Annotated in this window: 103 protein-coding genes, 9 tRNA genes and 4 pseudogenes (1 of these 116 running past the window's edge); 47 read left to right on the top strand and 69 right to left on the bottom strand. The window is 47.0% G+C overall.

Annotation, left to right across the window (positions count from 1 at the left end):
* Positions 1-109: 109 nt before the first annotated feature.
* Both C1H71_RS03730 and C1H71_RS03725 read right to left on the bottom strand, forming a co-directional pair.
* Positions 110-1,420, bottom strand: a complete 1,311-nt coding sequence (locus tag C1H71_RS03730; RefSeq protein WP_130105370.1) for a homoserine dehydrogenase — start codon at positions 1,418-1,420, stop codon at positions 110-112.
* A gap of 18 nt (positions 1,421-1,438) precedes the next feature.
* Entirely contained in the window at positions 1,439-2,668 is a 1,230-nt protein-coding gene (locus C1H71_RS03725) for a pyridoxal phosphate-dependent aminotransferase (protein WP_130105369.1), read from the bottom strand.
* A gap of 152 nt (positions 2,669-2,820) precedes the next feature.
* Here C1H71_RS03725 and C1H71_RS03720 point away from each other — a divergent pair, with 152 nt between their 5' ends.
* Both C1H71_RS03720 and gltS read left to right on the top strand, forming a co-directional pair.
* Complete coding sequence (locus C1H71_RS03720; protein ID WP_130105368.1) at positions 2,821-3,189, top strand: Mth938-like domain-containing protein; 369 nt, start codon at positions 2,821-2,823, stop codon at positions 3,187-3,189.
* A gap of 254 nt (positions 3,190-3,443) precedes the next feature.
* On the top strand, positions 3,444-4,646 hold the full coding sequence (gltS, locus tag C1H71_RS03715; protein ID WP_130105367.1) for a sodium/glutamate symporter: 1,203 nt from the start codon (positions 3,444-3,446) through the stop codon (positions 4,644-4,646).
* 775 nt (positions 4,647-5,421) lie between these two features.
* Here the strand turns inward: gltS and C1H71_RS03710 are convergent.
* Positions 5,422-5,625: a transposase gene (locus C1H71_RS03710; protein ID WP_130105366.1), complete on the bottom strand. Its 204-nt coding sequence runs from the start codon at positions 5,623-5,625 to the stop codon at positions 5,422-5,424.
* Positions 5,626-6,125: 500 nt separating this feature from the next.
* Between C1H71_RS03710 and C1H71_RS03705 the strand changes: the two genes are divergently transcribed.
* The 4 genes from C1H71_RS03705 (at position 6,126) to C1H71_RS03690 (ending at position 10,260) form a co-directional block, all read left to right on the top strand.
* Positions 6,126-6,572 carry a Dabb family protein gene (locus tag C1H71_RS03705; protein ID WP_223145978.1) on the top strand — a complete coding sequence of 149 codons (447 nt, stop codon included), beginning with the start codon at positions 6,126-6,128 and terminating at the stop codon, positions 6,570-6,572.
* A 640-nt stretch (positions 6,573-7,212) separates the two neighbouring features.
* The gene (locus C1H71_RS03700) at positions 7,213-7,419 is read left to right on the top strand and encodes a hypothetical protein (protein ID WP_130105365.1); all 207 of its coding nucleotides are present in this window, start codon (positions 7,213-7,215) and stop codon (positions 7,417-7,419) included.
* Positions 7,420-7,668: 249 nt separating this feature from the next.
* A complete protein-coding gene (locus tag C1H71_RS03695; protein ID WP_130105364.1) occupies positions 7,669-8,139 on the top strand; it encodes a hypothetical protein in 471 nt (156 codons plus the stop codon).
* 3 nt (positions 8,140-8,142) lie between these two features.
* Positions 8,143-10,260, top strand: a complete 2,118-nt coding sequence (locus C1H71_RS03690) for an ATP-binding response regulator (RefSeq protein ID WP_130105363.1) — start codon at positions 8,143-8,145, stop codon at positions 10,258-10,260.
* A gap of 136 nt (positions 10,261-10,396) precedes the next feature.
* On the opposite strand, the gene C1H71_RS03685 is transcribed toward C1H71_RS03690, so the two are convergent.
* The 6 genes from C1H71_RS03685 to C1H71_RS03660 form a co-directional block, all read right to left on the bottom strand.
* Complete coding sequence (locus tag C1H71_RS03685) at positions 10,397-10,963, bottom strand: YceI family protein (RefSeq protein WP_130105362.1); 567 nt, start codon at positions 10,961-10,963, stop codon at positions 10,397-10,399.
* Positions 10,964-10,990: 27 nt separating this feature from the next.
* Positions 10,991-11,551 carry a YceI family protein gene (locus C1H71_RS03680; protein WP_130105361.1) on the bottom strand — a complete coding sequence of 187 codons (561 nt, stop codon included), beginning with the start codon at positions 11,549-11,551 and terminating at the stop codon, positions 10,991-10,993.
* A gap of 41 nt (positions 11,552-11,592) precedes the next feature.
* Positions 11,593-12,135, bottom strand: a complete 543-nt coding sequence (locus C1H71_RS03675; protein ID WP_130105360.1) for a cytochrome b — start codon at positions 12,133-12,135, stop codon at positions 11,593-11,595.
* 33 nt (positions 12,136-12,168) lie between these two features.
* Positions 12,169-12,606, bottom strand: coding sequence for a MarR family winged helix-turn-helix transcriptional regulator (locus C1H71_RS03670; protein WP_130105359.1), 438 nt, complete (start codon positions 12,604-12,606; stop codon positions 12,169-12,171).
* A 386-nt stretch (positions 12,607-12,992) separates the two neighbouring features.
* On the bottom strand, positions 12,993-13,793 hold the full coding sequence (locus C1H71_RS03665; RefSeq protein WP_130105358.1) for a Cof-type HAD-IIB family hydrolase: 801 nt from the start codon (positions 13,791-13,793) through the stop codon (positions 12,993-12,995).
* A gap of 187 nt (positions 13,794-13,980) precedes the next feature.
* The gene (locus C1H71_RS03660) at positions 13,981-14,538 is read right to left on the bottom strand and encodes a DUF924 family protein (RefSeq protein WP_130105357.1); all 558 of its coding nucleotides are present in this window, start codon (positions 14,536-14,538) and stop codon (positions 13,981-13,983) included.
* Between the two features lie 66 nt (positions 14,539-14,604).
* Between C1H71_RS03660 and C1H71_RS03655 the strand changes: the two genes are divergently transcribed.
* A complete protein-coding gene (locus tag C1H71_RS03655; protein ID WP_130105356.1) occupies positions 14,605-15,774 on the top strand; it encodes a BaiN/RdsA family NAD(P)/FAD-dependent oxidoreductase in 1,170 nt (389 codons plus the stop codon).
* Positions 15,775-16,179: 405 nt separating this feature from the next.
* Here the strand turns inward: C1H71_RS03655 and C1H71_RS21890 are convergent, their stop codons facing one another.
* From C1H71_RS21890 to C1H71_RS03635, 4 genes and pseudogenes are all read right to left on the bottom strand, one after another.
* Positions 16,180-16,248 (bottom strand): hypothetical protein, encoded by a 69-nt coding sequence (locus C1H71_RS21890; RefSeq protein WP_374704449.1) that lies wholly within the window; start codon positions 16,246-16,248, stop codon positions 16,180-16,182.
* Positions 16,224-16,909, bottom strand: a pseudogene (gene ypfJ / locus C1H71_RS21260) (KPN_02809 family neutral zinc metallopeptidase). Before ypfJ ends, C1H71_RS21890 begins: the two are co-directional and overlap by 25 nt.
* Before the next feature lie 327 nt (positions 16,910-17,236).
* Positions 17,237-18,037, bottom strand: a complete 801-nt coding sequence (dapB, locus tag C1H71_RS03640; protein ID WP_130105354.1) for a 4-hydroxy-tetrahydrodipicolinate reductase — start codon at positions 18,035-18,037, stop codon at positions 17,237-17,239.
* A gap of 5 nt (positions 18,038-18,042) precedes the next feature.
* Entirely contained in the window at positions 18,043-18,447 is a 405-nt protein-coding gene (locus tag C1H71_RS03635) for an outer membrane protein assembly factor BamE (protein WP_262488386.1), read from the bottom strand.
* A 95-nt stretch (positions 18,448-18,542) separates the two neighbouring features.
* Between C1H71_RS03635 and fur the strand changes: the two genes are divergently transcribed.
* The 5 genes from fur (at position 18,543) to C1H71_RS03610 (ending at position 22,525) form a co-directional block, all read left to right on the top strand.
* Positions 18,543-18,959, top strand: a complete 417-nt coding sequence (fur, locus tag C1H71_RS03630; protein ID WP_130105353.1) for a ferric iron uptake transcriptional regulator — start codon at positions 18,543-18,545, stop codon at positions 18,957-18,959.
* A 124-nt stretch (positions 18,960-19,083) separates the two neighbouring features.
* On the top strand, positions 19,084-19,662 hold the full coding sequence (gene aat / locus C1H71_RS03625) for a leucyl/phenylalanyl-tRNA--protein transferase (protein WP_262488385.1): 579 nt from the start codon (positions 19,084-19,086) through the stop codon (positions 19,660-19,662).
* The gene (locus C1H71_RS03620) at positions 19,659-20,387 is read left to right on the top strand and encodes an arginyltransferase (protein WP_130105352.1); all 729 of its coding nucleotides are present in this window, start codon (positions 19,659-19,661) and stop codon (positions 20,385-20,387) included. Before aat ends, C1H71_RS03620 begins: the two co-directional genes overlap by 4 nt.
* Before the next feature lie 153 nt (positions 20,388-20,540).
* Positions 20,541-21,308 carry a ParA family protein gene (locus C1H71_RS03615; RefSeq protein WP_130105351.1) on the top strand — a complete coding sequence of 256 codons (768 nt, stop codon included), beginning with the start codon at positions 20,541-20,543 and terminating at the stop codon, positions 21,306-21,308.
* A 317-nt stretch (positions 21,309-21,625) separates the two neighbouring features.
* Entirely contained in the window at positions 21,626-22,525 is a 900-nt protein-coding gene (locus tag C1H71_RS03610; protein WP_130105350.1) for a response regulator, read from the top strand.
* 68 nt (positions 22,526-22,593) lie between these two features.
* Here C1H71_RS03610 and C1H71_RS03605 read toward each other — a convergent pair whose 3' ends face one another.
* The 4 genes from C1H71_RS03605 to C1H71_RS03590 all read right to left on the bottom strand — a co-directional run bounded on the left by C1H71_RS03605 (position 22,594) and on the right by C1H71_RS03590 (position 27,344).
* Positions 22,594-23,379 (bottom strand): MOSC domain-containing protein, encoded by a 786-nt coding sequence (locus C1H71_RS03605; protein WP_130105349.1) that lies wholly within the window; start codon positions 23,377-23,379, stop codon positions 22,594-22,596.
* 191 nt (positions 23,380-23,570) lie between these two features.
* A complete protein-coding gene (rlmD, locus tag C1H71_RS03600; protein ID WP_130105348.1) occupies positions 23,571-24,872 on the bottom strand; it encodes a 23S rRNA (uracil(1939)-C(5))-methyltransferase RlmD in 1,302 nt (433 codons plus the stop codon).
* A gap of 482 nt (positions 24,873-25,354) precedes the next feature.
* On the bottom strand, positions 25,355-26,506 hold the full coding sequence (gene yiaY, locus C1H71_RS03595; protein WP_130105347.1) for an L-threonine dehydrogenase: 1,152 nt from the start codon (positions 26,504-26,506) through the stop codon (positions 25,355-25,357).
* Positions 26,507-26,663: 157 nt separating this feature from the next.
* Positions 26,664-27,344 (bottom strand): DUF502 domain-containing protein, encoded by a 681-nt coding sequence (locus C1H71_RS03590; protein ID WP_130105346.1) that lies wholly within the window; start codon positions 27,342-27,344, stop codon positions 26,664-26,666.
* Positions 27,345-27,729: 385 nt separating this feature from the next.
* On the opposite strand from C1H71_RS03590, the gene C1H71_RS03585 reads away from it, so the two are divergent.
* A complete protein-coding gene (locus C1H71_RS03585; protein ID WP_130105345.1) occupies positions 27,730-29,727 on the top strand; it encodes an LTA synthase family protein in 1,998 nt (665 codons plus the stop codon).
* Between the two features lie 195 nt (positions 29,728-29,922).
* Here the strand turns inward: C1H71_RS03585 and C1H71_RS03580 are convergent, their stop codons facing one another.
* The gene (locus tag C1H71_RS03580; protein ID WP_130105344.1) at positions 29,923-30,291 is read right to left on the bottom strand and encodes a hypothetical protein; all 369 of its coding nucleotides are present in this window, start codon (positions 30,289-30,291) and stop codon (positions 29,923-29,925) included.
* Here C1H71_RS03580 and C1H71_RS20580 point away from each other — a divergent pair.
* From C1H71_RS20580 to C1H71_RS03565, 4 genes are all read left to right on the top strand, one after another.
* The gene (locus C1H71_RS20580; RefSeq protein ID WP_188053569.1) at positions 30,286-30,453 is read left to right on the top strand and encodes a hypothetical protein; all 168 of its coding nucleotides are present in this window, start codon (positions 30,286-30,288) and stop codon (positions 30,451-30,453) included. The two genes, C1H71_RS03580 and C1H71_RS20580, sit on opposite strands and share 6 nt — an antisense overlap.
* Positions 30,454-30,752: 299 nt before the next feature.
* Positions 30,753-30,837 (top strand) — tRNA-Leu (locus C1H71_RS03575).
* A 223-nt stretch (positions 30,838-31,060) separates the two neighbouring features.
* Positions 31,061-32,122, top strand: coding sequence for a histidinol-phosphate transaminase (gene hisC / locus C1H71_RS03570; RefSeq protein ID WP_130105343.1), 1,062 nt, complete (start codon positions 31,061-31,063; stop codon positions 32,120-32,122).
* Positions 32,123-32,225: 103 nt separating this feature from the next.
* Entirely contained in the window at positions 32,226-32,807 is a 582-nt protein-coding gene (locus C1H71_RS03565; RefSeq protein WP_130105342.1) for a hypothetical protein, read from the top strand.
* A 99-nt stretch (positions 32,808-32,906) separates the two neighbouring features.
* On the opposite strand, the gene C1H71_RS20575 is transcribed toward C1H71_RS03565, so the two are convergent.
* The 3 genes from C1H71_RS20575 to C1H71_RS03555 form a co-directional block, all read right to left on the bottom strand.
* Positions 32,907-33,044 (bottom strand): hypothetical protein, encoded by a 138-nt coding sequence (locus C1H71_RS20575; RefSeq protein ID WP_188053567.1) that lies wholly within the window; start codon positions 33,042-33,044, stop codon positions 32,907-32,909.
* A 168-nt stretch (positions 33,045-33,212) separates the two neighbouring features.
* Positions 33,213-35,114 (bottom strand): molecular chaperone HtpG, encoded by a 1,902-nt coding sequence (gene htpG / locus C1H71_RS03560; protein ID WP_130105341.1) that lies wholly within the window; start codon positions 35,112-35,114, stop codon positions 33,213-33,215.
* Between the two features lie 427 nt (positions 35,115-35,541).
* The gene (locus C1H71_RS03555; protein WP_130105340.1) at positions 35,542-35,877 is read right to left on the bottom strand and encodes a hypothetical protein; all 336 of its coding nucleotides are present in this window, start codon (positions 35,875-35,877) and stop codon (positions 35,542-35,544) included.
* Between the two features lie 224 nt (positions 35,878-36,101).
* Between C1H71_RS03555 and C1H71_RS03550 the strand changes: the two genes are divergently transcribed.
* The 6 genes and pseudogenes from C1H71_RS03550 (at position 36,102) to C1H71_RS03520 (ending at position 41,496) form a co-directional block, all read left to right on the top strand.
* On the top strand, positions 36,102-36,914 hold the full coding sequence (locus C1H71_RS03550; protein WP_130105339.1) for an alpha/beta hydrolase: 813 nt from the start codon (positions 36,102-36,104) through the stop codon (positions 36,912-36,914).
* Positions 36,915-37,310 carry a peptide-methionine (R)-S-oxide reductase MsrB gene (gene msrB / locus C1H71_RS03545; protein WP_130105338.1) on the top strand — a complete coding sequence of 132 codons (396 nt, stop codon included), beginning with the start codon at positions 36,915-36,917 and terminating at the stop codon, positions 37,308-37,310.
* A 185-nt stretch (positions 37,311-37,495) separates the two neighbouring features.
* Positions 37,496-38,557 carry an FUSC family protein gene (locus C1H71_RS03540; protein ID WP_130105337.1) on the top strand — a complete coding sequence of 354 codons (1,062 nt, stop codon included), beginning with the start codon at positions 37,496-37,498 and terminating at the stop codon, positions 38,555-38,557.
* 225 nt (positions 38,558-38,782) lie between these two features.
* Positions 38,783-39,328: a heme NO-binding domain-containing protein gene (locus C1H71_RS03535; RefSeq protein ID WP_130105336.1), complete on the top strand. Its 546-nt coding sequence runs from the start codon at positions 38,783-38,785 to the stop codon at positions 39,326-39,328.
* 10 nt (positions 39,329-39,338) lie between these two features.
* Positions 39,339-40,330 (top strand): annotated as a pseudogene (locus C1H71_RS03530) (diguanylate cyclase domain-containing protein).
* Positions 40,294-41,496, top strand: coding sequence for an EAL domain-containing protein (locus C1H71_RS03520; protein ID WP_130105334.1), 1,203 nt, complete (start codon positions 40,294-40,296; stop codon positions 41,494-41,496). Before C1H71_RS03530 ends, C1H71_RS03520 begins: the two are co-directional and overlap by 37 nt.
* 197 nt (positions 41,497-41,693) lie before the next feature.
* Here C1H71_RS03520 and C1H71_RS20570 read toward each other — a convergent pair whose 3' ends face one another.
* On the bottom strand, positions 41,694-41,834 hold the full coding sequence (locus C1H71_RS20570) for a hypothetical protein (RefSeq protein ID WP_188053565.1): 141 nt from the start codon (positions 41,832-41,834) through the stop codon (positions 41,694-41,696).
* A 178-nt stretch (positions 41,835-42,012) separates the two neighbouring features.
* The gene (locus tag C1H71_RS21255) at positions 42,013-42,147 is read right to left on the bottom strand and encodes a hypothetical protein (RefSeq protein ID WP_262488384.1); all 135 of its coding nucleotides are present in this window, start codon (positions 42,145-42,147) and stop codon (positions 42,013-42,015) included.
* A gap of 189 nt (positions 42,148-42,336) precedes the next feature.
* Here C1H71_RS21255 and C1H71_RS03515 point away from each other — a divergent pair, with 189 nt between their 5' ends.
* Together C1H71_RS03515 and C1H71_RS03510 are read left to right on the top strand one after the other, a co-directional pair.
* Complete coding sequence (locus tag C1H71_RS03515) at positions 42,337-44,691, top strand: response regulator (protein ID WP_130105333.1); 2,355 nt, start codon at positions 42,337-42,339, stop codon at positions 44,689-44,691.
* A gap of 33 nt (positions 44,692-44,724) precedes the next feature.
* Positions 44,725-45,849, top strand: coding sequence for an HD-GYP domain-containing protein (locus C1H71_RS03510; RefSeq protein ID WP_262488383.1), 1,125 nt, complete (start codon positions 44,725-44,727; stop codon positions 45,847-45,849).
* 25 nt (positions 45,850-45,874) lie between these two features.
* Here C1H71_RS03510 and C1H71_RS03505 read toward each other — a convergent pair whose 3' ends face one another.
* The gene (locus tag C1H71_RS03505; protein ID WP_130105332.1) at positions 45,875-47,161 is read right to left on the bottom strand and encodes a leucine-rich repeat-containing protein kinase family protein; all 1,287 of its coding nucleotides are present in this window, start codon (positions 47,159-47,161) and stop codon (positions 45,875-45,877) included.
* 77 nt (positions 47,162-47,238) lie between these two features.
* A complete protein-coding gene (locus C1H71_RS03500; protein ID WP_130105331.1) occupies positions 47,239-48,171 on the bottom strand; it encodes a LysR family transcriptional regulator in 933 nt (310 codons plus the stop codon).
* A 341-nt stretch (positions 48,172-48,512) separates the two neighbouring features.
* Between C1H71_RS03500 and metE the strand changes: the two genes are divergently transcribed.
* The 4 genes from metE (at position 48,513) to C1H71_RS03480 (ending at position 53,042) form a co-directional block, all read left to right on the top strand.
* The gene (gene metE / locus C1H71_RS03495; protein WP_130105330.1) at positions 48,513-50,855 is read left to right on the top strand and encodes a 5-methyltetrahydropteroyltriglutamate--homocysteine S-methyltransferase; all 2,343 of its coding nucleotides are present in this window, start codon (positions 48,513-48,515) and stop codon (positions 50,853-50,855) included.
* A 61-nt stretch (positions 50,856-50,916) separates the two neighbouring features.
* Positions 50,917-51,408, top strand: coding sequence for a GAF domain-containing protein (locus tag C1H71_RS03490; protein WP_223145976.1), 492 nt, complete (start codon positions 50,917-50,919; stop codon positions 51,406-51,408).
* A 71-nt stretch (positions 51,409-51,479) separates the two neighbouring features.
* The gene (locus C1H71_RS20565; RefSeq protein ID WP_188053563.1) at positions 51,480-52,502 is read left to right on the top strand and encodes an HNH endonuclease; all 1,023 of its coding nucleotides are present in this window, start codon (positions 51,480-51,482) and stop codon (positions 52,500-52,502) included.
* A 354-nt stretch (positions 52,503-52,856) separates the two neighbouring features.
* Complete coding sequence (locus tag C1H71_RS03480) at positions 52,857-53,042, top strand: hypothetical protein (RefSeq protein WP_262488433.1); 186 nt, start codon at positions 52,857-52,859, stop codon at positions 53,040-53,042.
* 333 nt (positions 53,043-53,375) lie between these two features.
* Here the strand turns inward: C1H71_RS03480 and C1H71_RS03475 are convergent, their stop codons facing one another.
* The 10 genes from C1H71_RS03475 to C1H71_RS03430 all read right to left on the bottom strand — a co-directional run bounded on the left by C1H71_RS03475 (position 53,376) and on the right by C1H71_RS03430 (position 58,755).
* Positions 53,376-55,145 (bottom strand): ABC transporter ATP-binding protein, encoded by a 1,770-nt coding sequence (locus tag C1H71_RS03475; RefSeq protein WP_130105327.1) that lies wholly within the window; start codon positions 55,143-55,145, stop codon positions 53,376-53,378.
* A 307-nt stretch (positions 55,146-55,452) separates the two neighbouring features.
* The gene (locus tag C1H71_RS03470) at positions 55,453-56,238 is read right to left on the bottom strand and encodes a phospholipase domain-containing protein (RefSeq protein WP_130105326.1); all 786 of its coding nucleotides are present in this window, start codon (positions 56,236-56,238) and stop codon (positions 55,453-55,455) included.
* A gap of 260 nt (positions 56,239-56,498) precedes the next feature.
* Positions 56,499-57,647 carry a PAS domain-containing protein gene (locus C1H71_RS03465; RefSeq protein ID WP_130105325.1) on the bottom strand — a complete coding sequence of 383 codons (1,149 nt, stop codon included), beginning with the start codon at positions 57,645-57,647 and terminating at the stop codon, positions 56,499-56,501.
* Between the two features lie 191 nt (positions 57,648-57,838).
* Positions 57,839-57,914, bottom strand: a tRNA-Val gene (locus C1H71_RS03460).
* Between the two features lie 111 nt (positions 57,915-58,025).
* Positions 58,026-58,102 (bottom strand) — tRNA-Asp (locus C1H71_RS03455).
* Positions 58,103-58,144: 42 nt separating this feature from the next.
* Positions 58,145-58,220 (bottom strand) — tRNA-Val (locus tag C1H71_RS03450).
* Between the two features lie 35 nt (positions 58,221-58,255).
* Positions 58,256-58,332: transfer RNA gene (locus C1H71_RS03445), tRNA-Asp, on the bottom strand.
* A 42-nt stretch (positions 58,333-58,374) separates the two neighbouring features.
* Positions 58,375-58,450 (bottom strand) — tRNA-Val (locus C1H71_RS03440).
* A 110-nt stretch (positions 58,451-58,560) separates the two neighbouring features.
* Positions 58,561-58,637: transfer RNA gene (locus C1H71_RS03435), tRNA-Asp, on the bottom strand.
* Between the two features lie 42 nt (positions 58,638-58,679).
* Positions 58,680-58,755: transfer RNA gene (locus tag C1H71_RS03430), tRNA-Val, on the bottom strand.
* 196 nt (positions 58,756-58,951) lie between these two features.
* Between C1H71_RS03430 and C1H71_RS03425 the strand changes: the two genes are divergently transcribed.
* The 3 genes from C1H71_RS03425 to gspE are packed head-to-tail and all read left to right on the top strand — an operon-like array spanning position 58,952 to position 63,279.
* Positions 58,952-59,770, top strand: coding sequence for a type II secretion system protein N (locus C1H71_RS03425; protein ID WP_262488382.1), 819 nt, complete (start codon positions 58,952-58,954; stop codon positions 59,768-59,770).
* A 12-nt stretch (positions 59,771-59,782) separates the two neighbouring features.
* A complete protein-coding gene (gene gspD / locus C1H71_RS03420) occupies positions 59,783-61,825 on the top strand; it encodes a type II secretion system secretin GspD (RefSeq protein ID WP_130105323.1) in 2,043 nt (680 codons plus the stop codon).
* Complete coding sequence (gene gspE, locus C1H71_RS03415; protein WP_130105322.1) at positions 61,822-63,279, top strand: type II secretion system ATPase GspE; 1,458 nt, start codon at positions 61,822-61,824, stop codon at positions 63,277-63,279. Before gspD ends, gspE begins: the two co-directional genes overlap by 4 nt.
* 122 nt (positions 63,280-63,401) lie before the next feature.
* Here the strand turns inward: gspE and C1H71_RS03410 are convergent, their stop codons facing one another.
* The gene (locus C1H71_RS03410; RefSeq protein WP_130105321.1) at positions 63,402-63,620 is read right to left on the bottom strand and encodes a hypothetical protein; all 219 of its coding nucleotides are present in this window, start codon (positions 63,618-63,620) and stop codon (positions 63,402-63,404) included.
* A gap of 109 nt (positions 63,621-63,729) precedes the next feature.
* On the opposite strand from C1H71_RS03410, the gene C1H71_RS03405 reads away from it, so the two are divergent.
* Genes C1H71_RS03405 through C1H71_RS03395 form a run of 3 tightly spaced genes read left to right on the top strand, consistent with a single transcriptional unit; the run spans position 63,730 to position 65,521 of the window.
* Positions 63,730-64,047 carry a PilZ domain-containing protein gene (locus C1H71_RS03405; RefSeq protein ID WP_130105320.1) on the top strand — a complete coding sequence of 106 codons (318 nt, stop codon included), beginning with the start codon at positions 63,730-63,732 and terminating at the stop codon, positions 64,045-64,047.
* A complete protein-coding gene (locus C1H71_RS03400; RefSeq protein ID WP_130105319.1) occupies positions 64,044-64,595 on the top strand; it encodes an SRPBCC family protein in 552 nt (183 codons plus the stop codon). The genes C1H71_RS03405 and C1H71_RS03400 overlap by 4 nt, the downstream gene beginning before the upstream one ends.
* Before the next feature lie 14 nt (positions 64,596-64,609).
* Positions 64,610-65,521 carry a polysaccharide deacetylase family protein gene (locus tag C1H71_RS03395; RefSeq protein WP_130105318.1) on the top strand — a complete coding sequence of 304 codons (912 nt, stop codon included), beginning with the start codon at positions 64,610-64,612 and terminating at the stop codon, positions 65,519-65,521.
* Between the two features lie 154 nt (positions 65,522-65,675).
* Here the strand turns inward: C1H71_RS03395 and ampC are convergent, their stop codons facing one another.
* Positions 65,676-66,857 carry a class C beta-lactamase gene (gene ampC / locus C1H71_RS03390; protein WP_130105317.1) on the bottom strand — a complete coding sequence of 394 codons (1,182 nt, stop codon included), beginning with the start codon at positions 66,855-66,857 and terminating at the stop codon, positions 65,676-65,678.
* A gap of 201 nt (positions 66,858-67,058) precedes the next feature.
* On the opposite strand from ampC, the gene C1H71_RS03385 reads away from it, so the two are divergent.
* Positions 67,059-67,826, top strand: coding sequence for an SDR family NAD(P)-dependent oxidoreductase (locus C1H71_RS03385; protein WP_188053556.1), 768 nt, complete (start codon positions 67,059-67,061; stop codon positions 67,824-67,826).
* Positions 67,827-68,331: 505 nt separating this feature from the next.
* The gene (locus C1H71_RS03380) at positions 68,332-69,969 is read left to right on the top strand and encodes a methyl-accepting chemotaxis protein (protein ID WP_130105315.1); all 1,638 of its coding nucleotides are present in this window, start codon (positions 68,332-68,334) and stop codon (positions 69,967-69,969) included.
* Positions 69,970-70,153: 184 nt separating this feature from the next.
* Here the strand turns inward: C1H71_RS03380 and mnmH are convergent, their stop codons facing one another.
* Positions 70,154-71,197, bottom strand: a complete 1,044-nt coding sequence (gene mnmH, locus C1H71_RS03375) for a tRNA 2-selenouridine(34) synthase MnmH (protein ID WP_130105314.1) — start codon at positions 71,195-71,197, stop codon at positions 70,154-70,156.
* A 270-nt stretch (positions 71,198-71,467) separates the two neighbouring features.
* Here mnmH and selD point away from each other — a divergent pair, with 270 nt between their 5' ends.
* From selD to C1H71_RS03360, 3 genes are all read left to right on the top strand, one after another.
* Entirely contained in the window at positions 71,468-72,505 is a 1,038-nt protein-coding gene (gene selD, locus C1H71_RS03370; protein ID WP_130105313.1) for a selenide, water dikinase SelD, read from the top strand.
* Positions 72,506-72,795: 290 nt separating this feature from the next.
* On the top strand, positions 72,796-74,112 hold the full coding sequence (locus C1H71_RS03365; protein ID WP_130105312.1) for an NAD(P)/FAD-dependent oxidoreductase: 1,317 nt from the start codon (positions 72,796-72,798) through the stop codon (positions 74,110-74,112).
* Between the two features lie 317 nt (positions 74,113-74,429).
* On the top strand, positions 74,430-75,224 hold the full coding sequence (locus C1H71_RS03360) for a ferritin-like domain-containing protein (protein ID WP_130105311.1): 795 nt from the start codon (positions 74,430-74,432) through the stop codon (positions 75,222-75,224).
* Between the two features lie 77 nt (positions 75,225-75,301).
* Here C1H71_RS03360 and C1H71_RS03355 read toward each other — a convergent pair whose 3' ends face one another.
* The 4 genes from C1H71_RS03355 to rarD all read right to left on the bottom strand — a co-directional run bounded on the left by C1H71_RS03355 (position 75,302) and on the right by rarD (position 79,303).
* Positions 75,302-75,751 (bottom strand): hypothetical protein, encoded by a 450-nt coding sequence (locus C1H71_RS03355; RefSeq protein ID WP_130105310.1) that lies wholly within the window; start codon positions 75,749-75,751, stop codon positions 75,302-75,304.
* 408 nt (positions 75,752-76,159) lie between these two features.
* On the bottom strand, positions 76,160-77,740 hold the full coding sequence (locus C1H71_RS03350) for an ABC transporter substrate-binding protein (protein ID WP_130105309.1): 1,581 nt from the start codon (positions 77,738-77,740) through the stop codon (positions 76,160-76,162).
* Between the two features lie 160 nt (positions 77,741-77,900).
* A complete protein-coding gene (locus tag C1H71_RS03345; RefSeq protein ID WP_130105308.1) occupies positions 77,901-78,281 on the bottom strand; it encodes a hypothetical protein in 381 nt (126 codons plus the stop codon).
* Between the two features lie 131 nt (positions 78,282-78,412).
* Positions 78,413-79,303 (bottom strand): EamA family transporter RarD, encoded by an 891-nt coding sequence (gene rarD / locus C1H71_RS03340; RefSeq protein WP_130105307.1) that lies wholly within the window; start codon positions 79,301-79,303, stop codon positions 78,413-78,415.
* A gap of 982 nt (positions 79,304-80,285) precedes the next feature.
* Here rarD and C1H71_RS03335 point away from each other — a divergent pair.
* A complete protein-coding gene (locus C1H71_RS03335) occupies positions 80,286-81,734 on the top strand; it encodes an aminoacyl-histidine dipeptidase (protein WP_130105306.1) in 1,449 nt (482 codons plus the stop codon).
* Positions 81,735-81,788: 54 nt separating this feature from the next.
* Here C1H71_RS03335 and C1H71_RS03330 read toward each other — a convergent pair whose 3' ends face one another.
* Together C1H71_RS03330 and C1H71_RS03325 are read right to left on the bottom strand one after the other, a co-directional pair.
* Positions 81,789-82,112 carry a DMT family transporter gene (locus tag C1H71_RS03330; protein WP_262488381.1) on the bottom strand — a complete coding sequence of 108 codons (324 nt, stop codon included), beginning with the start codon at positions 82,110-82,112 and terminating at the stop codon, positions 81,789-81,791.
* A 640-nt stretch (positions 82,113-82,752) separates the two neighbouring features.
* Positions 82,753-83,502 carry a c-type cytochrome gene (locus tag C1H71_RS03325; protein ID WP_130105304.1) on the bottom strand — a complete coding sequence of 250 codons (750 nt, stop codon included), beginning with the start codon at positions 83,500-83,502 and terminating at the stop codon, positions 82,753-82,755.
* 146 nt (positions 83,503-83,648) lie between these two features.
* On the opposite strand from C1H71_RS03325, the gene C1H71_RS03320 reads away from it, so the two are divergent.
* A tRNA-Arg gene (locus C1H71_RS03320) sits at positions 83,649-83,725 on the top strand.
* Between the two features lie 337 nt (positions 83,726-84,062).
* Here the strand turns inward: C1H71_RS03320 and C1H71_RS03315 are convergent.
* Entirely contained in the window at positions 84,063-84,335 is a 273-nt protein-coding gene (locus C1H71_RS03315) for a metal/formaldehyde-sensitive transcriptional repressor (RefSeq protein ID WP_130105303.1), read from the bottom strand.
* Positions 84,336-84,431: 96 nt separating this feature from the next.
* Here C1H71_RS03315 and C1H71_RS03310 point away from each other — a divergent pair, with 96 nt between their 5' ends.
* On the top strand, positions 84,432-85,505 hold the full coding sequence (locus C1H71_RS03310) for a nickel/cobalt efflux protein RcnA (protein WP_130105302.1): 1,074 nt from the start codon (positions 84,432-84,434) through the stop codon (positions 85,503-85,505).
* A 112-nt stretch (positions 85,506-85,617) separates the two neighbouring features.
* On the opposite strand, the gene C1H71_RS03305 is transcribed toward C1H71_RS03310, so the two are convergent.
* Entirely contained in the window at positions 85,618-86,328 is a 711-nt protein-coding gene (locus C1H71_RS03305) for a hypothetical protein (RefSeq protein ID WP_130105301.1), read from the bottom strand.
* A gap of 133 nt (positions 86,329-86,461) precedes the next feature.
* Positions 86,462-88,513 (bottom strand): DNA mismatch repair endonuclease MutL, encoded by a 2,052-nt coding sequence (mutL, locus tag C1H71_RS03300; RefSeq protein WP_308418298.1) that lies wholly within the window; start codon positions 88,511-88,513, stop codon positions 86,462-86,464.
* Positions 88,514-88,822: 309 nt separating this feature from the next.
* Between mutL and C1H71_RS03295 the strand changes: the two genes are divergently transcribed.
* Positions 88,823-89,416, top strand: coding sequence for a YSC84-related protein (locus C1H71_RS03295; RefSeq protein WP_130105300.1), 594 nt, complete (start codon positions 88,823-88,825; stop codon positions 89,414-89,416).
* 38 nt (positions 89,417-89,454) lie between these two features.
* Here the strand turns inward: C1H71_RS03295 and C1H71_RS03290 are convergent.
* From C1H71_RS03290 to C1H71_RS21245, 5 genes and pseudogenes are all read right to left on the bottom strand, one after another.
* Positions 89,455-90,190, bottom strand: a pseudogene (locus tag C1H71_RS03290) (transposase).
* 95 nt (positions 90,191-90,285) lie between these two features.
* Complete coding sequence (locus C1H71_RS03285) at positions 90,286-91,185, bottom strand: 5'-nucleotidase, lipoprotein e(P4) family (RefSeq protein ID WP_223145974.1); 900 nt, start codon at positions 91,183-91,185, stop codon at positions 90,286-90,288.
* Between the two features lie 624 nt (positions 91,186-91,809).
* A complete protein-coding gene (locus C1H71_RS03280) occupies positions 91,810-92,154 on the bottom strand; it encodes a hypothetical protein (protein ID WP_130105299.1) in 345 nt (114 codons plus the stop codon).
* Between the two features lie 108 nt (positions 92,155-92,262).
* The gene (locus C1H71_RS03275) at positions 92,263-93,141 is read right to left on the bottom strand and encodes a hypothetical protein (RefSeq protein ID WP_130105298.1); all 879 of its coding nucleotides are present in this window, start codon (positions 93,139-93,141) and stop codon (positions 92,263-92,265) included.
* A 167-nt stretch (positions 93,142-93,308) separates the two neighbouring features.
* Positions 93,309-93,560, bottom strand: a pseudogene (locus tag C1H71_RS21245) (transposase); the annotation flags it as partial.
* Between the two features lie 281 nt (positions 93,561-93,841).
* Between C1H71_RS21245 and C1H71_RS03265 the strand changes: the two are divergent.
* Positions 93,842-94,054 carry a tautomerase family protein gene (locus C1H71_RS03265; protein WP_130105296.1) on the top strand — a complete coding sequence of 71 codons (213 nt, stop codon included), beginning with the start codon at positions 93,842-93,844 and terminating at the stop codon, positions 94,052-94,054.
* Positions 94,051-94,698, top strand: a complete 648-nt coding sequence (locus C1H71_RS03260; RefSeq protein ID WP_130105295.1) for a glutathione binding-like protein — start codon at positions 94,051-94,053, stop codon at positions 94,696-94,698. Before C1H71_RS03265 ends, C1H71_RS03260 begins: the two co-directional genes overlap by 4 nt.
* A 111-nt stretch (positions 94,699-94,809) precedes the next feature.
* Here the strand turns inward: C1H71_RS03260 and C1H71_RS03255 are convergent, their stop codons facing one another.
* The 4 genes from C1H71_RS03255 to astE all read right to left on the bottom strand — a co-directional run bounded on the left by C1H71_RS03255 (position 94,810) and on the right by astE (position 103,339).
* Entirely contained in the window at positions 94,810-95,832 is a 1,023-nt protein-coding gene (locus C1H71_RS03255) for a hypothetical protein (RefSeq protein WP_130105294.1), read from the bottom strand.
* A 419-nt stretch (positions 95,833-96,251) separates the two neighbouring features.
* On the bottom strand, positions 96,252-100,160 hold the full coding sequence (gene hrpA / locus C1H71_RS03250; protein ID WP_130105293.1) for an ATP-dependent RNA helicase HrpA: 3,909 nt from the start codon (positions 100,158-100,160) through the stop codon (positions 96,252-96,254).
* Between the two features lie 246 nt (positions 100,161-100,406).
* Positions 100,407-102,188 (bottom strand): DUF885 domain-containing protein, encoded by a 1,782-nt coding sequence (locus C1H71_RS03245; RefSeq protein ID WP_130105292.1) that lies wholly within the window; start codon positions 102,186-102,188, stop codon positions 100,407-100,409.
* A 158-nt stretch (positions 102,189-102,346) separates the two neighbouring features.
* Positions 102,347-103,339 carry a succinylglutamate desuccinylase gene (gene astE / locus C1H71_RS03240; protein ID WP_130105291.1) on the bottom strand — a complete coding sequence of 331 codons (993 nt, stop codon included), beginning with the start codon at positions 103,337-103,339 and terminating at the stop codon, positions 102,347-102,349.
* 547 nt (positions 103,340-103,886) lie between these two features.
* On the opposite strand from astE, the gene argJ reads away from it, so the two are divergent.
* Complete coding sequence (gene argJ, locus C1H71_RS03235) at positions 103,887-105,116, top strand: bifunctional glutamate N-acetyltransferase/amino-acid acetyltransferase ArgJ (protein ID WP_130105290.1); 1,230 nt, start codon at positions 103,887-103,889, stop codon at positions 105,114-105,116.
* A gap of 226 nt (positions 105,117-105,342) precedes the next feature.
* Here argJ and C1H71_RS03230 read toward each other — a convergent pair whose 3' ends face one another.
* The 13 genes from C1H71_RS03230 to C1H71_RS03165 all read right to left on the bottom strand — a co-directional run.
* Entirely contained in the window at positions 105,343-105,879 is a 537-nt protein-coding gene (locus C1H71_RS03230) for a type II secretion system protein (RefSeq protein WP_262488380.1), read from the bottom strand.
* A complete protein-coding gene (locus C1H71_RS03225) occupies positions 105,851-106,222 on the bottom strand; it encodes a type II secretion system protein (RefSeq protein ID WP_130105289.1) in 372 nt (123 codons plus the stop codon). The genes C1H71_RS03230 and C1H71_RS03225 overlap by 29 nt, the downstream gene beginning before the upstream one ends.
* A 29-nt stretch (positions 106,223-106,251) precedes the next feature.
* On the bottom strand, positions 106,252-106,746 hold the full coding sequence (locus C1H71_RS03220; protein ID WP_130105288.1) for a type II secretion system protein: 495 nt from the start codon (positions 106,744-106,746) through the stop codon (positions 106,252-106,254).
* A gap of 2 nt (positions 106,747-106,748) precedes the next feature.
* Positions 106,749-108,695, bottom strand: coding sequence for a secretin N-terminal domain-containing protein (locus tag C1H71_RS03215; RefSeq protein ID WP_130105287.1), 1,947 nt, complete (start codon positions 108,693-108,695; stop codon positions 106,749-106,751).
* A 96-nt stretch (positions 108,696-108,791) separates the two neighbouring features.
* Complete coding sequence (locus C1H71_RS03210; RefSeq protein WP_130105286.1) at positions 108,792-108,974, bottom strand: hypothetical protein; 183 nt, start codon at positions 108,972-108,974, stop codon at positions 108,792-108,794.
* Positions 108,968-109,315: a hypothetical protein gene (locus C1H71_RS03205; protein ID WP_130105285.1), complete on the bottom strand. Its 348-nt coding sequence runs from the start codon at positions 109,313-109,315 to the stop codon at positions 108,968-108,970. The genes C1H71_RS03210 and C1H71_RS03205 overlap by 7 nt, the downstream gene beginning before the upstream one ends.
* Before the next feature lie 172 nt (positions 109,316-109,487).
* Positions 109,488-110,033: a type 4a pilus biogenesis protein PilO gene (gene pilO / locus C1H71_RS03200; RefSeq protein WP_262488431.1), complete on the bottom strand. Its 546-nt coding sequence runs from the start codon at positions 110,031-110,033 to the stop codon at positions 109,488-109,490.
* A 2-nt stretch (positions 110,034-110,035) separates the two neighbouring features.
* Positions 110,036-110,560 (bottom strand): hypothetical protein, encoded by a 525-nt coding sequence (locus tag C1H71_RS20555; RefSeq protein ID WP_188053552.1) that lies wholly within the window; start codon positions 110,558-110,560, stop codon positions 110,036-110,038.
* A complete protein-coding gene (locus C1H71_RS03185) occupies positions 110,557-111,339 on the bottom strand; it encodes a hypothetical protein (RefSeq protein ID WP_130105281.1) in 783 nt (260 codons plus the stop codon). The genes C1H71_RS20555 and C1H71_RS03185 overlap by 4 nt, the downstream gene beginning before the upstream one ends.
* A gap of 125 nt (positions 111,340-111,464) precedes the next feature.
* On the bottom strand, positions 111,465-113,171 hold the full coding sequence (locus tag C1H71_RS03180) for a GspE/PulE family protein (RefSeq protein ID WP_130105280.1): 1,707 nt from the start codon (positions 113,169-113,171) through the stop codon (positions 111,465-111,467).
* Complete coding sequence (locus tag C1H71_RS03175; protein WP_130105279.1) at positions 113,168-114,340, bottom strand: type II secretion system F family protein; 1,173 nt, start codon at positions 114,338-114,340, stop codon at positions 113,168-113,170. The genes C1H71_RS03180 and C1H71_RS03175 overlap by 4 nt, the downstream gene beginning before the upstream one ends.
* Before the next feature lie 89 nt (positions 114,341-114,429).
* Positions 114,430-114,846, bottom strand: coding sequence for a type II secretion system major pseudopilin GspG (gene gspG / locus C1H71_RS03170; RefSeq protein ID WP_130105278.1), 417 nt, complete (start codon positions 114,844-114,846; stop codon positions 114,430-114,432).
* Positions 114,847-115,115: 269 nt separating this feature from the next.
* Positions 115,116-115,343, bottom strand: the end of a protein-coding gene (locus tag C1H71_RS03165) for a M48 family metallopeptidase (RefSeq protein WP_130105277.1). The gene runs 276 nt beyond the window's last position; only the last 228 of its 504 coding nucleotides appear in the window; its start codon lies off the right edge, out of view; it ends in the stop codon at positions 115,116-115,118.

Raw genomic sequence — 115,343 nt, 5'->3', positions numbered from 1 at the left:
GTGGTGTGTAGGGTGGCACGCTTTTGTGCTTACGCGATCAGTTTTAATGAGACTGGCTGCATAAGCAGGCAAACACGCGTGGGCCACAGCTGCCCACCCTACTCTTGGTTTAGCCGTTTAAATGCTCAAGGCGTAAGCGCACGACTGCACCGGTGATGCTGCTTAGTGCTTCAATCCCTTTGATGGCGGTGTTGATGCGTTTTTCAACCGCCAGATGCGTGATGATAATGATATCGGCGCGATCTTCTTTATCGATTGGGCGCTGCAGCATGGCCTCGATCGAAATACCGTTGTCGGCCAAGAGGCGAGTGATATCGGCCAGAACCCCTGGCTTGTCTTGGGTATTGATGCGCAGGTAGTAGCAGGTTTCAATTTCTTCGATCGGCAGAATCGGCAGGTCGGCCATTTGTGATGGCTGGAAAGCCAGATGTGGCACGCGCTGTTCTGGGTCTGCAGTGTGCAGACGGGTGATATCCACCAGATCAGCAATCACCGAAGAGGCCGTTGGCTCGGCACCCGCACCAGGGCCGTAATACATGGTGGCGCCTACGGCATCGCCTTTCACTAATACCGCATTCATCACGCCGTCTACATTGGCGATCAGGCGGCTGGCAGGAATCAGGGTTGGGGCAACGCGCAGCTCAATGCCTTGCTCGCGGCGGCGAGTCATGCCCAGCAATTTAATCCGGTAGCCTAGCTCTTGCGCGTATTGGATATCAATCGCGGACAGCTTACTGATGCCTTCTAGGTAAGCTTTATCAAACTGCACCGGAATCCCAAAGGCAATGGCGCTCATAATGGTGAGCTTATGCGCGGCATCGTGGCCTTCGATATCAAATGTAGGGTCAGCTTCGGCGTAGCCTAGGCGCTGCGCTTCTTTCAGAACATCGGCAAACGCCAGCCCTTTATCGCGCATTTCTGTCAGGATAAAGTTAGAAGTGCCATTGATAATGCCCGCCACCCATTCAATTTTATTGGCGGTAAGGCCCTCACGCAGCGCTTTAATCACAGGGATACCACCGGCCACGGCGGCTTCAAACGCCACCATCACGCCTTTTTCGGTAGCACGGGCAAAGATCTCATTGCCGTGTTCGGCGATGAGTTTTTTATTAGCGGTGACCACATGCTTGCCATTGGCAATAGCGGCTAAAACTAAATCTTTGGCAATGGTGGTGCCACCAATTAACTCAACCACAATGTCGATATCTGGGTTGTTCACTACGTCCATGGCGTTGTCGGTGAGGGTGATATTGTCACCACAAATTTCCCGAGCACGAACAAGATCACGGTTGGCAGCCATGGTAATGACAATCGGTCTGCCTGCACGGCGGGTGATCTCGATTGCATTACGTTTTAGAACGGTAACCGTTCCGCCGCCTACGGTGCCAACACCGCATAAACCAACATTGATGGGATTCATTTGTTATTCCTTTATTTATTAAGCTGTGCCGTGACGTTTTCGATAGTTTTCTAAGAAGCGGGCAATACGGGCAATGGCATCGGTTAGATCATCAAGGTTGGGTAAGAACACCACGCGGAAATGATCAGGCTGTTGCCAGTTAAAGCCTGTGCCTTGCACTAGCAGCACTTTCTCTTCTTGTAATAGCTCTAAAATAAACTGCTGATCATCGCTAATTGGGTAAATAGCCGGATCCAGCTTGGGGAACATATACAGTGCTGCTCTTGGTTTTACGCAGCTCACTCCTGGGATCGCCGTAAGGAGCTGGTAGGCCAGATCGCGTTGCTTAGCGAGTCTGCCGGTGGGTTTTACTAAATCATTAATACTCTGATATCCGCCTAGCGCCGTTTGGATAGCATATTGCGCTGGCACATTGGCACAGAGCCGCATAGTAGCGAGGATATTCAGTCCCTCGATATAATCTTTGGCTATTTTCTTATTGCCCGAAACAAACATCCAGCCAGATCTAAAGCCACAAGCACGGTAGTTTTTGGATAGGCCGTTAAAGGTAACAAACAAAATATCATTGGCTAAAGAGGCAATCGAAGTGTGCTCTGCACCGTCGTAGAGCACTTTATCGTAGATTTCATCTGCGTAAATAATCAGGCTATGTTCACGTGCAATTTGAATAATGTCTTTCAGTAGCGAATCTGGGTACAACGCGCCGGTTGGATTATTTGGGTTGATAATCACAATGGCTTTAGTTTTATCGGTGATTTTGCTGCGGATATCATCTAGCGACGGATACCATTCATTGGCCTCATCACACAGATAATGTCGTGGCGTGCCACCAGCTAGGCTCACTGCTGCGGTCCAGAGCGGGTAATCCGGCATAGGCACCAGTACTTCATCACCATCATTGAGCAGGCCCTGCATGGCCATCACGATCAGCTCGGATGCGCCGTTGCCGATATAGATATCGTCTACAGTCACATCGGCAATATTTTTGGCCTGGGTGTAATGCATGATGGCTTTGCGTGCCTGAAATAGCCCTTTGGAATCCACATAACCTGCGGCATTGGGCAGATTACGGATCACGTCTTGAACGACTTCTTCGGGCGCATCAAAACCAAATGGCGCTAAATTACCAATATTAAGCTTGATAATCCGCTGGCCTTCTTCCTCCATCTGACGCGCTCGTTCAGGAACTGGCCCGCGAATCTCGTAACAGACATTTTGTAATTTGTTTGATTTAAGAATGGAAGTCATGGCTGCGGCTAAATAAGCTAGGGAGAACGTATTCTAGCGAAAGATTGCGCTGTACTGCACTTATTGTGCTTACGAAAACATAAAAATGAATACAAAGCCGTGCTGCTTGAGCAATAAGTTAAAATAGCCAGCATATTAAAAGGACAATCACCATGAAATTACAACATACCGCTGTAGAAAATCTGAACCAGTTCTCAGGTTATGGAGATGATTTTGTGCGGGTGAATACCGAGCAACATCAAGGCAATGTGCTGGTAACAGCTAGCGAGGTTCACGTTTGGCGGCCTTTGGGCTTTGATGATTTAACTGAGGCCGATTTTAGCGCCGTGCTGGCGTATAAACCTGAAGTTATTTTATTGGGCACAGGAAAAACCATTCGCTTTCCTCATCCGCAACTCTATAGTGCACTAGCAGCGGCGCATATTGGGCTGGATGTGATGGATACCGGCGCACTTTGCCGCACCTTTAATATTTTGACGTCGGAAAATCGTAAGGTGGTCGCGCTGATTGTGCATAATTAATCCATTAGGGTGTAATTGGCTAAATAATTGAAATAATTTATTCCATTCGAGTATTTGTTTGGCATAAATTGTATTTTATATCTATTTGGTCTTGGTTATTTTTACCTTTATGACAAATTTAGCGATTTAAGTCGGGTTTTCCTCGCTTGTTTTTAAGAAGAATGGCTTGTTTAATCACGGTCTGAATAAAATAGCTAAATATTCTTATGTAATATTTGAATGTCATTTGTTATGTAAAGACAATAAGGATGAATATGCTTCAACTTGATTTTTATGGCACCTTGGTCGCCGCCTCGCTGGTTTTATTGCTGGGGCGGAAAATTGTTGAATGGTCGCCCCCGCTGCGTAATTACAGTATTCCAGAGCCGGTGGTCGGTGGTTTATTAGTCGCTACTTTGTTGTTGCTTGGACGGCTGAGTTTTGGTACAGAAGTGAAGTTTGATACCGGCATGCAAACGCCGTTGATGCTCGCATTCTTTGCCAGTATCGGCCTGAATGCAGATTTTGCTAGCCTGAAAAAGGGTGGCCGCACCCTTGTGATCTTTACTTGTGTGGTGGTTGCCATGCTGGTTATGCAAAACATAGTCGGGATTGCCGCCGCTAGCGCGATGGGCATCAACCCTCTGCTTGGCCTATTGGGCGGATCAATTACCATGTCGGGCGGGCATGGAACGGGGGCGGCGTGGAGTACGGTGTTTAGCGAGAAATATGGCTTAGCCTCTGCCACCGAAGTTGCCATAGCCTGCGCGACATTTGGCCTAGTGATGGGCGGCTTGATTGGCGGGCCAGTTGCACGTTATCTGGTTAAAAAAGTAAAAACGCCCGGCTCTGAGCACAATAGTGATGAAACCCCAACGCCTTTTGAGCAGCCACACGCGGTACGCTTAATTACCTCACAGGTGTTTATTGAAACACTGGCCTTAATCGCCGTCAGTTTAATGGCAGGCTCAGCATTAGCCGGCGTGTTAAAAGGCACGGCTTTTGAATTGCCTAGCTTTGTTTGTGTATTGTTTATTGGCGTTATGCTCAGAAACGGCTTATCGGCACTCGGCCTTTATCAAGTCTTTGATCGCGGCGTATCGGTATTGGGCAATGTGAGCTTATCGCTGTTTTTAGCTATGGCCTTAATGACACTGCGCTTGTGGGAATTAGGCTCATTAGCCCTGCCTATGCTCGGTATTTTGGCGCTGCAAGCCAGCGTAATGGCGCTATTCGCCATCTTTGTCACTTTCCGCGTAATGGGCAAAAACTACGATGCTGTCGTTTTCGCTGCCGGTAACTGCGGCTTTGGCTTGGGCGCTACGCCCACCGCCATTGCCAATATGCAAGCCGTAACCGAACGCTTCGGCCCCTCGCACATCGCCTTCTTAGTTGTGCCTATGGTTGGCGCATTCTTTATTGATATTGCTAATGCTATTTTGATTAAGCTATTTTTGTTATTGCCGCTTTATGGGTGATTCGTTTGAATAGCTGTGAGAAAAAAGAAAAAAAGCTCTGCCAATTTGGCGGGGCTTTTTTTATGTAATGTAGATAAAATTTCTGTTTAAATAACAAAATATTATTTATTTTCTGTCTATTTTTGTAAAAGTATCGAAGTAAATGAGAGTCGTTTTTTTATTACGTGGTAATATGTCGTCGATTTTGAAGTGACTTCCAATAAATTTTTGCATAATAAAAAATGTCGCTGCTTTGATTGATTATTATTTTAAGAGTAAGAATTTTAAAAAAGTATTTTTCTTCCTCACTATTATGCTCAGTTGTAAATCATCTTTTGCAGGTAGCCAGTTTTATGTTGTAGGGTATTTGGTTTGTTTGTAAGCAGATCAAGTGATGCGACCGCTAATTTTACTTCTCGTAGTGACTTCCTAATAGTGTGTAATTTAAATTCCGAGTGGAAAGGGGTTTCTATTACAATATGTGCCGCATGGTTTTTTGTATTAAAGGTAAGTGTTTCTAGGTAGAGTGAAATGACTTTACATTACCTTGATGCCCCAAGTTGCAATGTGATTCCCATATATCAAAGCGCCCCTGCCCCATACTATGTCATGTTAAATAACTAAATTCTCTATAAATTAGTGAGTATTTAAAATAATGTTTATGCTACCTGTAATTCCTCAATTGTTTTAGGCTCAATGAGTCGGTCCGGGTTGAGTTGCACTTCGTCTTGCCAGCTCCAGTTCCGGGTCATGTTACGCCACCGTTCAGGCCGCGCTTGCAGGCGGGCGGCGTTTTTTAATAGCGCTTTGTTCTACCCTTGATGCCGTTGCGATGATGTTCGGGCACGGGGCGGCCTTCTTGGCGAAGTTGATTTCGCCAGTTGTACAACGTGGCTTCGGAGAGATTTTCTTGCAGAGCCAACTGCCGGATGCTGATTGGATTCGGAGCAAGCATTTTGCTTACAATGCCCTCCTTACGAGCCTTGGGAATACGCGGCATGATAAATAACCGGCCCCCTGTGTTAGTTGGAATCCCTAAAAATGGAGTATCTCAACTATCTTGGCACAGGGGAGGTGGTACTTCATTTCACCCATTCTGTGATCAGCATCGCTGTTGCACTTACTTGTTTAACTTGCTCAGTAAGAAGTTGGCTAAGGGTATCTTTATGGTATCGGTATTTTATTACATTGGCATAAGTGGTTATTTAAGTAGGATGCTCGTTCTACTTATGTTTTTTAAAGATAGGTAAGCAAGAGGCATTATCTGGTATACATTTGTGCTATATGCTTTAAAGTAGGGCATTAGAATCAGATGTTTTTGATTGTTTTTTAGGTTAAAAACAACGATTATTATGCGTGGTATATTGCAATTCATTTATTAATCATGGAGCTGTTTATATGATAAATTTAATCCGGATGCCCGTGTTATCAGTTGTTGCAATGATAGCCGCTTGTTATTCAATGCCTGCTTTGAGTGCCACGTCTTTGGAGGAGGTTTCAGTGATTAATCAGCAAGATAAGTTGAAAAAAGAATTAGATTCTGTTGGTGCGGCACGTTTTACCCATTCAGATTATAAAAAAGGCCAGCTTCGGCATATTGTTCTGTTTCGGTATAAGCCTTCTGTCAATGCAGAGCAGCGCCTAGAAGTAACTAATCGTTTTATGGCATTACAAAAGTCGCTAAGAAACAATAAGCCTTATATTTCTTCAATTGAAGAAGGTTTGCAAAGTAGTGGTGAAAATGCAGATCAGGGCTTAGAGCAGGCTTTTCAGGTTACGTTTAATTCGGAAGGCGATCGTAATTACTATGTGGGTGAGCCAATTGTTACTGATGCTCGGTACTATGATTTAGCGCATCAGAAATTTAAGGCGTTTGTAGGGCCGCTACTTGCGCTGCAGGGTGTGCTTGTTTTTGATTATACGGTGAACACTAAGAGTCATAAATAAAATAGATTGCTAAATACTGTTGTTTGTTTTTATATAAAATTTATATGTGGTAGTACGAATTTTTTATTGGGGCCATTGGCAATAAAATTCGTGCTGTGATGTGTAATTTAACGATTAAATATATTGAATTAATTTTTATTTTTTTATGGGGTAATCAGGGGTGTCGATTTTTAATTTATGATTTAAGTTGAGACAGACTTAATATCTTACGTTCCTTTGCTGAGTTGAATATAGCTATGGAGGGTATTTAGATTGATGTCCCTGATAAAATAAATTGCATGCCTGATAATGTTTTTGTGTTCAGGCGCAGAGAGGCTGAGTTAACAGTTACCTGATGATGTCTCTTGCTCAGCCACGCTTTCACACGCGCATGATCCGGCCTGAGTAAGGTAAGTGTGGAATAAGGGCCCTCCACGTCAAAACCAATTAAATCGTCTGAAATTAGTACTGCCGTAGAGGTTACTCAATCAAGGGTTTCGGAGTAAGAGACATGATCAGGAACCGCATATTGCTTTAAAAATGTAGCCAACCCAAAGGGCTGGGCCGGAAAATGGCGATTCACTGCATTATGCTCATCGACAATAAGCCGTTATTGCCTTCGTCACATGCCTTGTGCCAGGCCATTTTCCGGCTCAGAGCAATGGCGAATGAAACGTCAACAGGCTCTAGTGTGGTAAAAGATGCCCGTACGGCTAATTTACGTAAAGGTGATGTTAAATCACTGGCCGAACGAGATGATTCCGCCGCAGAAATTACGGTTTTTTTACAGGCAGGTATTGTTGGCTTCTTTACCGATGATTTATCTATTGGCCGTGCTGTAATGGATACCTATTTGGGTAAAAAATAAGCGGTATGTGCAGCTTACAATCAATGATATAAAACTGCTCAATCTGCTGCAGATACTTTAGTTAGTGAGCCATATTGTTATAAATAAAAAAGCATCGTTTGTAAGTGATGCTTTTTTTATGTGTAAGTTAGTAAGTTACTGTTTGAATAGAGGTGAGACAACGGCTATTTTTGCAAAAGGCTCATGCTTACAAGTTGTTGTTTTTTACTTTACAATGTGGATAGATTTTTTGTGTTTAAGGATGAATGGATGTTTCGGATTGTTGTTTTGAGTTTGTGTCTCTTGCTATATGTCAATCAAGCAGCTGCCGCGTCTAATAATATTATTCTTTCTGTTAGTTCTAAATCAGGGCCAAGTGTAGAGCTTGATGATGCAGCACTGGCCAAGTTGCCACAACAAAAAATGCGAATCCCTACACCGTGGTTCTCTACTGAGCAAACTTTTGAAGGGCCTTTATTACGTGATGTTTTAAAGCTAGCTAATATTAAAAATGGCAATATTAAATTAGTTGCACTAAATGATTATGAAATTTCAATTCCTGTAGTTGATGCATTTCAATACGAGGTGATTGTTGCTAGAAAACGCAATGATAAATTAATGACTATTCGTGATAAAGGGCCACTATTTATTATGTACCCTTTCCAAAATCATGCTGAATTAAGAATTACAGAATATTTTCGCCGTTGTAGTTGGCAGCTACGTAAAATTAAAGCCGATTAACTCATGACTCGATTTAGATTGATTTTAAGCTTTGTATGCATCGTGCTGATTGTAAATTTCAGCCTGATTGTGCATTTTGAATTAGAGCAAAAAAGAGAGCTTGAACGTGTAAATCAATTGGGAATGGATAATCAGCTCTGGCAGTTTTTCCAACTCAGCAGCGAATATGCGCGTTTACGTGAAGCATTACAGTATGGTGATCGGCATCAGCTAGATGAGATTAATTTACGCTTTGATATCTATTTTAGCCGAATTAATGGTTTTGCTAATAATCAAGTAAAACTGCCTTCTTCAGTCAGTAAAGAAGCTCTTGATATGGCTTTATTAAAGCCCTTGGTTGATTACATTCATTTTGGTGTGGAAATACTTAAGCATGATCCAATAAATAAAACGAATTGGATCCTTCTTAATCAAAGAACCAAAGAGCAGCAGGAAGCAGTTAACAATCTGATTCAGGCCGCTCGTAGTCATGATTCAAGATCGATTGACGATTATCGAAAAAACATTATGTACTGGGGCGAGTTGCGTATTCTATTAGCCACAACACAAATTATTATTTTATTGTTATTTGCAGCCTTGGGCGTTTATGCCCTTTGGAAAACCGAAACTAGCCGTAAAAAGCTTGCTGAGTTTGCTGTTACATTACAAGAAGCTAGGTTGCAAGCGGATGTAGCCAATGCGGCTAAAAGTCGGTTTTTGGCCCATATTAGCCATGAAATTAGAACGCCACTTACTTCAATACTTGGCTATACCGATCGACTTTTACGTAAAAAAACACTGGATAAAGAGGGTAGGCGTGAGATTGGCTATATTGAAAATAGCGGTACGCATTTATTAAGCTTACTCAATAATGTATTGGATTTATCTAAGTCAGAACAGAATAAAATTTCATTGATTATTGAGACCATCAGCTTAAAACAGCTAAGGCTTGAGCTTGAGGCCATGTTTAATATGATGGCGAAAGAAAAAGGCTTAAGATTTAATGTTTTTTTTGATGATGGTTTAGAAATTGATTTAAGTTTAGATGCTGGGAAACTGCGTCAAATTTTAATTAATTTACTAGGTAATAGCCTTAAGTTTACTCAACGTGGTGCTATTAGCTTAACGCTTTATGGTGAGTATGGAGTGGATTGTTATCTTTTGCATGCTGCGGTTGTCGATACTGGTTGTGGGATTAAAGCAGAAGATCAATCTTTGATTTTTTCCCCCTTTGAGCAGAGTAAATTGGGTCAATTAGCGGGGGGAACGGGGCTGGGTTTGTCTTTAAGCCGTGATTACGCTCGCTTAATGAAGGGTGATATTATTTTTAGTAGCCAAGAAGGGGAGGGGAGTGAGTTTATCGTTACTATTGAAACCCAAGTGGTCACGGCATCGGTTGGCACTTCACTTATTGGCCAATCGCAACAGCCATCCTTAATGGGGCGCATTATCTTGGTGGTGGAAGATGAAACGATTAATCGTGAAATGATTTGTGGCATTTTGCAGGATTTCGGTGCAACCACTCTACAGGCTTGTAATGGCTTTGAAGCTATTTTTCAGGTTAAGCAACATCCAGCCATTGATAGCATAATTATGGATTATCAGATGCCCCAAATGGATGGGATGGCTGCAGCAGGTATTTTGCGGCAGCAGCAATGGAAAAAACCGATTTACTTAGTATCAGCAAGTCCATTAGAAGAGTTGCAGCAGGAGGCTGGTTTTGTGGCTTTTAGCGGGCATTTAAGAAAGCCGTTTAAAATTGATGAATTGCTTTTGTTGTTAGGTAAATGGCAAGACAATAATTATAAGCAAGCGGGCGGCTTATTAGATTATCAAACGGCGATTCATTCATTAGGATTTAAATTTGAGCGTTATTTAGCTTTATGCCAAAGAGGCTTAAACCGTGTGGCTGAGTTAGAGCTACTATATAAATCGGCGCTTAAGCAGCAGGAGTTAAATGAGGCGGTGCGGTACGCTCATAGTGCTAAAGGAATTGCGCTACAAATTGGCGCAATTATCTTAGGTCAACATTGGTCTGCACTTGAGGTAGAGCCTGATTATGCTGTAATAGCAGTGCTTAACCAGGTGCGTGAGGATACGCAGAAAGAGCTTGATAAATTACAATATATGCCAATTGTTTAATTGCTATTTAAGCCGCTGATGTTTTTTTTATCTGTAAAGTTCTACCTGTGCTTTTATATTTGGGGTTTGGCGAGCTGAATATTATTCGAATAAAAAAGGGAAGAGATGATCTCTTCCCTTTTTTAATCTTTATTTATTATTGAGTAATTGCTTCTACAGCAATACTGAGCTTAACGTCGTCACCAATATTCGGTACGTAAGTACTCATGCCAAATTCACTGCGCTTGATGGTTGCAGTAGCATTAGCGCCGCATGCTTGTTTTTTCATCATTGGGTGCATTGCGCATTTAAAGTTGCTAACGGCTAAAGTCAGCGGCTTGGTTACACCTAATAGGGTGAAATTGCCATCTACTGCTACCAGTTTTTCACCTTCAAATACCAATTTATTGGATTTGAATGTCATTGCTGGGAATTTTTCGCTATTAAAGAAATCTGGGCCTTTAACGTGAGCATCGCGCTTTTCCCAGCCGCTATTGAGGCTACGTGTATCAATACTGATATCCACTGCGCCGGTTTTCTTTTCTGCATCTAGCGTGATAGTGCCGCTGGATTTATCAAAGCGACCATTTTGAATTGAAAAGCCCATATGGCTTAATTCAAAGCTTGGGTAGGTGTGGGATGGATCTAAGTTGTAAACAACAGGTGCTGCAAAAACGGTGCTGCTAAAACCTGCGAGTAGTGCCGTGGCGATAAAACGCTTCATTGTAGACTCCAGTGGGGTGGGTAAAACTTATTTGCCTGCGGTACCGGCAAGCGCTATTTTAAATTTAATAATAACTTGGTCAGCAACCGTATCCGTATCGGCCCAAACACCATCACCTAATTTATATTGCAAGCGCAAAATAGGGAGATTGCCTTCTACCACCAGATTACCTGCTTCTGATTTTGTGGTGAGTTGGGTTGTTATATCGCGGCTAATGCCTTTAATGGTGAGCTTGCCTTTGGCTTCAAACTTGCCAGCACCCAGTGCTTTAATGCTACTGGCAATAAAGGTGGCCTTTGGGAAGGCGGCTACATCAAACCACGATTTTTTCTTTGCTTCGGCATTACCATCGCTGCCACCAACATCAATGCTGGCTAAATCGACAATTATTTCTGCTTGGGCTTTTTCTGGCTTAGCTGGGTCAAAGTCTACTTTGGCGCTGAAATTTTTAAAGCCGCCATCCACTGTTACACCCATTTGCTTAAAGCTGAAATCTACTTTGCTTTTTTGTGGAACTAATGTTTGTGCTGCGTTTGCTGAAAGGCTAATGGCCGAAATGAGCGTGGCGCTAAGGATATGCCGAATCATTTAATTCTCCAGTAAAGATAGAAAAGTAGCAGTTATTAAGATTAATTTTTACGTAAAAAAGGCAGCATCCGAGCCAAAATAGTGTCTCGATCAATAAAATGGTGTTTAAGCGCTGCAGCAATATGCAGGCCAATAAGAACCAGTAAGGCGGTGGCAAATAATTCATGGCTGGCTTTTAATGTATCAGCTAGGGCTTCATTTTTTTCGACCAAATTTGGCAATTGCCATAGGCCTAGATAAGCTACGGAGATGCCTTTGGCCGAGCTCATTAGCCAACCAGAAAGCGGCATGGCAAACATTAATAAATAAAGTAGATGATGCACGCCGCTAGAGAGCTTACTTTGCCAAGCGGGTAGGCTAGGGTCTGCTGCGGGAGCACCTTTGAGTTTTAGCCAAATCAGCCGAATAGCCACTAGCCCTAGCACGGTAATCCCAACCCATTTGTGCCAAGAAATAATTTTAAATTTAAGCGGAGATAATGGCATATCGTCCATGGTCCATGCTAGGCCAAATGCAGCACAGATTAAGAGGGCTGATAACCAGTGCAATAAAACTTGCATCCCATCATATTGTTTTTTACTCATTTTGCTCACTATCTTAAAAAGTAATGGAAAAATTTAAATTGCATTTGTTTGGTCTTGAAATTTACTGCGAAGTTCAGCCAGTGAACGGTTTATTCCTGTTAATTGTTGTGCGGATAATTCTGAAAAAAACGGCCGAATATAATCAAGGTGCTGATTAAAAGTACGATTAAACAGCTCTTCACCAGCAGGGCTTAGAAATACTCGCAAACTGCGCCGGTCTGCATTCGTGGTTTCTCTGCGAATAATGTCTTTTGCCTCTAAGCGATCCAGTACACCCGTTAAAGTCCCTTTAGTTATTAAGGTTTTTTCGCCTAGCTCACGGCAGCTCATCCCTTGTGTGTTGCCTAGGGTAGCCACAATATCAAATTGAGCTGGGGTTAAATCCATAGTGCGGATGTGCCGATTAGACAATTGTTCAAAAGCTTGATAGCAGCGCACCAGTTCACGGAGGGTGATTTGGAAGTTTTCCATGACATGTGAGCCATATTGTTCGTGTTAGGACTATTTATATCAGAACAAAAAAAATGTCGCAAGATGTGGAAATGACTAGCAGCCTGTCGGAATTAAGACTGATCTACTACGGAAAAGCCGGATTTGGCCATATTTCAGGCATTTTCTCGTTGAATAGCCAGCTATTCGCCTCAAAAACCCGCGAAATCTGTCTCAAACCGGTCTTTCCCTCGCTACGATCGCTTAAGTCCGACAGGCTGCTAGCCAATCATTAGGATAGATCAGTTTGCAGGAAAAACTTGTCAGAAAAATGTAAGGAGTATGATCGTCAAGTGGCGTTTAAAGCTAAGCCTTAAGCCGAGTGAGGCTTTGTGGTGGCGATGAATACCGCCACCATCTTAATGTAATTAGTGAGTCATATTGAAAGCGCTACGCAGGTGTTTCGCCACGCCGGATTCTTCATTACTACCAATTTGTACCACATTTGGCAGGGCGGCCATTAAACGAGGATTCGCGTTACTCATGAGCCTTGGGTGGCCCGCTGTTTGTAATAGCTCTAGATCATTTTGCCCATCGCCAAAAGCAATACACTGCTCGCGTTTTAGGCTAAGGCGATCAAGCACTACTTGCAAAGCGTGCCCTTTGGATACGCTCGCAGCCATGACTTCTAGGCAATCGGGCATAGAAAAGGTGATATACAAGGTGTTGCCAAAGCGCTCGCGTAATTTGCTCTCTACCTCAAGCAAATGCGCGTGATTACCAATATATAAAATCTTGGGCACACCATGGCCATTGTGGTTAGCGAGGTCTTCGATCCGGTAAGTAAAGCCAGAATCTTGGTGCATATCGAGTAGGTATTGGCTGTGCTGATCAATGAGCCATGCATCATCAAGATAAAAATTTAATAAGGTGCCTGCAGAAAATTCTGCTTGCGAGAGCTCCTTCACCAAATTGGCGGGGATATCCTCCGCGTGGATCAGCTCATTATCTGGGCTATGAATGCGTGCACCATTTGAGGTGATTAAATGGGCTCGGATGCCCAACACATCTCGAATTCCCATCACATCTAAATAATGACGTCCGGTGGCAATGACAAACTGCACACCACGCTCTTCCAGCGTGCGTAGCGTTTCTGCCGTATAGGCATCCACCATATGCTCGCCATTGAGCAGGGTGCCATCAAGATCGGAGGCGATAAGCTGATACATCGTAGGCAATCCGGTTGATTCTGGGAGTCTTGATTTTATCTGCAACAGCGTTTTACTGCGCTTGTAAAAATGCCAAATAAAACTAATTAACTGATGTTACGCACCCATTATGAAAAATCAATGGGTTAGGATTTTCTCAATCAGCTGCAGAGCGCATTCCACCTAAAGGCCTGCGTAACATCAGTAATTAAAAACCCGCGCCAGGTTGTGATAAGTAATCTAGTTCTTCTGCCGTTGAGTTGCGGCCTAATAGTTGATTGCGGTGTGGAAAGCGGCCAAAGCGCTGAATTACCGCATGATGTTTTACAGCGTAATCGTAAAAGCCTTGCAGTTTTTCATCCACTTGCCAGCCCATCATAAGCTCAACGGCTTGTTCTTGATCGCTTAGGCTTTCTGAATGCTCAAAGGGCAGATAAATAAAGAGTTGCTCAAGTGGGGTGAGCTTCTGATCAAAGCCTTTACAGACTGCGGCCTTAGCTGCTGCTAAGGCGAGATGATCATATGCAAAGCTTTGTGCATCATTGCGGAAAATATTACGTGGGAACTGGTCTAGTAAAATAATGTAGGCCAAGCTGTGACTTGGGGTGTTGAGCCAAGCGGCTTGCTCGCCATTGGCGGCGGCCTCGATTGCGCTTAAAAACTGTGCTTTGATTTGTGCATCAAAGTTAGCATCTTTACGAAACCATTCGCTGCGAATTTCAAGCGGCTGGCCAAACCAAAAATTAAGAACATGATCAGGATTCATGGATTCACCTCGTGAGTTACAATACGCCGTTTTTGGCCTTAGGCCGATGGTGGCAAAGGTAGAGTAATGCAAAATGTGGTGGATGTAATTGTAATTGGGGCCGGCGCGGCGGGCATGATGTGCGCGGCCACTGCAGGCCAACGTGGTCGTAGCGTGGTATTGATCGACCACGCGGTAAAACTTGCAGAGAAGATTCGTATTTCTGGCGGCGGGCGTTGTAATTTTACTAATTTAAATACTTTTGCTAGCTGCTATCAATCGGCCAACCCGCATTTTGTAAAATCTGCGCTTAAGCAATATAGTCAGTTTGATTTTATTAAAATGGTTGAGGCGCATGGCCTTGGCTATCACGAAAAAACCTTGGGGCAATTGTTTTGCGACCAAGGCTCGCAAGCGATCATTGACATGCTAAAAGCCGAAGTGGACCAAGGCGATGTGATGTGGCGCATGGACACCGGCATCGTATCGATTGAAAAAACGGCCAATGGCTTTGCAGTGGTAACCAGCCGCGAAACTTGGCAATGCCGCTCGCTGGTAGTGGCCTGTGGGGGCTTATCTATTCCGCCGATTGGTGCGACTGGCCTAGGCTTTGATATTGCCAAGCAGTTTGATATACCCGTGCTGTCCCTCGCTCCCGCCCTTGTTCCTCTTACCTTTCAACCACAAGATTTATGGGCTGATTTGGCAGGGGTGGCGGTTGAAGACGCTGTGGTGAGCTGTGGTGATATGCAATTTAGAGAAGCCATCTTGCTAACACACAAGGGCCTATCTGGCCCCGCTATTTTGCAAATCTCTAGCTATTGGCGAGCGGGCGATAGCTTAGAAATTGATTTATTGCCTGATGTGGATTTTGCTGCGCTATGGGCAGGTGCTAATCGGGATGCACTGATCACTACTATTTTAGCGGAGCTACTGCCTAAGCGCTTGGTGCAAGCTTGGCTGACGCAGTGGGGCGAGATTAAACCGCTTAAACAATATTCAGTTAAAGAATTGGCTGCAATAGAAGAAAGCTTTCACCACTGGTCGATTATTCCTTCGGGATCGGTGGGGTATAAAAAAGCCGAGGTGACACGTGGCGGGGTGGATACGCAGGCTTTGTCTTCTAAAACCATGGAAGCACGCCATGTTGCTGGTTTATTTTTTATTGGTGAAGTGGTCGATGTGACCGGCTGGCTGGGTGGGTACAACTTTCAGTGGGCTTGGTCGTCCGGATATGTTGCAGGATTAAATTGCTAGGTGTATAACTAAATCTCCAGCAACAGCAAAAGGAGATCGAATGAATAGTTTCCAAGAAGTGCTGTTTTCGGAGGTGAGGTTTGCCCCCGTTGCGACGCGGCTAATGTGTCGTTATGCTGGGCATCTGTAGTGCAGTGATTGGTGAAAAAGTTCTGCCAACACGAGAAGGCCATCAGATGTCGTAGTATCTGCTCTTTGCGTGTATTAGATGTAAGTACTGAGTTGTAGCTGTAGATGTGGCCGTACCGTAGTATTTTTTGTACGTGTTTTTCCTGTAGCTGCTTTTGAAGTGAACGTTGTTTTTATTAACATTAACCTTCAGTATGTATTTCATCTGTTCTACCGCAATAAGCGACGGGGTGCATTTGCACCCCGTTGTCGTTTCTGCTATTTGTAAAATGCTGTTTACTTACTAGTGAATGTATTACAGCTATTCACCTTGCCGTTTGCTAATCCCTGTTTAAACCAATGCATACGCTGCTCTGAGCTGCCGTGTGTAAAGGCATCTGGTGTGTAACCGCTTGGCCTGCTCCACGCTGCAAGGTGTCGTCACCAATGGCGTTGGCGGCGGCTAAGCCTTCTTCTACATCGCCAGGTTCTAGTCGTTTATTTTGCGCTGCGTAATAGCCCCAAACACCAGCAAAGCAATCGGCCTGAAGCTCTAGTTTTACAGATAGTGCATTCGCTTGTTTTTCAGACACCTGTTGTTGTTTTCGGCGCACCTTACCTGAAATGCCAGAGAGATTTTGCACATGATGACCAATTTCATGCGCTAGCACATAGGAATTAGCAAAATCACCTGGTGCGCCATAGCGTTTGGCTAGCTCATCATAAAAGCTCAGGTTGATATAAATTTGCTGATCTGCCGAGCAATAAAATGGCCCCATCGCAGAAGAGGCGCTACCGCAGGCGGATTAACCTGGTCTCTAAATAATACGAGTGTGGGCTTTTTATAGGCGTTGCCAAAGGCTTCTGGGTAGGCTTTACTCCACACATCTTCGGTAGAGGCCAAGATGGCGCGCGCAAACTGGCTGGCTGGATCATCGCAAGTGGTCACTTTAGCTTGAGTGGATTGGTTTCGATGTGTGGGCGCGTTGTGATTGGCAAGAAGCCCTAGGGTCTGTTGACGTTTCATTCACGGCTGCGTTTGCCCCAGTAGCAGGCTAATGACGCCGACAATTACCACGCCACCAATACCTAGCAGCCTGTCGGACTTAAGACTGATCTACTACGGAAAAGCCGTATTGGGCCATACTTCACGCATTTTCTCGTTGAATAGCCAGCTATTCGCCTCAAAAACCCGCGAAATCTGTCTCAAACCGGTCTTTCCCTCGCTACGATCGCTTAAGTCCGACAGGCTGCTAGCTGGCCAATGGGCAGCCTGCCACCGCCGTCGTCATCACGGCGGTCATCCACATTATCGCTACGTCGTAAGTCTTGCCAGCGCATAGTCTGCTCCTGATTAACTTAGACCCAATACATCCTGCATATCAAACAGTCCGGTTTGCTGGCCACTTAAAAAACGTGCAGCGCGGATAGAGCCTTGGGCGTAGATATTGCGGTTAGATGCTTTATGCGAAATTTCTATACGCTCGCCCATGCCAGCAAAAATTACCGTATGGTCGCCAATCACATCTCCGCCGCGTAACGTGGCAAAACCAATACTGGATGGATCTCGCTCGCCAGTAATGCCGTGCCTATCATAAACCGCACAGTCTTCTAGCTTCTGCCCCATTGCTCCTGCTACTGCGTCGCCCAGCATTAAGGCCGTGCCAGAAGGCGCGTCCACTTTCATGCGGTGATGCATTTCTAGGATTTCAATGTCGTAGCCGGTATTCAGGGTTTTTGCGGCTACTTCAAGTAGCTTTACCAGTAAATTAACCCCAGCGCTCATATTGTAGGCGTGCACAATGGCAATTTTATCGGCGGCTGCGGTAATTGTGGCTTTGCCTGTTTCTTCAAAGCCCGTGGTGCCAATGATCATGTTCACATCATGTTTTTGGCAGGCTGATAAATGCTGCAATGTGCCTTCGGGGCGAGTGAAGTCGATTAAAACATCGGCACCAGCTAGCAAATTGAGATTAGCACTGATATTCACACCGCAATTTTTACCTAAAAAAGCTGCTGCATCGCTACCGATTGCGGGGCTGTTTTCGCGATCAAAGGCGGCAAACAGCTGGCAATCCTTTGCTGCGATAACGGCTTCGATTAGCATGCGGCCCATGCGGCCACTGCTACCGGCAATGGCGATTTTAATCGTCATGTTGTTTATTCCTTAGCGGCTGGAGCAGGTGTCACAGCACTGGCTACAGAAGTTTCGGCAGATTGAAATTTGGCAGGGGCTGGTAGTGTTTCGCCAGAGAAGCTAACTAAGCTATCACCTTCAAAAATAAGCACATAGCTTTTTTTGTCTCTTAACACACCCGCGCGGGCATCGCTATATAAGTAGTCCCAGCGGTTGGCATGAAAGGGGTCCGTTAGCAGCGGTGTGCCTAAGAGAAAGCGCACTTGTGAGTGCGTCATCCCTGTTTTGAGCTTGGCGACTTGATCAGCGGTAATTTCATTACCTTGTGGGATGTCGAGTTTATAAGGTGTAAGGAAATTAGCAACACTGCACGCCGAGGTAGCTAGCGCGATAGGGAGCAATAAAATAAGTACTTTTGCCTTCATCATGGGCGATATTTTCCAGAGCGGGTTGGAGTGACCAACTTAAACGCTATATCATAACCTGATCTGGGGCATGTAGCCTAAAACCGGGAGAGAATCGCATGAGTAAAGCAAACGAATTAAAAGAAATGGGTTTGAAGGCGACTGGGCCACGGTTGAAAATTTTAAACTTGTTTGAGACAGGTGATCAGCGTCATATGACAGCGGAAGATGTCTACCGGCTGTTGATCGCTGACAACTTGGATATTGGCTTGGCTACTGTTTACCGCGTGCTCACGCAGTTTGAGCAGGCTGGTATTTTGGTGCGTCATCATTTTGAAACCGGTAAATCAGTCTTTGAGCTGAGCGCGGGTGGCCATCACGATCACTTGGTTTGTGTGAAGTGTGGGCAGGTTGAAGAATTTTATGATGCTGAAATTGAAAAGCGCCAAGATGCCATTGCCAAGGAACATGGCTTTGATATTCAGGATCATGAAATGTATTTGTATGGTATTTGTGCAACATGCAAGGTGGCGTAATTTAAGTGATTCCTTGGCTTGGTAGCAGTTTGCAGTTCCCTCCGCTTTCTCTTGCCTTGCAAGAGCCAAATGGTTTGTTGGCGGCGGGGGGGATTTGTCGCCTCAGCGGGTGTTGGCGGCGTATATGTCAGGTATTTTCCCTTGGTTTATGCCTGATGAGCCTATTCTTTGGTGGAGTCCTAATCCACGGATGGTGCTTTTCCCCGCCGAGCTGCATATTCCTAAGTCGCTAGAGAAAGTGCTTAGGAATCGCCCGTATGAAGTACGTTTTGATACGGCATTTGCCCAGGTGATGCAAGGCTGTGCTGCTCCGCGTGATGGCGAGCCTGCAACTTGGATTAGTGAAGATATTTGTGCCAGTTACGGGGCTTTGCACCTTGCTGGTTGGGCACATTCAGCAGAATGTTGGATTGATGGTGAGCTTGCTGGAGGTTTATATGGCATCGCCATCGGAAAAATGTTCTACGGTGAATCTATGTTTGCCAGAAAAGCGGATGCCTCTAAAATTGCCTTTGTGCATTTAGTGCGCTATCTAGAGCTGCAAGGGTTTAAGTTAATTGATTGTCAGATGCGTACCGATCACTTGGCTCGCTTTGGTGCGCGTGAGATTTTGCGCGATGAGTTTATTGAGCGCTTAAACGTACTTATTACAGAGCCACATCAAGTTGGTCCTTGGTCTTATCTCCACGGAGTAAAAACATGAATGATTCGCTGCGCACTCGCACGATTTCTTTACAGTTTTACGCCACAGCGACGTATGAGTGCAGCTATTTGGATGGACAAGTGGCGCGCTCGCAAGTGGCGGTGCCAGCGGAGCTTATTGATAGCCAAGCGTATAGCAATTTAGTGCAGCATGGCTTTCGGCGTAGTGGGCTATTTGTTTATCGGCCTTGGTGTGATCAATGCCGCGCCTGTGTGCCGGTGCGGCTACCCGTGCAGCAATTTAAACCTAATCGTACCCAACGCCGCGTGCAAAAATTACATGCTGGATTACAAGTTAGATTACTGGGTTTGGAATACCTAGAATCACATTATTTATTGTATCAGCGCTATCAAATGGCAAGGCATTCTGGTGGTGGGATGGATCAAGATAATCGAGAACAATATCAAAATTTTATATTAAAAAGTAATGTGAGTAGTTTCTTGGCAGAGTTTAGCCTTGATGATCAAGTACAGATGGTCAGTTTGATTGATCAGCTAGATGATGGGATTTCCTCGGTATACACTTTTTATAATCCAGATCTCCCTGGGGCAAGCTTGGGGGTATTCAATATTCTTTGGCAAGTTGATCTAGCAAAAGAAATGCAGCTCCCCTATGTTTATCTCGGATATTGGATTGACCAATGCCGAAAAATGGCTTACAAAACATGCTATAAACCGATTGAAGGATTGTTTGATGGCAAGTGGCAGCTTTTAGTGATGGATTAGTTTTTTTAAAAATGTTGTTTAACTGATTTACTTTTGTTGTCTTACATCGCTACCCTTTTTACATAATCACCACACCTATTGTGCGACGCAATACAAGTTGAATAAGAGCTGCTAGTATTCATTGTAATAATGAGTAAATAAGAGATGGTCTAGATGAAAATTCGTGTGGTGTTTAATCAAAAAGGTGGTGTTGGTAAATCAACAATCACTATTAATTTGGCGGCGGCTGCTGCCAAAGCAGGTAAACGGGTATTGGTAGTTGATTTAGATCCGCAAGCTAATTCAAGCCATTATTTGCTAGGGGTGGGCCTTGATTTGGCCAAGCCTAGTTTGTTAGATTTTTTTGATCAAGTTCTTAACTTTAGTATGTATGCCAAAGACACGCGTGAGTTTGTGCATCGCAGCCCATTTGAGCGGCTATCGATTATGCCTTCGCACCCACAAATCGCTGAGTTGGAATCCAAATTAGAATCAAGGCATAAAATTTATAAATTGCGTGAAGCTTTAAATGAATTAGTAAATGATTTTGATGAAGTTTGGCTGGACACGCCTCCAGCTTTAAATTTCTTTACTTTATCTGCGTTGATTGCGGCAGAAGGTTGTTTGATTCCATTTGATTGTGATGAATTCTCACGGCATGCCTTATTGGGGTTGATTGATAGAGTGGCAGAGATTCGCAATGATCATAATGCTGATTTAGTGATTGAAGGCATTATTGTGAATCAGTTTCAAGCTCGTGCCAGCTTGCCAGCACGAATGGTCGCAGAACTAAAACAGCAGGGTTTGCCAGTGCTAGATGTGTTTCTAGGGGCTTCAGTTAAAGTAAGGGAATCACATGAACGCGCTATACCTTTGCTTATTCTTGATCCAAATCATAAGTTATCGCAGCAGTTTGCTGACTTATATGCCTTATTAAAATAATATGCCATAAAGTATTAAAATAATTAAATTAAATAGAACCTGATTATGTCTCTTGCTCAGCCGAGCTTTCGCACGCGCATGATCCGGCTTGAGTAAGATGCGTGCGGAATAAGGGCGCTCCATGTCAAAACCAATTGAATCGTCTGAAGTTAGCAATGCCGCGCAGGTCACTAAATCAAGGGTTCCGGAGCAAGAGACATAATCAGGAAATAGAATAGAATAATCTATATATTAAGTATGAACGCTACATCCGCGAACAATTTACCTTGCTGCTTACAGGGCGGGGGTTGAAGTGATAAAAGTGGAGAGGAGATGACATGCAAGAGCGGGCTAGGGTACTTATTGTTGATGATGAACCCTTTAATTTAGAAATACTTTCTGAGCACCTTACGGATGCTGGCTACGATGTGGTGGTGGCCGAGGATGGTGAAGTGGCTTGGGGGATTTTGTCAGAAGATCACTCATTTGACACCGTGCTGCTTGATCGCATGATGCCACGTATGGATGGTATGGCTCTACTTGCCCGATTACGACAGCAACCAGAATTTGAACATCTGCCGGTGATTATGCAAACGGCTGTAGGCGCTGCAGAAAACGTGCGTGAAGGGCTGGCGGCGGGTGCTTATTACTATTTAATTAAGCCATTTCAGCGTGATATGTTGCTGGCAATTGTGGCTGCAGCGGTTAATTTTCATCGTGAAAAAAGCCAGCTGGATGCGCAATTAGCCGCACAAGCCAGCTCTTACCATTTACTGATGAAGGGCGAGTTCCATTTTCAGACCTTGGATGAAGCTCGCCACCTGACCTTGCTGCTCTCCAATGCTTGCCCAGAGCCGCAGCGGGTGGCATTGGGCTTGTCTGAACTCTTAGTGAATGCGGTAGAACACGGTAATTTAGCTATTAGCTACGCTGAAAAAACGCGTCTCTTACAGCATGGTCGTTGGCAAGATGAGATAGAAGCGCGCTTAACGCTGCCAGAGTATGAACATCGCAAGGTGAAGGTTGCGTTTTATCGGGAGGTCGGCGAAATTGTTTTTACCATCACCGATGAAGGCAATGGCTTTGAATGGCAGCCATTTTTGGAGATGTCGCCAGAGCGTGCGTTTGACCCGCATGGTCGAGGTATTTCGATGGCACGGATGCTATCGTTTCAATCAGTGGAATATAAAGGCACGGGTAATCAGGTGATTGCACGAGTGCGGTCTGCTGAGCAGTGATCTTGCTCAAGGCGCAGCGCGCTGAGCCTTGATATTTAGATAGGGTGTTGCTGGCAGCGCCCTATCAATTATTCCAAAATTTCTACGATCATGCCCTCGTTAATTACACCGCCTTTTTCTACCGCAATATTTTGTCCAAAGATCACACCATCTGCAGTTTTTCGGTATTTTGCTAGGGTGCGTAATGGCTCTTGATTGGGAGATTTTTCGCCCGTTTCTGGGTCTATCGTGATAAATACGCAGCGCGTGCAGGGCTTAATAAAGCTAAAAATGACTTCGCCGATACGGATTTTTTTCCAGCTATCCTCAGCAAAAGCATCAGCGCCTTGCATAATCAGATTGGGTCTGAAGCGTTGCATAGATAGCTTTTGATCAAGACGATGGTTGAGATCTGCAAGCGAGCTTTCCCCTGTCAGCAATAACGGGTGCCCATCCACAAAGGTAATCGGCTCGCCCTTGCTGCCTTGGCGGTTGAGCTCCAGCCCTGTCCAAAGTAAGATCACCTGCTCACCTAAATAGGCCGAACACCAAGCGTCTGCATCGCTGGCACCGTGATGGGCGGTAAAGTCGCTTTCCCATACGCTGGCGGGGTGAATTTGGCTAAACAAGCCAGTAGCAACAAATAGTGTGGGCATGCCAGGCGCGCTTAGGCTAAGGCCTTCAGTGCTTGGCTCGGCCGACAATAAAACTAACTTGGGGAATTCTCGGCCAGTAATAAGCCTGCCATTGGGGGTGGCAATCATCCATGTGCGATCAAAAGGCAGGCCGCTGCTTTGTACCTGACTTTGCTGCAGCCGCTGGCCTTGGCTAGATTTAATTGGGTAGCGGTAAAGCCCTGAAAGGATGATGGTCATAGCTGTCAGCTCGGCAAAATAAAGTTACGTTAACTTAATTTAAGTTGACAAACAATACTGGCAATCTTAGTTCTCTCCCTTGTTGTTGATTTGTTTGAGGTGAAGGTAAGCAGTTAGCCATTTCTGTAATTGAAATGGCCACTTAAGCATGATCGCATGACTGAATGCACTGCCGATTAGTATAGCGGGTGCTACTCGGCCTTCTCAAACCAAGCAATGCTCTCAACGTGTGCCGTGTGTGGGAACATATTGACGATACCTGCTGCTTTGAGCACATAGCCTTTCTCATGCACCAGTACATCTGCATCACGCGCTAGTGTGGCGGGGTTGCACGATACATAAACAATGCGTTGTGGGCCGTTTTGGGCGCTGATGGATTTGCATAATTCATGTGCGCCGTCCCGTGGCGGGTCGATCAGCATTTTGTCGAAGTGGCCGAGCTTTTTTAGCCAGCTTTCAGTCATCTCAAATAAATTAGCGACTTTAAACTGGGTATTGCTAGCCAGCTGATTATCCGCAGCGCTTTCATTGGCGCGGTCTACCAGCTGCTGCAAGCCTTCCATACCCAGCGTTTTAGCACCGCTTCTGGCTATTGGCAGCGTAAAGTTACCCACGCCACAGAAAAAGTCAGCAATCACTTCATTAGGCTGCGGATCAAGTAAGCCCATCGCCCGCGCCACCAGCGTGCGGTTGATGAGGTGGTTTACCTGGGTAAATTCGGTGGGTTTATAACGCATCACAATGCCAAATTCAGGAATACTATAGCTGAGCTGCGGCGCATTGTTTGGATAGAACACGGTGGCCGCTTCGCTTGATTTTGCCTGCAGCCAGAATTGCACTTTCCATTCATCTGCATATGTTTTAAGCAACGCCTGATCAGCTTTATTGGGCTTGATGGGGGTGCGCAGCACCAGAATATCGACATGCTCACCCACCGCCAGCTCGATATGCAGTAGGTTTTCTTTGATAGAAAGGCGTTTAATCAGCTGGCGCAGCGGCAAAATTTGCTTGGAGATATGCGGCGGTAACACATGGCATTCTTTTAGATCGGCGATGATCTTAGAGCGTTTTTCAAAAAAGCCTAAGCGTACCTCATTGCCCCTTACCGACACCGATAAACGCGCCCGTTGGCGATAACCCCATTCTGGCCCGTAAATCGCAGGTAGCAGCATTTCTGGTTTGATATTGCCAATGCGTTTTAAATTGTCTTCCAGTACCCGTTGCTTAGCCGCCACTTGGCCAGAGAATTCCATATGCTGCATGCTGCACCCCCCGCAACTGCCAAAATGCGGACAGGGCGGATTAACCCGCAGGTGGCTGCTGGTATGGATTTGCGTGGCTTCGGCATTTTCAAAACGCGGCTTAATACGATAGCTTTTATAGCTGACGCTTTCTCGTGGCAGGCCACCGTCAATAAAAATCGTCTTTCCATCTACGCGTGCAATCCCGTGGCCTTCAAAGTCGAGTGATTCAATAAGGGCAGGAGTAGTCATGGTAAGGCCATCGCGTAAAACGCGCGATTATAAGCGATCTGGGGATGAGTGTGGCATTCGTGGCGAAGGCAATGGTTTGATTTTTAAAGGTGTAATCACCGCAGGCATGACGCTGTAGAGGGGGGCAATGGCACCTAGGGTACAGGGGCACTTCAAGCAAGCCTAGCAGCCTGTCGGACTTAAGACTGATCTACTACGGAAAAGCCGAGTTTGGCCATATTTCACGCATTTTCTCGTTGAATAGCCAGCTATTCGCCTCAAAAACCCGCGAAATCGGTCTCAAACCGGTCTTTCCCTCGCTACGATCGCTTAAGTCCGGCAGGCTGCTAGGGGCAACGCTCATTCATTAAAAAAACGGCGCAAACAAAAGTTTGCGGCATTTTTGTTTAATTAACGCGTAACTTGGCCGAATGCAATAAAGCTTACGAGATGACGTACTCTTGTTTGCTTTCAAATACACACGGTCAAATTGCATTAAACTCTTACATCGCAGCCTTATAAATCGCAGTAATTTCTTCTGCTGTGGCTTGGATAGGGTTGGTAAAACCGCAGGCATCTTTCAAGGCGTTGGCGGTGAGGGTGGGGAAGTCGGCTTCTTTTACGCCTAGCTCGGTCAGGCCAACGGGAATGCCTACGTCAGCGGCTAGCTGGCGGATGGCGGCGAGGCAGGCTTCGGCGGCGGCTTCATCGCTTAAGAAGCGCACATCGCAGCCCATGGCGTGAGCCACTTCGCCGAGACGTTTGGCGGCAATGCGTGAGTTAAATTTCTGCACGTGTGGAAGCAATATCGCATTGCATACGCCGTGAGGCAGATCGTAAAAACCACCTAGTTGATGCGCCATGGCGTGTACGTAGCCAAGCGATGCATTATTAAACGCCATACCCGCTAAGAATTGCGCATAGGCCATTTGCTCGCGAGCGTGCAGATTCTGGCCGTCGCTTACGGCGTGGCGCAGATTTTCGCTAATCAGTGTGACTGCTTTAAGTGCGCAAGCATCGGTAATGGGATTCGCAATGGTGGATACATAAGCTTCCATGGCGTGGGTGAGCGCGTCCATGCCGGTGGCAGCGGTTAGGCCTTTAGGCTTATCTAGCATCAGCTCTGGGTCATTTACCGAAAGAATCGGTGTGACATGTTTGTCTACAATCGCCATTTTCACATGACGTGTTTCATCAGTAATGATACAGAACCGTGTCATCTCACTTGCGGTGCCAGCGGTGGTGTTGATGGAAACTAAGGGCAGCTGTGGTTTTTTAGATTGGTCTAGGCCTTCGTAATCGCTAATGTTGCCGCCGTTGCTGGCGCAAAGTGCAATGCCTTTGGCGCAATCGTGCGGTGAGCCGCCCCCTAGCGAGATCACAAAGTCGCAGTTGTTTTCTTTGAGTAATTTTAACCCAGCTTCAACATTACCCACGGTTGGGTTGGGCTGAGCACCGTCAAACACCACGGAAACCACGCCATGTGCGCCGAGCAGCTCGCTCACTTTGGCGACCATACCTATTTTATTGAGTACGGCATCAGTCACAATCAGCGCTTTTTTAAAGCCGTAAGATTGAATGGTGCTCGCTGCGTCTTGAAGGCAACCTGCACCCATGAGGTTTACTGAGGGGATAAAGAATGCGGTCGTAGTCATGGCGGATCTACCTGTGGGTTAAAATAGAAGCTTAACCATTCTGAATGCCGCAGGATTTGTGTCAGATCAAGGAAAGGTGGTAGGAAAGAGCTTATCCGCGTGCGCGCACATCAGCCTTGCCTCTAAAGCTAGGAGGGCAAGGCTATTTTTTACGCAGTTAGCGGGGATCAGGGTAAATTTGCGCTGCAGATTGCGAGGCTTTTTTGAGCGATGGCGGGGGTGTAATGCCCATAGACATATAAATACTCGTGAGTTTATCTACCCCAATATTGGCTGGGCGAATCCATTCGCTAGGAATATAAAGTAGCCCGCCGCCGATAGGAACCGGTGCGGTGGGAACCAGTACCGCTTGGTAGAGACGGCCTTCTATTTCAATAGGCTCAGGATTAGGCATTAGCGCTAGCACTGCAACACCATCGCCGCCAAATAAACACCATACTGGGCTCATGCTGCCGATATCAGCGTCTTCTTTTTGATCAAGTAAGCCAACAAAACGGTCTGCAGTATTGTATAAGGTGCCAATTACTGGAATTCGCCTTACTGTTTTATCAAGTAGATAGGCCAAGTGCCGCTTCAACTTTGACTGAACAATAATCCCTAGTGGGTAAATGGCACCAATCAGTATGATCCAGCCAATTAAATAACCCAGTATGGGGTGATTAATCACGGGCTGGCCAATAAGGGCAAATAATTGCCCGACCATACTTTGCGGGCCAATAAAATTGTTTAGTATTTTAACCAGCCATGCCAGTAGGGCTAAGGTGAGTAAAAAGGGTAACAGAGCTAACAGGCCAGCCAGCCAGGTGGTGGCTATTCTTTCGAAGCTACGCTTGATCATGGGGATTTCCGGTGGACTGAGTCAAAATTTTGCCGCTATTCTAACCTCCATCGCTTATGTAGCTTGTTGGATTTATGCCAAGCTCGTGAAAAAGAGCGTGGTTCGGCGTGATTTTTAATTTTTGCCCCCAAAGTTAATCAGCTGTGTGAAACGAAAAAAACATAAAAACATGATCAAATCAGCGCTTGCAGCCGTGCCGCTTGAGCTCCACAGGCCGCTTTGAAGCCAGCTGATGTAGCTGCACATTGCTACTGGGTGTCGTTTTGTCAACCCTAGGTAAAACGGTTGAATTGTAGTTAATGCAACTTGATTGCAATCTGGGGATGGGTAGATCCAAAACATAAGGTAGAATCGCCTTTCTGGAAAATTAATCAAATATAGCCCTATGCGCATCCCTCGCTTATTCCGTTTTACCCTTGTTTATTTGCTGGTATTTATTGCCTTGGGCATATGTATCCGCTTGGGTTTTGCCACTGCCTTTGGCAATAAAGCCGACCCACTGCCTAGCTCCTTGTTGGCGCAATCATTACTGTTAGGCGCGCGTTTTGATTTGCGCCTAGGCCTACTCAGCCTAGTGCCGCTGCTGCTACTGGGTGGCTTTAAAATGACGACGCCCTTTAAAGAGGGGCTGGCCAGACGTTTATGGCTGCTTTGGTTTGCGCTGGTGTTTGCCGTGCTGATCTTTACGCATATGGTTGATTTTGCCCACTACTCTTATCTGGGCGTAAAGCTATCTGCCAGCGTGCTTAATTTTTTATATAACTTAGATGAATCGGCAGGCATGGTCTGGTCGACTTATCCAGTAATGAAGCTGACGTTGATATGGGGCTTATCCGTGGCACTGCTAACGTGGCTCGTTTCTTGCCTGATGAGCAAGGTGGCGACATATTCAGGCTGGGATGCAGGTAAGTGGAAAACCACGGCACTGGTGCTGGTTTCTATTCTGGGCACCTTACTGGGCATACACGGTAAGTTTTCACAGTACCCGCTGCGCTGGAGCGATGCCTATTACAGCACCAATAGCTTTGCCGCTGCCGTGGCGCTTAACCCCGCTTTAAATTTCTTCGATACGATGTCCTACACCAGAGACACCTATTCCTTAGACGATGTGCGTAAGGCTTATCCTGCGATGGCTGCCTATCTTGGCGTGGATCACCCTGATGAGAAAACGCTCAATTTTGAGCGGCATATCCAGCCTAAAGCCACGGCACTTCCTGGCCAGCCTAATGTGGTGATGGTGTATTTAGAATCGTTCTCTGGCTATAAAACCAGTCTTTATGGCAATCCATTGGAAACCACACCTTTCTTTACCCAAATGGCTAAAGAGAGCATCTGGTTTGATAATCTGTTTACCCCGCACTTTGGTACAGCACGCGGTATTTTTGCGGGCTTAAGTGGCATTCCTGACGTGGATTTACGCGATACATCTAGCCGTAACCCAGCAGCGGTGAATCAAAATGTGCTGATTAATGCGTTTAAAGGCTATGAAAAAGATTACTTTATTGGCGGTAGCACGACTTGGGCGAATGTACGCGGGGTGCTGACCAAAAATATTGATGGCTTAAAAATCCACGAAGAGGGCAGTTACAGCGCGCCGCGTAATGATGTATGGGGTATTTCAGATAAAAATCTATTTTTTGAAGCCAATAAAGTATTTAAAGAAAAGAAAGGCCCATTTTTTGCAGTGATTCAGACTTCGGGTAATCACCGCCCGTATACTATTCCGGCGGAAGACACTGATTTTAAATTAAAAAATCCAAGTCTTGCAGAGTTGCATGCCAATGGTTTTGCGGCGGCAGATGAATACAATTCTTTCCGCTATATGGATTACTGTATCGAAAAATTTATGGAAACCGCTAAAAAAGAAGCGTATTTCGATAATACGGTATTTGTATTCTTTGGCGATCACGGTATTCGCGCCATGGGCCACGATGTAGGCCCTAATGTGCCGCGTGCTTATCAGGATTTAAAATTATCATCGGTGCATACGCCTTTTGTGCTTTACGCACCTAAATTATTAAAACCTGCGCGTTACCATAAAGTGGCTTCGCAAATTGATATCCTGCCGACGATTGCAGGCTTATTTAATTTCACTTTTATCAATAAAGGCATGGGCCGCGATTTACTCGACCCACGTTTTGATGCATCGCGCTTTGCCTTTACCATTTACCCCGACGAAGGCGGCGAGATTGGTATTCTCGATCAAGATTGGTATTACATTATGCAGGTTGCCAAAAAAAGTGGTGGTTTGTTTGATATGAAATCCAATACACCAAGCATTGATAAAAGTGTTGAGCATCCTGAAATTGCTGAAAAAATGAAAACGAAATTAAGGGATTACTACACCACCGCAGATTATATGCTAACGCATAGTGCTAAGTAGGGGAGGTGGGCTTAGCTTTTAATGGCCCCCTCCAACTTTGGTAGGACGCACCTACAGCGACCAATATTTTTAGCTGCACATTAGGTTTGTGGCTCATTAGTACAGCATCAACTCTATCGTAGGGGGTGTGACGCGCTGTATCTGTGCACTCGCGTGGGCAAGGGCTTGGCACTCCCTAATGATTTTTAAAAAACATCACATTAATAATTCAATTTCAACGTTTTCAGCTGAATATTGAATTTGGCCCAATAGCACGGTATCGACCATATTGGCAAAGTTTCTTAATAAAATAGAGCGCGCCAGTGCTGGCCCCATGCATTTACGAAACGCTACTACATAGCTCAAAGCGCCTACGCTATCGTCGGTGAGCGCTTGTTGGTTATCGCTGATAATGCCTTTGATTTCTTTACGAATTCCTTTGACTTTTTTAATTCTCTCGTTAGAGATTTCGCATGATTCTACAAATTGCAGAGTGATATTGGTGCTTTTTTTGTTTTCAAAGGCTCGTATTAAGGTTTTGGATAGCGAGCGTAATTCTTTTACCTCGCTGGTGTTCAGTTGCATCCATTCTGGATAGCGGTCTTTAATACTGGCAATGGCAATGGCAATGGCAATGGCAATGGCAATGGCAATGGCAATGGCAATGGCAATGGCTTAGCGTATGCCTTCGCTCTGGCGCACAGGCTTTCTGTTAGCTGGCTATATGCTTGGGCAATTAATCGATAGTGATGTGTTTGGCCCATGATCTAAGCCCCCCTTTGCTAGATTATTGATCCCTAGGGCTCAATGGCACCTTACATTTTTACAAGTGAGGCCATTACTTGTAGGGTGCTTTATTTGTTCGCATCCTTATTCTAAATGATAACTATCGGGCGATAGAATTGTGGCGCTTCTTTTTGGCTGAAGTAGTGATAAAGCAAGTGGATGAATTTTTTTCTAATAAAATTTATATAGGGGCTAGACTAGGTTTAGTATTTGTACTATTATGCGTCCCTCTCTGCTTCTGATGAAGCAAGCATTTGAATGCCGACATGGTGAAATTGGTAGACACGCTATCTTGAGGGGGTAGTGACTTCGGTTGTGAGAGTTCGAGTCTCTCTGTCGGCACCAAAAACAAGTATATAAAAACGCTGGATTTCCGAAAGGAATCCGGCGTTTTTGCATTGCGAGTTAAAATATTGGGCAACGAATTTCTCTTGAAGCTAGAAACCAGTGCTGATCAGCAAGCGAGCAAGAGCGCAGACGCTATAAGACCTTGTTCGCACAGCTGACAAAGTTTTTAGTTTCTAAATAGAATAAGATAGCGCTTATTCTTACTCGCAGAGCCGACATAATGAGCCGATTTTGGAGCACGCTAGTCAATAAACTGACTCCCTATGTGCCAGGAGAGCAGCCTAAGCTGACTAGTCTAGTTAAGCTAAATACCAATGAAAACCCTTATGCCCCATCCCCCAAAGTGCTGCAAGCGATGCAGGCCGAGCTAGCGGATACGTTGAGGCTATATCCAGATCCAAATGGGGATCATTTAAAGGCGACGATAGCTAAGTATCATGGCGTGGATAAGTCGCAGGTATTCTTGGGTAATGGTTCGGACGAAGTGCTGGCTCATGCTTTTGCTGCGCTGCTCCAGCACGATGCGCCATTATTATTCCCAGATATTAGCTACAGTTTTTATCCTGTTTACTGTGGTCTTTTTGGCGTTGATTATCGCCAAGTGCCGCTTGATGCTGAGTTTGCTATCTGTGTTGAGGATTATGATCAGCACTGTGGTGCAATTATCTTCCCTAACCCGAATGCGCCTACCGCAAAACTCCTGCCACTAGCCGCCGTAGAAAGCCTGCTACAGCGTCATCCAGAGCAGGTGGTGCTGGTGGATGAGGCTTATATCGATTTTGGTGGGGAGAGCGCGATTGGCTTAGTGGATCACTACCCTAATTTATTAGTGGTGCAAACGCTGTCTAAATCTCGCTCCTTGGCGGGTTTACGTGTTGGTTTTGCCATTGGTCACGCTGATTTAATTGAGGCGCTAGAGCGGGTTAAAAATAGTTTTAACTCCTATCCGCTGGATAAGGTTGCCTTAGCTGGCGCTGCGGCATCTTTTGGTGATGAGGCGTATTTTCAAGAGAAATGCCAAGTCATTATCGCCACGCGTGAGCAGCTAAGCAGCCAAATGCGTGATTTAGGCTTTGAGGTGTTGCCTTCTGCGGCTAATTTTATTTTTGCCCGCCATCCACAGCACGATGCAGCGCAATTAGCCGCAGCCCTGCGTAAGCATTCAATTATTGTGCGGCACTTTAAGCAAGATCGCATTGAGCAATTCTTACGTATTAGTATTGGTACGGATGCGGAGTGTAAGCTGCTAGTAGATGCCTTACATAAACTACTGTCCGTATAAGCATTACAGAGCCGTTAAGATGCTTGCCCTTGATTGTTTTTGGGCAGGCTGCACGGTTTAAACCTATATATTGAATGTTCCCGCCTAATGGGTGATGCATAAAATGATTGAGCTTCCTGCTGGTGGTTCTGCCGCGCGTAATCCCGATCTTGACTGGAGTCAGGTTCGTGAAACCATGTTAATGCTGGGTATTGCCGTGGCGCAGGTGAAGCACGCTGTAGCCGAGAGCAATGCTTCGCTCAATGCTTTAGCGTTTTCTTTTGCGGACACCCATGATCGGATCGAATCGCTGCGTAATGATTTATTGGCGCAAGCGTCTACTTTACCTGCCGAGCTTGAATTAGATACCAAGATTGCAGAAATCGGCCAACGTAATATGCAGGCGGTCATTGCATTTCAATTTTACGACCGGCTTTCGCAACGCTTAGATCATGTTTGCGGCACGATTAGTGGTTTGGCCGAGCTGGTATCCGATCGCAATCGGTTGTATGTGCCATCGGAATGGATGGCGCTGCAAGATAGAATTCGCTCGCAGTACTCGATGGAGCAAGAGAAAAAACTCTTTGATGATATTTTAAACGGCATGGATATACGCCAAGCGCTCTCTTTAGCTGCCAGCATGGTGCCGGTGCAAAGCGATCAATCGACCGGCCCAGAATCGGGGATATTGAGTTGTTTTAATTGATATTTAGCGCACAAAAAAATGGCTGTTCCCCTTAGGAGAACGGCCATTTTATTTGTATTGGCTAATTTACGTAGCTACCTTAGGTAGTTGGAGTAAAGCCTACTTCTTTTTTGCTTCGTTAATCTGCGCATTGGCTTGAGCCGCTGCATTTGCGAAGGTGGATACAGGCACTGTGGCTGTTTTTTCTTTCTTTGGTTTCTTTGTTTCACGATTACTACGTACTTGACCTTTGGCCATGGGGTGTACTCCCTAACATGCTATCTGCCAGTTGGCGGCTGTAGCCTACTTGATATTGGCCGTCAGCGGGGAAATAGCCGATGGTAATCATGTTGAATTGCAGCTGTATAGCATGCACCATCAACAACAAAGGCCAGCATTACGCTGGCCTTTGTTGTTTAAAACCGCTTATGCCACAACTGACATCATCAAGCTATTCAGGCGTTTAACAAAGCTGGCAGGGTCATCTAGCTGTGCGCCTTCGGCTAGCTGAGCTTGGTCAAACAGTAGCTCCGTCCAGTCACCAAAACGTTCACCTTCTAGTTCGGCTTTCAGTTTTTTCACCAGCATATGATCTGGGTTGATTTCCAGAATCGGCTTGCTGCCCTTAACATCTTGTCCTGCAGATTTTAAGAGGCGTTCAAGGTTGGCACTCATATCTTGGTTTTCTACCACGATGCAAGCTGGGCTATCGGTGAGGCGATTGGTAACGCGCACGTCTTTTACTTTATCGCCCAATACGGCTTTTACTTTGTCCAGCACGTCTTTTAGTTCGCTGGCGGCGGCTTCTTGTTGCTGCTTTTCTTCTTCGTTTTCAAACTGAGAAAGATCTAACTCACCCTTGGTAACGGATTGCAGTTTCTTGCCGTCAAATTCGGTTAAGCCAGAGATCATCCATTCGTCAACGCGCTCGCTCATCAGTAACACTTCAATGCCTTTCTTGCGGAAGACTTCAAGGTGCGGGCTATTTTTTGCGGCGGCAAAGCTGTCAGCAGTAATAAAGTAGATCTTGTCTTGGCCTTCTTTCATGCGGCCCACATAGGCTGCAAGGCTGACATTTTGCTCGGTGCTATCGCTGTGTGATGAAGCAAAGCGTAGCAAGCCAGCCACGCGGTCTTTATTGGCAAAGTCTTCGGCAACGCCTTCTTTCATAACGCGGCCAAACTGCTCCCAGAATGTCGTGTATTTAGCTTGCTCGGTCGCATCGTCAGAGTTGGCCATAGATTCGAGTAAGCCCAGTACTTTCTTCACACAACCTTGCTTAATCTGCTCGATATCTTTGCTGTGTTGCAGAATTTCACGGCTCACATTCAGCGGTAAGTTGCTGCTGTCGATCAGGCCACGGACAAAGCGTAGGTATTGTGGCAGCAGTTTTTCTGCGTCTTCCATAATAAATACGCGGCGAACGTAGAGCTTGATGCCGTGGCGGCGTTCGCGGTCGTGCAGATCAAATGGCGCACGCTGAGGGATATACAGCAGCTCGGTATATTCCTGCTTACCTTCAACGCGGGCATGGCTCCACGCCAATGGCGCTTCAAAATCGTGTGATACGTGTTTGTAGAATTCGGTGTATTGCTCGTCCGTGATGTCTGACTTAGCACGCGCCCACAGTGCGGAGGCTTGGTTAACGGCCTCAACGCCTTCTGCAGGGGTGACATTGCCTTCTGCATCGTAGCCTGCTGTTTTAGGCATGAAAATGGGCAGGGTGATGTGGTCAGAGTATTTGCGGATAATCGAGCGTAGGCTCCAATCCGATAGATACTCGTCTTCGCCTTCTTTTAGGTGCAGGATAATTTCTGTACCACGGCCTTCTTTTGCGACTTCTTCTAGCGTAAATTCACCATCGCCTGCGGATTCCCACTGTGTAGCGGTGCTTTCACCTGCGCGGCGGGAGGTGAGGGTCACTTTATCGGCCACAATAAAGGCGGAGTAAAAGCCCACACCAAACTGGCCAATTAAGTTGGCATCTTTCTGCGCATCACCAGAGAGTTTGCCAAAGAATTCTTTGGTGCCAGAGCGGGCAATGGTACCGATATTCTTGACGACTTCATCACGGCTCATGCCGATCCCGTTGTCATTTAGAGTAAGGGTACGCGCTTCTTTATCGAAGGAAAGGCTGATCTTCAGCTCGCTATCATCCCCATACAGGCTTGCGTCGTTCAGTGCTTCAAAACGCAGCTTGTCGCATGCGTCTGATGCATTGGAGATCAGCTCACGCAGGAAAATCTCTTTGTTAGAGTAGAGAGAGTGGATCATCAGCTGCAAGAGCTGTTTAACTTCGGTTTGGAAGCCTAATGTTTCTTTTGCCATGAAGATGCTCTTTTAATAAGTGAACGGTGATGCTGTTCTAAATGGGGACAGCTTCTGGCGCTTCAAGAGCTCAGTCAATTTGATTGCGTTATCTCTAGGGTCTGTTGATGTTTCATTCACCATTGCGCTGAGCCGGAAAACGGCCAGGCATAAGGCATGTGACGAAGGCAATAACGGGTTATTGTCGAGGAGCATCACGCAGTGAATGGCCATTTTCCGGCACAGCCCTTCGGGTTTAGCCCCTTTTTGGGGCTGCTCGGCGTTAAAAATCGCTCATGGTACTCGTAGCATGTCGCAATTTTCTCCTTGTTCAGCTCCAAAACTGGGCCAAACGCAGCCGTGAATGAAACGTCAACAGACTCTAGTTTGGCAGCAGGCACTTAGCTGCTAGCAATGCGGTGTTTGTTGCATTGCGGCAAAGACAATCTTATTCGCCCCAAATTAAACCATCTCTAGGTGCGAGGATGCTGCTACTCTGTGGCAAGTTTTGCCTTAGGTTACGTCTCGCTAAAATCTTGGTCTGAGCTTCGGCAGGAAGATCAGTTAGCAGCAGTAATTTTTTATGGATTAGTGCGTCAATCACGTCTTCAATCACGCGAATCAAATCACTATCAAGTGAGTGGAATAGCTCTGTATTGGCTGGCGCGCCGATAAAGCTCAGTAGCTCTGGCGCATTTTGCGGAATGAATTGGTTAGCCTCTGGGCTAGCGTCACGAAAAATGGCGGTAATTTGGCCATTTGGGTCACGGGAAATATAGGGCATCACGGATCCTTAATGAATGAAGTGCTGCTTTAGTTTAATAGGCCATTGAATCATGGTTGTTTAGTGCACGTTCTCCATTTAAGCAGTTTGTAGCGTGGGTATATTATTTTGTGTATTTGAATGAGGTAGGCTGCAAGCCTTAGCCTTAGCCATTGCCACAAAGGTGTATGCGTCAGCTGTAATGGTTTTTTTATGGTCTGTTCAGCGTTAGGAATAATAACTACATGAGCGTTTATACCCTTGAGATTTTAAAGGCTGCGGCAGTAAAAAAACGCAATCAGGCACCGCCTTTACTCATGATTCACGGCGCTTACGCTGGATCTTGGTGTTGGGAAGTCTCTTTTCTGCCTTATTTTACCGCTGCGGGCTTTGATGTGATTGCGCCCAGTTTACGCGGGCATGCTGGCAGTATGGGGAGAGAAAAGCTAGACCATTTTGGTATTGATGATTATGTAAAAGATATTTTATCCATTATTGCCGATTTGCCCGAGCCGCCTATTTTAATGGGGCACTCTATGGGGGGCTTGGTGGCGCAAAGGGTGGCTAAAGAAACCAAGCTAGCGGGTTTAGTACTCTTGGCGAGCGTTGCACCTTATGGCGTAGCGGCCTCTTTTGCCCATTTGCTAACGGCATCCCCTAGTTTATTGTGGAATTTAAGCCAGTTTCAATGGCAGGGTGCGGCTGCTGCCGGCAACCCAAGCTTTGTACGTGAGCTGCTGTTTTCGTCAAAAACAGATCGAGCGATGGTGGATCATTTTGCGGCAAGAGCGCAGCCTGAATCGATGCGTGCGCTCACCGAAATGGCGATTCCACATCCTTTTGCTGGATTAAACTGCCCTAAATTGCCATGTTTGGTGCTGGGAGCAGGCGATGATCAGCTGATTCCACCGAGCGATATCTATGCTTGTGCAACAGCTTGGAATGCTCAAGCTGAGATGATTGCCGATTGTGGCCATGCCATGATGGCCGATTATCAACAGAATATCGTTGCCGAGAGAGTCTTGGCGTGGTTAACGCAAAATTATCCGGAGGATTAAATGGAAGGAAAAGTAAAGAAAAGTGATAGCGAGTGGCGTGAGCAACTTTCTGCCGAGCAGTATCGCGTAACACGGGAGGGCGGCACGGAGCGGCCTTTTTCTGGTGAGCACTACCGCCAGTCAAATCGTGGCAAGTATCACTGCATTTGCTGCGGTGCTTTGTTATTTGAATCCGAGCGCAAGTTTGATGCCGGCTGCGGTTGGCCTAGTTTTTGGGCCGAGGCCGCAGGGTCAAGTATCCAGCGAATAAGGGATGGTAGCCACGGCATGATTCGGGTGGAAGTACGCTGCAGTAGCTGCGATGCGCATCTGGGGCATGTTTTTCCGGATGGGCCACTACCAAGCGGTGAGCGCTATTGTATTAACTCGGTATCGATTGAGTTTCGCGAAGATTAAATCGCCAGTTGGCAGATATTACTCGCCCGTAAAAACCAAGCTTGGCGAGCTAGCCAGCTAAAGTATGAGCTTGCGGTATTGATAGCTAGGCTTAATGCCCGCTGATAGATATGGTGTGATTTTTTACCGCAAGGGTGCATAAGCAAACAGCAGTAGAATCCTGCTCCTTATCTAAAGGGCGATGTATGCATACTCAGCTTGTTCAGATGCTAGCCATAAAAAAACCGCAGCAAGGTATTCCTTGGCGACGGGTATTGCGCGTGATGATTGCGGTTGGCTTACCCTTGGCGATTGCCCTATTCAGAGGTGAGTTTTTACCTGCAGTATATGGTGCGGTGGCCGGTTTCTATACCATGTTTGTGGATAACGGTGGCAATACCTCGGAGCGAATTACCGTGATGATGTATATGACCGTAGGCATGCTGCTGGCAGGGATTGCAGGAGTGGCGGGGCATTATGTGCAAGGGGCACCATTAGCGTTTTTATTGGCATTTGCTGTTTTTACCGGCTGGCTGCAAGGCGCGGGCAATTCAGTTGAAATGATGAGTAAATACTGGCTCATTGCTTTTTTATTTGGCGATAGCGCACCCCATTTATCGCCATTAGCCGGCACGTATTTATTGATTGGCGGTATGTCGGGTATTTTTTCCGTGTTATTGGACCGCTGTCTGTTTCGTGCGCCTGAGCAAAAAAATGGCCCAATGTTGTTTGAGGCAATGAGCCGTATTTTACGTCGTTCGCATAATAATTCTATTTTTGCCTTTTATTTTGCCGCCAAAGTGGTCCTTGCCTATTTAATTGGCTATGGCTTGGGGTTAGAACGCGCTTATTGGGTGCCTTTAACCGTGGTGCTGGTAACGGTTTACGATAATAAACTCACTATTGATAGAATGGTGCAGCGTCTATTTGGCTCAATATTGGGTGCTTTATTAGGCTGGGGTATGCTGTATTTTTTTAAAGCCGAATGGCAATTGGCGGCGATGGTCGTAGTATTAGCGGCAATCACGCCCATATTTTTAGAACGTAATTATTGGTTGGCGGTGATTCCTATTACGGCACTAGTGATGGTGTTGCTTGATTTTGGTGGGGAGCATCATTCCTTGGTACGGGCACGGGTTGAAAACACCATTATTGCCTGCGTATTATCTGGGATGGGCACTTTATTATTTATTCGTTTGCAACCTAATTACTTTGACCCCCGTCCTAAAAAAAAATTAAAGCGTATTCAGCACGATGAACCTCTGTGAGTTTTTTTCTGATGTATAACTGATTAAATTATTTTTAATAAAATCATCTTGTGTCAAAGCCGTCTTTGTTGAGCGTATTTTAATAAATAGTGAGTCATCACTTTTAGAACGTTTAGCGCTTGCTTGTTCGTATATCGTTGATATTTATAGGTAAGGTTTGAACTTGTTTTGTTTCTCATCCATGCTGAGCAATTGAGGGGACAGATTCAGCAATGGAGCAACGTCATGAAAGGGATTGTTTTCAATGAGTTTATGGATTTTGTTGAGTCTGTACAGGGGATTGTGGCTGTCGATGAAATGATTACAGCGGCTAATCCGCCTTCTGGTGGCGCTTATACGGCGGCTGGGTATTATGATTTTCATGAAATGTTTGCCTTGGTACAGGCATTATCAGCGCGCTGTGGCACGCCTGCTCCTGATTTAGTTCGAGCATTTGGCCAGCATTTATTTGGCCGACTCATCGCGCAGCGCTCAGAATTACTTCGCTCTATGCCCGATGTATATACCTTTTTGGAGAGTATCGAGGGACAGATTCATGTGGAGGTCCGCAGAATTTACCCTGATGCAGATTTACCAATGCTAGAAACCGAGAGGGCGAGTGATGGTTCTTTGCTATTGCGCTATCGTTCTCGCCGCCATTTAGCAGATCTAGCACTGGGCATGATTGAAGGCTGTATTACGCACTACGGTGGTCAGGCCACCGTGATACGCCGTGATTTTGCGGATGAGGGCGAGCTACAGGTGACGGAGTTTAGGGTGTGTTCACTTTAGGCCTTAAATCATGAGCGATGAAATTGAAGCGGCGCTGCGCCGTGCCATTGATCGTGAAAAAAAAGCACGTCAATACGCTGAAAGCTTGGTTGAAGAGCGTACTGAGTCGCTGCGCTTGGCTTATGAAAAGCTGCGCAATGCAGAAGAGCAGGAGTTTTTTGATGTCTTATCAAAAATGCCTTGCGCAGTGCTGCTGGCACAGGTGAGTGGTGAAATTTCACTGGCTAATCCTGCTGCAGCAGAGATTTTAGGTTTTGCTCAAGAGGCGGATTTAATTGGCCTAAATTGGCTGCGTATGGTGGTGGATGATGAGATTGACCCGCTTAGTGAAGGGGTGCAAGAAGACGCCGCTATCTTGTTGCGCAAGGGCGATGGCAGCTTTTCGGCGGTGCATATTATTGTTGGTAGCAGTGCATTTTTGGGCCGGCCGGTGCGTATTATTATTTTGCACGATGTGTCCGAGCAGCGTCGCCTACATCATCAGCTGCGTTATCAAGCCACCCACGATGTACTTACTGGTCTACCTAATCGCGCCCGTTTACTAGAGCGGCTAAGCCAGCATATTGCCTCTGCACGGCTGCATGGCATGGGCTTAAGTTTATTTTTCATTGATCTAGATAAATTTAAATTTATTAATGATAGCCAAGGCCATGCTGCAGGCGACTTGGTGCTGTGCGAAATTGCCAAGCGGCTACAAACCTTACCTTTAGCAGGAGGAACGGCTGCAAGGTTGGGCGGGGATGAGTTTGTGGTGGCGGTGCCAACTCACTGTGCTATGGATCGTTTACAGATGGCACAGGCCATTTTAGCCGCTATTTTGCAGCCGATTCAGCTGGAACGAATCGATCAAATCATGGGGGAAGCATTGGTGCTGCGCAATACCCTGAGCATGGCTCAGATGCGGAGACATTGCTAAAACGTGCAGATATTGCCATGTATCACGCTAAAGAGGGGGGGGCAGTACAGTGTGCTACTTCTCTGAGCATATGCAGCAGGAGTTAGATTCGCGGCGCTTGCTTGAAAGTCGTTTTCGTTATGCCATTAGCCATAATGAATTGGTTTTACATTACCAACCTCAAGTCGATTTAAGTACCGGCATGTTAGTGAGTGTGGAGGCGCTAGTACGTTGGCAATCTCCTGATTATGGTTTGCTTTATCCAGATGAGTTTATCTCGATGGCAGAAGAGGTGGGCTTGATTTGTGAGATAGGCCAGTGGGTGATGTTAGCGGCTTGTCAGCAAATATTGAGCTGGCAGCAAGCAGGTATGGGTTGGGTGAGGGTGGCGGTGAATGTGTCACCATTGGAGCTGGGAAGTGATGCAATTGTTGATCGTGTAGCCGATGCGCTGGCTAGCTATGGCATTCCTCCTGAATGTTTGGAGTTGGAAATCACCGAAACCTTATCGATTAGCGATCCAGAAATGGCTTTGGCTATCATTAACCAGATAAAGGCTTTAGGCGTGGTGCTGGCGATTGATGATTTTGGTGTTGGCTATTCAAACTTAGGTTATTTAAAGCGCTTTCCTGCCGAGCGGCTAAAAATTGATCAATCTTTTGTGCGTGGCCTAAGTCATAGTGCGCATGATAAAGCGATTGTAGCGACCATTATTCAGTTGGCACGTAGCTTATCGATGCAGGCCTTGGCAGAAGGGGTTGAGACTGAGCAAGAAGCGAAAATTTTGCTGGAGTTAGGTGCGCATTTGATTCAAGGCTATTGGGTTTCACGCCCTGTTTCTAGTACAGATTTAGAGGTCATGTTAAGGCAGGCCTGTGTGCTAGACCCAAAGCAATTACAGGGGGCCGTAAACTCACCGTGTGTGTTGGTGGTTGATGATCAACCGTTGATGTTGGAGGTGATTCAGCATATTTTATCCACCCTTTCCTTGCAGTTATATCTGGCCGATAGCGCTGAAGCTGCTTTACCGCTGTTAGAGCAACACCAGTTTGCGGCCATTATTTGCGATTACCAATTGCCAGGCGAGGATGGCATTGGGTTTTTAGCCAAGGCTAAGGCGATTCAGCCAAAGGCATTGCGTATCTTAATTACTGCAAGTACTGATTTGGCCATATTACGCGCAGCTATTAATATTGCTCGGGTGGAGCATTTTTTGCAAAAGCCGGTTGATCCCATTCAATTACTTAATTTGATGACTACTTTATCTACTTAACATGCCACCCTTAATGCACCCAATGGTGCTTGAAATTACTTAGGTATCAAATCTCTTTTAAGAATGAATACCAGCCAGCGCTTTAAGTCCTTGAAAAAGAGCGAAGGTTGATGGACCTAAGATAGATGGAAAAGTGGGTTTATTTGAATTGTATTTAGAAGCAAAATCGTGTTCCGCTGAACTAACGAGGCTTAGCCCTAAACCTTTGCTGCTTGATGCGTTGTGATTGAATCGAGTGGGAAAATAATGAAATCATTAGGAAAAAAGCTGATGGGCAACGGCTGGAGCGTATGCAGGTTTCGCCACTCTGGTTGGGGAATGGCTTCAAAAATATCCATCCCATAACCCCCTATGTCAGACTAGTTGCCGCCTCTGAACTTTCATTGGTTTAAAAAAACAGAGGCATTCACCATGCAAAAACTACGTATTCTGACGACTTTAAACAGCAGGCTCTGCGCAAGGTTTAGCAACGTTAAGGGCGGACGATTGAGTCAGTTGCTCAGAACTCAATCTTTCTCAATCAACATTGAAGGGCTGGATGGTTCTCGCTAAAAATAAGCAGGTCTCGTCGCCGATTGAGGCGACAACTTGTTTGACAATGACCGCAAATTTGACCGCTTCCAAGATAAGATCAAATCGACGAATACCCATGCTACAGCTCCAAAGATAAAAAGCGCAGCATGCCAGAATTGCTGTGGTACGGCTGAGTGCTTACAGTGATTTGTGCATGTTGGGGAATTATTTAAGATAATGATCTAGAATTAATTGCTTAAGTTATGCTTTATCTAGTGGCGCTGAAGAGCATGGGGCATTGGGGGAGAGATCAATGGAGTATGTAATGTGCAAACTCAAGTGAATAGCTTTTCAGAGCACCAAGAAGTTTCTGCAGATTTTCAGCAAATCTTGGCTGAGGTGGCCGCTTTGCATCTACGTACCTTAGAAAGAGGGACGCAAAGTAAGAGAGATGTAGAAGAAAGCTATAGAAGTATTTGTGATCTATCTGCAGAAGCGATGCTTTTGATCGATATTGAAGGGAGGATTGTTTGGGCAAATCAAGCATTAGTAACGTTATTTGCATACTCGAAAACTAAATTATTAGGTTTAAATGTTGAAGTGCTTGTGGTTACAGAGCAAAGAGAAAGACTTTTAACATTATTGGATAGCTTTAATTTAATGAGCGAAAGTGAGGCTTTGAGTGACGCAAGCTTATTTAATTGGCAAGCTTATAATGGCTGTGTATTCCCTGGTGAAATGCGTTTGAGTTTGTTGCCGAATCAAGGGATTGAAGGGGCTAATATTTGTTTGTTGGTTAAAAATAGTTATGCTGTTAAAAGTGAGCTAAAAGAAAGCGATAAAATTCAAAAAATAATAGATGAAACAGTAAAGCTAAAGCGTGATTTTTTGGCAAATATCAGTCATGAAATTCGAACGCCAATGAATGCAATTATTGGAATGACGCACTTAGTACTTAAAACTGAATTGAATATAAGACAGAAAAATTATATAGAGGTTATTCAGAGATCTGGCGAACATTTATTAAGTATTATTAATGATATTTTTGATTTTTCTAAGATGGAAGAAGGGCAGCTTTTTTTGGAATGCGTTGTTTTTGATTTAAATAAAATTTTAAAAAACATAGAAGAAAAAAATAAAAATAAAATTGATTTAAAAAAAATAACAGTGAATTATGTTATTCCACCTGACTTACCAGGCGAGCTAATGGGTGATGCAGCGCATTTAGAGAAAGTTTTATTACATTTGGTGGGTAATGCTATTAAATTCACGTTACAAGGTCATGTTGAGTTAAAAGTAGAGATTCAAGCAGAAAGTGAAATAGACATGACTATGAAATTTTTCGTTAGCGATACGGGTATGGGGATTGATGAAGAACAAAAATCTCATTTATTTCAGGCGTTTACTCAAGCGGATACTTCTGCAACTCGAAAGTTTGGTGGCTTAGGTATGGGCTTAGTAATATCTAAAAAGCTAGTTGAATTAATGGGAGGAGAAATTGACGTTATAAGTGAGTTAGGAAAAGGGAGTTGCTTTTGGTTTTGTGTACCATTTAAAAAAAATAGGCAAGCAAGAATTGTTGACCCTCTGGCTAAAAATATTCAGCGAGAAGAGTTAATATCCCGATTAGGATCTCATATATTACTGGTTGAAGATAATGAATTAAATCAGAAGATTGCGAGCGAAATGTTAATTTATGCGGGTATGCAGGTTACTGTAGTAGGCGATGGTCAGCAGGCTTTAGAGATAATAGAAAAACAAAACTTTGACCTTATTTTAATGGATATTCAAATGCCTATTTTAGATGGTTGGAGTACGGCAAAGATTATTCGCGGTGGCCAATATCAACCCTCTATTCCTATCGTAGCATTGACGGCTTTATCTACGATTGAAGATAAAAAAACGTGTTTTGATACAGGTATGAATGATCATTTGCTTAAGCCAATTGATCCTGATTTGTTAATGAATACCTTGATTAAATGGTTACCACATACCAAAAGAGATGCTGTTAAAGATGAGGTAGTTAAAGAAGTGAAAAATAAAGTAGCTACACCTAATGATTTGGCTGCTGTAGGGTTGCCTCATGAGATCGCGGGGCTCGATATTGCGATGGGTCTTAAATATGCAATGAGCAATCCTGATTTTTACCGACGATTATTGCTGAAGGTTTTAGATGAAGTACCAAAAGTGCAATTTAGTTTAGCCGAGGCACTTGCTATTGATCATTGGAGTGATGCAAGGCGACATGCGCATACTTTGAAAGGGATTGCGGCAACAATTGGGGCAAGTGTTGTGCAAAAACATGCAGAAGAGCTCGAATTGGCTTTGGGTAAAATTGTAGAGAAGCCCCTTATTCTGAAAATGCAGATTGAAACCAATGATGCTTTGCATTATTTGCTTGAATCGTTGCAGCATTTTTATTATGAAGAAAAAAAGATTCAAGCGTTACCTGCAGTGGCTTCGCCTTTAATCTCCCCATTGGATGAGGAGGGTAAAAAAGCATTGTTCGAAGGTTTGCAACATTTATTGCAAGAAGGTGATGCCGCTGCATGTGAGTTTTTTGAAGAGAATCAACTTGGTTTTGAGTGTCTATGGCAAGGGCGTAGCCACGAGCTTGCGCGATTCATTAATCAATTTGCATTTAATGATGCTTTGGAATGGATGATGAAATCTCCCATTTAATTAAATGAGTAAATGCTTAGTGAATAAGGGGTAATGATGGAACTATTACAATCGCAAGAAAATAGGTCAACCATTTTGGTGGTGGATGATACGCCAGATAATCTCATGTTACTTAATGGCTTATTACGTGATAAATATCGGGTGAAAGTAGCAAACCATGGTGAGGTTGCTTTGCGTTTGGTTTTGACGGAGCCTCGACCTGATCTCATTTTATTGGATGTAATGATGCCTGATATTAATGGCTATCAGGTTTGTCGAAAATTAAAAGCAGATAAAGAAACAGAAGATATTCCAGTTATTTTCCTTACCGCAAAAACGGCTATTGAGGATGAGGAGGAGGGTTTTTCTGTAGGTGGCGCAGATTATATTAGTAAGCCTATTATCCCGACTATTTTATTGGCTCGGGTGCAAACACAATTAGCATTAAAGGCTGCACAAGTTTTTTTAAAGAATCAAAATAAATATTTAGAGCATTTGGTGCAAGAACGCACTAGAGAATTAGCCCATTTACAGCAGGCTACTATTCTGGCGATGGCCTCATTAGCGGAAACACGAGATAACGAAACGGGTAAGCATCTACGACGTACGCAACATTTTGTGGCTTTACTGGCGTTGGAATTGGCAGATGATCCCAAGTTTAGTGCGGAGCTAACCCCTACCAATATTCAATGGCTGTATAAATCTGCGCCTATGCATGATATTGGCAAGGTGGGTGTACCTGATCATATTTTACTGAAGCCGGGTAAGTTAACGGATGAAGAATTCAATTTAATGAAAATGCATACCGTGTATGGCCGAGATGTCATTACTTCGGTAGAGAGTTATTTAGGGTCTAAAGAAGATAAATTTTTGCACTATGCACGTGAGATTGCATATAGCCATCAAGAAAAATGGGATGGCAGTGGCTATCCTCAGGGTTTAAAGGGGGAAGATATACCTTTATCTGCCCGATTAATGGCGGTTGCAGATGTTTATGATGCGTTGGTTTCTAAGCGGGTTTATAAGCCGCCTTTCTCGCACGCAGAAGCGATTGACTTAATTGTAAAAGGAAGAGGGTCACATTTTGATCCCGTAGTGGTAGATGCTTTATTAAGGATTCAAAAAACCTTTCCTGATATTAGAATATTGTTTGCAGATGAAGAGGTCGAGCATCATTAGAGTTGCTTGGCCCTCTATCATGATTTCAATGGTTTGAGAGAGTCGTTATTATTTGGTTTATTTCAGCAAATGTAGGCCTATTGTCTAGATTATTTTGTGCGCAGTTTGTTTGCAGATGTATTAGGCCATTGAGCATGGCCTGCGATCCTTCTGTACGGCTGACGAGCTCTTCTAAAAGGTATGCAAAAGCCTTTACTTCAATTTTCTGTAATCGCGAGTCTGTGTAAAAAGACGCCGCACCAAAATCCCCTAAAAGTGTTTCACCATCGGCCTTAAGTAAAATATTGTGCGCATATAAATCACCATGCAGGATTTGGGCGGCGTGTAAGTGCGCGGCGGCATCTGCAATGCTGCTTAATATGCGTAGCGTGCTGGCCAAGCTAAAGCGCTGATCTTTGTGGTAAATATCTCTTGTGCACGATTCTAAGCTGGGTGGGCCTGCTAGGTTGCTAAAGCCTGAGGCGATAAGTGGCATCAAGAGTGCTGGGGTTTGCTCAGGGTGATGCTTTACCTCTCCAATGGCACCAATCAGTGCTGGATGCTTACCGGCAGCTAGGGATGCAGCCATTTCGCATTGTGGTAGGCCATCGCTAGTCAGTGTGCCTTTAAATAGTTTTAGCGCCACATCTTGGATTGCTTCGTCTATTTGCCAACTGGCTTTGTAGATTAGGCCAGAAGCGCCTTCCCCCAATTGTTCGGCGATTTGCAGATCCTGCCAGTCAATAATTTGGCTGGATCGAACGGGAGGTGCTTTGCAAAATGGATTACCGGCAAATGCAAGCCATGCCAGTTTCGGCAGGGTAAACAGCCAATCTGGTAAAGCCTCAAGCTGGTTTGCGGCAATTCTGATGAGCTCTAAGTCTTGGCAAGCCGCGAGCTCTGCAGGCAATGATTGCAATTGATTACCTGCCAGCATCAGTTTTTGCAAGGAGAGGCATTGCCCTAGCTCGGCAGGTAACTGGCTGAGTTGGTTATCGGTCAGAATTAACCAACGTAAAGCTTGGGGGAGTGATGCAGCGCTGACGCTGCTGATTTGATTAGCTTTAAAGCCTACCATAGATAGCTGAGGGCAGCGCCCCAGTACTTCGGGTAGCTGTTGAAATTGATTATCTGAGCAAAAAATCACTTTTAAGCGGTGCAGCCGTGGCAAATCATCTGGCAGGGATGAGAGTAAATTACCCGATAAATTGAGGATTTCTAAAGAATCTGCCAGATGATAAATTTCTTCAGGAAATTCAGTGAGCCCACAAGATAAATCAAGCCGGGAAATACCCGCTAGCTCACCAGAGCGTAATTGGGAAAGAGTGTGCATGGGCTACAAACAGTAAGATAGGCCGCGATTATCCCATGTTTTTTGTAGAGGTACGGTATGCCGTGCCCCTACCGTGTTTATAACAGCGTTACGCCTGGCAGGCTGAGATGGCTGACTTCGCGCATAGTGCTAACAAAGTCACGCACAAAAGCAGTATCAGACTGGCCGTGGCTGATGGCGGCGTAAAGATCTGAGGTGAGTCCTTGTGCCGTGATGGGCCTAGCAACTACGTAACCGCGCTCTAGATAATGCTGTACGCTCCAGCTTGGTAGGGCAGCGATGCCACGGCGGCTGGCCACCAGCTGCAAAATTGCGGCGGTTAGCTCGGTGGTGCGGCGTTTGGGGTTAATGCCAGCAGGTTTGAGTACTTTTCTTAATATATCAAGCATTTCATCGGGAACAGGATAGCTAATCAGCGTTTCACTGGCAAAGTCTTCGGGGCTTAAATAGGCCTTGGCTGCTAAAGGGTGATCTTTGGCGATGAGGGCGATCATTTCATAGCTAAACAGCGGCTGATAGTTGATTCCTGTTTCATCAGCGGCTTCGGAAACAATCGCTAAATCAGCGCGGTCTTCAAACAAAAGCTGGACTGGGTCGGCATGAAAGCCAGACACGATATCTAGCTCTACCTCCGGCCAGTGGCCACGAAAGGTATCCATAGCAGGCATCAGCCAATCAAAACAGGTGTGGCACTCCACGGCAATGCGCAGCTGGCCAGCTTCACCTTCTCTAAGCTTGGCGATATCGCGCTCCGTCTGATCTATGCGTGGCAATACCTCTGCAGCCAGCAGGGCTAGTTTTTCTCCTGCTGGGGTGAGTCTGAGCGAGGCAGATTTAGTGCTTGATTTACGGATCAAAAGCGGTAGCGCGTAATGCTCTTCTAGTAACCTGATCTGATGCGAAAGCGCTGATTGCGTCAAATGCAGCCGCTCTGCAGCGCGGGTTAGGCTGCCTGATTCGCGAATGGCAAGTAGGGTTTTAAGGTGGCGAAGTTCGAGTAGTGATTGCATGGCGAATCTTTTAGTGGCGTTATCTATTAGTCAAAATACAAACCTTGGGCCGCTTCAAACTCATGAGGGCACAGCGCTTTATAAAGAAATTTTTTATCCTGAAGTTGTTCACTTTTGTTTTGAGTATTTTATAAGTTAAGTGTTTGTTTGGTTTTATTTTTTCTTTTACGCTCTGTGGTTTTAGGGCGCTCTGATATTTAAGGTTTAGCTTTCTTGCTTATTAAATTATAAGGCTTCAATCTATTGAGTGATATTCATCATCACTATGAAAATAATGAATTTGTATCATACCGATGCAGCAGGCATGATACAAATCATATTCATGACAAACAGAGATTGCGATGACTACTGCTCATATTACTGGCTTTCCGCGTATTGGCGCTCAGCGTGAACTAAAGTTCGCTGTAGAGCAGTTCTGGAAGGGTGAGATTGATGAAAGCGCGTTGGCGCAAACGGGTAACAGCTTGCGCCGCCAGCATTGGGAATGGCAAAAAGAAGCGGGTTTAGATTTTGTTGCAGTGGGCGATTTTGCCTGGTACGACCAGATGTTGAATGCTTCTGCGCTGCTGGGCGCGCTGCCTGCTCGTTTTGGCTTCGATGCTAAAAACCTGAGCTTAAAACAGTATTTTGAGCTGGCACGTGGCAATACGGCTCAGCCTGCTCAGGAAATGACAAAGTGGTTTGATACTAACTATCACTATCTAGTGCCCGAGTTGGATGAAAACAGTGATTTTGCCGGTGGTGTGGATTGGTTCTTCTATGAAATTGAAGAGGCTAGATCTCTGGGGCACACAGTAAAGCCGGTGCTGCCAGGCCCGCTGACTTTTCTTTACCTCGCTAAAGCAAAGTCAGATTCAAAAGAGCAAGCCGCTTTTGATAAGCTCAGCCTGCTACCTAAAGTTCTGCAAGCTTACAATCGTATATTAGAGCGCCTCGCCAAGCTGGGTGTGGAATGGCTGCAATTAGATGAGCCAATCTTAGGTTTAGATTTAGAACGTGAATGGCTGGCGGCATTTGAACCAGCGTACCGTAGCCTTGCCAATACTGGGCCAAAAATCTTACTGGCGACGTATTTTGAATCGGTTTCAACTCATGCCGCTTTATTGCGTGATCTGCCGGTAGCCGGTGTGCATCTTGATCTGGTGCGTGCGCCGCAACAGCTCGATGTTTTCGCTGCTAACTGGCCCAATAGCAAGGTCTTATCACTGGGTGTGGTAGATGGCCGTAATATCTGGGTCAGCGATTTATCCGCCATTCTGGCGCGTTTACAAGCGCATCGGGGCAGTAATATCTGGCTGTCTACATCATGCTCGCTGCTGCATGTGCCGGTGGATTTGGCACAGGAAATCAAGTTAGATGATGAGCTAAAAGGCTGGCTGGCCTTTGCTAAGCAAAAGCTGCAGGAAATCAGCGTATTAAAGCGCGCATTAAACGGCGCTGATGTGAGTGATGAGCTGGCAAAAAATGCAGCTAAAGTAGCCTCACGCAAAGCATCACCTCGAATTCATAACCCCGCCGTCAGTGCTCGTATTGCCTCGCTGAGCGATGCCGATGCGCGTCGTCATGCCATCTTTGCCACGCGTCAGGCCGAGCAAAGAGCGCGCTTTAATTTGCCGCCATTGCCAACCACCACGATTGGTTCGTTCCCACAAACGAAGGAAATTCGTGCTGCACGTGCCGCGTTTAAAAAAGGTACATTGGCGCAGGCTGAGTATATTAGCCAGATGCAAGCCGAGATTCGCCTTGCGGTGGGTAAGCAAGAAGCGCTTGGTATTGATGTGCTGGTACACGGCGAAGCCGAGCGCAACGATATGGTGGAATACTTTGGCGAGCAACTATCTGGCTTTGCCTTTACCCAGTTTGGCTGGGTGCAGAGTTATGGCAGCCGCTGCGTAAAACCGCCAGTATTATTTGGTGATGTCAGCCGCCCAACACCGATGACAGTAGAGTGGACTCAATACGCGCAAAGCCTTACGCAAAAACCTATGAAAGGCATGCTGACTGGCCCAGTGACTATTTTGCAATGGTCGTTTGTGCGCGACGATCAGCCGCGCTCGGTCACCACACAACAAATTGCGCTGGCGATTCGAGATGAAGTGGTGGATCTGGAAACCGCCGGCATTGGTATTATCCAAATTGATGAGCCGGCTTTTCGTGAAGGCCTGCCGCTTAAAAAGAGCGATTGGGCGGCTTATCTAGATTGGGCCGCAGCAGCGTTCCGCATCTCTGCATCAGGGGTAGCCAATCAAACGCAAATTCACACCCATATGTGTTATTCGGAATTCAACGATATTCTGCCAGCGATTGCCGCTATGGATGCTGACGTGATTACCATTGAAACCAGCCGCTCAGATATGGAACTGCTAACAGGCTTTGGTACCTTCAAATATCCAAACGAAGTCGGTCCTGGCGTGTATGACATTCACAGCCCGCGTATTCCGCCGGTAGAAGATATGTTGCGCTTGATTGCCAAGGCTGCCGAAGTGGTGCCCGTTGAGCAGCTATGGGTTAACCCAGATTGCGGTTTAAAAACCCGTAACTGGCCAGAAACCGAAGCGGCGCTGGCCAATATGTTGGAAGCCACCCGCCAAGCACGTCAGCATTTAAGTCAGTATGGACGTTTGCCTGAGTTTGCTGCACTTACCGCTAAACCATATGTTAATGGTAGTTGTGCTTGCAAATAGATTTCAATAGTATAATGGCACCTGTTATTTTCAGACAGGATTGTGTATGCAGGTGCCGGCTATGCCTTCAAACGAGGCCTTGCGCATAGAAACGCTGCGAGAGCTATTGATTTTAGATACTCCGCTTGAAGCACGTTTTGATAACCTTACTATTGCTGCAGCTGCCTTTTTTCGGGTGAAAATTGCGGTGGTCAGCTTGCTTGATAGTCATCGGCAGTGGTTTAAATCGAGCTGTGGGCTAAATGCTAAAGAAACCCATCGAGATATTTCTTTTTGCGGCCATGCTATTTTGCACAATGAGGTTTTTGTGATTGAAGATGCGCTGCAAGATGTACGTTTTTTTGATAATCCTTTGGTTACGGGCGAACCGCAAATTCGTTTTTATGCAGGTGCACCATTAATTGCCAGTAATGGCATGAATCTCGGCACGCTCTGCCTGATCGACCCTTACCCTCGAAAACTGCAGGATTTTGAAATAGAAATGCTGGTTGATATGGCAAAGCTGGTGGAGCAGGAGCTGGAAAGGCCGATGGCTAGGGCGGTGGTCGCTTAGGTTTTATTGTAGCTGTGGCTTGATCTTGTTTTTCTCAACTCTAAATTAGATTTTCTAAATAATGGATTGTCATGCGCTCAAAGTCTCGCAATCAATCCCTTCCTCAGTATGTACGCGATGCAACGAGTTACACCTTGGTACCAGGTGCGCATAGTACTAGCCGCGTTGGCACTTTGCGTGAAAAACGATGGCCAATAATAGAGAAATATAATAATCATCCTAGTGGTATTGCTCAGGCTAGGAAGGAATTAGATGTAACAAAAAAGCTCTTGTATAAGTTAGAGCAGGATGGTCAGTTGCAGTTTAATACCAAGCTAGTAAAAGGCATTGGGGCTGTAGATAGCACGCTTGAAGACTTAAAAGGTAATCAGCAGCATGGCAGGCCAGAGCGCGATCAAACCCAGGAGAAAGTAGAGGAGGAAAATAGTTTGTTTCCCTCCCTTTCAATTTTTCAAGACTTGGAACAAGAATACCTGTCGTGGATTAAGACAAATCCGAATGGATATGTTTTGAACACGGCTCGAAGTATTTCAAAAGGATATATGGTATTGCATCGTGCGAAGTGCGGAGCGATTGGCCAGTACCGAGCCAACATGGCTCCGGGTGCATTTACTGGGCAGCAATACATAAAGATTTGCTCTAATAATTCCGCAGAGCTATCAAATTGGATAACCCACAATGGTGGGACTGGTTTTACGAAATTGTGCTTAAAATGTAATCCAAGCATATCTGAGCGAATAACTGATGAAGTTAGCCAGCTACAAGCTGAGTTTTATGCAGAGATCCAGAAGTCAGCTCGATCAACTGTGGAAGAGCGACTTGCGCGCTTAAAGGTGGCAGCAAAGTTACCCCTAAGTGTTACTGTATCTGCAACAGTATTTCGTAGAAACCCAGACGTCGTTGCAGAGGTGCTGTTCAAGTCGGGTGGGAAATGTGGGAAATGCGGCAATAAAGCACCTTTCAATCGAGCTTCTGATGGGACCCCTTATCTTGAGGTTCACCACACAATTCCGCTATCAGAGGGGGGAGAAGATTCTGTTTCAAATGCAATTGCGCTCTGCCCAAATTGCCATAGGTATTCACATTATGGGTAGCTATATAGGTTAGGCTAGTTTTATCTTCTCGCCCCGTGTGTCCATAGGGGCTTTAGGTTTTTTGCAAACGCTGCTTATTGCCGCATTGCAGTCGCAACCCTATTCAGGGCATTCATATTGGCAATAGCAAAGGTTAAATCTGATATCTCTTGCCCATTAAAATATTTTTTTAACATTTAAAAATCAGCATTGGGCGCATGGGTGTTGGCGATTTGGCTGAGTGATACGGCACATTGCAATGCTTCTGGGTAAACGAGATGGCCTTGGCGGTGCATATGGCTAAAGAGGGCGTGGGGATTTTCCTGCCCGATCACCTTGTGCAGCGAGGAGCTGGCGAGCGGCGCTTTGAAGGAAGTGTTGCCTGAATGGCAGGCCGATTCCCGTGCTGTGTATGCGGTGTGGCCACAACAACGTTATCTGCCTGCCAGAGTACGTGAATTATTAGAGCATTTACTGGCTTTTGCTGAACAAGAGCCTTTGCTTAATGGGGCAGAGGGCTTAATCAATAAAATGAATATCTTGATTATGCCTCTTACTTAGGTCACCTTAATTTAGTAATTCGTATGGCATTAATTCGGACGGGCTGAGCGGTTTTAAATTTGGGAGCTCTTAGTCCACACATGCTGCATGCCTTATTCAAGGCAGACAACGCGCGTATGGGCGCTTCGCTGAGTAAGAGACCTAATCCGGGTTTATTTTTGTTATCTTCAGTGATCGAAGTATCAAAGCAGGCTGCTAGCTCGCTTAAATAGTGGGAAAGGGTACTGCATTAAGCCCCACCTCTCCACCTTGGCTATTAAATGCAGCATTCACCAGCGTGGGTGAAAGCGCCTCAACGCAGCGTTTACGTTGCCATATCGTCCATTGGATGGGTTAAACCAACTCTACGTTATTTTCCCTTAGTCCTGTTTGCAAGCGCCATAGCGCGGCGTAATTGCCTTCTTGCGCCAGCAATCCCTCGTGCGTGCCTGCTTCAACAATTTCGCCTTGCTCCATTACATAAATACAATGGGCATTGCGCACGGTAGATAGGCGGTGGGCAACGACTAAGGTGGTGCGGCCTTTGGCGATTTGATCTAAGGATTTTTGAATGGCGGCTTCAGTTTCGTTATCAACCGCGCTGGTGGCTTCATCCAGTACTAAAATCTTAGGATTTTTGTAAATGGCGCGTGCCAAAGCGAGGCGTTGGCGTTGCCCACCCGATAATTTTTGCCCGCGCTCGCCAATTTGCGTGTCGTAGCCTTGGGGTAAACGCTCGATAAATTCATGTGCTTCGGCGGCACGCGCTGCAGCCATCACGGCGGTGATATCCGCCGCTTGCTGGCCGTAGGCAATGTTTTGAGCAATGCTGGCATCGCTTAAAAACACATCTTGACCTACATAGCCAATAGCGCGGCGTAAATCCAGTAGGGCGATAGCTTTGCTTTCAATGCCATCAATCTTAATACTGCCTTGCTGGCTTTCATAAAAGCGCAGTAATAGCTTGAGTAGTGTGCTCTTGCCCGAGCCTGTTGCGCCAACAAAAGCCACGGTTTGCCCAGCGGCAATATGCAGGGAGATATCTTTTAGAATGGGCTGCTCGCCATAGCTAAAGCTGACGTGTTCAAAGCTGAGCGCGCCCTTGATCTGTCCTAATGGCTGGCCTTCATAATGGATATGTATAGGGGTATCGAGCAGATCCAATACCCGCTCAATGGCGGTCATGGAGCGTTGATAAAGATCGGCGATATCCGCAAGGCCAGTCAGTGGCCAGAGCAGGCGCTGAGTCAGAAACACCAATACTGAATAGCTACCTACGCCAATTTTGCCGTTCAGTGCTAAATAACCACCGTAAACCAGCGTGACCACAAAGCCGGATAAAATCGCCATGCGGATTATGGGAATAATCGCAGCAGAGAGTTGAATGGCGCTGCGGTTGCTTTGCCGATAATGATGGCTGGCGTCTGCGATATGGCGGGCTTCAAAGTCTTCGGCAGTAAAGGCTTTAATGGTGGCAACGCCAAGTAAATTATTATTGAGCCTGCCAGAAATCACCCCAGCGGCTTCACGCACCGTGGCGTAGCGGGGGGCAATGCGGTGTTGGAACCAAAATGTGCCAAGTAAAATCAGTGGCACAGGGGCAAGGGCGATGAGGGCGAGCTGCGGCGCAATATAAAAAAACACCGCACTTACCATCACCGTGGAGCAAAGCACCTGAATAATGCTATTCGCCCCGCCATTTAAAAAGCGCTCCATTTGATTGATATCGTCATTTAAAATCGCCATCAGCTTGCCAGTACTTTTGTTTTCAAAGTAAGACAATGGCAGCTTTTGCACATGGCGATAGGCGTCTAAACGTAGGTCATGCTGTAAATTTTGGGCAAGATTGCGCCAACGGATTTGGTATAGATATTCAAATAAAGATTCACCGCCCCACACTAGCGCGGTAATAACGCCAAGGTAGAGTAATTGGTGAAAGCTATCGCTAACCCCTAGTTTGGCTAAAAAAGAGGCCTCGCGGTTGACTACCACGTCTACGGCAACGCCAATCAATACCTCAGGAAGGATGTCAAAAAACTTATTAATAATCGAGAATAAACTCGCTAAATAAGCATCACGGCGATAAACCCCCGCGTATTGAAATAACCGTCGAAGTGATGACATGGCTTAAGCCCTGTGTAAATAGATGGCTAATGCTAAATCAATACCAATCAGCTGTGTGTAAAGGATTGTTAGGCTTTAGCCTAGCAGCCTAGCAGCCTGTCGGACTTAAGCGATCGTAGCGAGGGGAAGACCGGTTTGAGACAGATTTCGCGGGTTTTTGAGGCGAATAGCTGGCTATTCAACGAGAAAATGCGTGAAATATGGCCAAATCCGGCTTTCCCGTAGTAGATCAGTCTTAAGTCCGACAGGCTGCTAGATATTTTACTGGGGGTGGGGCGATGTTTTTTAAGGTGCTTACAACCTAAGATTAGCGACTGAATTTTTTTCTTGGTTTGGTCGTTGTTCCAGCATTACTTGGGTCGCTAATTGAATCTTGGCCAGTTTCTACTCGGCCAGTAAAGCGCCGTACAAAACCATGGTTATCGCTTACGCTAAAGTCGTACCAATGATAGCTCTCAAATAAGCTCCATTCATGTACTACCGTTTGACCAGCCGCAATTTTCAGTTGCCAAGGCCCATCGTTACGATAGTCATTGGCGTGAATCGTTAAGCTCGCTTCCTTTTTGCCCGTATTTTGTAATTGTAAATAAATTTCACCGCTTGCCGCTGCGTAATGAATATGCGTTTCTACCTTACATTCTGAATGCGCATGTCCCTGAAAATGCCGATGGAAGCCATTTGGCCCTAGTACCCATAAGTCATAGCGGCCTTGATATTGGCGGTAATAGCCCATTGAAAATTGCGTTTTATATTTAGGCCATTCACTCATTTTTCCACCCGCCCATGCTGAGTGCGCATCGGGCATGGTATGTGGGGAGCTGGGGACGCGCTGAGCGCTAGTGAGCTGAGTGTTTAAATGATAGGGCGGAATAATCTTAGCGTTGGCATCTTTTTGATTCCAGACTAATTGATTGCCTTGAATAGGAATCGCTAGTTTATCGCCAAAGCCGCGAACGCCATGCAGGCTGCCAAAATAATGATCAAAGCTGCGATTTTCCTGCATCAAGATAACGATGTGTTGTACATCATTAATTGTGCCAGTTGGGCTATGAGCAGGGATTGCCAGTGCTTTAGTAATGCAGGCTGGAATCATGGCTAGAGCGGCACTACTGCCTGCTGTTTTTGCCGATAGGCTTAAAATTAATTAATGTCATGGTAAAACGGCGGCATAAGAAGTGACTGGCGCGGTGGATATGATGAGTTCTGCCCCAATTGGGGACGTTTCATGCTGCAAATGAGCAGTAACTGATGTTACTCAGCTTAGAGGCTTTAGTGTTTGGGGAGACTTATATCATATCGACAGGTGTCGAAGGCACTGCTGCTGCGCAACATCCGTCAGTAAGACAGCGTTGCTTATTTAAAGATAAGCAGCTGATTAGAGCTACTGGCGATATTAATGATTTGGTAGCTGCTAGGGTCTGCACTTGCATCAATCAAACTATCTAGTGTTTTACCTGTGAGAGTGCTTTGATTAAATAATTCTTCTGCACCCTTGTTTGCAAAAGTAATTAAGCCTTTTTCGATCAAGAAAAAGCGTACAGGTAGGGCATCTGCTACATCACGGACTAAACGTTGGAAATGCTCCATCGCAGCTTCGGTGCTTTTTAGGTGAGAAATATCCATCGCAATGGATAAAATATAAGTGTTTTCGTCTCGCACAATAGGTAGCTTGGTAATATCAAACCAATGCAATTGATTATCTGGCATAACCCATGAATCAAGATGGCGTATGGTTTCGCCATTTTCTAGCACGTCTTGATCGCCCATTGTAAATGGCTGTGGCGAGTCCACTAAACCCATATGCGATTGCACTAATAATTCATGCCCCAACTGTGTTTGGGTAGCGCGGTTTACTAATAAGAAGCGGCCATGCTTATCTCGCACAAAAATTAAATTAGGGCTGGAGTCAATAATTTGATGCACAAACAATTGCTGATTTAGTAGTGCTTGCTCGGTGTCTTTCACATGAGTGATGTCACGAATCATCGCCAAGCATTCACGGGATGATTGTGGCAGTAAGCGTGCTTCAAAATAACGTTTAACTTGATCGCTGCCACTTAATTGATATTCAAATGCCTGGGTGCACTGCGTGCTTTGTACAGAAATCAGGGCTTCTAGATACTGACGTGAGATGCGTGCCGGAAAGAGTACGGATATTTTTTTGTTTTCTTCCGTAGCCAAAGGATGAATATCGGCAAAAACGTTATTTAATGGGCAGACGCTGCGGCTGGCAAAGTTAATCTTCCAGATCAGATCGGGCAAACAATAGGCAACATCGTCTAGCGCGCCGGTTTCTGTATTTGGATTATTAGGAGTGGCTTTATGCCTTTTGCGTAAGGCAAGGGCAATCGCGCAAGCAGCGATCCATGCGTTAAGCAGATAGGCGGCTGGGCTTAGCTGTTCAGCTAAGATCAATAAGAGCAAAGCCACTGCGCCTGCAGCAAGTGCAAGAGAAATCATGCGTGTTGATATGCGCGAGGCCATGGCAAGGGGAGAGTTCATATATGGTGACCACCTTGCTAAGAGGCTGCCAGTTTAGCGGTTGCATCTCTTCTTTGCGATGCCTGAAGCCGAAAAAACAAAAAAATAGTGGTTGTGCAACAACAAATAGATGAGTGGTATGGGGATTTAGTCGACGTTGCAGAACGTTTTTTGGATTTTTGATACAGAGGATTGAAATAAAGCAGGAGGGGTGGTGGGTGATGACGGGGTCGAACCGCCGACATTCTGCGTGTAAGGCAGACGCTCTACCAACTGAGCTAATCACCCATCTGTAAAACTTTAGTACGCTTAACAAGAGACCAAACGTACAAGGAGACAACTCTAGCAACTGAGCTAATCACCCTTCGGTGAAACATTTAAAACAAACCAGTTATGAGTTGGCGGAGCGGACGGGACTCGAACCCGCGACCCCCGGCGTGACAGGCCGGTATTCTAACCAACTGAACTACCACTCCTCAGTTGCATAACTAATCTTACTACACACTTATTCGACTAAGTGGTGGGTGATGACGGGGTCGAACCGCCGACATTCTGCGTGTAAGGCAGACGCTCTACCAACTGAGCTAATCACCCATCTGTAAAAATTTCAAAACAAACCAGTTATGAGTTGGCGGAGCGGACGGGACTCGAACCCGCGACCCCCGGCGTGACAGGCCGGTATTCTAACCAACTGAACTACCACTCCTCAGTTGCATAACTAATCTTACTACACACTTATTCGACTAAGTGGTGGGTGATGACGGGGTCGAACCGCCGACATTCTGCGTGTAAGGCAGACGCTCTACCAACTGAGCTAATCACCCATCTGTGAAGCTTTAGTACGCTGAACAAGAGATCAAACGTACAAGGAAACGCTCTAGCAACTGAGCTAATCACCCTTCGGTTAAACATTTAAAACAAACCAGTTATGAGTTGGCGGAGCGGACGGGACTCGAACCCGCGACCCCCGGCGTGACAGGCCGGTATTCTAACCAACTGAACTACCACTCCTCAGTTGCATAACTAATTTTACTACACACTTATTCGACTAAGTGGTGGGTGATGACGGGGTCGAACCGCCGACATTCTGCGTGTAAGGCAGACGCTCTACCAACTGAGCTAATCACCCGCTTCACAACAAATCTTTAGCTACCGAATAGCGGCCCTGCTTACTGAGCTACTTACCCTGTCTCGAAAGAGGTGCGCATTAGATCACGGCCTAAAAAACGTGTCAACACCTTTTGATTGAAATATCTATGCGGTAGTCAGTTAGGGGGCTTTGAGGTATAAATAAGCTTCCCATTTGTGCAAAGTGCCTTGTCTTCGTGAAAGCTTTCAGACTGTCTCATCTCACTACTCTTATAACAAAAGTACAGCCAGTCTTACTTTGCGTATTGTTATGGCTCTTGGCTGGACTATTTTGGCGTGTTTTTGAGCCTAGCCCTCGAGCTTTACGCTTGATTCTTCCTTTGGAAATATCTGCTCAGCGTGCGCAGGATTTTTCTGCTGCGCAAGATTGGTTTGGCAGTGATACTAGCCAAGCCACTATCGTTTCAACGCTACAAGCGCAGCTTTTAGCCGTTATTGCAGGGCAAAAAGGCTATGGGGCGGCGATTTTTACTGGGTTAGAGGCCAGCGCCGTGGCTGCGCAAGTTGGGCAAACCCTGCAGGGTAATATCAAACTGATTGAAATTGCTGCTGACCATGTGGTGTTGGATGATAACGGCCGCCGACAAACCTTGATGCTTGAGGGGTATAACAGCTTGCCTGTGCTTGCTAGCGTTGCTTTACTCCCTGCCGTTTCTACAAGTAATCTGCCTGCTGCGGCTGTGGCGGCTCAAGCCACGCTGTCGCGCGGGCAATTAGCGGGAGCGATGCAAGGCGCTAATGTGGCGGATTGGGCCAAAGGCCTGTCTACTTACCGCGAAGGCGGGATCCAAATTGATAATATTGCTGCACAGCCGTTTTCTAGGTTGTTGCAATTACAAAACGGCGATGTGATTAAAACGATTAATGGCCAAGCTTTGGCTCAAGTCGCCGATGTTTCTCTGATTTACACTGTTTTTAGTCAGCAGCCCCAAGTGTTGCTCGTTGTGCTTCGCAACGGCAGCTCGGTCAATTTGCAATATCTTATTCAGCCTTGAGTTGTTAAACCCATGATTCTGCGCCCCTTCTTACTTGCCTGCCTTTTAGCATCCCAGTTAACGATTGCTGCCGATGATAAAGTCACGCTTAATTTTGTTAATGCTGATATTGAATCCACGATTAAAGCGATTGGTTTGATTTCAGGTAAAAACTTTGTCATTGATCCACGGGTAAAAGGCACTTTGAATATTGTGTCTAGCCAAGCAGTCAGCAAAGAAATGGTTTTTCCGATTTTATTATCGGCTTTGCGCCAGCAAGGTTTTACTGCGGTGGAGTCAAGTGGGGTGGTGAAGGTGCTGCCAGAGGCCGATGCCAAGCAACATTACAGTAGCACCGGTAATCGCGGCATGAAGTTGTCTGGTGACAGCATGGTGACGCAGGTTTACCCGCTAAGATATGAATCTGCGGTGCAAATGGTGCCGATTCTGCGCCCTTTGATCAGCCCAAATAATACGATTTCGGCTTATCCGGCGGGCAATACGCTGGTGATTACAGATTATGCGGATAATATTCGCCGCTTAAATCAGATTATTGAGCGGATTGATCAGCCTGCCAGCTCAGATATTTTTTCAGTCTCACTGAAATACGCTTCGGCAGTGGATGTGGCACAAAACTTGGCGCGTTTAATGCCAGAAATCATGGTGCAGGGCGTCAACCAGAGCATGCCAGCGGCGGAAGGTGTAAAGCGCAGTATTGTGGTGCCGGATTTACGCAGCAACAGCTTGATGGTGCGTAGCGAAAACATTTTGCATGCTCAGCAAATCAAAAAGCTGGCGGCAACCATGGATAGCCAAGGCTCGTCCGGCGGCAATATCCATGTGGTGTATTTAAAAAATGCCGAAGCGGCCAAGCTGGCTAATACCCTGAAAGGGATTATGACCGGCCAAGATTCTGGCCCATCTGCTGCCGCGCCCTCTAGCAGCATGTCCGCTAGCTCAGGGGGGGCGATGCCTGCCAGTGCGCCTGCTTCGCCGACTTCTGCCGCTGCTAATGTGCAAGTAGGCGGCGTGAACGTGATGATTCAAGCCGATAATATGACCAACTCCTTGGTGATTACCGCGCCAGATAATATCTATAACAACTTGCGTTCGGTGATCGATAAGCTGGATGTACGCCGCGCTCAGGTTTATGTAGAAGCGATGATTGCCGAAGTAAACGTCTCTAAGGCGGGGGCTTTTGGGGTGCAATGGTTGCTAGCTGGCGGTAACGAGAATGTCTCAGGGGTAGGTGCTTCGTCGTTAAATGGCCTAGGCTCCTTGCTTGCAGGAATTGCGACTAAAGATCCATCGGTGATTCCTGGTGGTTTAAGCCTCGGTATTTTAAATGGTAATCCAGTGAATGGCCGCATGCCTACACTGGGTGTACTGGCCTCGGCCCTGCAAGATAGTGGTGATGGCAATGTGCTTTCCACACCTAATTTAATGACCTTAGATAATGAAGAAGCCAAGATTATGGTCGGGCAAAATATTCCGATCATTACCGGTACTCAGGCATCATCAGGTGCGAATGCCAATCCTTATGTTTCGATTGAGCGTAAAGATGTGGGTATTAAGCTGCGCGTTCGCCCGCAAGTATCAGAAGGCGGCAGTATTACGCTGACGGTGTATCAGGAAGTCTCCAGCATCGATAAATCGGTATTGACCGAGGGTGCGGGCTTGGCGACTAAAACACGCTCGATTGATTCTAAAGTCTTGGTCGATGATGGCCAGATTATTGTGCTTGGCGGCTTAATTGAAGACAGGGTCACGTTTACGCGCAATCAAGTGCCTTTGCTTGGCGATATTCCCTACCTTGGCGCATTGTTCCGCTACGAAAATCGTAAATCAGAGAAAGTAAATCTGATGGTGTTCCTACGCCCAGTGGTACTGAGGGATGCGGATGCAACGCGTAATTTATCTTCTGATCGCTATCAGTATTTACGTGCGGAGCAGAGTCGCTTCGAGCGCCCATCGAGTGCGCTCTTGCCAGAGATGCCTGCTGTGGTCTTGCCTGAAGTGATCGATGCGCGCAAAGCCACGCCGCTTACCCCGTCCGATCCGGCTGTTAAGCCATGAGCCGTTTAGTTCCGTATCATTTTGCCCGTGATCGCGGCGTGGTGGATGCTCACCATGAGGCCGATTCGGTGACGGTGTTGTTTCGCAAAGGCGGTGATTTTTCAGCTCTCAACGAATTACGCCGCGTAGCTGCTAAGCCGCTGAATATTTCGGTGGTGGATGCGGCGGAGTTTGAAGCGCAGTTGTCCCAATTATTCGGTCAAGGCAGCGGCGCGGCGATGGTGGTGGATGATCTGGAAGAAAACCTCGACCTGTCGCGCCTCGCCCAAGAATTACCCGAAATCGAAGACCTGCTCGAAACCGAAGACGACGCGCCGATTATTCGCCTGATTAACGCCTTGCTCACCGAAGCACTGCGAGAAAACGCCTCTGATGTGCATATCGAGCCATTCGAAACGCGCTCGGTGGTGCGTTTTCGCATTGATGGCCGCTTAGCCGATGTGATCGAGCCTAAACGCGCCTTGCACGCGGCGTTGGTATCGCGGATTAAGGTCATGGCGGGCCTCGATATTGCCGAAAAACGCCTGCCGCAGGATGGACGGATTACCCTAAGGATTGCGGGTCGGCCTGTCGATGTGCGGGTTTCAACCCTGCCTACCGGCCACGGCGAGAGGGTGGTGTTGCGGCTCTTGGATAAATCGGCAGGGCGCTTGAATTTGGCAAAGCTAGGGATGGCGGCTGATACGCTGGCCACTTTACAATCATTACTGGCGCAGCCGCACGGCATTATTTTGGTGACTGGCCCAACCGGCTCAGGAAAAACCACCACGCTTTACGCTGCTATGAGCGGCATGGATGCGAGCTCCAGCAATATTATGACGGTTGAAGATCCAATCGAATACGATCTGGATGGCGTAGGGCAAACCCAAGTCAGCACGCGGATTGATATGACTTTTTCCCGTGCACTGCGGGCGATCCTGCGCCAAGACCCAGACGTGGTGATGATCGGCGAAATTCGTGATTTAGAAACAGCGCAAATTGCCGTGCAAGCCTCCTTAACTGGTCACTTGGTGCTGGCCACCTTGCACACCAATGACGCAGCCAGTGCGGTCACACGTTTGGTGGACATGGGGATCGAGCCATTCTTACTGGCATCGTCTTTATTAGGCGTACTGGCACAGCGCCTAGCTCGTCGCCTTTGCCCAGCTTGTCGTCAGCTACAAACACCTGATGCGCTGATGACTGAGCAATTAGGCGTGGCTAAACCGGTGTATCGTGCAGTGGGCTGTTCTGAATGTAAGCAAAGTGGCTATCGTGGCCGCAGTGGCCTGTATGAATTACTGGTGATAGATGAAACGCTACGCAGCATGATGCATGAGCGAGCCACCGAGCAGGCGATGAAGCTTTACGCTAGCAGCCAAGGCATGTTGAGCCTGCGCCAGTACGGTGTTCGCCGCGTTTTAGAGGGTGAAACAACGCTGGAAGAAGTGCTACGTGTAACTAGGGATGTTTAGAGAGTCAAAAAAGCGCACACGATGTTGATCGGAGTGCGCTTTTTTATAATGCTAAAGAGTTTCGTGTTAATCGATAATTGGCTCGTATTGCACGGCTAGCGATCATTAGCCCATCTGCTTTTTTAAGCAAAAGTATCAATTTTATTGCGATACTCGCCTAGCACTTCGTTCATAGAATTGGAGCGTTGAACGCTGGCTAAGCCAACATCCGTGGCGGCTTCAGTTTTTTTAGAGATTCTATTGGCAATTTGTTCTAATTGTTGCGTGGTTTGCGTTGAGGTTTGTTTCAGAGCTTGGCTCATGCTTACCACGTAGGATTTTACTCCAGAAATATCTGACATGATGTTTCCTCTTTGGTGTGTTCTCGATCTAAAATTATGATAAATGCTTAACTGTGTAGTTTAGCTGAAAAATAATTTTTTTCGATCGCCATTCAACAGGATTTTCTGCATGAAAGCCGGTATGAGTGATCACAATCAGCGCGATGCTCTGCGCATTCCCGTTAAGTGCAAAGTCAAAATTCGGCCTCTAGATTTTGGGCCTGCGTATTACGGCCATTGCACCGATTTAAGCGTCACTGGACTCACGGTAGAGACCAACTATGTGCCTCGCCCTGATGAAAAATTTGATCTATTTGTGATGCCTCCCTTAGACGGTGCTGGGCCAAGAGAGCCGCTGGCCGTGCGGGTAAAGGTGGTGCGCTGCCACCAGATTGAGCAGGGCGCGGCTTACGAGCTAGGCTTGTTTATTTTAAAGGTGATTCGATGAAATTTTCCTTGATTACCTTACTATATTTTGCTTTTTCTGCCGCCAGTGAGGTAAAGGTGGATGCACATAAAGATGCAGATTTAGTAAAAATTGATGCTCAATTCAGCGTGGCAGTAAGTAAAGAGCAGGCTTGGCAGGTGATGGTGGATTTTGAACACATGCCGCAGTTTTTGCCGCAGCTACAAAGTAGCCACATCCTTAGCCAAAATGGCGATCATCTGCGTGTGGCACAGGTCATTAGTGTGCCTTTAAGCTTGTTTAATTATGATTACGAATCGATGCGCGATATCGATTTAAAGCCTTATAGCGAGATCAGGGCCACGTCAGTGGGTGGCCGTGATGCCTATATGAGTATTGCACAGCTTAAAGTAAGCGCCGCTCAGACCGTGATAAGCTATCACGCAGAATGGCAGCCCGAATCGAATGTGCTAGCTAGTTTTGCACTGGACACTATGCGCAGCCAAATTCGTCAGCAGTTTATGGCGATGCAACAAGAAATGTTCAAAAGGCAGCAACATGCCGCTGCCTCCTCTTCCCAAACTCATTAAAAAATAATCGCTAAATGAAACTTCTCGCCTTAAAAATTGATGTCGATACCTATCGCGGCACCCGTGAAGGCGTGCCCCGCCTTGTTGAATTGCTACAACGCTTGGGGGCTGATGCCACCTTCTTATTTAGCCTAGGGCCAGATCACACCGGCCGCGCCATTAAACGGGTTTTCCGCCCCGGCTTTATGAAAAAAGTATCGCGCACCTCGGTAGTAGAGCACTACGGCATTCAAACCCTGCTCTACGGCACGCTCTTACCAGGGCCGGATATTGGCCGCCGCTGCGCTGATATCTTACGCAGCGTGGCAGCCGGTGGTTTTGAAGTCGGTATTCACACTTGGGATCATATTAAATGGCAAGACTATGTGGCGGGTGAATCCGCAGCATGGACGCGCGAGCAGATTGATCTGGCCGCTGATCGCTTTGCCGAAGTATTCGGCACGCCCGCTAAAACGCACGGCGCAGCTGGCTGGCAAATGAACCCAGAAGCCTATCGCCATCAGCAGCGCATGGCTTTAACTTACGCTTCAGACACACGCGGCACCCATCCATTCTGGCCGGTTGTAAAGGGTGAGCCAGTGCGCTGCGTGCAGCTGCCCACCACCTTGCCAACTTTGGATGAGCTGATTGGCGTGGGCGATTTAACCCCAGATAATGTGCACGAACATCTACTCAAACTCACTGCCGCCGAGCCAGAGTTCGGCCACGTTTACACCCTGCATGCTGAGCTGGAAGGCATGAAATTACTGCCTACTTTTGAGCGTCTGCTGCAAGGCTGGCAGGACCAAGGCTATAAGCTCGTCTCGACCTTAGAGCTATTTAATGCGCTAGATACCACCAGCCTGCCTTATCACAGTGTAGAAATGGGTGAGCTAGAAGGACGCAGCGGCACGCTTGCCCTGCAAGGGCCACGGTTTCCTGCCTAACATATAGGGCTGCTCATTTTCGCTTGCGCTGGAGTGCACTCCAGCTTTTATGCTGAAGGCTATGGCGACCTTATCCCTACTGAAATCGCAACCCGCGTATTTTTACGGGTTGCGACCGGTAGGCCTCATGAAAACGCCTAACTCGATGCTGTGATCAGTTTTTATATTTAGCCTGCTGATCCAATTTATTTAATATTTGATAAGCCGCCGTCACCCGTGGTGGAATCGGATAGCTTTTATTCGCCAGAATCACAATTCCCATTTTCTTGGCTGGAATAAAAGCCACATAAGCTGAAAAGCCGCCAGTGCCGCCGGTTTTATTAATCCATACCTTATCTTGCGGCGCTAATGCTGGGGTAATGGGAGCTGCGGCATTGGCTTGAAAGGACATAGTTTGGCTATTGCCCGCCAATAATGTATCTAATTTAACCGGGTAAGCATATTGCTCCCAGATTAAGTCTTGCGTGATTGCACCGGAGCTAAAATAACCGCTGTGAGTATTAATTAGTGCTTGCTGAACTTTATGATCAATTTTTCCAACCTGCATATTTGCATTAATAAATTTCAACATATCTGCTGAGCTGGATTTGATCCCATAGGCTTCTGAATCCAAAACGCCAGGGTTGACTCTGACGGGTTCATCTTTTTTATTGTAGCCCTGAGCGTAATTTTTCATTTGTGCCGCAGGTACATTGATATAGCTGTTTGTCATTTTTAATTTAGAAAATATATTTTCTTTTATCGCTTCTTCAAAAGAAGTATTCATACTTTTTGCGGTAATTAATCCCAGCAGGCCTATGCTTGGGTTGGAATAAACGCGATATGTACCTGCTGCATATTCAGGCTGCCAGTTTTTAAAATAGGCCATTAATTGATCGTTATTTTTAATCTCGTCAGGTACTTGCAGTGGCAAGCCTCCGGCAGTGTGCGTGGCTAGATTAAGCAGGCTGACCTTATCAAAGGCGCTGCCGCGTAAAAAAGGCAGATGCTGGCTGACGCTATCATTAAAAGAAAGCTGGCCATTGATTTGGGCAGTTGATGCCAGTGTGGCGGTAAAGGTTTTACTAATTGAGCCTATTTCAAACAGCGTGTCTTGGCTAATGGCTTGCTTGTCCTCTTTTGATGCTACTCCGTAATTATAAAAATAATTTTTTCCATCAATACTCACTGCAACCGCCATTCCGGGGATATTGAATTCTTTTTGCATAGGGGCGATTGCGGTGCTAACTATTTTTTGAATATAACTTCGATCTATATTTTCTGCTGCATGGCTTAATGGGCTAATGCAAGCTAGTAGTGTCATGATTTTTATTGAGTTTATTATTTTTTTACGCATGAATAAGTGCCTTTGTTGGTAATGAATATTGCATATTGATGGACTATATAGCGATATATTATTCAGATCTTTGTTGCGCGTTTAAACGAGCAATATATAGTAATAAAGGCTGTGCTATTTGGTAAATATACTATTTTGTAACATCTGTAACCTAGCTATAGCTTATATAATCTAACTATCTCAATGTCATTGTGCGATCTCATGCAAAATCTTCACGGTAAAGTGGTGCTCATTACGGGTGGAACCACGGGAATTGGTTTGGCTGCCGCAAAGGCGTTTGTTGCGAGTGGCGCAAAGGTGGTGGTGGCCGCGCGTAATGCCGAGCAAGGGGCGGCGGCTGAATCGCAACTTCGCGCCTTAGGTGATGCCGTTTTTCATGCTTGCGATGTGATAGATCCATTGTCCGTTGCCGCTTTAGTCAGCTTTACGATTGAGCATTTCGGTCAGCTGGATGCGGCAGTTAATAGCGCGGCATGCGATACGCGCCCGATCCCGACGCATGAAATGTCTTTTGAAGATGCAAGCAAGACGGTATCGACGGATGTTTTAGGCGTCTTTAACTGCATGAAGTATCAAATTGAAGCGATGCTTCGCTTGGGGGGAGGCACGATTGTGAATGTGTCATCCGTGAATGGCTTATCGGGTGTGCCAACTGCTGCGATATATAGCGCGGCAAAGCACGCGGTGATTGGGCTGACTCGCTCTACGGCTAAGGAGTATATCGGGCGAGGTATCAGGATTAACGCCGTCTGCCCTGGGGCCACTGAAACACCACGCCGCGAGCGCCGCACGGCGCATCTTAGCGAGGATCAATTGCTTGAGCATCAGGCGCAGCTAGCACAAGCCATCCCCATTGGTAGGCTTGCCCAAGCGGAAGAAATTGCTAATGCCATTCTTTGGCTAAGCTCTGCCGCATCGTCTTATGTGGTGGGGCATAGCCTTGTGGTCGATGGTGGCTTGCAGGCTTGAACACATAGACTGCGAGTTAGTTACCAATAGGCTTATGTTAAACAAAAGAAGGCAGATTTTTTTTGAATATTAGGAACTACATGACAAGGCTGGAACTTATTCAATCTTGGATTAGAACTGAGGACTTTCTTCTTGATACTCGGGCTCAGATCTTTCAAATGACAGAGGGAGAGTTTAGTAAGGATCTTGCACAGTTCGATATGTTTATTAAGGCCAACCAGCTTGGCCTTGCGTTTGTAACGTTGGAGTAAATCGTGTCGGAAAGCCAGTTAAAGTCACTTCGCATCGTCGATGCTTCTCACCTTAGCTGCCTCAAGTATGGATCTTCTAGAGAAGTAGCTACTGATTTAACAGAACAAAGTCGATGATTTTTGCGAACTCCTTTGCGTGCGGGCTTGCACGTAGTCGTGGATTTACAACAAATAATCGAAAGGCTAGATGGTAAAATCCTTACATAGGCATAATTCAGTTAATAAGTATTTAATAATAAACACTGGAAAAGACCATGAAGGGGCAAGCTGGAATGACATTACGTAGTCGATTGGTTATGGTTGCAGGAATTACCTTGCTGGCGTTTATGATGATGGGCAGTTTAATGCTATTTCATTTTAAGGATGAGATGCTGAGTGGCCGAAAAGATAAGGTTCGCAACTTAGCCGAGGCAGCGCAAACGGTGGTGGCGCATTTTGAGCAGCTGAGCCGCGATGGAAAAATGGATCCGCCCGCAGCTCAAGCTGCGGCATTACAGGCTTTAAGAGCAATTCGTTACGATCAAAAAGAGTATTTCTGGGTGAATGATCTTGGTCCAAAAATGCTGATGCACTCCATGAAGCCAGAGCTGGAGGGCAAGGATTTATCGCTGCTGAAAGATCCGAATGGCAAAGCGCTGTTTGTGGAAATGGTGCAGGTGGTTAAAAGTGCTGGCGCGGGGTTTGTCAGCTATCAGTGGAGTAAGCTTGGCAGCACCGAGCCAGTCGATAAAATTTCTTATGTGCAAGGCTTCGCCCCTTGGGGCTGGGTGATCGGCACGGGTATTTATATTGATGATGTGAATGAAAAGTTTCGCAGGGTTTTATATGTGCTCTTGCCATTAGGCATATTGATGATGGCGCTGGTGGCGTTCACGCTGATCCTGCTGGGGCGCTCCTTATTTAAGCTACTGGGCTGTGAGCCGCAGGAAGCCGTTGAATTAGCCAGAAGTGTGGCGAGTGGCCATCTTGATCAAAACGTGGTCTGTAAGGCAGATGATAAAGACAGCTTGATGGCTAGCCTGCGAGATATGCAGCAGACTTTACGCGCGATGATTGGTGAGGTCATTAGCGGTGCTGGGCAAATGAGTACGGCGGCGAGCAGCTTGAGTGATCGATCGGCCGAGGTGGCCCGTCGCTCCAATGAGCAGAGCGAATCGGCGTCGTCGATGGCGGCATCGGTAGAGGAAATGTCGGTGTCGATTGATCATGTGACTGCGAACACTAATGATGCCCGTGGCTTGGCCGAATCAGCCAGAGAGAGGTCGGGCAGAGGTGCGGTGGTGATTCATCGCGCTACATCCGAGGTGCACAAAATTGCAGATCTGGTGAAAGGATCGGCGGTGAGAATTGAGGAGCTGGGCCGCCAGTCCGACAAGATTACCTCGATTGTTAGTACGATTAAGGATATTGCCGATCAAACGAATCTGCTGGCGCTCAATGCCGCAATTGAAGCGGCAAGAGCAGGCGAGCAGGGCCGTGGCTTTGCCGTGGTGGCCGATGAAGTGCGTAAATTAGCTGAGCGCACCAGTCAATCCACTGTGGAAATTGCTGCGATGGTTGGGCAGATTCAAACAGGCACTCGCGAAGCCATTGTGCAAATGGAAAATGGCGTGCAGCAAGCGAATGCCAGCGTGCTGCTGGCTAATGAGGCAGGAACCGCTATTGAAGATATTCGTATTGGGGCAGAGCAGGTACGCAGTGTGGTCGATAGCATCAGCAGCGCCATTCGTGAGCAGAGCATGGCCACCACAGAAATTGCCAAGGCAGTGGAGCAAATCGCCCAAAGCGCAGAAGTAGAAGCGCGAGAAATTCAGCTAAGCGCCCGCTCTGCACAAGATTTGCAAAATTTATCTGCCCATTTGCATCAGTCGGTACAGCGGTTTATTTTGTAGGGGTGAATTGGGAGTTCTAAGAGAGCGAACTCTATAAAATCAAGAGGAATTCGTAGCTTGGGTTAGCGGTCTGCGTGTCAGGTTTACCTCACTCAGCGATATATCGCGTAACCCAACCTACAAAAAAATCATTTTCCGTTGGTTTTTCATAACTTAAAAGGAGCTCTCAGAGTTCCTTTTCGTTTTACGCTCCCAAATCCACAATCAATTGCCTTGCGCATTCGCTTAAATCACTCGATGGATCAATCACAAGCGGCCTTGCTGCGGCTAGCCTGAGGTAATTGTTTTGGCTACTGCGTTTGTAGGCGGGGTCGTAGTGTTTGCTGATGAGTTCAGAAAATAGCTCGGCTTTTTTGCCTTGGTCAATGAGCGCGTTCCAATCTGCCAAGACCGCTTTACCGTGCATTTCGACAAGGCGGCTTAATTTAGTTTTAAAGTTAAGCGGGTCGTCAAATAGGTTGCTGTAGTCGTCGCATAAAAAGCGGATTCGGTCTTCGAAGCTGGCTTGCACCAAGATGCAATCGGCGGCGCGAATGGCGAGCATCAGGCTGGCGGGTAGATGCACCAAGCCGATGCGTTTGCTTTCGGCTTCAACAAACACCGGACGGCTAGGGTCAAATTGAGAGAGCTGGTGGATGAGCTGGCTATCAAAGCTTTTTTGTGAAGGCTGTGGGCTGGCAGGGCTGGCACCGAGTACCGAGCCACGATGCTTGGCAAGGCCTTCTAAATCCAGCGTTTGCGCCCCTGCATGCTCTAATGCATTGAGTAAACGTGTTTTGCCGCAGCCGGTGTGGCCGGCCAAAACAATAAAGCGTGATACGGCGGGGATGGCTTCTAATTTAACTAAAATCTCACCACGATAAGCCTTGTAGCCACCTTGTAATTGCCGCGCTTTCCAGCCAATGAGATTAAACCAAGTGGTCATCGATCCAGAGCGCTTACCGCCACGCCAGCAGTAAATCAACGGCTTCCAGTTTTTTGGTTTGTCTTTAAAAGTGGTGGCAAGGTGAATGCCTAGGTTTTTTGCGACTAAACCCGCGCCCAATTTAGTGGCGGCAAAGGGGTCTTGCTTATAGAGCGTGCCGACGATGACGCGTTCTTCATTACTGAGCACGGGCGCGTTGATTGCGCCTGGAATATGGTCATCGGCAAATTCAAGCGGGGTGCGTACATCGATCACCTCATCAAAGGTGGAGAGGTCTGCTAAGGTCGCCAATAAATTTTTCACTTCATTTCACTATATGCACTTGATTGGCGTAATTGTCCCACGGGAGAGGGCTGTTCGTGGAGAAATTCACACGGCCGAACTGCTCGTCAAAGCAAACGCAGGCTGCTATGGTGGGCAATAAATATTTAATCAGGATGATGTCATGAGCACATAGTGAGCTTCTTTATCTCACGGTGGTGCGATGTTCGTGGAACAATCATCTAAATAGTAAGTCGCCTGCATTTGGCAGAGAGCGGCGGTGGGCTGTAAATTTCTTATCAGGATTATGTCATGAGCACAAAATTAACGTCTTTATCTCACGGTGGCGGTTGCGGTTGCAAAATCGCCCCCGCTGTTTTATCAGAAATGCTGTCTAAATTACCGACTGCAGCCTTGTTTCCCAAGCTTTTAGTGGGCACTGAAACGGCTGACGATGCCGCTGTTTATTGGTTGAATGACGAGCAAGCACTGGTTGCCACCACCGATTTCTTTATGCCGATTGTGGATGACGCCTTTGATTTTGGCCGCATCGCCGCCACCAATGCGATTTCCGATATTTACGCCATGGGCGGCACGCCGATTATGGCTTTGGCGATTGTCGGCATGCCGGTCAATCTGCTGCCGATCGAAGATATCCAGCAAATCTTGGCGGGTGGAGCGGCTGTCTGTCGCGATGCGGGCATTCCAATTGCGGGTGGGCATTCGATCGACGCACCAGAGCCTATTTATGGCCTAGTGGCAATGGGGCTGGTGCATCCTAAGCAGCTTAAAAAAAATAGCGATGCCAAGGCAGGCGATGTACTGATCTTAGGCAAGCCATTAGGGATCGGTATCTTGGGCACGGCCATGAAAAAGGGCTTGCTGGATGATGCAGGCTATAAGCAGCTGATTGATACCACCACGCAGCTCAATAAAGTCGGTAGTGATTTGGCGAAACTGGCCGGCGTGCATGCGCTGACCGATGTAACGGGCTTTGGCCTGCTTGGCCATCTGCTAGAAGTTTGCCGTGGTGCCAAGCTGACGGCGAATGTGGCTGCAAATGATTTGCCGTTACTCTCCGCCGCCGTGGGCTTTGCCCAGCAAGGCATTGGCCCAGGTGCGATCGATCGCAATTTAGCCAGCTTTGGGCAAGATGTGGACTTTGCTGAGCAAGTGCCAGATTGGCAGCAGCGCATCATGGCCGACGCGCAAACCTCCGGCGGCCTGCTCGTGGCTTGCTCTGCTGAAACCGTTGATGAAGTGATGGCGCTATTTAAGGCACAAGGCTTTGCACAGGCGGCTGTGATTGGGCAACTTGCCGAGGGTGAGGCTAGGGTGTTGGTGGCTTAGTTTTCAGTTATTTGAACCAAACTCATCCTTGAACCACAGAGAGCACAGAGGACACGGAGTTACACGGAGAAAACCAAGAGAAATAGTCAGTTTTTCGCGGGTATCTGCTTTCAGCCCCCTCTCCCTTTTCGCGAGAGGGATTGGAAGGGGGGGCGCAAGGGCTAGAGGGCGCTTGTAAGTAGCGTATTCTATCCATGTAATCAAGCCCCTTTAAATGGTTGTTTTACATGCCCTTTTCATGACAGCTTCACGCATAATAAGGGCAGTTAATCAATTGGGGGTGGATGGCTATGACTGCATTGCAGCGTATTGTCATTGTAGGGGGCGGGGCGGGAGGTTTGGAGTTGGCGGTAAAGCTGGGTGAAAAGCTAGGCCGCAAGGGCAAGGCGCATATCACCTTGATCGACGCGGCCCGTACCCATATCTGGAAGCCACTCTTGCATCAGGTGGCAGCAGGCACTTTAGATAGCCATGCCGACGAGCTGGAATATATCGCGTTGGCCCGCTGGCATCATTTTGATTTTCGCCTAGGCCGCATGACGGGGCTGGATAGAGACGCTAAGCAAGTGGTGCTGGCCCCAACGCTGGATGAGGAAGATGGTAGCGAGCTAGTGCCAGAGCAAACCATTGCTTACGATGCTTTGGTGATGGCGCTGGGCAGCCAGACCAATGATTTTGGCACGCCGGGTGTGGCAAACCACGCCATTATGCTCGATACCCCAGAGGCTGCAGAGCGCTTCAATAAACGCTTTATCAATAGCTGCTTACGCGCACAAGCAAGGCGTAAACAAGCAGGTGAAGGGCGTTTTACCGTCACTATTATTGGTGGTGGAGCCACAGGGGTCGAGCTATCGGCCGAGCTGCATATGGCCACGCGCATTATGAGTAGCTTTGGCTTTGCCAATATCCATCCTGAGCGTGATTTAAAAATTGTGATTGTCGATGCCGCGCCAAGGCTGCTCTCAGCCCTGCCAGAGCGCTTATCTGACGCAGTGGCGCTTGAGCTGCGCAAAATGGCGGTAGAAATTCATGCCAATGAGCGGGTAGTCGATGTATCGGCTTCGGGCGTTCAAATGGCATCAGGCAAGTTTATTCCTAGCGATTTAGTGGTGTGGGCGGCGGGGATTAAAGCTGCAGATTTCCTCAAAGATATTGCAGGGCTAGAGAGCAATCGTCTTAATCAGCTGGTGGTCAGCCGCACATTACAAACCTCGCGCGATCCTAGTATTTTTGCGCTGGGCGATTGCGCTGCTTGTCCGCTCGGCGATACAGGGGCCACGGTGCCTCCCCGTGCGCAATCTGCGCATCAGCAGGCGATGTTGCTGGCGAAAAGTATTCCGCTTTATTTGGCGGGCAAACCCCTGCCAGAGTTTAAATATCAGGATTACGGCTCGCTGGTGTCCTTGGGTGAATACAGCACGGTAGGTAGTTTAATGGGCGGTATCGCTCGAGGTAGCTTATTTATCGAGGGCCAGTTTGCCAAGATGATGTATTGGTCGCTATACAAAAAGCACCAGTTAGCAGTGAATGGTTGGTTTAAAACATGGCTGGCCACATGGGCAGAATGTATCGACCGCGTCAGCAAGCCAAGAATTAAATTGCATTAAGGGTAAGAACCTCAGTCTAAGAACCTTAGACTTGTAGACACAGAGATCGGTGAGGAAAAGAAGAACACAGAGAAAACTAATTTTGTCATTCCCGCGCGGGTGGGAATCCAGTATTTGCAGTGGATCCCCGATAAAAACAGTCGGGGATGACGATTTAATCAGAGCATTCCTAAAATAGTCTTGGTTTTCTCCGTGTGCTCTGTGTTCTTCCTAATCTCTGTGTCTACAGACCTTTTTCAGGTGGCAAGCATGGACGATCTATTTGCCAAGCCTAGCCCTACTGTCCAAAATACGCCTTTTGCTTATCGTTGCCCGCCATGAAATCAATCCGCCATCAAGCCTTGCTCGCGCTGCAAATGGCCAATCATCAAGATAAAGTCGCTCTTGTGCGTGCTATCGAAGATCAGCACCCACTTGCTTGTGATGAGCTGATTGTCAGCACAGAGCAAACGCCAGGCTTGAGCGAGCGTCCGCTCTTAGTGCCACCTATGGATGTGCCGCGCCGCAAAATTAGCACGCCAGAAGGCCACGCCGCCTTGGTGCATGCCTTGGCGCATATCGAATTTAATGCGATGAATTTGGCTCTCGATATTTTGTGGCGCTTTGCAGGCCAGCCAGAAGACTTTTACCGTGATTGGCTAAAAGTGGCCCGTGAAGAGAGCTACCATTTTGTGCTCTTGCAAGATCATCTGCTGACGCTGGGCTACGCTTATGGCGATTTCACGGCGCATAACGGCTTATGGGATATGGCAGAAAGAACTAAGGATGATTTGTTGGCAAGGCTGGCGCTGGTCCCCCGAACTCTGGAAGCGCGTGGTTTGGATGTCACGCCGCAAATTCGTGATCGGCTTAGGCACAGAGGGGACAAGGCAGGGGCCGCGATTCTGGATATTATCTTGAGGGATGAAGTGGGCCATGTAGCGATTGGTAATCGCTGGTACAAGGCGCTGTGCGAAGAGCGAGGCTTAGACACGATTGCAGCTTACGAGCAGTTGGCCTTGCAATACCAAGCAGCCAAGCAGCGCGGGCCATTTAATTTAGAAGCGCGTAGGGCCGCTGGGTTTAGCGAGGAAGAGCTGGCCGCCTTACAAGCCGTGGATGAGTGTAATTAAACAGGGCGTTTAATCTAGAAGGATGTAAGGGCGGCGGGGTTTAGTGAGGAAGAGCTGGCGGCATTACAGTTAGCGGATTAGTGCTTGGGTTTTTGGCTAATTGGTGGAGCGGCAGGTGTTGAGGGGGCTGCAGCTTTGGGGCGGCGTAGTTTGGAAAACAGCTTTTTAATATCGAAAGCCCCCGTAGCCACCACACCCAGTCCGCCTGCAATCATTAACACATACCACAAGATCAGCGTGCTGCCTGTAGGCTGCATCAGCGTGCTGGCATAGAGCATTATTTCGGCCGCTGCGGCAGCCGCCAATAAGAGCAATAAGCTAGATAAAAACAAAGTTAGTACGCGTAATTTTGCAAAGTGGGGCGCTAGCGTCAGCAGAATATAGCCGCCTATGCTAAAGGCAGGAAACAATAGCCAAAGCCCTATTCCAGGCGTGATTTCTATAATGCCAAGGGGGGCGATCAGTAAGAGGCAGCCCGCTAATAAGCCAAATACCATCAGCAAACTGCCAAATAATAGTAATGCCATTGAACTATTCCCCATTCTAGGGTCTGTTGACGTTTCATTCACAATTATGCTGAGCCGGAAAACGGCCAAGCACAAGGCATGTGACGAATGCAATAACGAGTTATTTCCGAGGAGCATAACGCAGTGAATGGCCGTTTTCCGGCCCAGCCCTTCGGGTTGGCTACATTTTTGTGGCTGCACGGCGTTAAAAGACGCTCATGGTACTCGTACCACCTCACGTCTTTTGCCTTGTTCAGCCCCAAAACTGCAACCAACATAGCCGCGAATGAAACGTCAACAGACCCTAGATCGCTGCTATTTGTCTTTATAGACTAAGCGCCCACCGCTCATACTTTTCATCTAAAAAATAAGGGCGATTAAAACTCTATTTTGCAGAGATTGAATCACCCATATTGATGATTGTGTGTTTTATTTAATAATTACAGTACTAAAATTTTGGCGGCTAAATGGGCTGATTTTATAGTCACTCACATTGGATTTGGTTAGCACCGCAGCAATAGGATGGGCAAGTGGAATCCATAATGCTTGATCATGAATGATTTTTTGCGCAGTTTCATAGAGCTTCGTTCTTGCTGCTTGATCAGTTGTTTTTTTACCATTACTAATGAGTTTATCCAGCTGAGGATCGCAATAGCGGGCAAAATTAAGCCCAGATTCAACGGATGAGCAGGCAAATTGCGGCGTTAAGAAATTATCTGGGTCACCATTATCCCCACTCCAGCCCATAAATAAGAGGTCGTGCTCACCCGATTTAGCACGTTTAATGAGCTCAGCCCATTCAATCACTTTTAGCTCGGCTTTTATTCCAATTTTAGCTAAATCGGCTTGCAGCATTTCGCCGCCTGCGCGTGGGTTAGGATTGAGCGTACTGCCTGCAGGGCGTATCCATATTGTGGTACTAAATCCATTCGGAAAGCCTGCTTCAGCGAGCAATTGCTTGGCTCTGGCAGGGTTGTAGTTGTAATCTTCTACGTTGATATAGCTCCAAGTATTGGGCGGATAAGGGCCATCGGCCGCAGTGGCCGTGCCATCAAATACTTGCTTTAAATAGGCTTTTTTATCAAAAGCGTGATTTAGTGCTTGGCGCACTTTTACATTATCAAATGGCTTGTGCTGGCTATTAAAGGCAATAAAGGCGGTAGAAAATGCCGGAGTATCAATAACCTGCAGAGTTTTATCAGTCCTTGCCGCTAATACATCCTGCGGCTTAGGTGATAGTGCAATTTGGCATTCGCCCGCTTTTAGTTTTTGTACTCGAATGGCGGCTTCAGGAGTAATGGCATAAATTAGCCTATCAATTTTAGCTTTATTGCCAAAATAATTTGGTGCGGCATCAAAGCGAATAATGCTGTCTTTTTGATAGCTCTTTAATATAAATGGGCCAGTGCCGATGGGCTTACTATTGAAATCTGTGGTTTTTCCTGCGGCTAATAATTGATTGGCGTATTCGGCAGAGTAAATCGAGGTAAAGCCCATCGTGAGCAGGGCAGAGAAAGTGGCTTCGGGGGCGTTTAATTCAAAGCGTATTGTTTGCGCATCTATTTTTTTAACGGCTTTGATATGCTTGGGTAATTGAAATGTCTGCGCGTGTGGATAGCCATTTACGGCGGTTTTATGCCATGGATGATTAGCATCTAGCATGCGGTTAAACGTAAAAACTACATCGTCACTAGTTAATGGGCGACTGGGCTTAAAGTAATCGGTGCTATGAAAAGCGACATTCTTTCTTAGGGTAAAGGTATAGCTCAGCCCATCTGGGCTGATTTCCCATTTTTCGGCAAGGCTAGGTACCAGCTTGCCTGAGGCTGCATCGTAGTCAATTAATCGATTAAATATAACGTCAGCGGAAGCATTAGTAGTAGTCAGTGAGTTGTATTGAACAACATCAAAACCATCTGGGCTGGCTTCAGTGCACACGGTGAGCGGCTTGGCTTCTACGGTAACCGCCCAGAGTAAAGCAAATATGGGGAGCGATGAAATCAGGCGCATGACAGATTCTCTATGGGTGATTTTTAGATAATACCGTGCTATCTGTTCTTTAAAAATGATTGTTTTGGTATATAGATAGCTGCTAATTGCTTTTATGACTCTAACATTTACTTTCTACTTAGTGTGCAATGTCTTTCAATTCTCTAATTTTGGCTGGCGGCTAGCAGAGTTGCTCAATCGCTAATCCCATAGCACTATCGGCATCTTTCTTTAAAAATTCTTTACCCCCACGTAAATTAACTGACAACTTAGGTTGGCCTTCTTCATCAAATAAGAAGGTGCGGATGGGGGAAACGGTTTTTTTGCTGCAATTGATTTGAAGGTCAGATTCGATACGGATGATGCTGCCGTTTTCAGTTAACTTAGGCTCGTGCAAATCATTACGGATGCGCGTTGTAATAATCGCACCTTTACGAAACTGGGTCTCCATCACCGAAATGGTGTTGCCACTACTGGTATGACCCAGTTCTTTCCATCCTGCGGCATAACTTGGGACGCTCAAATTAAATAACAGGATGGCGGATAGTAGATGTGTTTTCATTGCGGATTCGCTTGGCGGATAGGCTGTGCTGATCTTAAAAGAATCTAGCTATCGCGGCGTGCGCCAAAGTACCCAAGGGGAAAAAACACGCTGAGCTGGGAAGGGGGCAGTAGGGCTGGCTCTACTGGTGTTTATTTTTTTCGCTGGCGATGTAAGGTCTGTGCGCTATGCCAGCAGGTCAGCATAATGGCAAGCCAAATAGGGATATAAGTGCCTAGGCCAGCGGCGCTAAATGGCTCGCCAAGGATAAATAGCGAGATCATAAATAGCATGACGGGCTCTACATAACCCAAAATGCCAAGCAGGCCAATGGTGAGTAGTTTGCTGGCCATTAAATAACAAACAAAGGCTGTTGCCGTCATGATGCCAAGGCAGGGCAGTAACACCCAAAGTATGGGGGTGCTTTGTAGGGCCGCTGTTGCGGCTGGGTGCAGATAAACCAAGGCAATCGCTGCGGGTAAGATAAAAAGCGTCTCTAGCAAAAAGCCACTAAATGGGTCTAGATGCAAAGCCCTGCGTATCATTAAATAGGGTGGGTAGCCTAAAGCGGTGACGAGCGTTACCCAAGAAAACGCACGAGTTAGCCAAAGCTCATGCATGACGCCAAGTAGCGCAAGAAAAACTGCAAGCCATTGCAAGCGATTAGGGCGTTCTTTGTAAACAAAAAAGCCGACCAGCACCATCACTAAGGGTAATAAAAAGTAGCCGAGCGAGACTTCTTGCAAGCGGCCTTCTAGTGGTGCCCACATAAACATTAATTGCTGAATTGCTAAAAGCAGCGCATTTACAGGCAGGGCCAGCCATAGAATGGGCTCGTGCCTAAAGCGGGTCAGGGTGCTGCGCATTTTGGGACCATGTTTTAGCAGCGCTAAAAGCAGTAGCATGGCTGGTATCGTCCAAATTACTCGCCAAGCAAAGATATCTAAGCCGTGTAGAGGGGTAAGCTGGGTGCTAAACCAGCCTAAAACTGAAAAAACCAGTGAGGCAATGAGCGAGAGTAGTAAACCTTGGCTTGATAACATAGATATTTTTCTTTGCAATGGTGCGGGATAATACCACTTGTCATGTAAGAACCGCTGTCACGGTTATCCCTTCTTTTAATAAGAATGATGATTAATATATAATGCGCCCCAGCTTAAAAGCTGCTTAAAAATGCTGAGTTCTTCTATTTTTTCAATGTAATGTACTGTTTTTTTGTTTTTAGCAATGCTTTATGTGCCGAGAGTGCGGCGGCAATGATTAAATATAATTATATGGATAAGCTAAATTTATTAGTGATGCTTGATTGACTGATTATTGTCATTGCAGTTAGCTAGCAAAATAAAAAAATAGTCATAAGGTTAATTTAAAGATGTTGAGTTTTAAGATGTGGCTCTGTTGACATTTCATTCGCCATTGCGCTGAGCCGGAAAACGGCCAGGCACAAGGCATGTGAGGAAGGCAATAACGGGTTATTGTCGAGGAGCCTCACGCCGTGAATGGCCATTTTCCGGCATAGCCCGAGGGTGTAGCCCCTTTTTGGGGCGGAACGAAAGTTAAAAATCGCTCATGGTGCTCGTACCATGTCGCAATTTTCTCCTTGTTCAGCCCCAAAAAGGGGCCAAACGCAGCCGTGAATGAAACGTCAACAGACCCTAGGGTCTTTGATTTATTTGTTTAGTTACTGTGTAGTAAAACCGCCATTTTTTTATAAAAATAAGCAATGAGGCGCTTTTTTTTGCCGCAGAATGCTAAGGCCATGTGTTGTTTTTCAAGTCGTTTTATGGAAACGTCCGCCTTTAGATCGGACAGATTGATGGCTTGCTATATAACAGCGATATAAAGCGGCTCTTTTTTTTTCTTTACTTGCGTTGTTTGTTATTCTTTTTTAAATTAATTTTTTTTCTTGTTATAAGAATTTAACTTGTCTAATTAATTTGCTGGGTTTTATTTACAGCCCATTTTTTTCTTTTGCCCATTAAGATGGCAAATCGCTGTATCTTGTCATTGACTGAGAATTAAGCCATGGTAATCACAGATCTTGCTCCTCTGCCTTTATGGCGTCATTTCGACACAATTTGTCGTTTCCCACGTCCTTCGCGGCACGAATCTGCTTTGCGTGAGCATATCTTGTCGTGGGCGTTAGGCCGTGGATTGGCGGCACAGTTGGATAGTGGTGGAAATTTAATTATCCGTAAGCCCGCATCATCAGGAATGGAAGATCGGCAAGGTGTGGTTTTGCAAGGCCACTTGGATATGGTGGCGCAAAAAAACGCTGGAAATGCGCATGATTTTATGAAGGATCCAATTCGCACCCGCATCGAAAATGGCTGGGTGTACGCAGAGGGCACTACTTTAGGTGCAGATAATGGGATTGGAGTCGCGGCAGCCTTGGCCATGCTCGAGAGCAATTTGCCACATGGCCCACTTGAAGTACTGCTTACGATTGATGAAGAAAGCGGTATGACCGGCGCACGGGCATTGGAAGCGGGCTTGTTGCAAGGCTCTTTGCTGCTGAATTTAGATACTGAAGAGTGGGGCGAGGTTTACGTTGGTTGTGCTGGCGGGGTGGATATTAGCTTGGGGCGTAAATTAGGCACTGAGCCACTTGCGGCTGGCTTTGATGTGTTTGAAATCGGCTTGACTGGTTTGGTTGGTGGCCATTCTGGTGTGGATATTCATTTAGAGCGTGGTAATGCGATTCGCTTATTAGCACGGGTAATGAACGCCGCCAGCCGCGATATTGAAGCTAAGCTGGTTTCGTTCAATGGTGGCAGTTTGCGTAATGCGCTAGCGCGCGAAGCCTTTGCGAAAATATCTGTTGCAGCGTGTGATGCGCCGCGTTTGGCTGAAATTGTGGATAGCTATCAAGCGCTATTTCGTGATGAATTAGCCGACACGGATCCAAATCTAACGCTTAGCTTAAAGCCATCCACTGCCGCTATCGTGCCTATTGCGGCTCATGCACGCTTAGCGCTGGATTTACTGTTGGCCTTGCCACATGGCGTGCGTCGCTGGAGTAAATCTTTGCCGGGTGTGGTAGAAACCTCAAATAATCTGGGTGTAGTGAGCGTGGATAATGGGCGTTTTGAAGCGGTCTTGATGGTGAGGTCACTCAAAAATATTCGTATGCGCGAGTTAGCTGATGCGATTACGGCGGTAGGCCGCTTAGCGGGTTGTGTCGTAGAAGAAGAGGGCGAGTATCCAGGCTGGACGCCTGATCTCAACTCAACCGCCTTGGCGCTGTTACAAAACACCTATCAGCAGCGCTATGGCGAGCAGCCCGCCGTGCAAGTGATTCATGCTGGCCTTGAATGTGGCTTGCTGGGTGCTGCCTATCCAAATATGGATATGGTGTCTTTTGGTCCTACGATTCGTGGTGCTCATTCCCCTGATGAGCGGGTAGAAATTGCCTCGGTAGCCTCGTTTTGGGAGCTGCTGGTTGATGCCCTCGCAGCCGTGCCTAAGGCATAAGAATGAGAGATAAAAAAAGCCTGCTCTTTTCAATAAGAGCAGGCTTTTTTTTAATTAAGATGCTAATTTTAGCCAGACTACACCGCTAACGATTAAGTATAAAAAGAAAATTCGCGTTGATCCTAGGGGATCGCCAAAGAGCATAATGCCGCCAATCGTTACCCCTACTGCACCAAGCCCCGTCCCAATTGCATAGGCGGTGCCTGCCAGAATACCTTTCATTGTATAAGACAACAATGCCATATTCAAAAAAGATAAAGCAATTGATCCTGCTACAGCCCAAGGATTAGGGTGTAATTGAATATATTTTAAGGATAAAGCCCAGATAATTTCAGTAAAAACGGCAACGCCTAATACTAGGGTATGTTGACGTTTCACTAAGCCGGAAAACGGCCAAGCACAAGGCATGTGACGAAGGCAATAATGGATTATTGTCGAGGAGCATAACGCAGTGAATGGCCATTTTCCGGCTCAGCCCTTCGGGTTTAGCCCACTTTTGGGGCTGCACGGCGTTAAAAATCGCTCATGGTACTCGTACCATGTCGCAATTTTCTCCTTGTTCAGCCTCAAAAATGGGCCAAACGCAGCCGTGAATGAAACGTCAACAGACCCTAGCAGCCTGTCGGACTTAAGCGATCGTAGCGAGGGAAAGACCGGTTTGAGACAGATTTCGCGGGTTTTTGAGGCGAATAGCTGGCTATTCAACGAGGAAATGCGTGAAATATGGCCAAATCCGGCTTTTCCGCAGTAGATCAGTCTTAAGTCCGACAGGCTGCTAGCCAATAACTCAACATAATAAGTGCCTTGCACACCACGGGCTAATAGACACACTCCATATCGGAAACCCGGGAAAAATACGGAGTAGGCCATTGTTACTTAAGTCAATTACTGATTTAAGCCAATAGCATCAGCTAAGGGAGGGCATTTTCTTTGAATCGCTACTTAGTATCAAGATAGTGGCTTGATAAACGCAAAAAAGCGGGCAAAGTTGCCCGCTTTTTGTGATAACACCGCTAAATTATTTACTGGCGTTAATAATATAGTGGGCTGCTGCAGCAAATTCTGCATCGGAGCCGCTATAACCGCCTTTAGGTGGCATTGCGTTGATGCCTTTAATCGCGATTGCAATGGCGTTATCCACGCCATCTTTCAAGCGTGGCGCCCAATCGGCCTTGTCGCCAAATTTAGGTGCACCCGCTAAGCCCGCTGTGTGGCAAGCCATACATACAGAATCATAAATTTCTTTACCCTTAGTGGCTGGATCTACGGCAGCACCTGCCGCTGCCCCTTCTACTTTAGGCTCTTCAAATTTAGCTCCCGCTGAATTACCCATAAAGGCAACCGCACGTTTGACTTCATCATCGGTCAGATCAGCCGCGCCACCTTTAGCTGGCATCGCGTTAAAGCCTTGAATGGCGTGAGTCCATAGGGTTTCAAAACCTTTGGAAATACGAGCACCCCAATCCGCAGCATCGGCAAATTTAGGCGCGCCTGCTAAGCCCGTGCCATGACAGGAAATACAGAGCGATTCGTAAACGGCTTTACCGCTTTTTGAGCCAGGAGGGCCACCATCCACAATCTTGATACTGCCTACGGGTTGTAAGCGTGCTGATACTGCTTCTGTGGTCATTGTCGAGCGCGTGATATCAATGCCACTGCCTGACGTAAATAGCTTGATAAGCAGATAAACAAATAGCGGCACCCCAATCACTGCCGCCAGAATCATGCCAGCAATGCCCTTTGACGCTTTCACGTTGCTACCGCTCATTGTCATCCCTTTTTATGTAAGTTCATGAGTTGGAAATAAAACCATATATTATTGACGGGGATTATACCGACATTTTGTAGCAAGCAACAAAGCCTACACGTAGACTGATGCGCATAAACACGTTATTATTCGCTCCTTCCTCAAGTGCGCTCATAGCTCAGTTGGATAGAGTGTCAGTTTCCGAAGCTGAAGGTCGTAGGTTCGATTCCTACTGGGCGCACCAATCAAATCAAGGGTTTGTACTGCTTTAGGCAAGAAAAAAAGCCGTCATGACACCCCTTATCGTATATAAATTTCCATGTATTAACCCTAAACTCATCATTGACTGTGCTGTTGCAGATTGCTGCGATATAGCGAATTTTTCAAAAAGCCGTCTGATTATTTGTGTGCTGAATTGCTCAGTTATTGATTACTTTTATAGGTTAGCCAAGATGTCATTAATTAATTCGCGAGGCTTATTGGTTTTTATGGCAAATTTTTGTTCGTAAGCGAGCTTATAAAACGGAGTAGGGGATGACGCTAGCGTTGTCAGCACCCAGTCTTGTTTAGTAATCAAGGGACTACTTCAGATAAGATTTAATAATCTGTAGTAGCACTTCTGAGTCTTTTTGCCTTAGAGCCAAGTCTGGCTCTTGCACAATATGCTCCATTAAATGGCCTTCAATCACCGCAGTCATTAATCCATTTACAGCGCCACGAATAGCGGCAATCTGCTGAAGAATGGCAATGCAATCTGGGTCTTCATTCAGTTGTTTTTCTAGCGCATTAGCCTGGCCCTGAATACGTCTAACGCGTGTAAGTAGCTTAGCTTTATCCTGATGTGTGTGTGACATATGGACTTATCTCTGTGTACAAAAACAGAACGCAGATTAGCATGCTTATACTAGGGGGAGTATGATGAAAAGGTCAAATTGAATACTGAGCCTCCCATGACTGACTTTTCTACCCTTTTACAGCAGGGAAATGCCTGGCTGTTTATTCCCAGTGCCATCTTGCTGGGGGCCTTACATGGGCTAGAGCCTGGGCATTCAAAAACGATGATGGCCGCTTTTATTGTTGCGGTGCGTGGTACGGTTGCTCAGGCCGTGTTGCTTGGGTTATCGGCTACGCTTTCACATACGGCCGTCGTTTGGGCGATTGCTATGGCGGGATTGTATTTTGGGCAAAGCTGGAATGCAGAGGCCACTGAGCCTTATTTTCAGCTTGCTTCTGCCGTACTGATTATTGCGGTTGCAATCTGGATGATGTGGCGAACTTGGCGGCAGCAGTTTATTACTCACGATCACGGCCATGATGAATCCAAGCACATTGATACAGGACACGGCTTGCTGCGCTTAGAGGTTTTTGAAGAAGGAGTGCTGCCCCGTTTTCGTGTACTTAACGAAAGTGCACAAGGCACGGTTTGGGGGGCAGATCAGGTGCAAATTGAAACAGAAAGAAGTGATGGCCAACGCCAGCGTTTCACATTTATCCAGTGCGATGGCTTTGTAGAGTCTGAACAAGAAATCCCTGAACCTCATGAGTTTATCGCCCATTTACGCTTAGGCCACGAATCCCATAGTCATGAATATGAGGTGGAATTTACTGAGCATGATCATCAAGGGCTGGACGTTTCAGCGGCTGGTTTTCAAGACCCGCATGAGCTTGCACATGCCAATGATATTTGCCGCCGCTTTGCAAATCGGCAAGTCACAACCGGCCAAATTATTATGTTTGGCCTCACCGGCGGGTTGATTCCTTGCCCTGCCTCTATTACCGTGTTGCTGCTGTGTTTGCAGTTAAAGAAAATTGCCCTTGGCGCAACACTGGTGCTGTGTTTCAGTATTGGATTAGCACTCACAATGGTGGCTTCAGGATTACTGGCCGCGCTGAGCCTCAAACACGTTGCCACCCGCTGGAATGGCTTTGGTGAGTTTGCCCGAAAAGCACCGTATTTTTCAGGTGGCCTCATTTGCTTAGTCGGGCTTTATCTTGCTTATCAGGGCGCGCATGCCCTGATGTAATTTAGATCGTGAGGGGGCCTTGCTGAGGTCTTTATCCTTTTACCTCAGAAGTTATTTCAGTGAAACCTCTGGCTTAAATATCGCATCAAAAGCCCTGTTAATAGTGCTGCAGCTAAGGCGGGGCAAAGGCGAGCAGGCCTATTTGGGTGGCTAATGGGGGCCAGATTAAAAAGAACACGCTAAAGCCGGTGAGGCCGATTAAAAACCCTCGTAATTGGAGTAGCAAAGGGTTGCGGCCTGCGTTAGCAAGGGTAAATGCTGGAATAACGGTGGCCGCTACGGGAAAACCCGCGAGTAGGCCCGTCATGGTACTGCCCAGCATTAAAGACAAGCTAGATAAGCCAAGCACCAGCAATAGTGCAGCCAGCATACGGGCGTAAAGCTCAATTTTAGGCAGCGGCGAGCTGTTGATCGCCTGCGGGCGCGGGATAAAATAAATGGCAAGCCACAGACCTGCCAGCACGCTGACGCTGACAAAGCCAGAGGAAGCCAGCCCGCTGCCCGCCAGCGCAAAAGCCACCGCTAAATAGGCCACCCATCCGGTGATAATCGTACCCTGCCAAGCAAAATAGCGGCTGGCATGAGCTAACACCAGCATATACACCACATTCGCCCACAGCCCTGCCGATGCGGACCCTGCTACTTTAATTGCATAGTCGGGGCCATGTTCTAGCCACAGCGTTAGGATAATCGGGAGGGCAACCAGCGGCAGGCCGCCCAGCAAGCCAGCAATCTGCGGCCCCCAACGCCGCCCAGCCAGACTGGCAGCTGCGATGAGCAGTGGGGCAGCAAAGAGTTTAACGATTAAGGCATTTGCGGGCATGGGTGCTCGTTAGGAAGAAGCTGTGGGGTGGGGATGTTTACACCCATGGGTTAAATAGGCATGACAAAGTTTGCTGCAGGGGCACATGGCATGCCGTGTTCTTGGCGAAGGTAGGCGTGGGCACTGGGCCTGCCTAAGATCCACGCATAAACATTTTATCCAACTCACTCAGTGTCATTCTGAACCAAGTTGGGCGGCCGTGATTGCATTGGCCGCTGCGCTCGGTGTTTTCCATCTGGCGTAAGAGGGCGTTCATTTCGGGAATGGTTAGGCTGCGGTTGGCACGCACCGAGCCGTGGCAAGCCATGGTAGCGAGTAGCTCATTTTGCCGACCAGCCAGCACTTCGCTAGCGCCTACAGTGCGAATATCTTTGAGCACGGCTTGCGCCAGCTCGATAGGGTTGGCGTCTTTCAGTAGCATGGGCAGGGAGCGGATAGCTAGCTGGGTAGGGGACTGCACCGAAATCTCAAAACCAATCGCCTCCAGCGTGGCCGCGTTGTCTTCTACCGTGGCCACATCGTGTTTATCCGCAGGAAAAACATGAGGAATCAGCAGTGGTTGCGTGGGCATTTGCTGCAGATCGAGGGCGTTTTTAAGCTGCTCATACACCACTCGCTCATGGGCGGCGTGCATATCCACCACGATCAGCCCCTCGGCGTTTTGTGCCAAAATATAAACACCGTGCAGTTGCCCGAGTGCAAAGCCCAGCGGGGGTACGGTATCTGAGCTGCTGGCGTTTTGAATGACTGCCGGATTGAATGTGGGTTGAGCCAGTGCGCCGAGCGGTATGGCGGGTGCTCGGGTGGATGGCATGGCGGGCATGTCCAAACTGGCGAGCAGATTTTCTGCACCAACAGCGTTAGATTCATTGTTTTGGTCACGCTTTAAATCACCAAACATCGTGTCATAAAACGCCATCGGAGCCTGCACACGCGGCTGCAGCGGAATATTCCCCTGCTGCTTATAAGCCATTTCTGCGTAATTTTTAGGTGTTAAGGTTGGGGCTGGGGCCATCACACTAGAGTCTGGCGCGGCAATTTCGCCGGTTTCTGGATCGATGCCAGCTGGGGTTGTGCCCGCACGGGTGCCTGCTAGCGCTTTTTTTAGGCTAGTGAGCATAAAGCGGTAAATCGCTTGCGATTCACGAAAGCGCACTTCAATTTTGGTCGGGTGAACGTTGACATCCACCCCTTCAGGATCTAGCTCTAAGAATAAGCAATAAGCGGCGTGTTTATCGTGGTGCAGCACATCGCGGTAAGCTTCCCGCAGGGCGTGTTGCACCACTTTATCCCGTACAAAGCGGCCATTTACAAAGAAATACTGCGCATCGCGGCTGGATTTACCCAGCGTGGGTGAGCCGGTAATGCCCCAGAGCCGTAAGCCTCCAAACCCTTCATCTACCTGCACACCCGAGGCCACAAATTCATCGCCTAAAATCGCTGCCGCGCGTTTGGCTAAATCGCCTGCTAAAAGGCGCAGCTGGGCACGGCCATTGTGGGTTAGCGTAAATTGCACGTCAGGATTGGCTAGCGCTAAGCGCTGTACCATATCGTTGCAATGCGCGTATTCGGTGGATTCAGATTTTAAAAACTTACGTCTTGCCGGTACTTGATAATACAGTTCGTGAATTTCAATTGCGCTGCCTTGGCTGAGCGATGTTGGCTCTGGCTCGCTCACATGGCCATTATCGGCATCTACTCGCCATGCGTAATCTGAGCCCTGCTCACGGCTACTGAGTGTAAGCCTTGAAACCGAGGCAATACTCGCCAGCCCTTCGCCCCTAAAACCCAGCGTGGCCACTTTTTGCAAGTCTTCTAGATCACGGATTTTACTGGTGGCATGGCGGTGCAGCGCTAGTGGTAGCTCGTCCTTGGCAATGCCGCAGCCATCATCAATCACCTTAATGAGCTTGGTGCCACCCGCCAGTAACTCGATATTTAGGCTTTGGCTGCCTGCATCTAGGCTATTTTCAAGCAGCTCTTTTAGCGCAGAAGCGGGGCGCTCTACCACTTCGCCAGCGGCAATCTGGTTGATTAAATGGTCGGGTAATTGCTGGATACGTGGCATAGGGGCGAGAGTGTGTTGATCGGGTGAAGCGATTATACCTGTGTATCTGCTGTAAGCCTTGGGCACGATTGCCGCACTACTGGCCAGAAAGTTAGATCGTTGATTGGGTGTTGTCATTTAGATTAATCAATGTTAATTGCACTGATTTGCTTAAGCTTGGGTTTTTAATGGGCTTATCAGCATAAATTATTAATGGTAATTTGAAGCAATTTATCATTTTATGGTGGATAGTTATTCAAAATAAGCGCAGTCTTTCCGTTTGGAAATAAACATTATTCATAGTTTTATTTTTGAACTAGAAGATGTTTTGGATACATTACGTAATATTAGGAGAGTTAATAATTAAAAACTTAATAAATTTGAAAAATAATAAGAACTTATATTTGTAAGGGCTTATCTGAAACTTATCCAATTAGGAGTTTAATTATGCGATTACGTTCAACTATTCTGGTGCTAGCCACCATACTATCTTTGCCAGTATTGGCAGATTCTGCTGTAAAACAAAATAATACTGCTTCTGCAGCGGATCAAAAAACACCTGCAGAGCGCCGTACAGAGATTGACCGTACTGCAAGCGAGACGCTTGCACAGGTATATAAAAAATATCCGAAGGCTAAGTCTCAAATTGCTAAAGCACCGGCATATGCGGTGTTTCGCACCGGTGGTTTTCAGGCCATGTTTGTTGGGGCCGGTGGTGGGGATGGGGTAGCGGTTGCATCGGGCAAGCGTACTTATATGAATATGCTGCAGGGTAAATTGGGCCTAGGTTTAGGCGCTAAGGAAACCCGTGAGGTTTGGGTATTTACTAGCATCGATGCCTATAATAAATTTGTTTCATCGGGTTGGAGTGCAAGCGGTGAAGCAGGGGCTGCTGCGAAGCTAGGCAAAACAGGTGGGCAAGTAGCCGGTGCTAAGCATTTGGCAGAAAACGTCTATGTTTATCAATTCACTAAAAATGGTTTAAGCGCAGAAGTAACCGTGAATGGCGCTAAATACATGAAAAGTGATGAACTCAATTAATATTTAGAATTATAAAAATAGCCTGCAGAATATTGCGGCTATTTTTTTGCCCATAAATTGTTACCTGATGATGTCTCTTGCTCAGCCAAGCGCCGGTACGGGCAAGGCTCAGCAATGAGTAAGGCATGTAGCATGCGTGGGATAAGGGCACACAAATCAAAACGCCGATTAAATCGGTACTGCATCTCTGCCAAATAGCGACCCGCATATTTACTGTATTTGAATGCATGGTAAGTGCCAGATTGCGCCGTTTTTAAATTCCCCAGCATCACATTAAGCCATTTGAATGCATCAATTTCCGTTCCGGCCTTGCCACCGTTACGCCCGCCGCCAAGATATGCGTCCATCAATCCGAAGGTCTCCACTCAAGGGGCGGCCACGCTGGCGCATGGCCTCCATCAACTTATGTTTCAGCAACCATGCGGCTTTCCAAGTGATTCCAAGTTGTCGGCGTAGCGATAAAGCAGCGATATCGGTTTTCAATTGCGTCACCAGATAAACAGCCAGAAACCACTTGGTCAGGGGGAGTTGCGACTGGTGCATCATGGTTCCTGCCGTCAAACTGGCTTGATGCGAACAATGACAACAATCCCATATACGCGTTTTGCCGCGTATAAATGTGCCGGCATTTTGTCCATGACATTTTGGGCAGCGAAACCCTTGTGGCCAGCGCACTTTTTGCAATGCGTCTTCGCACTGCTGCTCTGAGCCGTACAACTGGATGAACTCAGGCAAAGACAGGCCTTTTTGCATCTGGATGCCATTAATGGGCATGATTCACCTCCGCAAAGTAGAACGTTCGTTCACTTTACGCCGCGCGAATGGCTAAATCAAGGGGTACTGAGCAAGAGACATAATCAGGAGGCTTTTTAGTAGGGTTTGCTTGCCGCCTTTTTCATTAACTCACGATTGGCATTAGTTGGAAGAGGTTCGGATTCACCATAAATTGCGGCTAACCAATGGCCATCCGTTGGATTGGGGAATAAAATATAATTCACACCATATTGATCACGATCCGCTTCCATTGCTTTTATACGGGCATCAATATTATTTTTTATGTAATATTTACGCCTAAAGTCATTAAGATTATCGCCTAAAAAAACAACGACATTAAAGCTTTTCATTATCTCATCCTGCCGCTTTTCTTTATTGGAGGTGTCTTGCAGTACCGTTAAGTGCGACGTGTCCGCATACGGAAAGCCTAAATGTTTAAGGTGGCCGAGGGCGTATTCATACGTTTTTTCCCCTTGATCGCGACTCGTAACATAAAAAACTTCAACTTTATTATCCGCACAAAATTTTAAAAACTCGGTAGAGCCGGGTGATGCGGTTATTTTATTCTCAGGAATCAATTTATCCCATTCGGCATCATCAAAATAGTCCTTATTTTGATTAATTAGAAGGCTCCAGTAATCTAGGAGGTTTACGATCGTATCGTCCATGTCTGTCACAATGGCCAGTGGTTTATCACCCGCTTTATGCTTATCCAGCGCATTCTGAACATGGATACGTGCAATATTAAAGCCCTGATAATAAAGCGCGCGATATTCAGCGGCCGTTTTTTTCCAAGCAACCGCATATAAAAGCGCATTATTAACACCGCTAGCGGAAGGCCCTGTCGTATTAGTTGCTGCATTAGTTGCTGCATTAGTTGGCTTAATAGGCGTCTGTGCCATGCTGCTTGTATGTATGCCAAGTAGAAATAGGCTTATAGTTAAATGATGAAGTACGGGTCGTTTTAATGCCAATTTTCTAGATATTGATTTCATATTTTACCCCTAGTGGTTTAAATCCCAAGTAAACGCGATCACTGTAACATGCTCAACATCATGAGATAATCTAATTTAAATCCCCTATTTTCATATAAAAAAACGTCCATTTTTCTAAACAAAAATAAGCACCATAAGTTAAAGTGATATTTAATTCGCTCGGCTACAATACGGTAATAAATCGATTCTCTTGCAAAATTATAACAAAAAAACTTCGGTATGTGATGCTCAATCACAGCGCATTATTTTTGATCTTCAAACGGTTCTCGTGTATATCAAATACATATTTAATATCATCATGTCACTTAGCCAAAAAATGGTACTAAATGTACATGCCAACACTGCACGGCAGTCATGCCATTTATCTTCCTGATTATCTCTCTTGCTCAGCCAAGCGCCCACGCGGGCAAGGCTTGGCTATGAGTAAGGCATGTAGCATGCGTGGGATAAGGGCACACAAATCAAAACGCCGATTAAATTGATACTGCATCTCTGCCAAATAACGACCTGCATATTTACTGTATTTGAATGCATGATACGTGTGCTGATTGCGCCGTTTTTAAATTCCCCAGCATCACATTAAGCCATTTGAATGCATCAATTTCCGTTCCGGCCTTGCCACCGTTACGCTCGCCGCCAAGATATGCGTCCATCAATCCGAACGTCTCCACTCAAGGGGCGGCCTGACTCACGCTGGCGCATGGCCTCCACCAACTTATGTTTCAGCAACCATGCGGCTTTCCAAGTGATTCCAAGCTGTCGGCGTAGCGATAAAGCAACGATATTAGTTTTCAATTGCGTCAGCAGATAAACAGCCAGAAACCACTTGGTCAGGGGGAGTTGCGACTGGTGCATCATGGTTCTTGCCGTCAAACTGGCTTGGCGAACAATGACAACAATTCCATAGCTCTGTGCCGTACAGCTGGATGAACCCGGCAAAGACTGCATCTGGATGCCATTGATGGGCATGATCCACCTCCGCAAGGTAGAGCGTTTGTTCACCTTGCTCCGCGCGAATGACTAAATCAAGGGTTCCTGAGCAAGAGACATTATCAGGAACACCTTTGTGGCTATGAATTAGAATCCTACTTTTGAAAGTACTTTTATATTCATCTTTCTCGTGGGACTATCTTTCCCAAGAAGATTATCTAATTTCTTGATGCATGAATTGTAATCTTTCTTAATTTCGTTTGGAATGTATCTAAATCCACCTTTAATATAGTCGCTTACAATGTTCTTTTTCACTTCATTATCAATGCATTCTAATTCATCGTGCTTAAATACAAGTCCGAAATCTACGGGCTCTACACCGCCTTCCACAGTTTTTAAAAAGTTTGATGGACTTGCATCACCCATCAAAAAACCTGCTTGAAACAGAGAGTTAACACCAGTTAGTGTATCTTGAGTATCGGGAGTTTTGCCGCTCATAAATGGCATTTTTATGCATTTACCTACTATGGTCGCTACATTTTGAGAGCTCCCTTTTTTTAAATTATATTCATTACACATATTTGCTTCATGAGAAATTTCATTTGGTGTTAAATTTTTTGTTTTCTTGAGTATGGAGTCACCATCTTTATATACAGATCCTCTTGATCCTTGACCTAGAAGTTGCTTTATTTTCTTAGGCTCACTATTTTTTTCTAACAATTGTTTCGCATTAGTTTCCCATGAGACAATTTGAGATTTAATAAAAGAATTATCTTTAATGGATTGTATGTTTTTAATGTCTTTAATTAATTTGGATATCTTCTTGGTGTTTGCATTATTAATACAAGGTTTATCTCTGAAAATTAATTCCGCTTCCCCGTTTTTAAATTCATACTGAGTATTTGTTATTTTCACCAACTTATCCAACGTTTTACTGGATAATGATTTGTTGTTTGATTTTTTAACGATGGCGCTCTGCAAGTTATCAGAGGAAATATTTATTTTTGCTTTAAATAAACTAATCATATTAAATTAACCTAATTGTATATTTAGTAAATAAGAAAAATGTTATTATCCCTCATGGTAATATTTTTTGTCGTAGCTCTCTTTCAAAAAACGTTCCTGATGATGTCTCTTGCTCAGCCAAGCGCCCACGCGGGCAAGGCTTGGCTATGAGTAAGGCATGTAGCATACAAATCAAAATGCCGATTAAATCGATACTGCATTTCTGCCAAATAGCGGCCTGCATATTTACTGTATTTGAATGCATGATAGGTCCCTGATTGCGCCGTTTTTAGATTCCCCAGCATCACATTAAGCCATTTAAATGCGTCAATTTCCGGTTCGGTCTTACCTTTGGGGGCTTGGATAACTCGGTGCTTAAATCCCAATTGTCGCACCACTTCAAAACAAGAGACATAATCAGGTTGTTGTATGTTGGCCATATTTCACGCATTTTCTCGTTGAATAGCCAGTTATTCGCCTCAAAAACCCACGAAATATGTCTCAAACCGGTCTTTCCCTCGCTACGATCGCTTAAGTCCGACAGGCTGCTAGGCGTTATCTCTCTTACCGTTGATATTTTCAGGCAAACGATAAGAAATGAGCAAGAGGGATGCAAATAAGTATATTGGTTATGGGTTGTAATCGATTTTGCGATGGCTGTTGTAATTTAAGCCGCGGGCACAGATATGATTACTACGTTCACCTTAATCAAGGAAGTTTCATGCCTGTCGTTAATATTCAAATTACCCGTGATGGCGCTACTGCAGCGCAAAAATCTGCCGTGATTGCCGGTGTGACTGATGTATTGGTTAAGGTTTTAAATAAAGACCCCGCCACGACCTTTGTAATTATCCAAGAAGTGGATACCGATGATTGGGGCCATGCGGGTAAAAGCGTGACTCAGCTGCGGGCTGATGCAGAGGGTAAGCGATGATAGATCTCTACTATTGGATGACCCCAAACGGGCATAAAGTACGCATTTTTTTGGAAGAAACCGGCTTAGATTACCGAGTTCACCCCATTAATATCGGTAAAGGCGAGCAATTTGCGCCAGATTTTTTAAGTATTGCGCCCAATAACCGTATTCCCGCTATTGTGGACCATTCCCCTAGCGATCATGGCGAGGGGATTTCTCTATTTGAATCCGGCGCTATTTTGCTTTATTTGGCAGAAAAAACCGGCCAGTTTATCCCCAGTAATTTCAGAGATAAGCAGCTCATGTTGCAATGGCTATTTTGGCAAATGGGCGGCTTAGGCCCGATGGCTGGGCAAAATCATCATTTCTCTTTATACGCCCCAGAAAAAATCCCTTATGCCATTAATCGCTACGTCACTGAAACCACAAGGCTGTATTCGGTATTGAATAAGCAGCTGGCAGATAAAGAGTTTATTGCCGGTGAATACTCTATCGCCGATATGGCTTGCTATCCGTGGATCGCCCCCTATGCGCAGCAAGGCCAAAATCTTGATGATTTTCCTCACCTAAAGCGCTGGTTTAACGCTGTGGCAGCAAGGCCTGCAGTGCAGCGTGCGTATGCTTTGGCAGCAGAATTAAGTGCTACTTTAGCCGCTGGATGATTGCGTAGCCTTGCTTTGATTAAGTTTTGCGTGCAGGCCCGCTGCTGGGCCTGCCGCTTTGTACTAGATAAAGAAAGTAAGGATGTGTCTGCCACACTTCTGGTTGCCAAATCAAGCCTGCGGCCTTGTGACTAAATCAATTTGCCTGACGGTTCCCGCGCCGCTGTGTTCCCCTAGCCACACGCTGCTGGCGCGGATTTGGCCGAGAACATTGCCTTCTTCTTTCAGGGTAAATTCGGTGGTGGTACTTTGGGTGGCCATTGCGCCTACGCCAGCCTCGGCGAGGGTTTGTATTCGGCCATTGCTCTGCTCGCCACTTTGCCAAAGTTTTAAGTCTTTATAAGCGGTATCGCCCTCATCAATCCAGCCGTTGTGATCATCATCAAGCTTAGCTAATTCACTAAAGCCATTGCCGCTTTCTGGGCCGAATAGCTCGCTGCCATTATCGGCGCTGCCGTTGTGATTACGGTCTAAAAACAGCAGGCCAGAGCCAGCGTCGGGCAGGCGCATGTTTTCTTTTTTACCATCGCTATCTAGATCAAAAGCCACGGTTTGTGGGCTGAGTTTGTTTGTGGCCGCACCTGTATCAATCACTAGCGGGTCTTTGATGTTCAGCCACTGTGCCCCTGCAACGCGGGTGGTTTCACTACTCTGGGCATTCTGATATCCAACGTCAAATTGCCGTGTGCTGCCATCGCTAAGGCAAACTTTGCCGCTGGCGTTAAAGTTGCAACTCTCGGTGGTTTTAGTGTGCTCTATCGCCAGAATCTGCAGCTGATAGCCTTTGCTCGTGGCTGGGGCCGCTGCATCAGTTGGCTGGCTGCTTAACTTGTCATTGGTGCAGGGAGAAGGAGGGCTTTGCGCAGGCGTGCGGCCATCACCAAACAGCATTTCCCATAAAGATTGAAAGCGCTGCTCCTTGCTCTTATCTACGTCTTTGCCTGCTTGCTCCTGCTGTTTGGCCTTATCCAGACCACTTGAGAGCGCCGAGAGCTGCTCATTAAAAAAATCAGCAAACAAACCCGCCCCCGGCTCATCTAGGCTCAGCTTCTGCCCCACTTGCAAAGACTGCAGCGTTTCGCTACTGCTGGCGTGCTGGCTGGCCAGCTGTAAATCACTCTGGGTGATACGCATGATATTTCCTTAGTGAAGAGGAAATAAGCACGCAGCATAAATTGTGCCGGAGGGGATGAGTGGTTTTGTAAGTTTTAATCTTGGTTTTGAGAAAGATAAAAAAGTATAATGTAATATACTTGTATTTATGTAATATCCACTACATAAGATTGATTGCAATTTATTCCGGCAATAATCAGCTGAATAATTTTAAGGCAGAAACCTTTAATAATAGTAAAGGCACAGGCGTTAATTGACTGGTCGCAAAATGTGATTTTTGATTTGGCTAACAATACTTTAACGGGCTTATATACTCGTACTGAAAAATATACAAAGCTGAGTGTGTGCGGAGGGGTTTATCTCAATAGCATTAAATGCTCTAAAATATTTTAATTAAATAGATAAAAAATACCCCGATTTGATTCACCGGGGTGTTTTTTTTAACGCCGTGTTAAATCCTCAAATACCTTGCTCAAGCGCTTCACCGATACTGGATAAGGCGTTTTTAGCTCTTGTGCAAATAGCCCAACGCGTAGCTCTTCGATCATCCAGCGAAATGGGGCGAGTGGGGCGGTGTCGCGGCCTTCTTTTTCCCATTTGAGCATTTCTGCTTCCCAGCGCTTATACAGCTCGTTGATTTCTGCGCCGCGCTGGCCGTCTCTTTGCGGGTTGGCAACGCGTTTTTCAGCGCGGATGCGCATGGCTTTTACATAGATGGGCAAGCGTGGTAATTGCTCCCACGGTGTTTGCTGCAAAAAGCCTTTGAAAACCAGCTGGCCAAGCAGCTCGTTCATGCTGTTGGCAAAGGGCGAGGGTTTGGCCAGCAGCTTATTGAGCGCCACGTATTCGTTGGTTAGCTCGGCCAAGATGCGCATGACCGCGTCGCGTACCGAAGGCAGGCGCACTTTGGCGCGCGATTTCTGCCCTTCAAAGTCTTTGGGCTTACGTGGTGGCTCATCTTCACCAATAAAGGCGCGGTCGCAAATGGTGGCGACCACGTCTTCCATTAATTCATCGCCATTGCATACTCCGCGTAATTGCAGCGCTAGCGGGTTGAAGGTTGGCAGTGATTTAGGCAGCTGTTTAACATGGTCTTTTAGTTCAAATTTAAGTAAGCAAATCACGCCACTGCGGTGTGCGATGCTCGCTGCAAATTCTGTATCAAATAGGCGAATCGCCACGGCATCTTCTTCCGGCACAAGGCCGGGGAAGCCAGTAATCGGGCGGCCTTGGCGCTTAAAGTTGATCTTAGCGGGCAGCTCGCCAAAATCCCATTTGATGATGCCGGTTTTTTCGATGCTAACGCTATCATCGGCGGCATCGCGAAAAGTCATTTGCGCGGCTTCGCCCAGCTGGGCGCGCAGTGCGATCAGGTCGCGGCCTTGAGCCAGCTCTTGCCCTGCATCATCCACAATTCTGAAGTTCATTTGCAGATGCGTTGGCAAATCCTTGGGATTAAACTCATCCGCTGGCACGATCAGCCCCGCGCCACGGCCTACGGCCTGCGCCAGTTGCGGTAATAAGGGTTCAGAGCGCGAAGCCTGATCCAGCGCAATCAGCATTTTGGTGGCAAATTCTGGCACCGGCACACAAATACGGCGGATAGATTTAGGCAAAGACTTAATCAGTAGGGTGATTTTTTCGCGAATCATGCCCGGCACTAGCCAGTCAAAAATAGCGTGGTTCACGCGGTTTAACAGGTGCAAGGGCAGGGTAATGGTCACGCCATCTAGCGGGTGAGCGGGCTCAAAGCGGTAAGAGAGCGGCAGTTTTGCGTCGTTCAGGCGGAAAAATTCTGGGAATTGTTCTTCCGTCACCGCATCTGCGCCATGCTGCATTAAATCGTCGCGGCTTAAGAATAAATGCTGCGGATTATCCCTCTCGATCTGCTTACGCCATGCCTCAAAACCAGCGCCATTGACGATATCTGCGGGAATCTTTGCGTCAAAAAATGCAAACAGCGCGTCATCATCCACCAGCACATCCTGACGGCGGGCTTTGTGTTCTAAATCCTGCACATCCAGAATGAGTTCTTTATTGTGCTCAAAGAATTTGGCGCGGCTGTTGTAGTTAAAGCGTACCAGCGCTTCGCGGATAAAAATCTCCCGTGCGGCCACTGGATCGATCTTGCCAAAATGCACGCGGCGTTTGGGCACAATTGGCAGGCCATACAGGGTAACGCGCTCGCTGGCGTTGACTTGAGCCGAGGTTTTTTCCCAGTGCGGATCAAAATAATGGCGGTTAACCAGATGGCCAGCAATGCGCTCTACCCACTCTGGCTCAATGGCAGCTACGCAGCGGCCATAGATTTTGGATGTTTCCACAATCTCGGCGGCGATAATCCATTTGGGGCGTGCTTTTTTCAGGCCAGAGCCTGGGAAAATATTAAATTTAATCCCGCGCGCGCCAAGGTATTCGTCGTTTTCCGGCTGTTTAAAGCCGATATTGCCGAGTAAGCCTGTCATCAGGGCTTTAAGGATTTGCTCCGGCGTGCCTGGCGTTTCGTTCAGCCTTAAATCCATATCTTGGCAAATTTCGGCCAGCTGCCTGTGCAGATCACGCCATTCACGTAAGCGTAGATAAGATAAAAAGTGCTCGTGGCAGAGGTTAATCAGCTGACGATTACTGGTTTTATTATCCAGCGCCTCGCTAAAGAATTCCCACATGCGCAGGAAAGATAAAAAGTCGGATTTATCTTCCACAAACTTAGCTTGTGCGCGGGTAGCGGCTTCTTTTGCGTCAAAAGGGCGCTCGCGCGGATCTTGTGCCGATAGCGCCGAGGCAATAATCAGGATTTCTGCCAAGCATTGTTCATCGCGGCCAGCCAGCAGCATACGGCCTATGCGTGGGTCGACCGGCAGGCGGGCGAGCTGCTTGCCGATAGGCGTAAGCTGATCTTCGCTATCCACCGCACCCAGCTCACGCAGCTGCTGATAACCATCGCTGACCAAGCGGCTGGATGGCGCTTCTAAGAAAGGAAAGTTATCGATATGGCCCAGTTTTAGCGCAGCCATACGCAAGATAACCGCAGCTAAAGACGAGCGAACGATTTCTGGATCGGTAAATTCAGAGCGGTTATTAAAGTCAGCTTCATCATAAAGACGCACGCAAATACCGGAAGCCACCCGGCCGCAACGCCCAGAGCGCTGGCGGGCTGAGGCTTGGGATATTTTCTCAACCAGTAATTGTTCGACCTTGGCGCGCGGCGAATAGCGTTTAATCCGCGCATGGCCAGAATCAACCACATAGCGGATGCCCGGTACGGTGAGCGAGGTTTCGGCCACGTTGGTGCCCAGGATAATGCGGCGGCCAGTGCTAGTGGAGCGGAAAATCCGCTGCTGATCTTCGTTTGAAAGCCGTGCAAATAGCGGCAGAATTTCGGCGTCTCTTAGCTTGGCTTTGCGCAGCTCTTCGGCGGTTTCACGAATCTCGCGCTCGCCTGGCAAAAACACCAGCACATCACCACTACCATCGGTACGCCATAGGCCTTCAATGGCTTGCACAATGGCTTCTTCCATTTCTAGTTCTTGATCGTCTTCATCAATGGCGTGTAATGGCTGATAGCGCACTTCCACCGGGAAGGTGCGGCCAGAGACTTCCATGACAGGTGCACCAGCAAAATGCTGACTAAAGCGATCGGCATCGATGGTGGCGGAGGTAACGATCACTTTCAGCTCGGGGCGCTTTGGCAGCAGCTGCTTGATATAGCCGAGTAAGAAATCGATATTCAGGCTGCGCTCGTGCGCCTCGTCGATAATAATCGTGTCGTATTTTAAGAGATAAGGATCAGATAACGTTTCCGCCAGCAAAATCCCGTCGGTCATCAGCTTGATATAGCTGGCGTCAGTCGTTTTATCGGTAAAGCGCACCTTAAAACCAACGGCATTTTCAGATTTTAATTCCTGCCCGATGCGCGTTGCCACCGATCTGGCGGCAAGGCGGCGCGGTTGGGTGTGGCCAATCAAGCCATGCACGCCACGGCCCAGCTCCAGACAAATCTTCGGTAACTGCGTGGTTTTACCCGAGCCGGTTTCACCGCACACAATCACCACCTGATGCTTGGCAATCGCCTCAGATAGCTCGTCTTTACGCTGATTAACCGGCAGGTTTTCATCGAATTCCGGGTGGGGCAGGCGGCTTCTGCGCTGCTCGCTTTTGGCCAGCGATTTGGCAATGCCCGCTTCCAGCTCGCGCAATTCTTTATCACAAGGCTGCTGCTTGGCTTGCCGCTGGTTGACGCGGTGCAACAGGCGCTCCAGATTGCCTCTGTCGGTTAATTGCGCGTCGGCAATTTGCTGAAGGTAGTTTTGCTCTGAAATAGGACTAGAGGCGCTGCCGGTGGCTGTCATTAGCTGCTGTCGAATACGTGAAAGGCAGCGATTTTAACATGCAGCAGCGATGAAGGCAGATCTAAGGGAGGATGGCTGCTTTGTGCCGTATGCACAATTGGGGATGAGTGTTTTTGTTATGAACAAAAGTAGATGCTTTGTTTATGCTTGGGGCTGTTTTCTAAGCGCTGCGCTTGCGCACCGGCTGCGGTGCGCAAGAGTCTATTTTTGCGCTTTACATATTGCTGCTTAGTTGGCGCTTAGTGATTACAAGCGTGCAGGCACAAATTCCTGAATGACGGCCTCACGTAAAATACGCCCCGGCACCAAGCCTTGCGATAGTACAAAATCATTAAAGGCGCGGCGTTCGAATTTTTTGCGCAGGGCGATTTCGGCGATTTGGCGGGTTTCCATCAGCTGTTGATAGCCGTAAAAGTAGGATGTTGCTTGGCCTGGGGAGCGGAAGGTATAGCGCTGCACTTCTTGGGTGGCCATGGCTTCGGATAGGCCAACTTCTTCCATCAAAAAGGTTTTGGCTCCTTCCGCTGGCATCTGTCCTAAATTCACCATGGGGTCTAAAAAGGCGCGAGCGGCTCGCAGCATGCGGTGCTGCAGGGCAAACAATTGGCCGTCCATAGGTTCAAAAGGCTGCATTTCGGCTTCGGCATATAAGGCCCAGCCTTCCACATTGGTGCTATTAAAGGCAAATACGGCCCTTGCGGTGGAAACGCCTGTTTCGATCATTTTGGCGAATTGCAATTCATGGCCTGGCCTTGCTTCATGTGCGGTCAGCGTCCAAGTGCCCGCTTGATGGGTAAAATCATCAAAGTGCAACGTTTTGCTGGATGCACCTGCAGTAAGCCCCGTGGTTAATACAAACTCTCCATATTCTCCGGTATTGCCAATTAGGCGGGGCGGGTTCATATGTGGTGCAGGTTGGTTGGCATTTTCTGCATCGCTGGCTAGGCGAATAACGGCTTTACGATCAGGCAGCGTTACAATTTGCTGTTGTTTAATAATGGTTTCAATTTGCCCGAGGATGTCACTATATTTGGAAATGACATTTTCTTTGGGGATTTGTGTTTTCTTTAATTCACGAATCACCGCGCGATAATCCGCATCAGCAAAGTGATGTTCTTTGGCTACAATTCCTGCACTAATGGTCATTTGATTACGAATTTCAGCAAATGAGGTGAGCGCTTTAGATATTAATTCTTCTGGCGAGATATCAACACCAAACTCGCGTAGATTATTGGCATAGACTTCGGCGGGCAATTTATGATCATTGCGCGCTAGCGGTAATACTTCTTTTGCTATGAGCTGATTATAAGTGATGAGTTGTTGCTCTAATATCGCCCAGCTGGTTTCCCAGCCTTTTATTTCACTTTTAGCCAGCATGTCTTTGATGCCCGCTAAATAGACTGGCCCATCGCTTAAAGCCTGCTCAACATCGCCTTTAAAAGGCCTAATCAATTGTGGATTGGCTTTTAATCGCTCGTGCATTCGGTCTGCGGCTAAAACTGTGATGGGTTTAAAGTCTTTATGCTGGCCCGCATATTTATTTAAGCGTACTAGTAAAGCCTGCTGGCGTGATTTTGGCACTCTTGGATCTAAGGTTTGCTGGACTACATTTGAAATTAAACCCGTTAAGTCAATAAAGGGCAGGAAGTATTCTCGGTTTAAATTTTCTTGGCGTAAAAAGTTTTCGGCACTATTGATTAATATTTTCAGGTCTTGTTTATTTTTTTGATTTGTTTCTTGCTTTAAGCGTTGTTGTAATTGCAAGATAATGCTACGGGTATCTGCTGTCTTGCTATTAAACCAATCTTGGGATAAATCAGTAATTTGCTCGTCTAAACCATCTACACCTAAATTGCCAGCGTTTTCCGGTGAGTATTTGCTCATTAATTGCAGTAGCAATTTGGCATCGTTATTACTTTGCTTAATCCACGTTTGATCGGCAGCTTGGGCAGAAAATGAATGGATTAAAAGGGCGCAGATCAGACTGATTTGTGCAAGCTTGCCTGGGCGGGGTAATGACTTTTGCATGATTGATACTCACTTTGGGTTGAAAGTCAGTTTTGTGTCAGTATGTCAGTGGAGTATCAATGGTTTTATGCGGTGGGTCAATTGCGGGAAGCTGGCTTGGCGATTCTTGGCATTGTAAATGGGTGTGCAAGAGCGCTACTTGCACACCTTAAGCATTTTTAGTTGTTTACTTCCACCACCATCAGCCCCGCTCTAACCCCTGGCTTTACTTTTGGGTTAGGGAAGACGATGCGTTCCTCGCCGTGGCTGACGATGTATTCATAGCCTTGGTCGGTGGCGATCAGCGTGCCCTTAGGGTAGGCGGTGAAGTTGGCTACGTCGCTGGGTAGATTAAGCACAAAGTCTTCGCTGTGCTTTTCTAATTGCGCTACGACTTTAAAGGTTTTGTAGGGTTGGGCAGCCGTGGTGGGCTCGGTGCCTGCCACCATGGCGCGCATGAGGGCGTTGATGCCGGCAAATTCGGCTAACTGGTTTTGCCCAAAGGGCTGTACTTTGCCCAGTTCTAAAGTCACCGATTCTGCACTGTGGTGCTGGCTGGAGTGATAAGCAAATGTGCCCGCTGGGGCGTGATTAATCAGCAGCGCGCCTAAATCACAACGCTCTAGCAGACTCAGTAAATAGGCATCGTAAGGGCGGCTTTGGTAAGGCAGCAAGCCAAAGCGGCTAAAGCTGGAGGGGCGAATTGCGGTGTGTAGGTCGAGGTGATATTTCTTGCCACTTGCAGCATCAAAAAACTGCGCTATCGCCTCTTCGATATTGGCGGCTCGTTGTGCTTCTGGGCTATCTGGCAGTTTTTGGTGGCGATGATCAAAGAGGCGGTTCAGATCATCTTGCAGATAGCGGCAGTTTTGGCGCATGGCCGCAACATTGCCCAGCAACATCAGCAAGCGCACTGCCAGTGGTTGCTCGCCAGTGGCGATATTTTGGACTAGCGTGTTGAGTAGCTCGATAGGCGCGGTTTCATTGCCGTGTATGCCCGCAGAGAGCACTAAGCTTTGATCACTGCCGTGCTGCGGTACAAATTCTAAAATGCCATCCCCTAAATAGTGCCAATGCACCCCATTGGTAAGCTGGCCTTTTACGATATCAATGGGATGATGGCTCAGGGTAAAGCTTAAAAAATCGGCAAGAACAGGGTGGGTATGCGGCATTTGGAATCCTATTTATAAAGCCCAAATTAAAGGGTAAACCCAAAACTTGAAGTAGGTGAAAATAAACTGCAGTTTGTCTGTGAACAATATATTAAATAGCGGATACGATGCACAAGGATTATTAGCTCACGAACAATATTTGAATACACGATAAATAAGCACTGCCTATGCGTGATGGATTTGTATGTGCTTAATGAAATTGATTAAGCCAACCCATTTTTTCTCTGTGATATTCCGCGTTCTTGAGTGATTCAATATTTGGTTTTTTGTTGTGTAACACTAGCAGCCTGTCGGACTTAAGACTGATCTACTACGGAAAAGCCAGATTTGGCCATATTTCATGCATTTTCTCGTTGAATAGCCAGCTATTCGCCTCAAAAACCCGCAAAATCTGTCTCAAACCGGTCTTTCCCTCGCTACGATCGCTTAAGTCCGACAGGCTGCTAGTCATGGGCTGTTTTTTCGGCCATTTGCAGCTGGTGGCTAAAGCCAGTGAGGCGAGTGTGCTTTACAATCATGCTTTTTGTTTTATTTGGAGATTTAAGACATGCCCGTTAATCTGCCCACGCTTGATCCTAGCCAGCTTTATCCTGTTGCCGGAGTGGCGCTTGGTATCGCCTCGGCAGGCGTTAAAACGGTTGGCCGAAAAGATGTGTTGGTCATGCGATTAGCCAAGGGCAGCCGTGCTGCTGGGGTGTTTACGCTGAATAAATTTTGCGCCGCACCGGTGCGTATTTGCCGCAGCCATTTAGCGGAAGGCGGCGAGATCCGCGCACTGGTGGTGAATACCGGTAACGCCAATGCGGGCACGGGGCTAGATGGGTTTGAGCGCGCCAAAGAAATCTGTTTTGCGCTTGCTGAGCGTTTGGATATTAACCCTGCCCAAGTACTGCCTTTTTCGACTGGGGTGATTTTAGAGCCCTTACCCGCAGGCAAAATTATTGCGGCGCTGGATGCGGCGATTGGCGATCTAAAACCTAGCAATTGGTTTGAAGCTGCCAACGCGATTATGACTACCGATGTTGCCCCTAAAGCTGCGAGCAAAAAAATTGTATTAAACGGTAAAACGGTTACCCTAACCGGCATTAGCAAGGGGGCGGGGATGATCCATCCGAATATGGCGACCATGCTGGGCTATTTGGCGACAGATGCTGTGGTATCGCAAAACATGCTGCAAGAGCTGGTGGCATGGTCTGCAGATCGCTCGTTTAACTCGATCACGGTGGATGGTGACACCAGCACTAACGATAGCTTTATCCTGATCGCCACCGGCCAAGCGGGTAATACAGAAATCACCGATAGCACGAGCGCCGATTTTGCCACGCTGCGCGATGCGGTGTTAGACATCAGCCAAACGCTGGCCAAGGCGATTATTCGTGATGGCGAAGGCGCCACCAAATTTATCACCATCAATGTAGAAGGCGGTATTGATCGCGCCGAGTGCAAAGCCGTTGGCTATGCAATTGGCAGATCGCCCTTGGTTAAAACGGCTTTCTTTGCCTCAGACCCAAATTTGGGCCGCATTCTGTGCGCGATTGGTTATTCAGAAGTACCCAATTTAGACGTGGATACGTTAGAAGTGTGGTTGGATGACGTGCTGGTTGCCAAAGACGGTGGCCGCTATGTGGGATATAAGGAAGAAGACGGCCAACGCGTGCTTAAGCAATCTGAAATCAGCATCACGGTAAAACTAAATCGTGGCACTGAGGCCGCAACGATTTGGACCTGCGATTTTTCTTATGATTACGTAAAAATCAATGCGGATTATCGTAGCTGATTGATTGCATGGCCGGGGTAAGCTGAGCTTGCCCCGCTCAAGTCACAACATCTCTGCGATCTTGAAATGGCGCTAAATATAGGGCCACAGAGATAATGAGAGCACAAAGGGCACAGAGAAATGCTCAAAACAAGGTTTAGTCACCTTTGTGACATTCCCTGAACTCAGTGTTCTTTGTGGTTCAATGTTTGGGTTTTTACTGCCTAAGCTCTGCTATAAATTGTGACTACTTTTTCAGTGCTTTGCCATTAGGCCAGTGGGCAAATTTCCAGTCTTGATAGCTATTTTGGTCGGCAAAACCAGCAAAATCGCTAGGGAAGAGTCGCTGTTTAAGGGGTTTGCCTAGGGCCTTGCTATACACCCCCATAAAACCGCCGCCAGGAGCGGAGATATACTGCCAATCCTCGCCGGTGAGGGGGTCTTTATACGCTTTGCGGATAAAGCGCCGCGGGCTGGGGCTGCGGGGGTCGAGTACCAGCTCTTCTAATGATTTAGGGTATTGCGTGCCTTGCATTTGGTTCTGTTCGGTATAGAGCTTAATCCCTCGGCGGATTTCCGCGCCTACGCGTAGCAGCTCTGTTTCTTTGGCCCGCTGGGCGCGGTTTTGCCAAGCCTCACCCACCTGTGCCAAATAGATTCCCATAATCAGTACCGCCATTAGGGCCCAAGCGTAAGCAAAGCCCGCTTCTTGCTTGCTGCCAAGCTTTGCCCTTGCCGCGCTCTTGAGCGGTGTTTTACCAGCTATTGTAAGCGGAGCCATCATTGCCGTTTCCCTCCGCACCACTTTTTACGTCATACACGCCGCTGGCGTTTGTTGGGGCAACCACCTGCCAACTATCATTTTTGCTGGTGATTGGGTCCATAGGCATTTCGCGTAGGTATTTCTGGCTAACTAACTCCGCAATATCGCTGGGGTAGCGGCCAGAATCGGCATAAAACTTATCGATGGCATCCCGCATGGCGACTAAATTATGTTTGAGTACCGTTTCACTGGCGCGCTCGGTTTGATGAAAATAGCGCGGCACCACTAGCGTGAGTAGGCTGGCCATAATGGCAAGTACAACGAGCAGCTCAATCAGGGTGAAACCAAATACTGTTTTTTTCATAAATAGCCTTGTTGGCTTGAGCAATATATTTACCACTTTTTATACGCCTCGCCATTTAAGCCTATGCCGCTGCTTAAGGAGTAAACATCAAACACATCTCGGCCTGATTGTGGTGAATCGGGCGGGCTGGTGTAGCTACGTAGCCCCCAGGTTTTTTCATCGGTGCTGCTTGGGCAGTCACAAAATGGGTCTCGGGGCAGGCGGCGCAAAAAGTAAATCATTTTGCCATTTGGATCTTTGGCATCTTTTACGCCTTCGGTTAATACCGCCAGATTAGGAGGATAGCCCGATTCATCGAGCGACTTTTTGATCTGCCCATCGTCTGCCGCTTGTTTGTAGGCATCAAGCCCGCTGCGAATTTGCCAAAGCGCACGGCGCAGATCTTCTTCTCTTTGACGAGTCGCCGTAATTTGCGCGAGTGGCATGGCGACAGTGGCTAAAACCGCCAAAATAGTCAGCGTAACCATCAGCTCGATCAAGGTAAAACCCTGATTAAACCTGCGGCGGAGCGCGCTTGCTAGCATCTTTAACGGCGTCCCATACCGTTGCCACGTGCAGGCAGCGGGGTGGCGTCAGGTGCGGGCGGCGTGGATTTAGGTACAAATTCCTCGCTTTGGTTTGGCACGGGCACTGGAGCTGGTGTGGGTTGGGCCATCATCATTTGTGGTACTGGCATTACGAGGCTGCCGTTGGTATTACTGTTGATTTTAATTGTAGAGCTGGTGCGCAGGCGCAGAGGGCGGATGCTGATTGCGCCTTCGGTGCCGCTATCAAAGGTGGTGATATGAGGTGATGGAATCGCCAAATTACGCACCACTCTTGGTGTAATCAGCAAAATCAACTCGGTTTTTTTATTGTCGTCTTTTTTTGTGCCAAAGATCCGGTTGAGTATGGGCAGTTCACCCAGTCCTGGTATGGCATTGCCGCTGGTTTGATCGGTACGTGATAAGAGGCCCGCTAAAACCTGCGTTTCACCATCTCTGGCGCTGAGCGTGGTGCTGGCGTTGCGCGTGCCAACGGTATAGGCCGTGCTACCCAATGTGGTTTTTGCAGAGCTAATAATATTGGATACGTCCAGCGATACTTTGACGCTGATATCGTTATCAATAGAGAGGGTGGGTTCTACATTTAAGGTCAGACCCACATCCATATAGGTGATGGATTCAGTCGTTACATTATTATTGGTGACGGTGCTGACGACGGGTACACGGTCACCAATTTGTACCTTGGCTTTTTCACGATTTTTAACCCGAATTTTTGGGTTGGCCAGAATATTGGTATTGCCTTTATTGTGGGTAAAATTGGCGCCGATGGCGGGATCGGTAAAACTAACTAACACATCGCTTTTATTCAAATTACTTAGTTTATTTAAATCAAGGGTACTCTTACCGGAGGCCGAGCTTAAGCCACCATTGAGACCCACAGAGGCTGAAAGTGATTGCGGATACTCTATCCCCAGATTGAGCAGATCGGTACTGCTGACCTCCAGGATTTCCACTTCCAGCACAATTTCTGATTGTGGCAAATCTTGGGCTGCAATGAGCCGTTCGGCCACGGCGATAGCCTCGGGCGTATCCCGCATGATCAACATGGATAAACGCTCGTCGATATACACGTCTTTGGTTTTAACCATTTGCTTAATCATCGCCAATGCCTGCTTTGGATCGGCATTGGATAAATAAAAAGTGCGCATCACCAAATCTTTGTAATCACGATCTTTATCTGGGCGCTTTGGATAAATTAAAATGGTGTTTTCATTTAATACTTTTTTATCCAATTGATTGGTGGTCAATATTAAATTGATCACGTCTTCAACGCTGCTATCGTGCGCATAAATGGTGGTGCGTAAATTAGGTGCTACATCGCGGTCAAAAATAAAATTAACTTTACCAATACGCGAAATAATATCGAATACGCTGCTAATGCTTTGGTCTTTAAATTGCAAAGAAATTGGGTTTTTTAAAGATTGAGCTAGGCCTGGGCGCAGCGTGGCTTCGCGGGTCTTACGGCTTTCTACTTCATCGCGAAGCCTAAGTGCATGCGGATTTCTTGGGTTGTCATTTAAGATTTGCGCCAGTACATCGATTGCTTCGTCAGGTTTGCTTTCTTTGATTTCTCGCACATATTTCAGCATGGCGTCTTGCTGCGCCGCGATCTCAGTTAATTTAAGGCCTTCTTGCGCACGGTAATTGCCTAGTTCGTGTGAGAGCATTTGCTTATAGCGGTTGGTGGCCAGCTCAATATCGCCACGCGCACGGGCATTGTCGGCTTCTCTTAGTAATAGATTGAGTGTGCTGTCTAACTGGAGCTGATAGCTGGTACGCAGCTTAATATCGTCAGGATAAAGTTTAGATTTTTCTTTTAAAAATTGTAATCCTTGCTCTACTTCGCCTTGATAAATCAAGGATTCTCCCTGCTTGCGGGCCATGTCGGCAGCGCAGCCTGTCAGCAGGCTGGCCGCGATAATAGTCATGCTAAATGCGCGCTTCAAGGTGTAGCTCCCCAAGACAAAACCTGCTGTGTGCAGCAGAGAAATTATAAGTAATTGAATACCGGCTAAATACGCGCTTCAAGGCGTCGCCCCAAGAGGAAGCACCTGCTGCTGATTCAGCGGCAGGAAAGTAAAAACAATTTGCTGGCGGCTGACCTGATCGACGCGCCAAGTACCCAGTAAAGTTTCGCCTTTTTGCACCCGCCCAAGCGCATTGCAGCTTTGGCAAACCACCATCTGCTGGCCATTGGCTTCTAGCACCACATAATCAGTACTGCCTTCATGCCAAGTTGAAACCACTTGAAAGGGCAAAGGCGGCGCGATGGGGGGGGCGTTGGCGTGGGCTTAGGCGTTGGCGTGGGTTTAGGCGGCGGCGGCGGTGGTGGCTGCCAAGTTTGCACAGGAAATAAATTCATTGCCACGCTGCTGGCCGTTGAAGCCACCACTGCTTGAGCCACCGCCGATGTCTGAGCCGCACTGGCTGCCGTTGCACGCTGCTGACGGCGCTCGTGGCTTTCTTCGGGCTGGTTATCTTGCCATGCCACGTAAAGAGTGAGCAGCGCGGTGATGGCGGCAATAATTTGTAAAGGGCGCGAAATCATCAGCGGCGTCCTTGTTGTATTGCTAGGCTGGGCAGGGTTTGTTTGCCCACGCGGCGTGTGTGTTCAGGCAAAAGGTAAAGCGCTTTGCCCACCCTATAGATTGCAGCCAAAAGAGATGGGTTGGGCTCTGGCACGGATTGCCCACGAGACGTCATTACTGGCGAGTGCAGGATCATTGTTGCACCTTACTCAGATAAGACATTTGCACCTCTAGGCTAAGCAGGGCTTCGCCAATTTGCTGGCGGGTGAGGCTAAGATTTTCTATTCTTACTCCCGGCATTTTTTCTAGCTCAGCAATAAATTGCTGTACATCTGGGTAAGCCCCGCTGGCAGGAAACTGCAAGCTGTAGCGCAGTAGCTCGCCATTGATTTCAGGCGTAGCTTTGTAATCACTTTGTTGCAGTTCAATATGTTTTTGCTCCGCTAGCGCATTGAGCTTAAGTAAAAACGCGGTAAATTCGCTGGATTTTGGTAGGCGTTCGGCCACATTGCTGGCTTGATATGCATTTGAGGCCGTTGTTGTGGCGATCTTCAGCTTACGTGCCGCTTCGCTCAGTGTGCTTTCGCGTAGGGTTAAGTCTTTTTGCAGTGGCTTAAGCTTTTGTAGGTATAAAGCACCGGCAAAGAGCATCAACACCAGCCCCGCTATCGCTAGAATCCCCGTGTATTGCCGCCACTGGCGCAGATACCAGTGGCCGAGTTGTAAGAGTCGCTGCATATTCACTGACGCAGCTCCCATGTGATGTCTAAATTAACTTGTACTGGGCGAAACGGATCGCTGACCCGCATATTGTGTCTGGATAAAGACACCGCTTTGACTCCCTTGGTGCTGCCCAGCCGGTCGATCAGCGCTAAAGCGTCGGCCAGTGTTTTTGCTTCCAAATCCAGCTTGACCAGATGCTCGGCGCTGGCCAGCTCGATACGGGTGTAAGCCACGCTCGGTAGCCAAGTTTGCTCTAGCACCGCTAATACTGGGCCAATAGCCTGTTGCTGTGCTTGTTGTGCGGCCTGCACTTTGGCATTGGTTGGCGCTTCTTTTTGCTCCTTATTGCGGGCTTCGTCGATACGGCGGCGATTCCAGCTGATTTCATCTTCTTGGCTATCTAGCTGTTGATGCATTTGCTCAGCAATCTCCAGCCGAGTCATTACCCATAACAGCGCAATCACCGCCGCCACTACCATCGCCAGACCCAACCAAGGGGTTGAGTTGGGTCGCTTATGAAAATCGAGTTGCACGGGCTTCATGCGCTAGCCCATTCGGTAAATAAAGGATGCACTGAACCAAGGTAGGCCACCTCGCAGCCCAGTAGGCTGAGTCTGGCCAGCGAATGCGCCGATGAGCTGATATAGATTTGTGTGGGTAGCGAAACTTGGGCCAGCATGGCTGCTTGGCGCAGCAGTGCCGCCATGCCGCCATCGTGTAGCGCTTCACTGTCTTGATTGATCGGCAGGCTGATGACGCCTTGCCATGCTTCATTTTGCCAAAAAGCGCAGCAGAGGCTATCGTTTTCTGTCACCACCAAGGCAAACTCAGTAGCAATAAGCTGACGGCGATATTGCGCAATCACACTACTTAATAAGGGCTGCACGCTTTGTAGACGGGTTTTATTGTTTTTGGCTAGCTCAAGCACGATCTGATAAATCGATTCATCCATAGCGCAGGCAAGGCGGCTCTGGCCAAAGCCTGCTGGGTTGATGCATACCCGCCAGCCATCGGCATTGCTGCCAAATTGTTGTGCAAAAATAAGTCGTGCGTAAGCCTGCCAATCGTCAGGCTGATATAAACCATCCTGCCAAGGCAACACGCCATATCGCACCCAGTCGCCGCTTAACAGTACATTGAGTGTACTTATGCTGCTGGCCGGGCGGGCAGCTAGCAGCTGCTGCAGACTCAGTGCAGCAGACTGGCTATCAATGTCTTGTGACAGCCATTGTTTGTCGGCTTTTTGTAAGCGGGGCTGGCTGGCCAGAGTTAGCTTATTCCCCGCTAGCCAGGCGCTATGCTCAATCCATAAAGGAGACACGATTTATTTCCTGCAAATTGTCTGAGCTGCCATTTATAAAAAAAACTGTAGGTAAGTGGTAAAAAGCTCATAGGTAAAACGCTGTTTTTTCTGTGGCTTAAGGTGAGGGGTTTAATGCATAACCCTTAATCCACAAACGTCACGCGGTTAATTTCTTGCAAAGTGGTTTCGCCGCAGGCTACTACGTTCATTGCTTGCCTGCGCATGGACAAAAAGCCAAAGCGGGCGGCGAGTTGCTTGAGTTCTACGGCGGGTGCGCGGCTGGCGATGGCTTGTTTTAACTCATCGTTTAGCCTTAAAACTTCAGCAATAGCCTTACGCCCTTGGTAGCCGGTATTGCGGCAGGCCTTACAGCCCAACCCTTTACGAAATGTCCAGCTGCTGACCATTTCCCTGTTTAATCCTGAAGCGGCCAGCAGCTCATCATCGGGTGTGTCGTCCACCACGCAGTGCAGGCATACTTTTCTAATCAGCCGTTGCGCCACCACGCCAATAAGCGCGTCAACAAAGCTATTGGGCTCTACGCCCATATGGATAAAGCGATCCAGCACCGAAAACACATTATTGGCGTGTACCGAAGTGAGTACTAAGTGGCCGGTCAGTGCCGCCTGCACGGCGATATTGGCCGTTTCGCCATCGCGAATCTCACCCACCAAAATCTTATCTGGGTCGTGCCGCAGTACCGAGCGCAGGCCACGGGCAAAGCTCAGGCCTTTTTTATCATTAACGGGAATTTGTAAAACGCCGGGTAGCTGGTATTCCACGGGGTCTTCAATGGTGATGATCTTTTCTTCGCCCGTATTTATTTCAGAAAGCGTGGCGTAAAGTGTGGTGGATTTACCTGAGCCAGTAGGCCCTGTTACCAGCAGCAAGCCGTAAGGCTCGCGTGCTAGGCTGCGGATGCGGCTCATGGTGCCGTCGTCAAAACCCAAAACATCTAGCCTGAGCTGCTTAAAGGCATCACCGCCATTTTGCTTATCTAATACCCGCAGCACCGCATCTTCACCATAAATAGACGGCATGATGGAAACGCGAAAATCCACTTCGCGGCCATTAATCCGCGCCTTAAACCGGCCATCTTGCGGCACGCGCCGCTCAGAAATATCTAGATCGGCTAGCACTTTAATCCGTGAGATCACTTGTTCGGCGTTTTCTAGGCCATTGGCCCCGCCAATATGCAGCAACACCCCATCGATACGGTATTTAATGGTTAGCCCGCTGGGGGTGCTTTCCATATGAATATCAGAAGCTTTAGCTTTTAGCGCGTCGTAAAGCGTGGAGTTAACCAGCTTTACAACGGGTTTATTGTCGCTGGCTAAGCTTGCCAGTGAGATTTCAACAATCCCATCTTGGCTGACTTCACTCAGCTCACCCGCCCCAAGCTGATCCATAGCGCGGTGTGAGGTTTCAAAATGATCTAAGTAAGTACGCAGCGCCTGATGATGGGCAAATGCTGTTTGATAGCTGACAGAAATTCTTTGGCGCAATGCATTGCGCAATGCCATATCAAACGGATCACCCAGCACTAGCCACAGGCCGTCGCTGCCTTCTAATAGCAAGCTCTGCTTGGCCACCGCCTCACCGTAAGGCAGTAAGTCGTAACGCGGGCTGAGCGCACTGATGGCGTCATCGCTTAAAAAGGGCAGCCCTAGAAAGTGGCTTAGCTGATCGCCGTAATCCGCATCGCTTAGATTAAGTAGCTGCTGTAAGCGTGCACCAAGGCTGCTTTGGCTGGCTTCGCTGCGCAGGGTTTGGATCAGCTCTAGGCTAAGCTTAGGCAAAGCGATTGTGGTCTCCCCTGCAAAGGCAGGTGTGTATTTGACATCTGTCATTGCATATTTCCAGCCAGCTCAAAAATCGGCATATACAGCAGAAACACGATTCCGCCGATCAGTACCCCAATAATCAGCATCAGAATTGGTTCAAAAAGCCGAGTAAACATATCGATGGCGCGTTCTAACTCTTCATCACAAAACTGCGCGCTGCGCTCGCACATGGTGGCTAATTCGCCGCTTTGCTCCCCCACCCGTAGTAAGCGCTCTGACACTGGAGTAGTCAGCTGATAGCGGGGCAGGGCTTGGGAGAGGGCTTGGCCAGATTTCACATCGACTAGGGCTTGCTGTAAGCCGAGCTGCATTTTTAGCGGCAATAATTGCGCCGCCAGCTCCATAGCATGCACCACCGAAATCCCCCCGGCCAGTAGCAGGCCCACGGTGCGGTAAAAGCGAGTCAGTGAAAATAAACGCCGGTATTGCTCTAAGCGTGGCAAGCGCCAAAATGCTTCCCGCAGCACACTTTTTGCCGCATCGGTACGTAGTAAAAACACGGCCAGCAGCACGCTTAGCACCATGCCTGCAAACATCATCAAGCCGTGTTGATGCACCAGATCGCCCCACCACAACATGACTTGTGCGGCAAAGGGCAGGTTTTTCATGGAGGCATAGATTTGGCTGAATTTTGGAATCACATAAAACAGCAAAAACAGCATAATGCCGCCACCAATACCAATTACCACCAAAGGGTAAATCACCGCCGCAATCACTTTCTTTTTAACCGCAGCCAGCCTAGATTCGTAATGGTGATAGCGGCCTAATGCATCGGCTAGGTGGCCAGTTTTTTCGGCAGAGCTAACGGTGGCGATATATAAAGGCGGGAAATATTGGCTCATTTGCGCCAAAACTTTTGATAATGGTAAGCCTTGATAAAGCCCTTCTATCATGCGGCTTAATACATCTCCATTGGTGTCTTGCGCACTTTTTTCTTTGAGTGTTTCAACTGCTTCTACCAGCGTCAGGCCTGCTTGTAAGAGTGCAATCAGCTCTTGAGTAAACAAAGATAGGCCAAATTCTTTGCGTGACATGGCAAACTGCTTGAGCGGCTTTGCAGACAATAACTGGCGGCCTTCTGCCGTCAGTTTGTCTTTTAGCTCGCTTTCATTAGCAGCATCCATCTCAAGCTGTAACAGCTTGCCTGCCTGCAAGGCTTTAACGGTGTAGCGCATGGGAGCTTTTAGATTGGCTTATTAAGGCGGGTTAAACCCACCTTGGATAAAGGGAAGATCAGCAAAGCGAGTGGTACCCGCCCGATCATTTAATAACTGACATCCGTATCTTCACCCGTACCACCGGCCTTGCCGTCCGCACCATAGCTTAGTAAGTCATAGTCGCGGCCATTTTCACCCGGCTTATTATAAACGTAAGGCCTATCCCAAGGATCTGCTGGTACGTCTTTCATCAGATATGGGCCTTGCCATTTAGGCTCGTCAGCTGGTTTTTTGGTCAGTACATTGATCCCTTGCTCAGTGCTTGGGTAGTGGCCGGTATCTAGGCGGTAATGATCCAGCGCATCGGCGATCGATTTCATCTGGCTTGCCGCAGTCTTGGTCTTGGCTTTGCCCACTTCACCAAATAGTTTGGGCCCAACGTAACTTGCAAGGAGGGCAATAATAAGCAAAACAACCAGTAATTCCAGCAGCGTGAAACCGCTAGAGAGGCGATGATTTTTCATTTTTTGGTCTCTTCCCGTGAAGGCTAGCAGGCGCTGCCTTTCATCTTCTGTTCCCGCATCCTAATACGCGCCTTATTACCGGATCAAGCCTTTTTCACGGCTTTTGCATAGATGAAAAAATACCTAGGCTGTGCTGCGGCGTTTGAAAGGGGTGAAGTTAGGCCTCGATAGGGAGTGGGAGTTGTAGCATTTAGCGGGTTTTATGTTTTTAAGCTGCAGTTAAAATAGCCACTCTGGTAAGAAAAATTGTAAAGGTGGCTGAAAGCGAATCAAAATAATTTCCCATATCGATCAACTTGCGTCAAATACAGGCGCAAATCAAATTCTAGCTGATGATATTGTGGCTCCATATGCTCACACAATTTATAAAACGCTTTGTCGTGCTCTTTTTCTTTTAAATGGGCTAGCTCGTGCACGACAATCATTTTTAAAAAATCGATAGGCACCTCTTTAAACATCGAAGCAATGCGGATTTCGTGCTTTGTTTTGAGCTTGCT

Source organism: Iodobacter fluviatilis (assembly GCF_004194535.1).
Lineage (GTDB): Bacteria > Pseudomonadota > Gammaproteobacteria > Burkholderiales > Chitinibacteraceae > Iodobacter > Iodobacter fluviatilis_A.
Note: the sequence above shows the minus strand (reverse complement) of the source record. Positions and strands in the feature narration are given on the sequence as shown.

Excerpts from the sequence above, each read along its gene's own strand:
- argJ (WP_130105290.1), top strand. The coding sequence starts at position 103,887 with ATGCCCGTTAATCTGCCCACGCTTGATCCTAGCCAGCTTTATCCTGTT.
- C1H71_RS03205 (WP_130105285.1), bottom strand. The coding sequence starts at position 109,315 with ATGATTTCGCGCCCTTTACAAATTATTGCCGCCATCACCGCGCTGCTC.
- C1H71_RS03410 (WP_130105321.1), bottom strand. The coding sequence starts at position 63,620 with ATGTCAGATATTTCTGGAGTAAAATCCTACGTGGTAAGCATGAGCCAA.
- C1H71_RS03335 (WP_130105306.1), top strand. The coding sequence starts at position 80,286 with ATGGTAATCACAGATCTTGCTCCTCTGCCTTTATGGCGTCATTTCGAC.
- gspG (WP_130105278.1), bottom strand. The coding sequence starts at position 114,846 with ATGAAAAATCATCGCCTCTCTAGCGGTTTCACGCTGCTGGAATTACTG.
- C1H71_RS03285 (WP_223145974.1), bottom strand. The coding sequence starts at position 91,185 with ATGAAATCAATATCTAGAAAATTGGCATTAAAACGACCCGTACTTCAT.
- C1H71_RS03620 (WP_130105352.1), top strand. The coding sequence starts at position 19,659 with ATGAATGATTCGCTGCGCACTCGCACGATTTCTTTACAGTTTTACGCC.
- C1H71_RS03675 (WP_130105360.1), bottom strand. The coding sequence starts at position 12,135 with ATGAGTAAAAAACAATATGATGGGATGCAAGTTTTATTGCACTGGTTA.
- dapB (WP_130105354.1), bottom strand. The coding sequence starts at position 18,037 with ATGACGATTAAAATCGCCATTGCCGGTAGCAGTGGCCGCATGGGCCGC.
- C1H71_RS03315 (WP_130105303.1), bottom strand. The coding sequence starts at position 84,335 with ATGTCACACACACATCAGGATAAAGCTAAGCTACTTACACGCGTTAGA.
- C1H71_RS03280 (WP_130105299.1), bottom strand. The coding sequence starts at position 92,154 with ATGCCCATCAATGGCATCCAGATGCAGTCTTTGCCGGGTTCATCCAGC.
- C1H71_RS03310 (WP_130105302.1), top strand. The coding sequence starts at position 84,432 with ATGACTGACTTTTCTACCCTTTTACAGCAGGGAAATGCCTGGCTGTTT.
- C1H71_RS03365 (WP_130105312.1), top strand. The coding sequence starts at position 72,796 with ATGACTGCATTGCAGCGTATTGTCATTGTAGGGGGCGGGGCGGGAGGT.
- C1H71_RS03180 (WP_130105280.1), bottom strand. The coding sequence starts at position 113,171 with ATGACAGATGTCAAATACACACCTGCCTTTGCAGGGGAGACCACAATC.
- C1H71_RS03245 (WP_130105292.1), bottom strand. The coding sequence starts at position 102,188 with ATGCAAAAGTCATTACCCCGCCCAGGCAAGCTTGCACAAATCAGTCTG.
- C1H71_RS03215 (WP_130105287.1), bottom strand. The coding sequence starts at position 108,695 with ATGACTATTATCGCGGCCAGCCTGCTGACAGGCTGCGCTGCCGACATG.
- C1H71_RS20565 (WP_188053563.1), top strand. The coding sequence starts at position 51,480 with ATGCGCTCAAAGTCTCGCAATCAATCCCTTCCTCAGTATGTACGCGAT.
- aat (WP_262488385.1), top strand. The coding sequence starts at position 19,084 with ATGTCAGGTATTTTCCCTTGGTTTATGCCTGATGAGCCTATTCTTTGG.
- yiaY (WP_130105347.1), bottom strand. The coding sequence starts at position 26,506 with ATGACTACGACCGCATTCTTTATCCCCTCAGTAAACCTCATGGGTGCA.
- hrpA (WP_130105293.1), bottom strand. The coding sequence starts at position 100,160 with ATGACAGCCACCGGCAGCGCCTCTAGTCCTATTTCAGAGCAAAACTAC.
- C1H71_RS03660 (WP_130105357.1), bottom strand. The coding sequence starts at position 14,538 with ATGAATCCTGATCATGTTCTTAATTTTTGGTTTGGCCAGCCGCTTGAA.
- astE (WP_130105291.1), bottom strand. The coding sequence starts at position 103,339 with ATGCCGCATACCCACCCTGTTCTTGCCGATTTTTTAAGCTTTACCCTG.
- C1H71_RS20575 (WP_188053567.1), bottom strand. The coding sequence starts at position 33,044 with ATGGCCAAAGGTCAAGTACGTAGTAATCGTGAAACAAAGAAACCAAAG.
- C1H71_RS03465 (WP_130105325.1), bottom strand. The coding sequence starts at position 57,647 with ATGAACTCTCCCCTTGCCATGGCCTCGCGCATATCAACACGCATGATT.
- mutL (WP_308418298.1), bottom strand. The coding sequence starts at position 88,513 with ATGACAACACCCAATCAACGATCTAACTTTCTGGCCAGTAGTGCGGCA.
- C1H71_RS03355 (WP_130105310.1), bottom strand. The coding sequence starts at position 75,751 with ATGGCATTACTATTATTTGGCAGTTTGCTGATGGTATTTGGCTTATTA.
- gspD (WP_130105323.1), top strand. The coding sequence starts at position 59,783 with ATGATTCTGCGCCCCTTCTTACTTGCCTGCCTTTTAGCATCCCAGTTA.
- C1H71_RS03680 (WP_130105361.1), bottom strand. The coding sequence starts at position 11,551 with ATGATTCGGCATATCCTTAGCGCCACGCTCATTTCGGCCATTAGCCTT.
- C1H71_RS03400 (WP_130105319.1), top strand. The coding sequence starts at position 64,044 with ATGAAATTTTCCTTGATTACCTTACTATATTTTGCTTTTTCTGCCGCC.
- C1H71_RS03690 (WP_130105363.1), top strand. The coding sequence starts at position 8,143 with ATGACTCGATTTAGATTGATTTTAAGCTTTGTATGCATCGTGCTGATT.
- C1H71_RS03635 (WP_262488386.1), bottom strand. The coding sequence starts at position 18,447 with ATGATGAAGGCAAAAGTACTTATTTTATTGCTCCCTATCGCGCTAGCT.
- C1H71_RS03395 (WP_130105318.1), top strand. The coding sequence starts at position 64,610 with ATGAAACTTCTCGCCTTAAAAATTGATGTCGATACCTATCGCGGCACC.
- C1H71_RS03695 (WP_130105364.1), top strand. The coding sequence starts at position 7,669 with ATGTTTCGGATTGTTGTTTTGAGTTTGTGTCTCTTGCTATATGTCAAT.
- C1H71_RS20570 (WP_188053565.1), bottom strand. The coding sequence starts at position 41,834 with ATGGATATTTTTGAAGCCATTCCCCAACCAGAGTGGCGAAACCTGCAT.
- C1H71_RS03350 (WP_130105309.1), bottom strand. The coding sequence starts at position 77,740 with ATGCGCCTGATTTCATCGCTCCCCATATTTGCTTTACTCTGGGCGGTT.
- rlmD (WP_130105348.1), bottom strand. The coding sequence starts at position 24,872 with ATGACTACTCCTGCCCTTATTGAATCACTCGACTTTGAAGGCCACGGG.
- C1H71_RS03305 (WP_130105301.1), bottom strand. The coding sequence starts at position 86,328 with ATGCCCGCAAATGCCTTAATCGTTAAACTCTTTGCTGCCCCACTGCTC.
- C1H71_RS03655 (WP_130105356.1), top strand. The coding sequence starts at position 14,605 with ATGCAAAATGTGGTGGATGTAATTGTAATTGGGGCCGGCGCGGCGGGC.
- C1H71_RS03535 (WP_130105336.1), top strand. The coding sequence starts at position 38,783 with ATGAAAGGGATTGTTTTCAATGAGTTTATGGATTTTGTTGAGTCTGTA.
- C1H71_RS03230 (WP_262488380.1), bottom strand. The coding sequence starts at position 105,879 with ATGATGGCTCCGCTTACAATAGCTGGTAAAACACCGCTCAAGAGCGCG.
- C1H71_RS03360 (WP_130105311.1), top strand. The coding sequence starts at position 74,430 with ATGAAATCAATCCGCCATCAAGCCTTGCTCGCGCTGCAAATGGCCAAT.
- C1H71_RS03565 (WP_130105342.1), top strand. The coding sequence starts at position 32,226 with ATGATTGAGCTTCCTGCTGGTGGTTCTGCCGCGCGTAATCCCGATCTT.
- C1H71_RS03405 (WP_130105320.1), top strand. The coding sequence starts at position 63,730 with ATGAAAGCCGGTATGAGTGATCACAATCAGCGCGATGCTCTGCGCATT.
- C1H71_RS03610 (WP_130105350.1), top strand. The coding sequence starts at position 21,626 with ATGCAAGAGCGGGCTAGGGTACTTATTGTTGATGATGAACCCTTTAAT.
- C1H71_RS03255 (WP_130105294.1), bottom strand. The coding sequence starts at position 95,832 with ATGCGTATCACCCAGAGTGATTTACAGCTGGCCAGCCAGCACGCCAGC.
- selD (WP_130105313.1), top strand. The coding sequence starts at position 71,468 with ATGAGCACAAAATTAACGTCTTTATCTCACGGTGGCGGTTGCGGTTGC.
- C1H71_RS03710 (WP_130105366.1), bottom strand. The coding sequence starts at position 5,625 with ATGCCGCGTATTCCCAAGGCTCGTAAGGAGGGCATTGTAAGCAAAATG.
- C1H71_RS03380 (WP_130105315.1), top strand. The coding sequence starts at position 68,332 with ATGAAGGGGCAAGCTGGAATGACATTACGTAGTCGATTGGTTATGGTT.
- C1H71_RS03550 (WP_130105339.1), top strand. The coding sequence starts at position 36,102 with ATGAGCGTTTATACCCTTGAGATTTTAAAGGCTGCGGCAGTAAAAAAA.
- C1H71_RS03385 (WP_188053556.1), top strand. The coding sequence starts at position 67,059 with ATGCAAAATCTTCACGGTAAAGTGGTGCTCATTACGGGTGGAACCACG.
- C1H71_RS03665 (WP_130105358.1), bottom strand. The coding sequence starts at position 13,793 with ATGTATCAGCTTATCGCCTCCGATCTTGATGGCACCCTGCTCAATGGC.
- C1H71_RS03555 (WP_130105340.1), bottom strand. The coding sequence starts at position 35,877 with ATGCCCTATATTTCCCGTGACCCAAATGGCCAAATTACCGCCATTTTT.
- pilO (WP_262488431.1), bottom strand. The coding sequence starts at position 110,033 with ATGCAGCGACTCTTACAACTCGGCCACTGGTATCTGCGCCAGTGGCGG.
- C1H71_RS03720 (WP_130105368.1), top strand. The coding sequence starts at position 2,821 with ATGAAATTACAACATACCGCTGTAGAAAATCTGAACCAGTTCTCAGGT.
- C1H71_RS03605 (WP_130105349.1), bottom strand. The coding sequence starts at position 23,379 with ATGACCATCATCCTTTCAGGGCTTTACCGCTACCCAATTAAATCTAGC.
- metE (WP_130105330.1), top strand. The coding sequence starts at position 48,513 with ATGACTACTGCTCATATTACTGGCTTTCCGCGTATTGGCGCTCAGCGT.
- gltS (WP_130105367.1), top strand. The coding sequence starts at position 3,444 with ATGCTTCAACTTGATTTTTATGGCACCTTGGTCGCCGCCTCGCTGGTT.
- C1H71_RS03730 (WP_130105370.1), bottom strand. The coding sequence starts at position 1,420 with ATGAATCCCATCAATGTTGGTTTATGCGGTGTTGGCACCGTAGGCGGC.
- htpG (WP_130105341.1), bottom strand. The coding sequence starts at position 35,114 with ATGGCAAAAGAAACATTAGGCTTCCAAACCGAAGTTAAACAGCTCTTG.
- C1H71_RS03345 (WP_130105308.1), bottom strand. The coding sequence starts at position 78,281 with ATGAAAACACATCTACTATCCGCCATCCTGTTATTTAATTTGAGCGTC.
- C1H71_RS03175 (WP_130105279.1), bottom strand. The coding sequence starts at position 114,340 with ATGCGCTACACCGTTAAAGCCTTGCAGGCAGGCAAGCTGTTACAGCTT.
- C1H71_RS03585 (WP_130105345.1), top strand. The coding sequence starts at position 27,730 with ATGCGCATCCCTCGCTTATTCCGTTTTACCCTTGTTTATTTGCTGGTA.
- hisC (WP_130105343.1), top strand. The coding sequence starts at position 31,061 with ATGAGCCGATTTTGGAGCACGCTAGTCAATAAACTGACTCCCTATGTG.
- C1H71_RS21255 (WP_262488384.1), bottom strand. The coding sequence starts at position 42,147 with ATGGGTATTCGTCGATTTGATCTTATCTTGGAAGCGGTCAAATTTGCG.
- C1H71_RS03725 (WP_130105369.1), bottom strand. The coding sequence starts at position 2,668 with ATGACTTCCATTCTTAAATCAAACAAATTACAAAATGTCTGTTACGAG.
- C1H71_RS03685 (WP_130105362.1), bottom strand. The coding sequence starts at position 10,963 with ATGAAGCGTTTTATCGCCACGGCACTACTCGCAGGTTTTAGCAGCACC.
- C1H71_RS03225 (WP_130105289.1), bottom strand. The coding sequence starts at position 106,222 with ATGAAAAAAACAGTATTTGGTTTCACCCTGATTGAGCTGCTCGTTGTA.
- gspE (WP_130105322.1), top strand. The coding sequence starts at position 61,822 with ATGAGCCGTTTAGTTCCGTATCATTTTGCCCGTGATCGCGGCGTGGTG.
- C1H71_RS03295 (WP_130105300.1), top strand. The coding sequence starts at position 88,823 with ATGCGATTACGTTCAACTATTCTGGTGCTAGCCACCATACTATCTTTG.
- C1H71_RS20555 (WP_188053552.1), bottom strand. The coding sequence starts at position 110,560 with ATGAAGCCCGTGCAACTCGATTTTCATAAGCGACCCAACTCAACCCCT.
- ampC (WP_130105317.1), bottom strand. The coding sequence starts at position 66,857 with ATGCGTAAAAAAATAATAAACTCAATAAAAATCATGACACTACTAGCT.
- msrB (WP_130105338.1), top strand. The coding sequence starts at position 36,915 with ATGGAAGGAAAAGTAAAGAAAAGTGATAGCGAGTGGCGTGAGCAACTT.
- C1H71_RS03505 (WP_130105332.1), bottom strand. The coding sequence starts at position 47,161 with ATGCACACTCTTTCCCAATTACGCTCTGGTGAGCTAGCGGGTATTTCC.
- C1H71_RS03475 (WP_130105327.1), bottom strand. The coding sequence starts at position 55,145 with ATGTCATCACTTCGACGGTTATTTCAATACGCGGGGGTTTATCGCCGT.
- rarD (WP_130105307.1), bottom strand. The coding sequence starts at position 79,303 with ATGTTATCAAGCCAAGGTTTACTACTCTCGCTCATTGCCTCACTGGTT.
- fur (WP_130105353.1), top strand. The coding sequence starts at position 18,543 with ATGAGTAAAGCAAACGAATTAAAAGAAATGGGTTTGAAGGCGACTGGG.
- C1H71_RS03470 (WP_130105326.1), bottom strand. The coding sequence starts at position 56,238 with ATGATTCCAGCCTGCATTACTAAAGCACTGGCAATCCCTGCTCATAGC.
- C1H71_RS03670 (WP_130105359.1), bottom strand. The coding sequence starts at position 12,606 with ATGGAAAACTTCCAAATCACCCTCCGTGAACTGGTGCGCTGCTATCAA.
- C1H71_RS03490 (WP_223145976.1), top strand. The coding sequence starts at position 50,917 with ATGCCTTCAAACGAGGCCTTGCGCATAGAAACGCTGCGAGAGCTATTG.
- C1H71_RS03615 (WP_130105351.1), top strand. The coding sequence starts at position 20,541 with ATGAAAATTCGTGTGGTGTTTAATCAAAAAGGTGGTGTTGGTAAATCA.
- C1H71_RS03590 (WP_130105346.1), bottom strand. The coding sequence starts at position 27,344 with ATGATCAAGCGTAGCTTCGAAAGAATAGCCACCACCTGGCTGGCTGGC.
- C1H71_RS03510 (WP_262488383.1), top strand. The coding sequence starts at position 44,725 with ATGATGGAACTATTACAATCGCAAGAAAATAGGTCAACCATTTTGGTG.
- C1H71_RS03265 (WP_130105296.1), top strand. The coding sequence starts at position 93,842 with ATGCCTGTCGTTAATATTCAAATTACCCGTGATGGCGCTACTGCAGCG.
- C1H71_RS03540 (WP_130105337.1), top strand. The coding sequence starts at position 37,496 with ATGCATACTCAGCTTGTTCAGATGCTAGCCATAAAAAAACCGCAGCAA.
- C1H71_RS03500 (WP_130105331.1), bottom strand. The coding sequence starts at position 48,171 with ATGCAATCACTACTCGAACTTCGCCACCTTAAAACCCTACTTGCCATT.
- C1H71_RS03260 (WP_130105295.1), top strand. The coding sequence starts at position 94,051 with ATGATAGATCTCTACTATTGGATGACCCCAAACGGGCATAAAGTACGC.
- C1H71_RS03700 (WP_130105365.1), top strand. The coding sequence starts at position 7,213 with ATGGCGAATGAAACGTCAACAGGCTCTAGTGTGGTAAAAGATGCCCGT.
- C1H71_RS03220 (WP_130105288.1), bottom strand. The coding sequence starts at position 106,746 with ATGCTAGCAAGCGCGCTCCGCCGCAGGTTTAATCAGGGTTTTACCTTG.
- C1H71_RS03275 (WP_130105298.1), bottom strand. The coding sequence starts at position 93,141 with ATGATTAGTTTATTTAAAGCAAAAATAAATATTTCCTCTGATAACTTG.
- C1H71_RS03580 (WP_130105344.1), bottom strand. The coding sequence starts at position 30,291 with ATGCAACTGAACACCAGCGAGGTAAAAGAATTACGCTCGCTATCCAAA.
- C1H71_RS03325 (WP_130105304.1), bottom strand. The coding sequence starts at position 83,502 with ATGAGCGGTAGCAACGTGAAAGCGTCAAAGGGCATTGCTGGCATGATT.